Below are 115343 nucleotides of genomic sequence, written 5' to 3' on the forward strand. Positions count from 1 at the left end.
GCCTGCGGCCCGGGCGACGGCGAAGGCAGACTGGCTGTCTGTCGAGGCGGCGCCCGGGCCGCAGGCGAGCTGACACAGCGGCCCCACAGGTTGATTCCAAAGAAGGGGTGATGTCCAGAAGGCTCGCGGTGCGTGCCGCGCGGCTTGGCAAGGCGGCCAGCCTTCTCTGCGCCACGCAACACGCACCGCGAGCCTTCTGGACATCATGCCGCCTGCGTTGAATAGATCAGAGCATCCCTAAAGGCACTATAGAGTTGTATTGGGATAGAAGAACAGGGGGCTGTGCTGATTCGAGAACCCCAATGGATTCAGTGCGCAGATCTCAATGTCCGCTGCGAGTTGGAATCGAACACCCCGCGCATTTTGCCAATAAGGGGACGTTGAGAATTAACTGAAGTGCCACCTATTTTTGACGCGAGACTTTGAAAGAGGATAAGGCTTGGCGCCATTTGTCGTTTGTCGAGGAATCGTGAAGCACTATATGATGCCGACGGCCTTATGCGAATACAGGGGAAAGCATGTCGGCATTGATCAAACGGCTGTTGGTCGCCGTACCGTTGTTACTGTCCGTCACCATGGCTCAGGCCGAAGTATCGCCTGGCGATACGCCACCGGATTTTCTCGGTCAGACCCGCAAGGGCGACGACATCCATATCAGCACTATGCACGGGAAGGTCGTGGTGGTGGCATTCTGGGCATCTTGGTGCGAGTACTGCCAGAAAGAGTTCCCTATCCTGGCAAATATCCAGAAGCTCGTCAGCTCCGCGCAACTACAGGTTGTTGCCGTGGATCAGGACGAGCGCGAGGTTTTTGTCAGGCTAAATCGTGCGCTGGCGAGAACAACGCCCGACGTGATTTACACCTACGACCCCGGGGCGGTTGGCAAGGCATACGGTGCAAAGACCATTCCGCGCACGATGCTGATCGATCGTGATGGCAAGGTGGCGTATGTCCATGTTGGCTACGACGACGACATTGTTAACGACCTCGCCCAAGAGATAACCACCTTGTTGGCCAAGCCCGCCGGGCAAGCCGCACAGCCATCGTCGTGATGGAGCGGCATGCTTCTGCTCCCTCTCCTCTCTGGGGAGAGGGTTGGGGTGAGGGGCGGGTGCTCGCGACAACCTCTCATTGTCGTCACCCCGGCGCAGGCCGGGGTCCAGTGGCGTATCGCTTCGATGTTCGCGTTGTCGCGACCTGGCTCGCCTGCCGCGGGCTTTCGAACCGCTGCCGCGGTCCGAGTCACTTTTCTCTGTTTGGCCAGAGAAAAGTAACCAAAAGAGAGGCCACCCCGGTTCCGCGCCCTCCGGCTTCGCCTGCGGGTCCGTGAGGGCTGGCCGGGCCTGCTCTTAGATGACATGGGGACACGACGTCCCTGTCGTGTCGAAAAGGAACCGCCATCCATGGCGGTCCCCCTGCGGGGCCTGATCGTCCAGCCCTCACCGCTCCACAGGGGCCCCGAAGATCAAGAGCAAAACCATGGCTCGCTTGGAGGTAGTTGCATTCTGCTGGGTCGAAAGAGCAGCTCCTTGCCGACGCGAGATGTGCACAAGAGACAGGTTGCGACGAGGCGCGATCATGACGATCCTCGCCACCAAGCCCACAAGCTGCGCGCAAGGTATTGCCGCGACTCTCCATCCGCGCCCATGGGCCGTACCGGTTACGCCTGCTTCTGTGTATAGCCACCCAGCTGGCGCACCTCGCACTCCACCGTCCATTCAGTGCCGTGAGCGGCCAGAAAGCGCTGCATCCACTCCAATGCTTCTTCCCGCGACGTCGTCTCCAGCATGAAAAAGCCGCCAACCACTTCCTTGGTCTCGGAAAACGGGCCGTCAATCACTTTGGTCTTGCCGTTGTTGAGGTGAATCCGCGCACCTTCCGAAGTCGGCCGAAGCCCGTCGGTCTCCACCAGCACGCCAGCCTTCTTCATTTCGCCGATCAGCTTGTGCATCTCTGAGAGCAGCCGCTCGTCCGGCACCTTGCCGGAGTTCTCGTCAATCTTGATCAGTACTAGGTAGCGCATGGGGTCTCCTCAGTGATCGCCGATAAGAGTCAGGGGGCTGATAGTTCGGCCTGGGTCTGGCTTTCATTGAGAGCAACGAACGAGGGGCAGCTGGATCGACAGCACGTGGCAGATGTATTGACGGGAGCCTTATGCCACCTGCGGAATCATTGAGGGCGAAAGTGACTAAGTTTCCATCAGGGCTATGGCAAGCTCGTGGTCGTTGGATGGTCAGTGGAACGGTCTTAGCTACACCACCTTCGCTCTCATATCAATTGGCTGATCAGTCCATGCCTTCCAGTATTCGCCATACACGATGGTAGACGACTCCCGTGCGTTGTCCCAACGCGTCAGTCCAAGTTGCTGGGACAGACGCTCTCAGCGTCTTGCGAACATAGGCAACCGAGTGGTTTTCAGGATCGTGCAAGTGTTTGGATAGCGGGCCTGCGGCAAGGCGCGGTACGCCGAGTAAGCGAAGGGTTATCGCAGCATCGGTAGACACGCCATAGAAAGCACGCGACGCCAAATTGTTTAAATCTTGGCGTTCCTCGTCCTTTAGTTCTCCGCCAGTAATGGATAGAAGAGCTCCAAGTCCCCAGGCCGCGGTTTGAGTTAGCTTTCCAAAAAGATTTTGCCCACAAACCGTGAGGGCAGTTATCTCATCACGCTTGTCGTTCTTGAAATGACACTCGGCGATTTCAGGCAGCGTCTTCCCGTTCACCCAGTCCTTGAGGATGAGCGCTAATTTTTGGCCATCTGTGGTGTTCTTTCCGGTGACTTCGGAAAGGTTGTCCCTCAACTCTGGCACTTTCAAAAGAACTCCCATCATTTTTTGGAGATCATTCGATTGGTAGCCAAATAGAGCGTTGGCATTCCAGGATTGACTGCTAATGCCTTGTTCGTTCGCCGCGACCATGGCGGATTTTATGCTCTGTAAGGAGAATCCGGTGCTATCCACGAGCTTGAGTGGCTGATTGGGCCGTGTGAAGTAGTTGGAATAGGAACGTATCCCTTCCAAAAGGCGATTCGCTCGCATCGGATCAGATGACCTGAGCTTCCCAAATCCGAAGGTGCCGCGCAATACGCGCTCAACGTCATCAGCAAACGCTTCCGGCTTACCCATCTGCTGATAGGTGTGAGTTAAATACTGAAGAAAAGCGGACCACTCCGGCTTGTGATAAACGATAGCCCCTAAGTCGCCAATTAAGTCACCCGCCTCACTCACTAGGCGAACTAAAGAGGAGTTAAGGTCGCCAGTCTGTTTGTTTATGAATGTCTTTAATGCCCGTGCACGCTCATCGTTTGCCGCAGCAAGAGCGATTACACCTAGACTCCCCTGGTCCACGCGTCCAGCCCTTCCGGCTACATTCCAAAAATCTGCAGCCGGCATTTCCACGGGGCCGGCACCTCTCTGGAAGTAAGTGTTTGCAGCCATCACCACCCCAGATACCGGAAAATTAACTCCTTGGGCGATGGTCGTTGTAGCAACAAGGAAGCTCAATTCCTCATTCTCAAAGAGCCACTCCATGAGCGCCCTAGTGTCGTCCGACAGTCCAGCATGGTGGACGCCAATGCGGTAGGAGAGGAGATCGATGAGGGGGAATTCATCTCCCATTTCGAGCTTGAGGAAGTCCTGCACAAGCTGGATTCTTTCAGAGGGGCCTGCTTTGTGTGCGACCTTCTCCTTAATTTTCTCAGCCAATGACCAGACAAAGTCCGGCCGTGAGTGCATAACAATCACTGGGCCGCGCTCAGCCAGTTTCCTAGCTGTCGCCGCCGCAACTTCCGCAGTATTCGACATCTCAGAGAAGGTCCCCCCGCAATGAGTGGCGTCTGCCAAGACGACTGTGTCATCAATGGCCAAAGTGGCACGAGTTGTATGTACAGTCTCCATTACAAGATGGCAGCTGTTACTCCTTCTGCTGAGGGCCTCCCCTTTCTCCGGTTTCACCACTCCAATGACGCGATCATTGGGCTGCCAATCCATGGATAGACTGATGTCGTCGGAATTGGCGTCACCTAACCATCGAGCAACTTCGCGCGCGTTATTTATGAATGGAGTAAGGAGAAGGAACTGTGCGTTCTGACATTCGGCGTTGATTGTCGCCAATAGTAGCTCGAGTTTGAGACCGCGCGCTCCTTCTTCGATATTGTGCGCCTCGTCAACGACGACCAGCGTAAGGGGGCGCCCAATCTTCTTCTCCCACCCTTGGCGAAGCATTAAATCAAGTTTCTCAGGTGTTGTTACGAGCACCCTAAATTCATCGTCGCTTCTATCATTTAGCAACTGGGCTTCAACACCATCAATCTCAAGCGCGGGACTTACTTGTTCAACTGCGACTCCAAGCGGTTCAAAGTCCCGACGCAGCCGGCGAGCGACCTGCCGCACAAGTGTCCGAGTCGGCGCTAGATAAGCTACCCAGCCCTTCTGATCGTCGTACTGATTCAGCGCTTGCAGAATTCGAAACTGCGCGATTAGCGTCTTGCCGCTTGACGTGGGAAGGCTTACTACAACGGCACGACGACTTGAGCCAAGAAGCCCCTGTTCTGCTAGTGCTCTGCGTTGCGGTGGTAAAACGTCAAAAATGGCTTGGTTTCCGCGACCGCGGTTCACTAAACTTTGAACGAATTTCGTTACGCGTGAGTTGACGGCGCGCGTCACGGTCCAAATGGCATTCTCTGCCAGCTGCCGGGCTGCGGCGGCAAGGAGTCGAGCCAACGGCTCAAGTGACGCGTTGTGTGTGAGAGCGCAAGCTGCAATCGCTCGATCGAAATGCATATCGAGGAGGCTGTTGATTTGGAAATGTCCCTCAACCGCACCGTCAGTAATGTAGAGCGCGAGTATTTCTGCAGCTTTGGCCAGGTGATACAGGGTTACTAGTTCAAGCGCCGCACCCTTGGATTGGGATGCATCAAGATCAGAAAGATACTCTGCTTCAAATGCATTTTGGGATGCGCGAAGGCGCGCGACGCCATCAAGGACGGCGTCGCGATCAGGCCAGCCTTGCTTACGGATGAGCCTCAACCATACGTCAATGATTGTGCTAAGGGTCCTCTCATGCCATTGCTCAGACTCCAGGCGTAATGGGGGCCATCCTTCCTCTCGAAGATGACGAGCTGCATCAGCACCCAAGTCACCCAAGACAGCTAGAGCACTCGCTCTCAAGCGAAGTTCTGCATTCTGCAGAGCGTCAGGTTTGGGTGAAAGCGCTTGATACAGGCGATAGGCATCGGCAGCGCAGGTCCGTGTGGTGCGGAGTTGTTCCTCCCCCTTTGCCGTTCCCGCTAGCAAGAGATCCATGACTGCAGTTTCGAGAGCCTGTGCTGCACTCTCGATAAGAAGTTCATTTGTGTCTTGTCGATCTAGTGCCAGTTCTCCGAGGATCTTGACGCGCGCAGCTTCACGCAGCGCTTCAGCGCGCGTGAGGCCAAGAGCTTCGATCATCCAATGGCTCATGATGAGCCACCCTGCTTGACGAGATCAGGGAGGCTTTGGACAGTACATGGAAGATAGAGGGCTATCAGATCGCAAGCTGTAGGTGAAGCAATAGTCCTGCCGAGCTTTGTGGCGCGCTTTTTGAGGTCGAGTTCGTTCGGTTGAGTGTCTCTCACAAGCACTCCGAACAATGCAATCGCTTTGTTGCCTGATTCTAGAAGGTGTCGGATGGCTGCATCGAAATCCGTCTGCACAGCCGTTTGGTGGCAACGGGCTTGAAGCCATCGAACGAGCGTATACAAAAGTGAGAGATTGGCAATCAGCGCTTCAAGTTGTTGAGTCATCCCTTTGCGGCCGTTCATGACATTTGGCGGCGTGGATGTGTCAGACGAGCTCTTTACCTCACCTAGGGCTAGGCAGGTCCTGTTATCAACCGTCACGAAACCGATCAAATCGGCTCCAGGTAGGCTGGCCTTAGGCGTTCGCTTATCGCGGTCCATGTTCCAAGGCCATACGACACCATGTTGGTTAGTGAGCCAAGCCTCCGCGAGCGCCTCGCCAACCGCCCAGTCGCGCTCTTCGGGGCTTTCAGCTCCCAAGATTCTGCCTAGGCTCTCAATGGCAAACCCGGTGGATGCTAAACCAGTCAGATGGGTCGCGAAGCTAGTTTTGCCGGTTTCATCGTTGAGGCGAGCAGATACCTCGCCAGCCAAGAAGGAGCTGAACGCATCCCCGGCAGAAAGGCTAATTCCAGTCCAGCGGGCGCATCCGCTCGCACTGTTATAGGCAATGGTGTGCAATTTGTACGCTCACAGTCCTAGTAAGCCCGGTTTGCCCAGCAGGAACTTGCTGGCCCCCAAATCATCGCGACGGACATATTAGCGTGTAGCCTCCCTGGCGCCAAAACCCTGGGCATCCTGCTTTAGAGGGCATATGGCAATGGGATCGCAATCTCTGGCTTACAGAGGCTTCGAATTGCCGAAACTGGCCGGTGATCTGCTCGGGCTGCGGCTGGCCTATCTGGGTCAAGTAAGGCGAACGTCAGGTGTGTTGACGTCCCCGCTGTATGGCTCCTGTTAGAGGTAGAGGGCAAGAGTGAGCGTTCTTGGAGTGGCTAAGCCTGCCGCATCCTCAGCGCCTTGCTTCCTCCACGTGAGCCCGCAAGGCACTCACAAAAACTTTGACCTTGAGCGCACGCCGAGTCGGAGCAGGGAAGACCGCATAGATGCCTCCCTGCTCAGTGAACGCGTTGAATGTCCCCTACTGGCCAATACACACCTGCTGCCCCGGACGTCCAAGACCTGTCCGCGGACAGCGACTCACCTGCTACGGTGTCGCGCAACCCATTGGGCCAGCTCAATTCAACGGCCATCCCCAACTGGCACACGCTTTGCACTCTCTAACCCCAGCGCCTTCACTGGAGAGTACCTATGCGTCCTGGATTGCTATCGCTCATCGCTGCGTTTGGTCTGTGTGTCAGTGCGTCATGCCTGCGAGCTGAAGAGCCGCCATCGCCAAGCAGCCGGGCCGAGGCCGTGAAGATCATCGCCGACATGCGACGCATCGTGACTCCCGATGGCGTGGAGCGGCACGAGAAGGTTCGCATTGGCGGGATCGATCAGTGGGTCAGCATTCGTGGCAACGACAGGCGGAATCCCATCCTTCTCATGGTGCACGGCGGGCCGGGTTGGGTGTCGATGCCGACGAGTTGGTACTTCCAGCGAGGCTGGGAGGAATACTTCACGGTGGTGCAGTGGGATCAACGCGGCGCTGGGAGTACGTATGCGGCCAACGACCCCGCAGCCGTTGCACCGACGATCACGCCGGAGCGCATGGTCGCCGACACCGAAGAGATGGTTGGCTGGCTGAGGAAGGAGTTCGGCAAGGAGAAGATCTTCGTGCTTGGCCATTCATGGGGTTCGTATCTTGGGCTCGAAGTGGCCCGGCGGCACCCCAACTGGTTGTACGCCTATATCGGCATCGGCCAGATGACCAACATGCCGGAAAGTGAGCGCCAAGGCTGGCAATTCGCGATGGAAGAGGCGCGCAAGGCGGGCAATGCGGAAGCGATAAAGGAGCTGGAGTCCATTGCTCCCTATGCCAAGGGAACGACGCCTGTTCCACTCACCAGTTTGATGATTCAGAGAAAGTGGCTCAATCAGTACGGCGGGATGGTGTACCGCAGGACGGGTGGCCAGGCCGAGAGCGCTGCCATGGCGCTATCGCCGGAATACACCGATCGCGATGTCGCTCTGATTGGCGAGGCCAGCGGCTATTCGCTCGACAAACTGCTCAGTCATGCGCTCACGCTGAATCTCAGTGATAGCGTCAAGCGTCTTGATTGTCCTCTGATCCTGTTCCTGGGCAGGCACGATCACAACGTTTCATCCAGCCTCGGCGAGGCCTGGTTCCAGAAGGTTCAAGCGCCCTCGAAGCGGCTGGTCTGGTTCGAGAACTCGGCGCACGAGGTGATGAATGAGGAGCCTGGCAAGACGTTGATCTCGTTGGTGCAGTACGTGCGCCCGCTTGCCAACGAAAGCCTCGACGAAGCGAAGGCTCGAGGTGTTTTGAAAGCCGGCTCACCGTGACCGCTTAACTTCCACCGTCCCGATGTCCCTGATAGATATCGCGAATTGTGTCTTTGTCCTTGTGCGGACGGAAACCCCGTTCTGCACCGGTAGGGCCGCTTGGCGTCAAAGGCAAGGCCGACTAGGATGCATTTCGTGACTATGGATTCCAGGGGGCGCCATTGACTGACCAGCACTTTTACGAGTCTGCCGAGAAAGAAGTCCTTATGGGGCATATTGATCAGGTGCTATGGTCCAAAGTCGAAAGCGATTTGCCTCGCGCCGACAAAACCGCGCACCAAGCGAAATACATTCAGCTGCGCGCGGAGAAGCTCAGAGATAGTTATTTTCGTGCGGAAAACCTGAGAGGCCGTCAAAAGACGTCGCGGCGAACGGCGTTCGTACAAACATCGGTCGACACGGCGCGCGCTAAATGGCCACTCGGCAAAGGGTTGCTCGTCTTATTATATGCTTTGAATTTCATTGCCATGTTGGCTCTTGCCATCTATGTCCACAACTTGCGTGATGATTCGTCTCTAAGGACGTTGGCCGTTGGCATACCTGGGGTTGTAATTTTGATTGCGATTTCCCACTACGTCAGTCGCGCACTTGGCTGGTCTGGACGTAACTACATCGGTAGATCCAGCGACATCGACTCATTTTGATGCGCGTGCGTGATTGGATTTCTTACGTCAAAACAGCACTGGCCTCAAGGCGCGGCCGCGTAGCGGGACTCGCGCTGGTATGGGCATCGGCCAGATGACCAACATGCCGGAAAGCGAGCGCCAAAGTTGACGAATCGCGATGGAAGAGGCGCGCAAGGCGGGAAATGCGGAAGCGATAAAGGAGCTTGATTCCATTGCTCCCTACGCCAAGGGAGCGACGCCATGGCGCTCTCGCCGGAATACACCGATCGCGATGTCGCACTGATTGGCGAAGCAAGCGGCTATTCGCTCGACAAGCTGCTCAGTCATGCGCTCACGCTGGATCTCAGTAACAGTGTCAAGCGCCTCGATTGTCCTCTGACCCTGTTCCTGGGCAGGCACGATCACAACGTTTCATCCAGCCTCGGCGAGGCCTGGTTCCAGAAGGTTCAAGCGCCCTCGAAGCGGCTGGTCTGGTTCGAGAACTCGGCGCACGAGGTGATGAATGAGGAGCCTGGCAAGACGTTGATCTCGTTGGTGCAGTACGTGCGCCCGCTTGCCAACGAAAGCCTCAACGAAGCGAAGGCTCAGGATGTTGGCTCACCTTGATAGCGGACTTTATCGAGCGCATCGGCGATAGGGAGTTCGTTTGTCAGAAGGGCAGCGGCCCTGCGCGATCCTGGCTTTGAGAGCGCTACGTCACCGGCACAGCACTCATTGATCCGTTCGCTTCGATCGTTTCCGATCATGCGAACGGCAGCTGAGAACCGGCGTTAATCAAGTATCAGAATAGAACATCGTCCATTCCGACGACCCTGTGTAGCTTGCAACCATCCCTGTAAAGGTCTTCATATTCAATGAAAGTTGTTCTTACCCTGATTGGCGGCCCGACCGCCTTGATCGAAGTTGCGGGCACGAGGCTCTTGACCGATCCAACCTTCGACGAGCCGCAGGCCTATGATGCGGGGACTATCACCTTGGTCAAGCAGACGGGGCCGGCAACGGATCCGGCGTCGCTGCTGCCCATCGACGCCGTGCTGCTCAGCCATGATCACCATTGGGACAATCTCGATCGTTCGGGGCGAGCCTTTCTCGCGCAAGCACCACGCGTGCTGACAACGCCTGCGGGTGCGACCCGGCTTGGCGGCAGCACCGAGGGGCTGAAGACATGGGAAAGCGTCGTGGTTCACGGGCCTGAAAAGAACAGCGTGCGTGTGACGGCGACGCCTGCGCGACATGGTCCCGTGGGCATCGAGCCCGTCAGCGGCGATGTCGTGGGTTTTGTGGTGACGCCTGAGAATTCCAGCGGCAGCATCTACGTGTCGGGCGACACCGTTTGGTACGAGGGCGTCGCTGCGATCAAGGACAAGTTCGACATCCGGCTGGCGATCCTCTTCACGGGGGCGGCGCAACCGCGAGGCACGTTCCACATGACCATGGGCAGCAACGACGCTATCGAGTTTGCGCACGCGTTCCCGCAAGCCCATATCGTCGCCATTCACAACGAAGGCTGGGAACATTTCATGGAGAGCCAGAGCGAACTCGCCCGATCGTTCGCAACGGTGGGTCTTGCAAGCCGGCTGACGAGTCTTGAGCGAGGCGTTCCGGTCGCGTTCGAGGTCTGATGCAGGTGAACGGTCCTGGCAGTTCAGGGCCACGAGGCCGCGTCGCATAAGGGCGGCACCGATCGTTGCCGCTAACGATGGTCTTCCGGCAAAGGAAGACCATCTTCTGCTCTAGGGTCCGCCCCGGTAGGTAGGGGCGGATGTAGCTAAGCCATTCAAAGCCGTTCCGCTCATCGAGCGATCAGCAGAAGTTGCCTGCGCTTCACTGTCGCCACCCTCCGCTGCCTTCCCGCGCGCTCAGCGCCTCGTGCTCTCCACATGAGCCCGCAAGGCATCCACAAAAACTTTGACCTTCAGCGCCCGCTGCGTCGACGCGGGGAACACCGCATAAATGCCTCCCTCGGGCAGCTTCCATTGCGGTAGCACGCGAATCAGCCGGCCAGCATCGACGTCCTGGCTTACGGCGAAATCGGTCAGCACGCCAAAGCCGGCCCCGGCCAGCACGACCTGCTTCATCGCGACCACCGAGTCGGCGGTAAACACCGGGCTGAAGTAGACCTCCTCGGCTTCGCCCTGTGGTCCAACGAACGTCCGGTGGAGTGGTTTATTGAGTACCGAGAACGCCGCCATCGGTCGTCCCGACAGGTCCTGCGGGGACTGCGGCACGCCACCTGCGCGCAATAGACTCGGGCTGGCGACCAGCCACAGGGAAAAACTGCCCAGTTTCACGGCTTGATGGCTGGAGTCGGCCAGCCAGCCAAGACGGATGCCTACGTCGAGACGTTCGGCGACCAGATCCAGCACGCGATCCGCGGTGATGAGTTCGATGTGTAGCGATGGGTGTACCTGGGCCAGTGCGGCGGCGACCGGTGCGACGACGGTCGCGGCATAGTCCATCGGCGCGGTGACGCGCAGAGTGCCGGTGACTTCGCCGACATGGGAGCGAGCGGATTCAATCGCCGCTTCGGCTTGCTCGACAATGGCGCGGCTCGCCTCGTAGAAAGCTCTGCCGGCCTCAGTCAGGTTCAGGCTGCGAGTGGTGCGCACCATCAAGGTGGCGCGAAGTTCGGTCTCGAGCTTTTGGATATGCGTGGTGACCAGTGCCTTGGCCACACCGAGCCGTCGCGCGGCGCCAGCCAACGTCCCCGATTCAACCACGGCGACGAACACCTCCAGCCGGTTGAGGTTGATACCGCTGACTTCGCTCATTTCGTCGTTCGCTTTGGGGGAGTGGGTTAGTTGGCGGCGGGCATCTTACGGGCAATGGGCATGCTCACCAGCATGCCCGCTGCTGGATGCGAATGAACTCTGCTCATGAAAGTCGTATGAGGCGGCGCTTTGTTCGCTCGTGATGAATACTGCATTCATCGACGAATGTCTTATAGGCGTCGAGGTGCGCGCTTCCTGGAGATCATGCCGCTCGCGTGGATGGATCAGAGGGTACCTGGATTGAATAGCATGGCAATGAATGGTGACAGGTCCAATCACACCAAAATTGACGGGTCCATTCACGCCGAAATCGAAAAATAGTGGAGAACATCAACGATGCGATGCCGCTAAGCGTCAATCAGGGGTTTGTCCGGCATCTCAAGCGTCCAGTACGTCCGTCAAGTGACTTACCGTAGAGACGTACGCCTGTCGACATTGATGCTGCTCAGCCCTTGGCGTACTCGTCGTGGCGACGCCACCAGACGCCGGTCTCGTTGCGCCCAAGAGGTGCGCGATCGAGCCACTGATACATGCCCCATATGCCATCCACGCCGCGCGCGTAGGCGGAATAGGTATGGTAGACGACGCCGTCCTTGAGCACGAACGCACTCAAGCCCGGCCTGTCGCGCGTGTACGTAAACGCATCGGTTCCGCATGAGGCCGCGAACTGGGCGACAGGCTCCGGGACCGACGTGGCGTCCATCGAGTGGCCGTCGCGCCGGTAGTTGTATTCGATGCTCCCCTCGCGTTGCTGCTGCTCGGTGAAGGTGACGTCGAAGTCAAAGTTGAAATCGGTGTCGGTCGAGGACGCCCAGGGGAACGTCCATCCCATCCGCTGCTTGTACGCCTGCAGCTTCGCCAGCGACGCCCGCGACACCGCCGAAAATGCGACGTCGTGGTTCTGCAGGTGAGTGACGATGCCATTGAAGCCATCCGCGATCGCTGAGCAGGACGGACACCCTGCCTTGTAGTCGGGCCCGAACATGAAGTGATAGACAAGCAGCTGCGAGCGGCCTCCGAAGAGGTCAACCAGCGAAACGCTTCCCTGCTCGGTCTCGAATCGATACGCCTTGTCGAGCCGAACCCATGGCAGCTGCTGTCGCTGCCGCGCCAGCTCGTCGCTGCGCCGCGTGAGTTCTTTTTCGGCCTCCAGCAACTCGAGTCGCGCTTTCAGCCACTCTTCGCGTGTTGCGGTCTTGTAGTCAGTCATGGTTGCTCTCCTTTGCATGACCCGCATGTAAGAACTCAGGCCGCGACCGGTTCATTGCGCGCGTAATCGGCCAGTTGGTCGCGCAAGGCGGCCTGGAACGCTGGCCGCGCCTCGCAGCGTTTGACGTAGGTGTCGAGCCGGGGAAATCCGGCCACCAGATCCGTATGCTGAACAAACCTCAGCACGGTGGTCATCAGAATGTCGGCGGCTGTGAAGCGACCCAGCAGATAGTCACGACTGTCGAGCCAATCGGACAGCGCGGCCAATCGAAGCTTCACCTCGTCAATGACGCCTGGACGCCGAAGCTCTACCCATGCTTCTTCATGCTGTTGCAGATCCATCACGGAAAGCGTCCAAATCGGCGGCTCGACGGTATTGAGTGCAGCAAACATCCAGGCGAGCGTTTCAGTGCGCCGATCGGAAGGCATGAGCGCCTCGCAATGTTCGGCGATGGCATAGACGATCGCGCCCGATTCGATCAAGGTGCCGTCGCCGGATTCGAACGCCGGCACCATGCCAAAAGGATGTATGTGCCGATAGGTATCGGATTGCCGTTCTTCGGTGCCGATCAACCGGCTTTCATAGGCTAGCCCCGCTTCTTCGAGTGCCCAACGCACGCGTAGATCACGCACCAGACCCTGCGCAAAAGGCGGCACCCAGCGAAAACCCCACACGGTGATCTTGTTCATATCGTTTCCCTCTTCACGTCTTGTCGGCACCGGTTGTCTCCGGCGTACGGTTGGTGGTCGTGAGATAGACTGCAACCGGGGGATCGAGGGGTGGGAGTGACAAGTGTGGCGCGATTGAAATGAGCTCGCTCCGATGGACTCGCTGATCACAGCCGCGGCTCGCGCACTCGCTGCGGGCGATCCTCTCGGCGCACTGAACCGGGTCGCGCTGCGTAACGACGCGCCCGCGCTCGCGCTTCGAGGCATTGCGATGGCTCAGCTCGGCGATCTCGTTCGGGCGAAGGCGCTCCTGCGCAGTGCGGCGCGCGCCTTCGGTCCGAAAGAGGCCGTGGCGCGAGCGAGGTGTGTCGTCGCCGAGGCCGAGATCGCACTCGTCTCACGCGACCTGGGCTGGCCTGCGAAGGCGCTCGACGCAGCGCGGGCGACGCTCGAAGCGCATGGCGATCGGGTGAACGCCGCGCATGCACGGTATCTCGAAGTCCGGCGCCTACTTCTGATCGGGCGCCTCGACGAAGCCGAGCGTACGCTCGCCCAGCTCGACCCCGAACCCTTTCCGCCCGCGTCGAGGGCCGCCCACGAGCTGGTCGTCGCAGGAATAGCGATGCGGCGCCTACGGGCGAAGGCAGCGCGCGCTGCGCTTGCTCGGGCCGAGCGCGCCGCGCAGCACGCAGCTATCCCTGCGCTGATGGCCGAGGTAGAAAACGCATCCCTCGTTCTGAACACGCCCGCGGCACGCCTGATAACACGTGGCGAAGAGCGACTCCTCTTGCTCGAGGAAGTTGAAGCGCTACTGGCGTCGAAGGCGCTTGTCGTAGACGCGTGCCGTCATGTTGTGTGTGACGCACGCACAGTGATCTCGCTCGCAAGGCGTCCGGTGTTGTTCGAACTCGCACGCGCGCTGGGCGAAGCGTGGCCCGGTGACGTGTCGAGAGACACGCTCGTCGCATTGGCCTTCCGAGCGAAGCGCGCCGATGAATCGCATCGCGCGCGGTTGCGGGTCGAAATAGGGCGGCTTCGCATCATGCTTCAGCCGTTCGCTGAAGTGAGCGCGACGAAGCGAGGTTTTGCGCTGGCGCCGCGCGGCGCACGCGAGGTCGTTGTGCTGGCGCGGCCCGTCGAAGAGAAGCATGCGGCCGTGCTCGCCTTTCTCGCTGATGGCGAGTCGTGGTCGAGCTCGGCCCTGGCGCTGGCGCTTGGTGCCAGTCAGCGCACCGTGCAGCGGACACTCGACGTGCTTGCGGCCGCAGGCAAGGTGCAGTCGTTGGGTCGCGGGCGAGCGCGTCGTTGGATGACCCCGCCCGTACCGGGATTCACGACGACCTTGTTACTCCCTATGCCACTGACGTAATGACTAGGATGGACGCATGAAGAAATCAGCCGCCGAAATCGTCCGTGAATATGGCCCCTTTCCGGGTGTCGACAGCGTGGGTGGGGTCACCTATGACGGTCAGCAAGTCTGGTTTGCCGGCGGAGGCAAGTTGAACGCCTTCGATCCAGCAAGCGGGAAGACGTTGCGCTCGATCGATGTCGCCGCGCATGCCGGAACGGCCTTCGACGGCCAGCACCTGTTTCAGCTCGCCGAGGATCGCATCCAGAAGATCGATCCGAACACCGGCCGCGTGCTCGCCGCGATCCCGGCGCCCGGTGGTGGTGGTGACTCGGGGCTCGCGTGGGCCGAAGGGTCGCTATGGGTCGGGGAGTATCGGGGAAGGAAGATCCACCAGGTCGATCCCCAGACAGGGACGATTCTCCGCACTATCGAATCCAACCGCTTCGTTACCGGCGTCACCTGGGTCGACGGAGAACTCTGGCACGCCACCTGGGAAGGCGACGAGAGCGAGTTGAGGCACATCGATCCGCAAACGGGAGAGGTCCTGGAGAAGCTCGAGATGCCGCTTGGCGTCGGCGTGTCGGGGCTCGAGTCCAATGGCGACGATCAGTTCTTCTGCGGAGGCGGAAACAGCGGCAAGGTGAGAGCTGTTCGCCGGCCCAGGTGAAGCTCTGCGGCCGGCAGCGGCCCGAGCCATCGATCCCAAGATCAAATCCGGGAGCGCCCCAAACTCACCATGCCGTTTAGCGCCGTGTCGCCAGGACGCCGTCCAGCGCCAGTTGCGTCTTGAAGCCCGCTTTCTCCAGACGTTTCGCCACTTCGCGCGGGACGTCGCGGTCGCTGGTGAGCTTGTTGGGGCTGCCGGTGTAGTGGAACAGGCGTCCGCCGCGGCGGAGCACGCGCGCGAGTTGATCGTAGAACACCTGCGAATAAAGCTCGCCAGCGATGCCGAAGCGCGGCGGGTCGTGCAGCAGCGCGTCCACCGATGCGTCGGCGAACTGCGCGATCGCCTGTGACACGTCGGCATGGGTGAGTTGCAGGCGTCCGCCGTTGGCGGGCGCGTCGGGATCCGGTGACCAAGGGTTGAGTGTGCGCAACCACAACACGTCGGGGTTCTTCTCGAACGAGTGGATGCGCGCCACACCAGCCTCCAGGCAGCAGGCCGCGAAATAGCCAAGGCCGCCGCAGGTATCGAGCAGCACCTTGCCGCGCGGCTCGACCAGTGCCACCTTTCGGCGCGCATCCTCAAACGGTGATTCCTTCGACGTAGGCAGCATCTTGATGCCGTCGATCTCGAAGGTGGGCGCGCCCCACTCGGTGGGCACCAGCTTGATCAGCGAACCGGAAAAGCGCGACACCGGCGCGAACTCGTCGCCGTCCCAGTAATAGATCGTGCGGTCTTTCAGCTTGTGCGGATACGGGTAGCGCTGACCCTTCCATTGCCAAGCGTCCGTCTGCAGCGGCGCGCTGCCGTTTGAGCGGCCCAGATCCAGCGACCCGATCCATTCACCCGCACTCGCATCGCGAGCGGCCAGCAGTGTCTCGGCGATGGGGCGCGTAAGCAGGGGGCCGGAATAATGCGACACGACGGGAGTCTCCTGGAGTAACGGCGAAAAACGAAGGTGAGATGGCCCAGGTTGGGCGGACACTATGGGCACCTCGAAAGCTTCTTCGCTCGTCATTCCGGCGCAGGCCGGAATCCAGTAGAAGTGCCGTGCGTAGCACTCAAAACAGTTTTTGTGTACTTCGCACGGCTTATTAAAGCTGGATTCCGGCTTTCACCGGAATGACGGCTCAAAACGAGGGATACCTCAGCACCCGGGGCAGGTTTGTGCGAGCCGGATGACTTGGGTGGCGAATGGGTGCCCCCCGACTCACATCATCCGTTCCGGATCCTTGATGTAAGTCCCCGAGAACTCCACCCGGATCCCGATGATGTCCGCTTTCAGCTTTCCGATGTCCACGGTGTCGGCGTCGCCCGTGGCCACCTTCGGTATCGAGAGGATCCAGTCGGCGTAGAGCGTGGGTTCGCTGTAGGACGTGCGGAACGCCTCGGCGATGGCCGCGCGCACGCGCACCGCGTCGCCCGGCTGGTCGGCGGGCGTGCCGGCGAGGTCGTAACGGAAGGTGAGGTCCAACGGCGCGCCATGGAAATGGAAGGCCTTGGATTCGCGGCCCACCAGTCGCCGGTCGTCGTACGCCCCTCCGGTCCGCACGGTGAACTCGACCACCCCGCGGCTGGGCCGCTTGCCCGGCGCCCATTCCACCCAGACGTGGATCTCCGTTACGCGTACGCGGCTGGTCAGGCCCCAGCTCGACATTGGGCTGTTCGCGGGGCTTAGCTGCAGGCCGATACGCTGGCCGTCAAGCAGCGCTTCGCGCAGCGCGGCCGGCACCGCGTACGCTGCGCGGCGATATTCCTGCGGCGCTGGCTTGAAGCTTTCCAGCGCGCGCGCCTGCATCTGCTTGAGGTCGGCGACGGCCTTGAGGTCGCCGGCCAGATCGGCGATGCCGCGATAGTCGTCGCGGGCGACGACGGTGTCGTCCAGCGCCCAGTAGCGCCACGCGGCGTCGAACTGGCGCAGCGCAACCATCAGCGAGCGCTGCATCGTGCGGTAGTTGCCCCACAGCATCACCATGGCCTGAGTCGACAGGACCTGCTGCTGCTTCAATCCGGCGATCTCGCGCGCGACGGCGTCGTGCTGCCGCGTGGCGATCTCTATTTGCAGCCGGTTGCGCGCAAGCTCCTGAATCAGCGGCGGCAGGGCGGCTTGCGCGGTGGTCAGGGCGCGGCCGTAGATCACCAGGATCTTGAGTTCCTTCAGGTACTCCTCCGCGCCGCCCACGCCTTCCTTGATGGCGGGGGCGAGCTGCGTCTCCACTTCGACCCACAACTGATCCCAATAGGCAGCGGCCGAAGGCGCGCCCTTCGCGTCGTCCGACAGGGCCTCGCGGCTGATGGCGGAGAGGTCACTGGCGAACCGGCCCGCATCGGCGATCTTGTCGGCGGCCGCCACGATGGCCAGGCACATCTTCACGATCTTCTCGATGGCCTGGCCGACCTTGACCAGCTTCTTCATGATCTCGGCCAGCTTGGCCGCGGTGCTCGCCACATCCGCCGCCGCCTTGGCCGCACCGGCGGCGCCGCTGGCATTGCCTGCGAACATCGAGCCCACGCCGGACACGAAGGTGAACACCGCGCCGACGATCGCCCACGCCGCCTCGGCTTTCTTAGCGGCCTCCCACGCCGCCAGGCCGTCCTTGAACGCGGCTTCGGCACGGCGGACGTTCTTGCTCTGAGGCTCGATCGCGTCCTGTGCGCGCTTGACGTTGGCCGTCGCCAGGCGGAGGTTCTCGGCCAGCTGTGCGGCGACCAATTTTTGGAACGCGCCGGCATCGTCCTTCTCGCCCAGCACCCGCCGCGCCGCCTGCTTGCGCGCTTCCAGCTCGAAGGTTCGGTCGGCCAAGCGCGCGTAGCTGCCGGCGTAGGCCTGGAGGGTCGGCACATGTTCCCGCGCCAGGTCGCCAAAGAAGGACGCGCTCAGGTACGGCACCTGATCAGGATGCAGACGCACGGGCTGCAGCAACTCATGCAGGTTCGCGCAGGCCAGCGCCAGCGGCTGCCATTCGATCCGGTTCGGCAGCAAGGCCAGCATCTGCTGCAGGCGCCCGCACAGCTCGAGAGCGAGTTCGCCCTTGCCCTGCGCGCCCAGTTCCTGCGCAGCCAGCAGCATCCGTTCCAGCAGTGGCTGGCAGGCGGCCATCGGCATCAGGGAGAAGTCCATCGGCAGCGTCGTGAACGGCAGCAGCTTTACTTCGTAGAGGCCCTCGTGTTGGAAATCCGAGAAGACCACCTGGGGCGTCAGTGGATCGGCGAGGTTGTCCGTCAGGCTAACCGTATGGGTGGTGCCGCCCTTATCCATCCAGTCCATCAGTCGCGTCAGTTGCCCCTTGCAACTGGCGGACGTCATCGTCCGCACATAGGCGCCGAGCAGGGTGAGGCTGCGTGACCGGTAGTGCAGCGTCGTGTTGGTCTCCAGCCGCCTGGCGACGACCACCACGCAATCGATCCATTGGCATTCGATGGGGCTGGCCGTCTCGTGCCGGGCGTCCACGGTGTCGGCGAACACCAGCAACCGATAATGGCTGTAGCTCGCTATCGCTGCTTCGTCCGCGCGGCGAATCACGTCCGCCAGGTTCACGTGCATCCCGGTCACGACCTGCCACCACTCACCTGGCCGGACCACGCGCTCGAGCGGCCCGGTCGGGCCGGCCTGGTCGATGATCGCGTCCCAGTCGGGACCGGCGGCTTGGAGCGTGTTGGAAGTCGCTGCCGATGTGTCCGGCGAGGTCGTGAAAATAGTTGCCATGCTTACCGCCCCCTGATTGGTCCTTCGCGAGATATCGGTGTTACGGCAGCGGATGCCAGGCCGGAGTGCATTCCGGAATGGAGGCCGCAAGCTGGGCGAGTATAGGCGGCTGCCGGCGTGCGGCCAGCTAGCTGCGCTGCTGTGTCGTTGGCCCATGACGTGGTCTTTCATCAGCCAACTGCACAAGCGTTTCAGCATTGAGGACTGATTGGGCTCACACTTTTGACGAGCCTGCTCTTGCCGAGTCCGCATACGTGGTACAGCACAGCAAGCAATACGAGCCAGAGCGGACCGACCAGCAAGGCGACGCGCGTGTCCGGGAAATACGCCATCAATCCGATAACCAGCAACAGAAACGCCAGTGCCAGCCATGAGGCATAGGGATAAAACGGCATGCGGAAGACCAGCCGCTGACCTTCGGCCTCGCTCAGGCATCGCCGAAATTTCATCTGCGTGATCAGTATCACGGCCCAGGTCCAGATGGCACCGAAGGTCGCGATCGAAGTCACCCAGACAAAAACTTTCGCCGGTACCAGATAGTTGAGCAGCACGCCGAACAACAACGTGACGATGGATACCTGAATCGCCCGATGCGGTATACCGCCTCGCGAAGTCGCCGCGAACATGCGCGGCGCCTGGCCTTGTTGAGCAAGGTTGTAGAGCATGCGGCCGGTGCTGTAGATGCCGCCATTGCACGATGACAGCGCGGCGGTGAGCACCACGAAGTTGATGATGCCCGCGGCCGATTTGATGCCCAGACGCTCGAATGTCATCACAAAGGGGCTGCCGTGCGTGCCAAGTTCGTTCCAGGGATAAATCGACAGGATCACGAATAGCGCGCCGACATAGAAAATCAGAATGCGCCAAAACACCGAGTTGATCGCGTCGGGAATCGACTTGTTCGGATTGTCCGCCTCGCCGGCGGTGAGGCCGATCATCTTTACGCCGAGATAAGCGAACATCACCATCTGCAACGCCATCAACATGCCTTGGGCGCCATTAGGCAAGAAACCGCCGTGCGTCCACAGATGGCTGATGCCCGTCGCCACCCCGTGATTGCCCAGGCCGAACACGATCATGGCGCTGCCACCCACGATCATCAGCACAATGGTCACTACCTTGATCATGGCGAACCAGAACTCGAACTCGCCGTAGGCTTTGACGGTGGCCAAATTGACCGCGCCCATCGCCGCTAGCGCCGCCAGCGCCCAGATCCACTGCGGCACATCCGGAAACCAGATGCCCATATAGATGCCGACCGCGGTGATTTCCGCTACGCAGGTCACCAGCCACATGAACCAGTAGTTCCAACCGGTCAGGTAACCAGGCAGCGGACCGAGGTAATCCTGCGCATAGCGGCTGAAGGAGCCGGCTACCGGGTTATGCACGGCCATTTCGCCGAGCGCGCGCATGATGATGAAGATCGCCAGGCCGCCCATGATGTAAGAAAGAAGAATCGCCGGCCCAGCGAGCTTGATCGCGTTGGCCGAGCCCAGGAACAGGCCCACGCCGATGGCCGAACCCAAAGCCATGAGGCGAATGTGGCGTTCTTGCAGGCCGCGCTTCAATTCTTGTTCGTTCGTGTGCATGGTTGTCCCGATACGAATGGCGTAGTTGGTTTGTTCGTGAGTGCCCAGGGATGCTCTGATCTATTCAACGCAGGCGTCACCGCTGTGTCGGCTCGCCTGCGTTGAATAGATCAGAGCATCCCTAGCCATGGGTTCGGCCCACCGGACCACAGGGGGCCTTATGCGGAAAGGCTCAAGCTGCCGGTTAAACCAGCTGGATCAGAGCATCCCTAGTGTATTCGAGCTGAGCCGAGCGATGGGCCGCAGGCTTGGCTACACCATGGCACTTGATACCTCGCCCCTTGAGCCATCGCACATCGGCCGCGATGTCATGGGTCATCAAGGCCGTCACGTTGGTTTCAGTTCTGAACACGGCTTTTGGGATAGGTGTGCGGGAGGCGGCGACATGAGTTCTAAGCGTGGTTGAGCGCTGCCAGCCATACTCAGTCATCATCCGTTTTCGCTCGGCCAGGACGCTCAGGTGGTCTTGCCGCAGCAGGTCGCTCCAAGGCGTTCCCAGTCGTTGGTTCAACCGCCCCCGTCCCGTTATCCGCGTCTTCCGGCAATTGCGCGGGATCGTAATGATTGTGGGGATTCCATAGCATCCAGCCGTCGGTGCCTTCGGCTTCGGCGGCATCGACCTGGAGGCGAATTTCTTCCGCGCCGAAGACACGATGATCGAACGCATAGTCGGGAAATGCCTGCAGCCAGGGCCTGAATCGTGTGCTTGGCAACCCGCTACGCGCCACAGCATTCGCCAGGGAGCGTCGGACAATGTCGCCGGGTGTAGCGGTCGGATGAGGGTAGTCCGGTATGCCCCAGGTAAAGCCTGACGGGTAGAGCATCGGTGACAGATAGTCGACGGACGTACTGATTAGCTCCAGCTGCTGTCCGATCGCTGTGTCATTTGTGTTCCAGCAGACATAGCCAAAAATATCCGCCGCGACGAAAACGTTGTACGGGGCGAGGCGAGATTGCGCAGCCCGCAGAAACCCGTCGATCGCCTGCGTACGGCTGGCTTCCGTACTGGGGTGCATGAAACGCAGCCCTTGTGCGTCAGGAAAGCGGACATAGTCGAACTGGATTTCGTCGAAGCCCAATTGGGCTGCTTCCTCGGCAAGGGCGATATTGTGGTTCTGCGCATCACTGGAGAACGGATCGATCCATTGCAGGTGCTCACGGTCTCGCCAGAGCGAACCGTTCGTGGTGTGCACGGCCCATTGAGGATGGGCACTGGCGAGTGGATCGTCTTTGAAGACGACGATGCGGCCGATCAAGTAGAAGCCCCGGCGATGCAGGTTCGATAGCAGTTCGGCGAAATCGGTTAAATGCGGCGCTTTCACGGCGTGCCCGGTAGCGCCATCGCTGTCGCGCGCCTTGCTCTGGTAGGGAGTGACGCCACGATCCCCCTTTACGTCGATCACCAGCGCGTTGATGCCGTTAGTCACCTGAAGTTGCACAGCGGCCTCACGAAGCGCAGCGTTCGTTATGCCAAATGCAGAGAGGTAAACCGCCTTGGGCCGAAATGGCGTCAACTCCAGATGCAGTTGCGCATCACCGTTCGGCGCCACATCGACTTTGCTGCGCAGATAGCCCGGAGCACGGGCAGAAACGCTATCAACGGAACCGCTGTAAACGAATGCGCCACCCGCATCAACCGGCAGCACCTGTCCGTTGATGGTGACGATCGCTCCGGGCACGGGGCGTTGGGTAAGTTCGTCGATGACAACGCCGCGGACTTCATGCGATTCCTCTGCACGCACCCAAGCGCTCATGGTCGCTGCCCATGCCACCGCGCAGATCGCTAAGCGCCAGGCTGCCGTCATGGTAGAGGACCGCCAGACGCCTGATTCCGAGGCTGCGGTTCGCCAAGGCGACGCGCCAGTCGGTCGGGCGTATCTTCGTCAAGGATGAGATAGCGCGGCAGCGCCAACATCGCATCATCGCGGCGCACCGCGCGTGCAACCAGGGTGAAGCCCGCACGGTAGTTGGCCTGCGCAGCGAGTGCCGTCAATTCGTCGTCGTAGATACCAAATGGCCAGGCCAGCATGTCCACCGGTTCGCCCAGCTCTTGCTCGATCCGCTCGCGTGAACGAGTCAATTGCGCCAACACGAACCGCCGAAACTCAGTTGGGGCCAGACGCCGACGTTCGGTCTTGAAATTCGGATGCCACCACGTATGCGACTGCACGTCGAACAGCCCGGTATGGCGCAGCGCACGCAGCTGATCCCAGGTCAGGGCATAGGAGGCATTCGAAATGGCCGAGGGGTAGATGAATAGCGTGACGGGTATGTTCTCGCGCTTTGCGATCGGCAGCAGGATCTCGTGCACAGAGCGATGGCCGTCGTCGGCCGTCAGCACAACAGTCTTGGGTGGCAAGGTGGCAGAGGGATCGCTGCGCCAGCGTATGACGTCGCGCAGTGGCGTGAATTGGAAACCATGATCGCGCAGGAATTTGAGTTGCGCTTCGAAACGCTCGGTGCGCACCGTCATGGAGTCAACCGGCGTGGCTGCGAACCGGTGATAGACAAGAATGACAACCTTAGGGCTCGCCGTCTGAACGGGTTGCGCAGCCCCGAGATTTAAGAGGGTATACGCGAGGCAAAGAAATATCCCGGCGATCAAATCAGGTAATCGCCTGCCCAGACGCCATGAAGATGAGGTTGGCATGGACGAAAGGACTATTCGTGGTTGTTGAAATCCACCGTTCTGTATCGGACGCCGTGCAAGCCTGATCAGACTTGCCGTGGAACTCTATGACCGAAGCGAGTTGCGGAGCGCATCGCGAATGACCGGGGCCCGTGCAACAAGCGATCCCCGCCACTCCAGCATCCTGTCCGACAATCGACAGCTCCGTCCGCCCGGCGTCGATAGCCACGACCCGGCCCGTCGACATTAGCGTTGGGGCGAATACGGAAAATTCAATAGGGGATGGCGAGCTGCTGGCCCGGCATAGCTTCCACGTTCATCGGATAAGCCGACAAGGAGAGAGGAGGGTCACAATAAATAATTCCATAGCTCGTACCATGCGGTCCAAATTCTGGAGCGAGCCATAGCATGTCATTAGAAGATAGGAATGAATGGTTGTTGCAGGGTATGAATATCCACCCTCTTTCAAGTCCGCAACTGGACATCTACCACGACCAATTGCTGAAGGGCGGCGCTCCGACCTATAACATCGGTGGATATCTAGATTTCTTTGGTGCGTTGAATGCCGAAAATTTTGAAAAGGCGTTTAATTTTGTCATTAAAATGCACGACTCTCTCAGAATCAGGCTGGTAGAGAGAGGGGGCGAAGTTCCTGGGCAATATATCGCGCAAGAAGTCTGGAGTTCGCTGCCATTTTTTGACTTTTCCGGTCGCGCGGCACCGCACGATGATGCGCAAACGTGGATTCGCGAAAATATCAACACCCCATTTGATCTGATAGGGCGCCCGCTTTTTCGATGCGCTCTGATAAAGCTTGCCAAAGATCGCTTTTATTGGTTCATTTGCGCTCACCACCTGGCCGCAGATGGTTGGTCGATGGATACGATCTTCCAATCTTTCGCAAAAATATATAGCGCCATGGAAAGGCAGGAAGAGCCTGGCCTTGAGGCGCCATCCTATACTAGGTTCATTGAGTCGGATAAAAGTTACCTAAAATCCAAGCAATTCGATAAAGACAGGAAGTATTGGCTTGGGAAATATAGTGATATCCCCGACCCGCTTCTGTCTCCACGGCATCAAGATCATTTAATAAACCAAGCGGCAGCCAGTGGCGAATGTCGATGGAGGCTTTCGCCTGCTTTGGATAAAAACATAAACGCGCTGGCCGCCAAGCATGAGTCGACACGATTCCAGGTCATGCTTGGCGTTCTTTATGCATTTTTCTTAAGGCTTGAGCAGCGCGATGAACTGACCATCGGGCTATCCGTACTGAACCGAAAGGATGCCGATTTCAGAAAAACATCCGGAATGTTCACGAACGTTGTGCCGATGAGGCTGCCATTCGATGCGAACGGATCTTTCATCGATCTGCTCAAGTTGATCGCTCCTTCGCTAAGACAGGACTATCGACACCAGCGATTTCCGATTGGCGAATTGAATAAGAGTCTCGGCTTATTCAAAAGCCATCGATCCCAGATTTATGACCTATCCATATCGTACGAAAACGGCGGGGGCGCATTGATCTTTGGGGACACCTCTGCTTTCGGTGTGAAGTGTACCAACGACTACGAGAGCACGCCCTTAAGGTTGTGCATCAGAGATGACCTGCATCGTAAAGAGACGACGATGTATTTCATCTTCAGCCGATCCTATTTCAATGATGAGGAGATCAAGGAGCTTCAGGACCGATTTACCTGTTTCACGGATGCGTTGTTGTCGAACCCGCACTGCCCGCTTGCGTCGCTGTCGATCGTCACCGCCAAGGAGATGGAACATTTCGCGTCCTGGAATGCAACCAACGTTGCCTTCCCTAGCGACACGTGCATCCACGAACTATTTCAGCGCCAGGTGGAGCAGCGACCGAACGCCGTAGCCGTTCTACAAGGTCGTGCATCGCTTACGTATTCCGAGCTCAACGCCCGAGCCAATCGTTTGGCTCATCACCTGATAGCGCTTGGAGTGCGCCCCGACGACCGCGTTGCCCTATGTGTCGAGCGCAGCCCGTCCATGATCGTTGGCTTGCTGGCCATCCTCAAGGCCGGCGGCGCCTATGTGCCGATGGATCCGGCTTATCCCGCCGAGCGCCTGACCTATGTGCTGCAGGATGCGCAACCTGCGCTCTTGCTGGCCGACAGGTCCGGTCGACTGGCTTTGGGGGCACTGTCCGCGCCACCGGCAACGCTTGATCTCGATAACGCCTCCTCGGAGTGGGCGGAATTACCTGCTCACAATCCTCGGGTCGGCGATCTGTGTTCGCAGCATCTCGCTTACGTTATCTACACTTCCGGCTCGACCGGACAGCCCAAGGGGGTGATGGTCGAGCATCGCAACGTCTGCCATCAGGTCGTCGCGCTACAGCAGGCATTTCGCCTGCGTGCCGAAGATCGCTTGCTGCAGTTTGCGTCGCTGGCGTTCGACATGTCGGTGGAGGAGGTCTTTCCCGCTTTGCTCACTGGCGCCACGCTCGTGCTGCGAACCGACGAGTGGCTGAGCTCGCCTTCCGCGTTCGTCGCGTTCTGCGCCGAGCACCAACTGACGTCGCTCAATCTTCCCAGCACGTTCTGGGCCCAGCTGGCATTGGCGCAGCCCGAGCTTGAACTCCCACTCACGTTACGCCAGGTGAGCGTCGGAGGCGATGCGATGAGCCTATCGGCGGTCTCCGCGTGGCTAAGCCGAACCGGCCATCGACCTCAGCTCTTCAATGCTTATGGCCCCACGGAGGCGACCGTCAACGCGACCTTGCTACATGTAGAGCGGGCGCTTCAGGCGTCGTCGATCGGTCATCCGATCTCGAACACGCAGATTTACCTGCTCGACGCTCACCGCCAGCCGGTCCCGATCGGGGCTGTTGGCGAGTTGTATATCGGCGGTGCCGGTGTGGCCCGTGGCTACCTCAACCGCCCCGAGCTGACGGCTGAGCGTTTCCTGGTCGACCCCTTCTCCTCCAGCCCAGACGCACGCATGTATCGCACCGGCGACCTCGCTCGCTATCTGCCGGATGGCCATATCGAGTTCCTCGGCCGCAACGACAACCAGGTCAAGATCCGCGGCTTTCGCATCGAGCTCGGCGAGATCGAGGCCCGCCTCGCGAATCATCCCGCTGTAGGCGAGACCGTGGTGCTCGCCTTGGGCGAAGGACACGACAGGCGCCTGGTGGCCTACGTGGTTGCACAGCCCGATGCTGCCGGCGATTCATCGCTCGTCGGCGCCTGGCGCACCTATTTGTCCGCCGAGCTGCCGGACTACATGGTTCCTGCTGCCTTTGTCCGCCTCGATGCCTTTCCGCTTACCCCCAATGGCAAGCTGGATCGCAAGGCGCTGCCTGTTCCGGATGATCAGGCGTTTGCCCGCCGCAGCTACGAGCCACCTCTCGGCGAGGTCGAAATCGCGTTGGCCGCGCTGTGGCGTGAACTGCTCGGTATCGAACGGATCGGTCGCCATGATCATTTCTTCGAACTCGGCGGTCATTCGTTGATCGCCATTCGCCTGCTTGGCAGGGTTGGCCAGACATTCGACGCCGCGCTGCCGCTGGTCAGCTTGTTCAATCATCCAACGCTCGCCAGCTTGGCCAGCACGATCGACGCATCGCGCAAGAGCGGCGAGCGGCCAAAGCTGCCGCCGATTCTGCCTGTCGTTCGCGGCGAGACCGTACCGTTGTCATTCGCGCAACAACGGTTGTGGTTCATGGCTCAGCTCGACAACGCCAGCGCGACGTACCACGTCTCGCTGGTGCTGCGCCTGGACGGTGAACTGGATCATCGTGCGCTTCGCCGCAGCCTCGACCGCCTGCTCTCGCGCCACGAGGCCTTGCGCACCGTTTTCCGTTCGATCGATGGAGATCCGTACGCGACCTTGCTGCCCGCCAGCACGCCGTTCCCTCTCACCGAATACGACGCACGCGGAGCCGGCGATACGGACGCGCTGCTGGCTCACCATACCTACGAATATGCCCATGCGCCGTTCGATCTCGAACGCGGTCCATTGATTCGCGCAGGCCTGATCCGCTTGTCCGATCGGCAGCATGCGCTGTTGCTCAGCATGCACCATATCGTCTCGGATGGCTGGTCCATCAACCTGCTGGCGCGGGAGATCAGTGCGCTGTATGTGGCGTTTTCGCAGCAGCGCCCTGATCCCTTGCCGCCTCTGCCCGTCCAATATCCCGACTATGCCAGCTGGCAGCGCACGGCACTGACGAGCGAGCGGCTGCAAAACCAGACTGATTATTGGCGAAACGTGTTGGGCGGCGCGCCCGAACTGCTGAACCTGCCGACCGACAGGCCGCGCCCTCCGCGCCAGTCGTTCGCCGGTGCCGTGGTTCCGGTGCAGATCGATCCCTCACTGACGCTACATCTCAAGCATCTTTGCCATCAGCACGGGGTTAGTCTGTTCATGCTGCTCACGGCCGCCTGGGCGAGCGTGCTGGCGCGTTTGTCCGGCCAGGACGATGTGCTGATCGGTACGCTCTCGGCCAACCGCGAACAACGCGAGACCGAACAGCTGATCGGATTCTTCGTCAGCACGCTGGCTTTGCGCCTCGACCTGTCTGGCGAGCCGGACATCGCCGAGTTGCTGGCTCGGGTACGTCAAACGATATTGTCCGCTCAGGAAAATCAGTACCTGCCTTTCGAGCAGGTCGTGGAGATTGCGCGTCCTTCACGGCGGCTGGACCATTCGCCGTTGTTTCAGGTGCTGTTCGCTTGGCAAAGCAATGACAAGAGCACGTTCGATCTGCCGGGCATCGAGGTCGTGCAGGCCGATATGTCGCTGGATTCGATCCGCTACGACCTGGAGCTGCACCTGTACGAGAAGGGCGACACGGTCGTCGGGGGCTTGGGCTACTCCACGGCTTTGTTCGACCAGGCGTCGATCGAACGGCATCGCGGTTACCTGATGGCGATGCTCGATGCGATGGTGGCCAATCCAGGGTTGCTGCCTGAGCAGGTGCCTCTAGTAGGACCTGACGAACAGGCGCTGCTGGCGCGCTGGAACGACACCGCGGCGGCCTATCCTCAAGATGATGGCATTCATCGATTATTCGAGCGACAGGCCGAACGTTTGCCGCAGGCTATCGCGCTGATCCATGGCGAGCAGCAGCTGACCTATGCCGAATTGAACACCCAGGCCAATCAGTGGGCACATCATTTGCGTGCGCTTGGTATCGGTGCGGATGGATGTGTCGATCAACGCGTCGCGCTATGCGCGGAGCGTGGCTTTGGGATGGTGACTGGCCTGCTGGCTATCCTCAAGGCAGGTGCCTGTTACGTACCGCTGGACCCTTCCTATCCGAGCGAACGGTTGCTGCAGATCCTGGCCGAAGCCGGCACCAATTTAGTGCTCTGCGACGCCGCCGGGCGCCATGCCCTCGGCCCGCAGTCGCTTACTCAGCACCATGTGCTTGACCTGGATGCGTTGCCGAAGCACTGCAGCACGCTTCCGAAAGACGACTTGGCGTCGCCCCATGATTCGACGCCGGACCATCTTGCTTACGTCATCTATACCTCCGGCTCCACCGGCACGCCGAAGGGCGTGGCCATGCCTCACCGGCCGTTGCTCAATCTTGTCCACTGGCAACGGAGGGAGACCGAACGAGCCGGCATGCCCGCACCGCGTACCTTGCAGTTTGCCGCGCTGGGATTCGACGTGGCCTTCCAGGAGATTTTCACCAGCCTTTGCGTGGGCGCGTCATTGGTTCTCGTCGACTCTCAAACGCGTATGCAGTTCGACCGGTTGATCGAGGTGCTGCGCCGGCAACGCGTGCAGCGGATGTTCCTTCCCTACATCGCCCTCCAAACACTGGCCGAGACAGTCGACGACCTGCCAGGCGACGCTCCTGACCTATTGCCCGATCTGCGCGAAATCATCGTCGCCGGAGAACAACTTCGCCTCACTCCGCAGATCCAGCGCCTTTTCAAGCGGCTGCCGGCCTGTTGTCTGCACAACCACTATGGGCCTACCGAGACCCATGTGGTCACCGCGCAGGCATTGTCGCCCGAGGCCATTGCTGACTCGCCAAGTCACGTGCCCATCGGCCGCCCCATCGCCAATTCCCGCGCCTATGTGCTCGACCGATATGGCTTGCCTGTCCCGCTGGGAGCCGTTGGCGAATTGCATATAGGCGGCGTCGGCATCGCGCGCGGCTATCTTGGTCGAGCCGAGCTCACGGCCGAGCGCTTCCTCGACGATCCGTTCGGCACGCACGTCGACGCGCGCATGTATCGCACGGGCGACCTGGCGCGGTATCTGCCAGACGGTCGGTTGGTATTCCTGGGCCGCAACGATCATCAGGTCAAAGTTCGAGGTTTTCGCATCGAGCTCGGAGAGATCGAGGCGCGCCTTGCCGAGCACGCGAGCCTGCGCGAATGCGCCATCGTCGCCCGCAACGATGCACGGGGCGAAGTACAGCTGGTCGCTTACGTGGTTCCGCTGGGTCGTTCCGATGATTTGCCGGCAACGCTGCATGCGTATCTTGGCAGTGTGTTTCCCGCATACATGGTGCCGGCCGCGTTCGTGACACTGGATACGATCCCCTTGACCGCGCACGGCAAGCTGGATCGCCACGCCCTACCTGCTCCGGATGAGCAGGCCTTTGCCCGTGCCCTCTACGAACCGCCGCAGGGCAAGGTCGAGATGGAACTGGCCAGGTTATGGCAGACCCTGCTTGGCGTAACGCAAGTCAGTCGGCACGATCATTTCTTTGAACTCGGCGGGCACTCGCTGATTGCCGTGCGGCTGCTCAGCCGAATCGCGCAAACTTTCAACGTCGAGCTACCACTGGCGACGCTGTTTGCGCAGCCTGTCCTGAGTCGCCTGGCCGAAGCGCTGATCGAACATCGCAGACCAGGCAGCGATGCGGGCTTGCCGGCCGTTCCGGTGATTGCCCGAGACGGCGTGCTGGCGCTCTCCTTCGCGCAGCAGCGGTTGTGGTTCCTCGCACAACTCGATGGCGTGAGCGCGACCTATCACCTGCCGATGGCCCTGCGCCTGCATGGCGCATTGGATGTGACCGCACTGCGCCGCAGCCTCGACCAGTTGTTCGCACGCCACGAGGGCTTGCGCACAGTGTTTGTCACCGTCAACGGCAAGCCGCAGGTCGAGCTGCTGCCGGCCGACCAAGGCGTGCCGTGGATCGAACACGATGTGTGCGGATCGATCGATGCGCCTGCCGAGCTGGCACGTATCGTCGAGGAAGAAGCCAGCACGACCTTCGACCTCGCCGCTGGACCGCTGATCCGTGCGCGCCTGATCCGCGTTGACGAACAGGAACATGTCTTCCTGCTCACGCAGCACCATATCGTTTCCGATGGCTGGTCCATCGGCGTGCTGACGAACGAATTGAGCACGCTGTACGCCGCCTTCCTTGACGGGCTTGCCGATCCGTTGCCGCCACTGGACATCCAGTATCCCGACTATGCCGCCTGGCAACGCCAGTGGCTCGCGGGCGAACGCCTGCACGCGCAAGTCGACTACTGGCGTCGCACGCTAGGTGATGCGCCTACCTTGCTGGCCTTGCCCACCGACCGGCCGCGTCCGCCGCAGCAGCGCTTTGAAGGCCAATTCCTGCCGGTGATACTGGATGCCGAACTGACCCAGGACCTGAAGCGACTCAGCCAGCAACATGGCACCACCTTGTTCATGACGTTGATGTCCGCATGGGCGATCGTGCTTGCGCGCTTGTCCGGCCAGGACGACTTGGTGATCGGCACGCCTATCGCCGGCCGTGGCCGTCAGGAGATCGAGCCGCTGATTGGCTTCTTCGTCAACACGCTGGCTTTGCGCATCGACATGTCCGGAGCGCCCAAGGTGAGCGACCTGCTTGCTCGCGTTCGCCAGCTCGCGCTGGATGCGCAAGCCCACGCGGACCTGCCGTTCGAACAGGTCGTAGACCTCGTACAGCCGCCGCGGCGCATGGATCACACGCCGCTGTTCCAGGTGCTGTTTGCGTGGCAGAACAACGACGAAGGCGTATTCGCTCTGCCGGGGTTGCGCGTGGAAGCGGAACCGGAAACGTTCGGTTGGGTGAAGTTCGACCTGGAGCTGGCCTTCGGTGAAGCCGACGGCACCATCCAGGGCGGATTCAACTACACCACGGCGTTGTTCGACCAGGCCACGATCGAGCGTCATCGCGACTACCTGATCGCGGTGCTCAAGGCGATGGTCGCCGATGCACGGCAGCCCATCGCACGGATTGACCTGTTGGCGGCCGAGGAACGCCGTTTGCTGCTCGACACCTGGAACCAGACGGAGGCCAGTTATCCAACCGAGCTGTGTCTACATCAACTGTTCGAGCAACGCGTCCGCGAAGCGCCTGATGCCATTGCTGTGGTGCATGACGGGCAGTCGCTGAGCTATGGCCAACTCAATGTGCGGGCGAACCGTTTGGCGCATCGTTTGCGGGCCTTGGGTGTGAGGCCGGATGACCGAGTAGCGCTTTATGTGCAGCGTAGCCTCGAGCTGATCGTGGGCATGCTGGCCACGATCAAGGCCGGCGGCGCTTATGTGCCGCTGGACCCGACTTATCCCGTTGAGCGCCTGGCGCACATGCTCAGGGATAGCGCACCGGTCGCCGTGCTTTGTCATGGGACGGCATCGGCCAGCTTGGCGCCTTATGTGGGAGCCAACGTGCCGATGCTGGACCTGCAAGCGGATAGCGAAAGCTGGAGCTCGATGCCGGCCTGCAATCTCGACGCTACAAGCGTGGGCGTCGGTGCGCGACATTTGGCCTATGTGATCTATACCTCGGGTTCCACCGGTTTGCCTAAGGGGGTGATGATCGAACACGCCAGCGTGGTCAACGAGGTCAGCGCGTTGAAGGATCATCTCGATCTGCGCGCCACGGATCGGGTACTGCAATTTGCCAATCTTTCCTTTGATACATCGGTCGAAGAAATCTTCGCAAGCTTGACCAGCGGTGCTGCCCTGGTCTTGCGCACCGACGAGTGGCTGACAGAAGCCGGAGCGTTCTGGGCGCTGTGTGAGGCGTATCAAATCAGCGTTGTGGATCTACCCGCGCAGTTCTGGGGGCAACTGGCCCTGGCACGCTTCGCTGTACCGTCCGGTGTGCGCTGGGTGGTGAGCGGCGGTGAAGCAATGAGCGAGCAGACAATCCAGGCGTGGGCTTCCGGCAGCGGCCATCGTCCACGCCTGTTGAACACCTACGGGCCGACGGAAACGACGATCGGTGTCACCGCGCATGAAGTGACGGCGCGACCTGGTGAGGGCCGGGTGATCGGGCGTCCGATGGCCAACACGCGGATGTACGTGCTCGACGACATGTTGCGTCCGGTGCCGCAGTGTGTAGCCGGCGAGCTGTATATCGGCGGCGTGCAAGTAGCACGCGGCTATCTCCATCGTCCGGATCTGACGCAGGAACGGTTTCTCACCGATCCGTTTCGTCCGGGCGGGCGGCTGTACAAGACCGGCGACTTGGCGCGTTGGCAGGCGGACGGCACGTTGGAATATCTTGGCCGCAACGACTTCCAGGTGAAGATTCGAGGCTTTCGCATCGAACTGGGCGAGATCGAGGCGCAGCTGGCGAAGGTGCCGGCGGTGCGCGACCTCGTGGTGCTCGCACGCAACACTGCATTGGGCGAAAAGCAGCTGGTGGCGTATTACACCGGTGATGCATCGGTGCCGGCCCTGCGCGAGCAGGCGGTGCAACAGTTGCCGGCATACATGGTGCCGGCCGCGTACGTGCAACTGGATGCTTTGCCGCTGACGCCGAACGGCAAGTTGGACCACAAGGCGTTGCCGACACCGGACGACGCCTCGTATGCGCATAGCACCTACGAAACCCCGCAAGGCGAGTGCGAGGAAATTCTGGCACGCCTTTGGGCGGAGCTACTGGACGTCGAGCGTGTGAGCCGCCACGACAATTTCTTCGAACTCGGCGGCCATTCGTTGCTAGTCGTGCAATTGGCGGCACGCATGCGCGAGATCTTCGAGAGGGAAGTGGCGGTACGCGACGTGTTCCGCTGCCCGGTATTGAAAGATATGGCGAACCTCGTTTCTTCCACTGAGGCCGCTCCGCCGAGCGCGCTCGATCTCAATGCGGAACTCGTACTCGACGAAGCCATTCGCGCCTCCGCGCCTACTCAACACGGCACTCGGCCGGCGCATATCTTGTTGACCGGCGCCTCGGGTTTCCTCGGCGCTTTCTTGCTGTCGTCCTTGCTGAAGCGTACCCGCGCGACCGTCCATTGCCTGATCCGCTGCACCGACGCGGCAGAAGGCCGGTCCAGGCTCGACGCGAATATGCGCCTGCTCGGGCTGGCTGACTATGACCACTCACGCGTGTCGGTGATTGCGGGTGATCTTGCCCAGCCTCAGCTTGGTTTGAACGATGACCGCTTCAATCACCTCGCCAGCCTGATCGAAGTGATCTATCACAACGGCGCCTGGGTAAATTCGCTACACACCTACGCGAGCTTGAAAGCCGCCAATGTGCTTGGCACCCAGGAAATCCTGCGCCTGGCCGGCCAGGGGGCGCCCAAACACATCCACTACGTTTCCACCCTGAGCACGATCCCTCCGATGGAATCGGCGAGTCCCGATATCACCACCGAAGCGCAATTGATCGAACATTGGCCCGGCCTGCCTTCCGGCTACGCGCAAAGCAAATGGGTGGCCGAGCGCCTGCTGCGCATCGGCGGCGAGCGAGGCATTCCTTTCACTATCTACCGGCCGACGCATATCGCGGGCGCAAGCAGCAACGGCGCGAGCAACGCCAGCGATACCTGGAGCCTGTTCGTGGATGCCTGCCTGATACTCGAACGGGTACCGAACATCGAAACCAGCATCAACTCCCTACCGGTCGACTACATGAGTGACTGCATCGTGGAGCTATCGCTGCGGAAGGATATGCACGGTAAAAGCCTCAACCTGGCCAGCCCGCAGTCGTTCATGCTGAGCGAGCTGACCCGGCAGATAGCGGCCATCGAAGAGCTGGCCGTCGAAACTATCGATTACCGTCAATGGCGACAGCTGTGTAGTGAGCATCCAGCGACCCGACGATTGGCGTCGGTCATGCCGGCCGAACTTTCGGCACATTCGACTGGACAGCCGGCATCTTCCCGGATCGAACTGAGCAATGCCGTGATCGAACTCTCCGGCGAAGGCATGCTCTATCCGCCAATGTCAGTCCATCTGCTACGGAAATTCGTAGATTGGCGCTATCGGCGATGTGTGCAACCCGCTTGAGCAGCGGCAGTTGCGTAGCCGGTACTGTGGAGTACCCGCAATGTCTTCGTTATTGGGGAATGATGGCGGTGACGAAGGGGCGTCTTAAGCCTGGTAGATCGAAGAGAACACACACCGGCCTAGCACCTCAGCGTGCTAAGGCCGGGCAAACTTGGCGAGAGTTACCAACATGCTTCTGAGGTGCCACCGCAGGCCTGGCGGGCGCGGCACGCGGCGAGTCATCGGAAAACCTTTTGCACCAGCGTGACCAGCACGCCAAGGATGCCCAGCACGGCGATCAGCTTGAAGTGGTCGATGTTTGCCAGCATGGATGCTTGCTGCGCAAGCATCTGCGCGACCTGTGCCGTCGCCATGGCAGCGGCCTGGCCTGCGTCGACGGTGCTGGCCAGTGCATCCTGCAGGCGCTGAACGGTCGCGGCGTAAATCGGGTTGTCGGGGTTCACCTGCGCGTTGAGCACGCCGTAGTGCACGGTGGTACGCCACTGCTGGCCCAGCGTGGCCAGGGTTACGCCCAGCGCGATACCGGCCTGCGAGAGCATGCTCTTCACTTGCTGGGCATTGGAGAATACCGACTCGTCATCTTCCATTTGCCGGAACGTCTGCATTGCGGTTACCGGCAGCACGGTCAGCACGAAGACGCTGTTCATCGCCAGCGCCGGAAGCACGTCGAGCCAGAGATTGGCCGAGGAAGTCTGGCCAGCCAATAGGGCGCCGAAAGTGGCCAGCCCGATAAAGCCTGTCACGATGTATTTACGCGGCGACGGGTATCGAGGCAGGATTTGCGACATGACCGCCCAGGTCACCACGGCAAAGCCCAGTCCCAGCGTCTGGAAGTATCCCGCCGTCTCCCATGAGTAACCCAGCGTTCGCTGCAACATCATCGGAACGATGTAGTTATTGGCGCCGAGCATGACGTAGGCAAACATGAAGAGCGCAAGGCCGGCCAGGTAGCGGGTATGCAGCATCTCGCGGACGTGCAGCAAGGGGTGGGCGCTATCGCGCTGCCGTTGGAAATAGATCATCAGCGCCAGAACGGCCGCGCCGATCGCCACGGCGAGTGAGGCGGTGTTGCTGTAGAAGTCGTAATACACGCGCTGCAGTGCGTAGAGCAGGACGAAGCTGCCGCCTGCAAGCAGCAGCTGAAGCCACGGATTCGATGCGGATCGCTGCTCCGGAATGGTGATGGGAGCGGCCGGTAAGGCGATGCTGCCCAGGGCGAAAGCAAGCAGGCCCAGCACGGCCAGCAGCCAATAAATGGCACTCCATGTTTCATGAGAGACCGCCAGCGAAGCCAGCCATGGCGCAGCGGCGGTGCTCAAGGCCAGGCCGGTTGCGAGAAACTTGATGCCGACAAGGCGCTTGGGGCCGGCAAGCCAGTGATGAATCATCATGCGGGCCGCGGTGAATAGGGGGCCGCCGCCCAGGGCCATCACGATGCGGCCGATCAGGAAGGACTGGAAGTCGTCGCTGGTTGCGCACAGGACCGAACCGATCACCGAGATCGCCGTGGCGCATTGGATGAAACGGTGTCCGCCGAGCCGTTCGACGAGCCAGCGTTGCATGGAGATCACCAGGATCGCCACGCTCGCATAGACCGCGGCGATAAGGCTGAAGTCTTCCGGGGTAATGCTCACCTCGCCCATGATCGGGCCGGCAGCGAAGGCGGTCATGCCCGATTGCAGGTACTCGATCGCAGTGAGCACAAAAATCGTGGCGTAGAGCAGGTGGCCTGGGCTACGCGGAATCATGGCGAGGTTCTCCTGGGTCACATCGGCCATCGCTACTGGTTGGCCGCGATGATCTTGTCGACCAGGGCATCCGCGCTGACCAGCTCGCGGGCGAATACATCGGTCTGGTAACCGTGCCCGGGCGAGCCAGGGGTGACTAATCGGCTTCCATCGCGCTTCCCGGTATCGACGTTGACCTTCATCGACAGGCCGAGCTGTAGCGGGTGCTGGGCGACTTGGCGCGGATCGAGCGCGATGCGGATCGGCACGCGTTGCACGATCTTGATCCAGTTGCCCGTTGCGTTCTGCGCAGGGAGCAGGGAGAAGGCGCTGCCGGTGCCGGCGTCCTGGCCCATCACGGTGCCTTGGTAGACGACGTCGCCGCCGTAGACGTCGGCGACCAGCGTGACGGGTTGGCCGATACGGATATGCCGCAGCTGGGATTCCTTGAAGTTGGCATTGACCCACAGATGATCCAGCGGCACGACCGACATCAGCGACATACCCGGATTGATCTTTTGGCCCACCTGCACGCTGCGCTTGGTCACCACGCCCGTCACCGGCGCAGGGACGGCCGTACGGTAGGCGGCGACATAAGCGTCCCGTACCTGCGACGCCGCAGCGAGCACATCGGGGTGGGAGGCGATCGAGGTCCGGTCGATCAGGGCCTGGCTGCCGGCTAACTGCTGGCTGGCAACGCCTAGTCCCGCGGTGGCCGCGCGAACCGCTTCCTCGGCGTGCTTGACCTCTTCGCCGGAGATGGCGCCGCTGGCCACGAGTTCCTGCCGGCGGATCAGGTCCGCCTTGGCTTTGGCGAGCTCGACCTCGCGCAGCTCCAGGTTGGCGCGCGTCTGTCCCGCCGTAGCGTATTGAGCGCGCACCTGTCGCACGGTTCGAGCGAGCTGGGCTTCGGCCCTGGACAGGGCGAGTTCGGCGTCGACATCGTCCAGCTTGACCAGGATCGTCCCGGCATGGACGAAGTCGGTGTTGTCCGCGCCGATGGCCGTCACGACGCCATTGACCTGGGACGTCACCGAGACCACGTTGCCGTCCACGTAGGCATCCTCGGTGGATTCCCGATACTGTCCCGCGGTTGCCCAGTAGATGGCAGCGCCGATAACGCCCAGAGCCAGCACAGCGGCACCCGCGGCTTGCTGCCAGCGCGAGCCGCGGATTGGGTTGGGGGCAATGGGACTCGGGCTTTCGCTGGCCGGTGCTTTGGCTACTACAGCATTCATGACTTGGCTCCGTCGGATGTCAGGATGGGTTGACGCTGCCTGGATCCGGCACGCCATGGTGCATACCCGCCGCCAAGCGCTCGTATGAGGTTCAGTCGCAGTTCGCGCTGACGTGTCTGCGACTCGATGGCCAGCCGCTTCTGCGCGAGCACCTGGCTTTCGGCCGAGAGCACTTGCAGATAGTTCGCGAGCCCGCTGCGATAGCGATTCGTGGCAAGGTCGTAGGCGTGCTGGGTCAGGCGGAGCGCGTCATCCTGTTCCTGGATTTCCTGCTCCAGCCAATGCAGCGATACCAGCTGATCGACCACGTCGTGGATGGCGGCGATGACGGTGGCGTTGTATTTCTCCACGGCCGCGTCGTATTCGGCTTGATGCGCACCCAAGTTGCTGCGCAGGCGACCGCCCTCAAAAATAGGCAGCGAAATGGCCGGGCCGATGCCCAATACTCGACTGCCGCCGGACAGGAACTCACTGAGCCCAAGGCTCTGCGATCCGACGAACGCGTTGAGGCTGACATTGGGATAGAACTGCGCCTTGGCGACCGTGATGTCCTGCCGGGCCGCTTCCACTCGCCAGCGTTCGGCGACGACATCTGGTCGGCGTCCGATCAGCTCGGCGGGCAGGTTGGTCGGCAAGGCGACCGGGCCTACCTGCGCCAGGTGCGGCCGCTGAATGGTCAATCCTGCGTCCGGCGCTTTTCCTTCCAGCGATGCGATCTGGTTATTGATCAGGGCGATCGACTCGTGGATCGATGCGATGCGCTCGCGTATCTCGGGCAACGCAGCTTCAGCCTGGGTCAGCTCCAGTTGGGAATCGATTTGCGCGGCCACGCGCTGGCGGGTCAGCTCCAGCGTTTTTTCGCGCTGCGCCAAGGTGTCTTGCGCGAGATCCAGCTGCGCGTACGCCAGATCCAGCCGCAGGTAGGTTCTGGCCAGCGTGGTCGTGAGAATCAGGCGTGCTGCCTGAAGGTCGACCTCGGTAGCGCTGGCCCGATCGAGCGCGGCATCGACCGCCGCGTGATTCTTGCCCCAGAAGTCGAGTTCGTAGTTCACGCCCAGCGAAGCGTCGTTGACCGAATCCCAGGTGCCGGCGATGGGCCTGGGCACCAGCGCGTGTTCGCCAAAGCGCTGCCGAGTGCTCTTCAGGCTGCCGTTGATCTGGGGGTAGAGCGTCGACTTGACGATGCCGGCTACGGCTTCGGCCTCTCGCACTCTGGCCTCGGCGATACGCAGGCTGGGTTGTCCGCGCAAGGCCTCGCTCATCAGCCGGTCGAGCTGGTCGTCGCCAACGTCCGCCCACCACGCATCCCTCGGCCAGGTCGCCGCCGAAAGCGTGGTGGAGGACAGGCTTTCGGCGACAACCAGTTGATCGGCGTCGATCGGTTTCGCGCGGGTAGGTTGGCCGCCCGAACTGGCGCAAGCCGCCAGCGTAGTGATGATGAGCGCCGACAGCGCACGCCGGCTGAATCGCGCGGCGGAGGGCGGGTGTTGAACAGGATGGAACATCGTGGCGACCCTTAGGCTTGCGTGGACATAACGACTGGATACCAAGGGCGTCGCTCCCCTAGTGACTGACGACTTTCGGCAAGAGCGCGCCTTGCATGGACACGGCCGGCAGCGGGAGCTTGATCGGTTCGCTTCCCCGCGATGGCCCACACGAGCCGTTGGGCCGGCTTGATTGCGCCGGCATGCTTCGAGACCAGATGATGGGCATGCGGCGGCTCGTACCAGCTTTCGCCTTGCGTACAAAACACCATCCCGCCGAGGAGACCGCAGTGCAGCGTCCGACTCGCGTTGGTCGGTTGTATTGACGCAGCCCTGTCTTTAACCCGGAGATGCCCCTCTCCGGATGAAAGACAGGAGCATGCAGAACATCACGCGGGCGTCATTGCATATGTTGGCCACCGTTGATCGCAATATTCGCCCCCGTGATGAAAGTGGCCTCATCCCGGCATAAATAAGCGATCAGTCCCGCAACCTCTTCTGGCTTACCCAGCCGACCCATCGGGATTTGCGGCAGGATCTTCGTCGCCAATAGATCAGGCGGAATCGTCGCGACCATCTTGGTGTCCAGGTAGCCAGGCGAAACGGTATTGACCGTCACGCCCTTCCTGGCGACCTCAAGCGCCAGTGCTTTCGTGAAGCCATGCATGCCGGCTTTAGCGGCGGCGTAGTTGGCTTGCCCGAATGCGCCCTTCGAGCCGTTGACCGAAGAGATGTTGATAATTCGCCCCCACCCGCGCGCGACCATGGCATCGCAAACCGGCTTGGTCATATGGAAGACCGAGTCAAGATTGGTGCTCAATACGGCATCCCATTCCGCCTTGCTCATTTTTCCGAAAGCCGCATCACGCGTAATGCCGGCGTTGTTTACCAGGATATCGACGGAGCCCATGTCCATCTGAATGCGCGCGATACATTCCTGACAGCTTTCGTAGTCGGTCACATCGACGCCATAGGCAACAAAGTTCCGGCCGTGAACTTTCATTGCCTCTAGCCAGTCGCTTGCACCTGTGTTGGACGGCGAATGGGCAACAGCCACCGTGTGACCTTCATCATGAAGCTTGATGCTGATCGCCTCGCCCAGCCCGCCCATGCCCCCAGTGATCAAAGCAACCCTCTTGGTCATCACTTCGTCTTTCTCTCGTTCTTGAACTCACTGCGCCCGAGGGCGAGCGGAGGCGTGTGCATCCTCAGTCTCCGAAGCGTGCGCAGCCGGTTGCGTGAACATGTGTCGCCAGTTAGCGCTGAGCGGCTCCCAAGTCAGGCTCGCCGCATCGACCCATGGCCTATAGGCGTGCGCGACCCACGGGTGATCGGCGAGACTGTTCATCGAATCCGCACAACTGGCCTGCCACTCGCGTGCAGCGAGGCGCAAATCATCGACAGCCGTGGATTGACTGTTTTGCATCTCGGCTACAACGGCCTGCCAGAAATGGGTGAACTGAGCGATCGGTTCGTGCATCAGTTCGGCTTGTAGCGGCATCAGCGCCGACAGATTCCGGTTGGCAGCGAGCGTCGCGGCAGCCTTCCGAGTCGATGCCGTGTAGTCCTTAGCCGCTTTCATGGCAAGCGCTTGGGTTCGATCCAGCTTCTCCAACCACAGGTTGGCGATGCTAACGCCGAGATTGACGTTGACTGGATAGATGCCGAACAGGGCATTTGGGTCATACAACATAGCGGGTCCTTATCCTTATAGTTGTCCACCGGCCGCGAGGGCAGCCATGGAGTGCGGCATGGTGAAGTCGAAACATCGACCCGGCTTGTTACGTGGAACTATCTAACTTCGCCTTCGGTTTGACGCGGTGAACGTCATGCGTGACGAAGCCGGCGTCGTTGTCCGGCAGCTCCAGCCACGATCCGTTGGCGAGCGTGCGTCGGATATCATTCAATCCCGCCGCCCAGTGGCTGTTCATCGTTGATGAGCCGAACTGATAATCCTTGTAGTCTTGCTCGAACGTTTGCTGCTGATAGATCAGGTGCTGCACGTTGTACCGTTTCCCGCACGAGAGTTCGTCTGCGAGACTGAACAATGGATCATCCTTGCGCATCGCCTCCGGCACCCTTTCGAGCACCCTGCGCAACACGTTCCGATAGCGCTGCTCGCCTTGCAGCGCATCGGTGACAAAGCGTGTGCGGCTGGAATACTGGATGTCCTTGGTGCGTTGGGCGACATTCGCCAAGTTGTCCGGCATCGGCCCGTGCGCGCTCCACAGGTCGATTTGGAATGCCAGCGTGTCGCGGCGCGGCGAAGCGCGCAGCACTTCCTGTAACGGCGTGTTCGATACGATACCGCCGTCCCAAAAGAACTCGCCATCGATCTCGACCGGCGCGAAAGCGGGCGGCAATGCGCCAGAGGCCATGAAGTGCTCTGCACGCAGCGTGGTGCGGTTGGTATCGAAATACGAGAAGTTGCCGGTTGCAACATTCACCGCGCCCACCGACACGCGTGTTTCGCCCGCGTTGATTCGGTCGAAATCGCAAAACCGTTCCAGCGTGGCCTTAAGTGGCGACATGTCATACCAGCTCTTCGCGCCAGATGCGCCCGCGAGCCACGGCACCGGGATGGGAAAGCGCGGATGAAAGAAGCCGAATTGTCCCTGCATAGCAGCGCTGGCGGCCTGGAAAAACGAAAGTGCCGTGCGCGTGACCTCGGAGCCGTTGAACAGCGCATGCTCAAAGGCACGCGGCAGCGTTGGCGTGATCGCGGGCGCGCAGATGGCGTTCCAGAACTGGCGCAATCGCTCGACGCGTACCTCAGGTGCATTGCCGGCGATGACCGCCGCATTGAGGGCGCCGATCGAAATGCCGGCGATCCAATCGAGGGATATATCCGCTTCGTGCAGCCCCTCGTAAACACCCGCTTGATAAGCGCCCAGTGCACCTCCGCCCTGCAACACGAGTGCAATCGTTTCGTAGGGCGGCATCCGCATCCGCTCTTCGCCAGACAGCGTCGTCGGTCCGCCGCTGGTCGGGCCATCCGTCGGACGACGGACCTTCGTGCGAGGCTTCATTGCATATACCAGCCGTGGCTGACAATGAACGACTGGCCGGTTAGCGCGGCCGTCGGGAAGGTGCACAGGAACAGCACCGTCTGCGCAACGTCGTCGACCGTGGTAAATGTGCCATCCACGGTACGACCCAGCATCACGCGGTTGACCACTTCCTCTTCGCTGATGCCGAGCTTGGCGGCCTGCTGCGGAATCTGCTGGTCAATGAGCGGCGTACGCACGAAGCCCGGACAGACCACATGTGATCTTACGTTCTTCTGCGCGCCTTCCTTGGCCAGCACGCGCGCGAGGCCGAGCAGCGCATGCTTCGCGGCGACGTAGGCGCATTTGAGCAGCGATGCCTCATGCGAATGGACGGATCCCATATAGATCACCACTCCGCCGCGGTCGTCCTTGTACATGTGCTTCAAGGCCGCCTTGGTCGTCAGGAATGCACCGTCTACATGAATCGCCTGCATCTTCTTCCAGTCGGAGAACGCATAGGTTTCGATCGGACTGACGATCTGGATGCCGGCATTCGACACCAGGATATCGATCGGGCCGAATTCGGCGGCCACTTTGTCGATGCCCTGATTGACCGCCTCTTCGCTGGTGACGTCCATGGCTACACCCATGGCCTTGCCACCCAACTTCTCGATTTGATCGGCGACGGCTTGCGCCCCCGCGAAATTCAAGTCGGCAATGCCAACGGCGGCGCCTTGCGCTGCCAACGTCATCGCGATTTCCTTGCCAATGCCGCTTGCGGCCCCGGTCACAACGGCCGTCTTGCCAATCAGTGTTGTCATGCTTCGGTTATCCGAGAAAGAGAATGGGCTCAACGGTGGCTTGCAAGGTAGTCGTGGACGACCTCGCCAAGCCCCAGGGTGAGATTTGCGATCAAGTGGCGCGTCTCGACGATCTCGAGCACCGGAAGGTCGGCGACCGGCGCGAGCGCATGCGGCGACAGTTGGAGCGAGGACGGTCCCGTCCATGCGCCTTTCATGACGATATCCTGCAAGTGATAGCGCACGAGTTCGCAGACACGTGGCGAGCCATCCACATGGGGAACGATCTTCAATAGATAGTTGGGGCCGGCAAGCCGCCGCGTTTGTTCTGCAACGTCCAGTTCGCGGTGCTTGTAGCCCATGGTGGCCGTGGCGACGCGCACGGGGCCGTAATCGAGCGTGCCGACCAAGGTATCGGTGTGGACTTCGAGCGTCGGCTTTGCCAGCTTCTTTGGAAAGCCCCAGAGCTCCCGTCCACCGGCGATGGGCGGATGGTCGTCGAGATACATGGCCAGCGTGTAGCTACCCGGCTGTCCGTTGAAGGTGACCGGTATGACCTGACCGCTTTCCGTGTAGTCGCCGAAGCCGGTGGAATCCGGCATGCGAATGAATTCGTAGTGGACCAGTGGTTCGGTGATCGCTAGCGGCTCCGGAACAAGCTCGCGCAAGCGATCGAGATCAGTTCGGTAGGTGATGATGAGAAATTCGCGATCGTAGAATTTGTACGGTCCCATGGGAAAGGCGGGACTCGTCATTGGCATGGCGAAGGCTTTCAGTCGTACACGTTCTGCGCTCATCTAAGCTCCGGTGAAATGTTTCCGTGTAAGCTCGCGTTTCCTGTCCCCGTCCTAGCTGCGCCACGATCAGGGCCTCAACAGAGCGCCACATTCTAGGTATCGCAATCACGCTCAACTACGCAGTGAAGCGATGAAACAGTTGTGAATCGAAGGAACAAATGAAAACTAGCAACAGCGGTTCGATCGATCTGCTCAAAGCTGTGAAGATGTTCACTGCAACCTACGAATCAGCGAGCTTTTCGGCGGCAGGCCGACAGCTTGGTCTGACCCCGGGTGCGATCAGCAAACAAATCGGCATGCTTGAGTCGCTGCTTGGCTGCCGGCTCTTTCAGCGCACGACGCGCAATCTGTCTATCACCGAGGAAGGGCGGCGGCTGTATGCGCTGGTCCAGCAACCCGCACAGCAAATCGAGGACGCGATTGAAGCGCTATCGTCCGCCGAGACCCGCGCGAGTGGCGTTGTTAAGGTCTCGCTGCCGATCGCGTTCACACGCGTCACCTTGCTGCCCGTGTTACGCAAGTTTCGGGAACAGTTCGGCCTTGTCACGCTCGATTTGCGTTTCGAAAACCGTCATGTCGACCTGATTTCAGAGGGGTATGACTGCGCCATCGGCAGCTTGCCGGACATCGATTCCAATGTCGTTGCCCGCAACCTCTCACCGTCGCTGCAAGTGGTGTGCGCGGCGCCTTCCTATCTGGAGCGGCACGGCGAGCCGCGCTCCATCGAAGAGCTGGAGCGACACGAACTCATAGCGTTTCGCTCGCCGAGTTCGGGAAGAATTCAGGCATGGAAACTTCAAGGGAAAGATAAGGAAGTCGCCATCCAGCCTCACTCACGGCTCATCGCAACCGATACCGAAGCGTTGGCGGAACTAGCCGTTGCGGGGTGTGGCATCGTACTGCTGGGCGCCCATCATGCGTTCCCGCTCATTGACGCAGGCAGGCTTAAGCACGTGCTGGAGGGCTTTGTTGAACGGCGGGCTGATATCTGCATTTACTATCCGACACGAAAGCATCTGCCGCCGCGTGTCGCAGCGTTTGTGGAGTTTGTGATCGGAGAGGTTCGGCAAAGCGAGGTCGTCAAGCGTTCCGAACGACTACTTAGCCAGCAGATGGGTTGAATATCGGGTCGCTCTTCTATCCAAGCGCTGCGTGGCAGTCGCGCCACGCAGCCTGTTTGCGATCAGTGGCGCAAGAGTTGCGCGCTGATGTTTACCCCCATGCCCTGTCGATAGGCGAGTTGCACCATCAGCATGCCCAAGGGCTCCAGGAAGCGCGCACTGGTTAGTGGGCCGGCATCGACGGGGTCAAGTCCCAGTTCGCCGATGAGCGTTGCCACCATGCGCTTGGCATCGACATCGTCGCCGCAATAGAACTGCGTGGGCCGCTGCCCACCGGACTGCAATTTACCGGACTGCAACTGCTGAGCGAACGGGAACAACACTTCGACCACTTTGGCGGTCGGCGCGAGCCGCGCGACTTCTTCCGCGGCGGAGGTGTTAGTGCCCAGCGAAAGACCGCTCAAATCCGCGTTCAAAGGATTGTTGCAACTGATGAGGATTTTACCGGCGAGCGCGGGAGCAGCATCCTTGAGTGCGATGTCGATCGCGGCCCAGGGCACGGCGACTAGCACCACATCGCCAAACTGAGCTGCATCGATCGCCGTGCCAGTGCGTCCGCCGGCTGAAGCCGCCGCTTCATCGAGCGCCTTGGGGTCCTGCGTAAAGCTGAACATGACTTGGTGGCCTGTGCTCGACCAGAGTTTGCCGAGACAGCCACCCATATTGCCCGAACCGATAATGCCGATCTTCATGCAGGCTTCTTATTCCGTGGGAGATACGATCTGAGAGCGCGATTCACCGGCCGTGCCGAGGTTTCAGCACTGCCTTGGTCTGGATAGCTTAATGCGCTACGCACTGCATCGGCTTTAACTGCTTGGCACAACAGTTTCTACCTGAAGCGTCTCCGAGGTTGAGTGCCACGGGCTTTAGCATTCCCTCCCAAAGTCATGGAGATTGGACGTGAAGAAGCGATGCGAGATGGCGGCTGTTCAAGTGTCGTCACGAGATGGGTGACATCGGGGTAGCGCGCGCCCAAGGATGCCCGATGCATCGATCCGCGAAGTGTAGGCAGTCGCGTGCTTTGAATGTAGCCATGATTATTCTTCGCCTTTGATGGATCGTCGCTTATCGACAGACTGGATAGGAGCCGCGAAGGGGGCACTCAGTATTCGGCTAGCGAGAGAGCCTGCTCGTGCATTTCATTGATGTGGAAGCCGTTGGTCGATGTCGTGAGCTTTGCCAGTTCGTCGTCCAGCCATGCACGCAAGGAAGGGTCGCGTATTTCAAATAGTTCAAATACGCCAAGCGCGCGTAGTGCAGGCAATTGCGCGAGCAGTTTGGGCTCCATCAAGCGCAGCACTGACTCGGGAGTGGCTGGGTCGAGCATCTGATGAGCACAGGCAACAAAGGTCTGCAGCGGACACAGGCTGGAGGCGGGTTTCAAATTGATCAGCTCAATCGGGGACATGTAGTCATCTCTCTGAATCAACATGCCATCAGCAGCGATACGCGTTGCTGATGGAGACCAACAAAGACCTTGGCGGAGGCTGATCTGTCCTGTGTGGGTGAGGGTAAGCACGGGACGTCAGCGGCCTTGATGGCAGGCGGCGAACCGAATCAGTCAAGCACGAGCTTTTCGATGAAGGCGACCGCGTTGACTAGGCCTTCTTCAGCCCTCATTTTCTTGCTGAGGGCGCGCGCGCGTGTGCTGACCGTGTCCGTTTTCGCGAATTCGATGTGGCTGGCCAATTGACTCGCATCCAGGCGCTTCCAGCTCCGGGCATCCGCTGCGACGCCTGCTTGCCGCAGCCGGTTCGCCCAGAAAAATTGGTCGCCGGCAAACGGCACCACCACGGAAGGAACGCCCGCTCGTGCCGCGGAGTGAGTCGTGCCGGAGCCGCCGTGATGCACGACGACCGAGGTTCTAGGGAATAACCAGTCGTGCGGTGTCTCTTCAATGACAAAGAAATTGGCTGGCAGCATGGAGGCTTCCACACCACTCCATCCTGAGTAGAACAATGCCCGGCGGCCAGCAACAGCCTTGATCATTTCCTTCAGCAGTTTCGGCCTGTCGAAGCCCGCCATGCTTCCGAATCCAACATAGATCGGTGGCTCACCCGATGCGAGGAAGTCACTAAGCGCGGAAGGCGGCGACCATTCCCGCTCTGGCTGCATCCACTGGCCGCATAGGCAAGCATTCGCCGGCCAATCGCTTGGTGGGGGCAACAGGCTTGGCGACACGCCGTAGAGCATGGGGTGCTGCGTCCACACGCGTGCCCGCGCGGGTAATCCGCACACCTTTGAACGCGCTGCGTTGGTGGACTTTCGGAACGCACGCCACAACATGCCATTCACAAACTGGTGAGTGGTGCGGTTCAGCCATCGCGGGACGATTCCCGGGGGCAAGAAAGGGGATGGGAACGTCGCCGTTGGCGTGATGGGGATCATGCCGGAGCCGATGGCTTGCACGCCCAGGTATTCGGCAGCCGACAAACCTGCAAACGCGGCCAAGCCCCCGACGATGATGGCATCGCAGCCTTTGGCGACGGTCACGATCTGCCTGAGCCAGGATTCCGCATTGACGTTCGCAATGCGTGCCAGCACGTTCACCGTGCTGCGAAACCGGTCACCCTCCGCAACGACGCCAGAAATCGAATGGTGGGGTTGCAGAGTCCCCCTGATATCCCCGGTCAGCGCGGCCGATGGCACACCAAGAGCCTTGGCACTGCCAAGCGTGGAGGCATCAGCCAGCAACCGTGTTTCATGCCCAACGTCCATCAGCGCACGACATAACGCGGCAAGGGGGCGCGTATCGCCTTCCGTGCCATAGGTCACGACAGCAAACTTCATGTTCACTTCCTGGGCTTAGAAATTTTCACCGGGGCCGAAGCTGCGCCTTCGACGAACAACTGGACGACGCTGGCAAATTCCTTACCCAACTTCAGGCCAGGAATGTCCAGCCAGCGCAGCAATGCGCTGAGATAGAGATGGTGGAACATCAAGGCCAGATGCTCGGCACTCAGATCCGTGCGCATCTCGCCGGCTTGCTGGCTGTTGAGGATCAGCCATCTGAAGGCGCTGGTCATGTCACGAGCGCTATCGCTTTCAACGTTGGGTGCTGTTCCGATTTCCAGAAACCGAAAGCGTAGGTACGGCGGCAGATAGTCCCGATGACGCTCGCACCAGTCAGCCGAGGCCGCCAGTATGTGCGTGATTCCATCGGCAAACCTGGTTTGCGGCCCGATAACACCGGCCAGGTGCCCGAGGTCCTTGGCCAGCTCCATATGGATCCAGTGTGCGAGTACCGCTTCTTTGGTGGGGAAGTGGTTGTAGAGCGTGCCCTTGGCGACATCGGCTTCGGCCGCAATCCGCTCCATCGTCACCGCTTCAAAGCCATGCGCTTCGAACAGACGCGCAGCTGTTCCGGCAAGGTGATCCAGGGTTTGTGAGCGCTTTCTATGGCGGCGACCGCTGGTTTCGGGAGAGGTCATCGCGTCCTCATAAATTTGAACGACGTTCAAGTTTAGTCGTCGTTTAATGCGTGGCGCAAGGGGGGGCTTGATAGCGCACCCATCATCGCCGGCGCTGGATGCGCTCGAGCTCGTGACTCTTGCGAGGAAGCTCGAGAAGGTGCGCGAAGCCTCGCATGGCAGCGTCGGCCATGACGGCCTATTTCGGAAAAGTGGATTCCACTGTCGAATACCTATACCTCGATGGCACGCCAAATCAGAGGTGATCGGGTCGTTCTGAATTCGAAAATCGGTGAGAGATCAACCCACCGAGGCTGTCATGAGGGATCTCGCGGTTGTGGTCGGTCAACCAACCTCAGCTCGAATGCAATTCTTTGACCAGCGCCCTTTTTTAAGAAGGGGCCTCAAGAGGTCCTTTCGGCTGCAGCGTCAATATCTAAGACTTCCACTGCTTCGCAGATATTGGCCTTTCAAAGCCGGGGCAAACAATGCTCTACGCGAAATCACAAGTTGGCCAAAACGGACAACTTATGCTTTCAGCCACAGAGATGTCTTGAGAGCAATAGATGGTGGGCCCACCAGGATTCGAACCTGGAACCAAAGGATTATGAGTCCTCTGCTCTAACCGTTGAGCTATAGGCCCTTGCTGGCGCCGGGCACGTTGCGTGTCCGGGCGAGGCGAAGCTGGTCATGTTAGCGGCGTGGGGTAGGAGCGTCGAGGGGCAAAGGTTGGTGAGGGAGGCATATTTTTCCATCACATAGGCAGGCGTACGCTCGCGGTTCCTTTGGGCGTGCGGAGGCGTGTCATGAGCACTGAGGTGGTTGCGAAGCGGTTGGTGGCGCTGTGTCGTGAAGGCAAGTACGAGGAGGCGCAGCGAGAACTCTATGCGAAGGATGCGGAGAGCATCGAGCCGGAAGGTTTACCGCCGGGGGCGTTGGGCAATGTGAAGGGATTGGATGCGATCTTTGAGAAGGGTCGCAAGTTTCAGGAGTCGATCGTGGAAGTCCACGGTGGCGAAGTCAGCGAGCCAGTGGTAGCGGGGAACTGGTTCAGTTGCGCGATGACGCTGGACGTGACCATGAAGGAATATGGGCGCGTGAAGATGTCTGAAATCTGCACGTATCACGTGAAGGATGGGAAGATTAATAGGGAGCAGTTTTTTTACGATATGGGGTGAGGGTGCTTGCTGCGCTTGGAGGAATGAGGGCGCGAGTTGTGGAGAGGGTGGCTCAAGGGCTCACCCCTTCCCAGCCCTCCCCTGTCCCACGGGACTAGCTTCGCGTCGCAAGGAAGGGGGCAGGCCTCGCAAGATTTTGGCTTTGTTTCTTTGCTGAGGCGTGGACGAAGCCCATAAAAAAAGCCCCGCGATGCGGGGCTTTTTGTTGAAGCGTTTGACGATGCGATCAGTCGATGTCGAGGAACGAGCGGAGCTGCTCCGAACGGCTCGGATGACGCAGTTTGCGCAGGGCCTTGGCTTCGATCTGGCGGATGCGCTCGCGGGTGACGTCGAACTGCTTGCCGACTTCTTCCAGCGTGTGATCGGTGTTCATGTCGATGCCGAAGCGCATGCGCAGCACTTTGGCCTCGCGCGGGGTGAGGCCGGCGAGCACGTCGCGCACGGTTTCCATCAGGCCCGTTTCCGTCGCCGACTCGATCGGCGAGCTGGCGTTGGTGTCTTCGATGAAGTCGCCGAGATGCGAATCTTCGTCGTCGCCGATGGGGGTTTCCATCGAGATCGGCTCTTTCGCGATCTTGAGCACCTTGCGGATCTTGTCTTCCGGCATCTCCATTTCCTTGGCCAGTTCTTCCGGCGTCGGCTCGCGGCCGAACTGCTGGAGCATCTGGCGGGAGATGCGGTTGAGCTTGTTGATCGTTTCGATCATGTGCACCGGGATACGGATGGTGCGTGCCTGGTCGGCGATCGAGCGGGTGATGGCCTGGCGAATCCACCACGTGGCGTAGGTGGAGAACTTGTAGCCGCGGCGGTATTCGAACTTGTCCACGGCCTTCATCAGGCCGATGTTGCCTTCCTGGATGAGGTCGAGGAACTGCAGGCCGCGGTTGGTGTACTTCTTCGCGATGGAGATGACGAGACGCAGGTTGGCCTCGACCATTTCCTTCTTGGCGCGGCGGGCCTTGGCCTCACCGACCGACATGGTGCGGTTGATTTCTTTGATGTCGGTGAGCGGCAGGAACAACGCGCGCTCGATGGTGGCGAGCTTTTCCTGCTCGGCATCGATCGCTTCGCGATAGTTCTTGATGTTCGGCGACCACTTCTGGCGCTTGCGGCCCAGCTCGGCGGCCCACTCGAGGTTGCCCTCGTTGCTGGGGAATGTCTTGATGAACTCGGCCTTGGGCATCTTCACTTGCTTGACGAAGATGTCCATCAGCAAGCGCTCGTGGTGACGGATGTCGTTCACCACTTCGCGCAACTTGCGCACGAAACTGTCGATCAGCGCGGACGGCAGCTTGAGCTTGAGGAATTCCTCAGCCATCTGGTCGCGCAACTTGACGATTTTCTTGTCGGTGATGTCGGCCGCCTTGGGGGCGGCCTTCTGGAACTTGCCGTAGTAGTCGCGCAGCAGCTCCATGCGGCGCTTGACCTCTTCCGGGTCCGGACCGGTCGGGCCGGCTTCCTCGTCCTCGGCAGCGGTATCGTCCTCTTCTTCGGCCTCGGCGTCGCTCTCGCTGGCGCTTTCTTCGGCGGCGGCCAGGGCGGCGTCGGCGGCTTCTTCCAGATCGGCGAAGCCGGCCAGGATCTCGCTAAGGCGACGCTTGCCGTCCAGATGCTGGTCGTATTCCTCCAGCAACAGCTGGATGGTGAGCGGGAAGCTGGCGAGTGCGGTCTGCACCTGGCCCAGGCCTTCCTCGATGCGCTTGGCGATGGCGATTTCGCCTTCGCGGGTCAGCAGCTCGACGGTGCCCATTTCGCGCATGTACATGCGCACCGGGTCGGTGGTGCGGCCGACTTCGGCGTCCACGGCGGAGAGCAGGGCGACGGCTTCTTCGGCCGCGGCCTCGTCGTCGGTGCTGCCGCTGGTGGCGGTGTCGGAGAGCGGGTCGGAATCCGGGGCGGCATCGTGTACTTCGATGCCCACGCCCTTCAGCACGGCCATAATGTCTTCGATCTGCTCCGGATCGACGATGTCGTCGGGCAGGTGGTCGTTGATCTCGGCGTAGGTCAGGTAGCCCTGCTCCAGACCCTTGGAAATGAGCGCCTTGATTTCAGACTGTTGCTCGGGAGCTTTGCTATTCATACCTACCGCCGCATATGCAGGAACCGATCAGTATAGCGATGTGATGCTTTTTTGACCAGTTTTCAAGTGAAAAATGTGAGGACGGGTACACGCAAAAAGCGCGCCAAACAGGCACTGATGGAAGAACATCGATGGGTTTTATGAGTGCGTTGCGTGGCGACGCGGTCATGGCACTTCGAGCCAGAACGTGACCGGTCCGTCGTTGACCAGATGCACCTTCATATGGGCACCGAAGCGCCCAATTTCCACCCTTGGATGTGCCGCGCGGGCCAATTCAACCAGGCGGTCGAACCAATACCGGCCATGCTCGGGAGAGGCGGCGCTGGTGAAGCTGGGACGCATGCCGGAACGGGTGTCGGCGGCCAGGGTGAACTGGCTGACCAGCAGCAACTCGCCGCCGGTGTCGGCCAGTGAGCGGTTCATGCGGCCCTGTTCGTCGCTGAACACGCGGTAGCCGAGCAGGCGCTCCAGCATGCGGCGGGTGCGCGGCTCGTCGTCTCTCGGCTGTACTGCGACCAGGGCCAGCAGGCCGGGGCCGATGGCTCCCACGGTTTCCTGTTCTCCATGGGGATGTTCGACATCGACACGGGCGGATTGGACACGCTGGATGAGGGAGATCATTTGGGAGCAGTGAGTAGGTAAGTCGGCGGCTGCGCCGCCTGGTAAGGGGCAAGGGTAAAGGCAAACAACGCGGCGCGGGATGGCGCGCTTACTTCTCACTTCTTATCGGGCGGCGCAGCCGCCAACTTCCCCGCTTCTAGCTACACTGCGCCGCTCATGCGATTCGATATCTATCTTCTTTATCTCCTGCTTCGCCTGCTCGGCCGGCTGCCTCTCCGGGTGCTGCACGGCATCGGTGCCGGCATGGGGCGTTGGTCACTGCGGCTTCACGGCAAGGCGGTGCGCAACACCGACGCCAACCTCGGCATCGTGCGACCGGAGTTGGACGAGGCCGGGCGTGCGGCGCTGTTGCGCGAGGTGATGATCGAGAGCGGCAAGTCGATCACCGAGATCGCCAAGATCTGGGGCAACGATGCGGAGCGCGCGCTTGGACTGGTGCGCGAGGTGAAAGGCGAGGCGTTGTTCGATACCGCGCTGGCAGCTGGCAGAGGGGTGATCATCGCCGCGCCGCATCTGGGGTGCTGGGAGTTGCTCAACTATTGGTTGTGCCGCAAGACGACGATGGCGATTCTCTATCGCCCGCCGCGTATTGCAGCGGTGGAGGGCCTGCTGCGCAAGGCGCGCGGCGCGCTGGCGCCGGAGCAGGTGAGGGCCGAGGGTGCGGGCGTACGGACCTTGTTCAAGCGCCTGGGGGCTGGCGGTACGGTCGGTATCCTGCCGGACCAGAAGCCGCGCGAGGGCGAGGGCCAGTTCGCGCCGTTCTTCCGCCGTGATGCGCTCACCATGGTGCTGTTGCCGCGGTTGGCCGCGCGTACGGGGGCGACCGTGTTGTTCGCTTTTGCCGAGCGGTTGCCGCGAGGTGAGGGCTACCGCATTCACCTGCTGCCGGCGCCGGAAGGCTTGGCAGATGCCGATTCGAGCGTTGCCTGCGCCGCGTTGAATCGGGGCGTGGAGGCCTGCGTGGAGCAGGCGTTCACCCAGTATCAGTGGCATTACAAGCGCTATACGGCTGGCGATCGGCCGAGCCCGTACGACTGATGGTTTGCACGACATAAGCCGCCCGCAGGGCGAGGGTCATGAATGGCCCGAGTGAAACGGCCTGATAGGGCCGCGCTTTTTTCGACAGCGGTCCTGCTAACGTAGGGCTTTCGCGCACAGGGTGCGCTCCTACGGCTTTTCCAGCCGGCGCAAGAACACCGTCATTTCCTTCTCGGCCTGCTTGTCGCCGCGCTGGCGCGCAGCTTCGATGCCGTGGCGCCAGGCATCGGCGGCATCTTCACGATGCTCCAGAGCCTGGCAAGCCTTGCCCAGCAGTTTCCACGCCGCGGAGTAACTGGGGTCGAAAGCCACGGCACGACGCAGTTCTTCGGCAGCAGCAGTCATCTCGCCGATGCCCAGCAGGGCGTTGCCCAGTGAGAAGCGCAGCAACGCACCATCGCGCGGTCCGCCGCACTGGGCACGCAGGCTGGCGATCAAGGCTTCGCTCATTGCAGCGAGCGGAAGCGCCACGCATCGACCTGGTAGACGCGGGTCGGGTGTGGCGGTTCCGGCGGCGTGTGGCCGGCGCGCTGCTCGGCCAGTGAGGTGGCCGGCCAGATCACCACCCAGCTGGAACGGAACGGCTGTACCAGCAGCGGGTAGCGCAAGTCGTTGGCGTCGAGCTTTTCGGGGCGGGCGACGATCAGGCCATCGGGATGTTCGCGAGCAAATGCCTGGAGCGACTCGCCTTCGCTGAGGCGTTCGATCGGATGGGTCAGGCGGCCTTCGAAATGGAACTGGCCTTCGTAATTGCCCAGGTAGCCAATCGCCCTGCCTTCGGCATCGGCTGCACCCAGCAAGTGTGCCGACGGGCGCAGATCGAAGTTCTGCCACATGGTGAGGGTGAACAACGTGTTGAGCGACAGCGTGCCGATCAGCCCGGCCAGCGCCAGGCGGCGCATTTCGCCGCGGCCGCGCAGCAACAAAAAGGCGCCAAGCAGCACGAACACGATGCTGAAGAAACGGCTGTAGTGCGAGCTGTTGTCGAGGTATTCGCCGTGCATCACATTGTGGCTGACCAGCACTGGCAGCACGAACAGGAACACACCGAACAGGATGCCACCCACACCCAGCGGCCACGTGCCCAGCCAGGCGCTATCGGCCAATGCGGGACGCTTTTCGCGCAGCACGGCAATGGCGCCGGCCAGCAGCAGGGTGGCGCCGGCGAACTCCGGTAACGGGTAATACAGCTGCTTGCCACTGATCAGTGAGAACGCCACCAGGATCGGCAGCAGCCAGCACAGGCAAAAGCGCAAACCCGGTTCCAGCGGACGGCGTAATGCCGCCAGGGCCACCCAGGCGCGCGGCCAACCACTGAACGGGAACAGCAGCGCCGGGACCATCGGCAGGTACCACCAGAACGGGCGGGCGTGATCGAACGCATCCACCACGCGGCCGGCGGTCTGGGTGAAGAACAGGCGCTGGCGGTACGCCTCGCCGCCGCTGAAACCGGCCGGCAATGCCCAGGCGAGCAGGATGGTGCCGCCCAGCAGCATCGCCAGCACACCACGGCCGTACCAACGGCGGCGGTTGCGATTAGCCCAGTCGCTCCACAGCGGACCCAGCAACCAGGGGAAAACGATGTGCAGCAGCATCACCGGGCCCTTGGTCATCAGGCCGGCGCCGATGCACAGGCCGAACCACAGCCAGCGCGGTTCCTCGCGCTGCGCCTTGGGCGTCAGGCACAGCAAAGCCGCCAACACCCATACGGCCAGCAGCACCTCGTACATGATCTGCGTGCCGAACAGGAACGCGTAGCCCAGCGCCAGCAACATCCACGGCGCGCCCTTGGCTACCCACGGACGGTTGGGGAACAGGCGCCGCGCCAGGGTCGACAGCAAAACCAGCTGGGCGCCGCCGAAGATCACCTGGAGTACGCGCGGCCAAATGTCGCTCACGCCAAACACGAACCAGCCGGCGTGGATCAGCCAGAACAGCAGCGGCACCTTTTCGCTATACGGCTGGCCGTTGATATGCGGCACCAGCCAATGACCGTGATTCCACATCTCCCAGGCCACCGCGAGCGTGCGGGTGGAATACAACGGCATCGGTCCGTGCGAAAAGATCGCCAACAGGGCCACCGCAGCCCATAGCGGGAGCCATGGCCACAGGGATCGCAGGTGTTCGGAACGGCTGTAGGCGCTGGATGGCACGGGCGAGCTTCTTGGCGGAGGTGGGGCGATTCTAGTCTGAGAGCCTGTTCAAGGTCTCCGCGTAGCCCGCGTTGAGCCGCAGAGCGCGACAGGTGGTGGGGCGTGGCGCGCTCTGCGGCTCAACCCTCCGGGCCGGGTCTGTTTGCCCGCATGCCGGCGTCATCACTCGGTTGTGTACCGACGTACACGCCCTCGTTCTTCCTTGGCCTGCGAGCAAACAGCTCCCGGCGCGGGCTACGCGGAGACCTTGAACAGGCTCTGGGCTTTCCCGAAGCTTGGGTGAGCGCGGTTCGGGTCACGCTAAGGGTTCAGGCAGGACCCCAATAGCCGATCCGGCGGCGCAGTTTGAGCTTGCGCCACAGGTTGAGCGGCTTGCGCCGGCGGTTGCGGCCACCGGCGGCGATGAAGGCATCCACCGCTTGCAGCACGCGTTCGCTGGAGTGGCCGTCACGATAGGGATGAATGGCGTCGGCGTACTCGCGGATCGCCTGCATCAACTCCGGTGGCCGTGCCAGCGCGCGCTGGATGGCCGGTTCGAATTGTGCCGGGTCGTCGATGTCGATCAGCTGCGGTCCCGGGCGGCGATTCTTGAACGTCACCACGGGCTTGCCGGTGAGCAGGAATTCGTTGAGCGCCGATGAGGTGTCCGAGCACATCATGTCGACCTGCGGGAACAGCTCGAGGATGTTGTCGTTCTCGGCGAACGTCAGGTGCTCGTTCTGCAGCGCCTTGTATTTGGCCGTCGTCTCCGGGTCCATCTTGGGATGGAAGGTGACGATCCAGCGCCAGCGACCATCGCGCGACAGGCGCTTCACCTCTTCGTACAGCGTCTCGGCAGCGCTCCAGGAGGGTGAGAAAGTGGAGTGATAGAGGATCACCGGCTTCTCGCGCACGGGCGGCAGCGGGCCGGCGATCTCCTTCATGAAGGGGTCGAGCTTGGGCCAGCCGGTCTCGGCCACGGCGAAGTGGCCGAGCTTGTCGGCGATGGCCTGGAATTTCGCGGTATCGCGTGGACCGGTGGTGCAGTACAGGTCGAAGAAGCCGCGGATATAGATATGCCGAGGCTTGCCGGCATCGAAACCGTGGAAGGTTTCCACTTTCACGCCAGGGAAAAAATGCGGCACGGCATTGCTGGAGGTGATCACGGCGCGCGGCTTCCAGCGACGGACCTCATCTACCGTAAGCAGGCGCTCGCCCTCCGCCAGATCCTCGGCGCCGGGGCCGTCGAAGAACCAGGCCGCCTCGCCACCACGCGCGCGAATGGCATCCTGCACCGGGCGCAGGATAGCCAGCGCGTAGCGCTCGGAGCCATAGAGTAGGTAGTGCTGTTTGCTCATGGATTAACGATCGAGTCCGTGGCGGTTCAAGGCGTTAGCCGCGCTTTCGCACGAGGCCGGATTGTGGCGCATCTCGTAATAGCGCATGCGCTTGTACACGGCGTAGGAGGCCGCCGTCTGGGCGATGGTGTAGCCGCGCCAGCCGTCCAGGAAGGCCAACCGGAAAACGTAGTCTTTGATAAAAGCCAGCACGAAAACGAACGGGGTTTGCCACATGCGCACCGGCTTGCCCTTCTCCAGCCAGTCGCGGCACTTCAATTCGGCGTAACGCAGCACCTTCAGCTGCTTCTCCGGCAGGCTGGGGTTGTTCTCGTGATTGAAGCGGGCGCTCAAGGTGACCGAGCCGCCGTCGAAGCGCAGCGATTCGTGGACCCGTACGTCGGCCCAGCGAGCACGATCGCGATGATAGAGCCGCGCCATCTTCTCGCCCATGGAAGGCAGGTACCAGCGCATCGGCGCGCCCATATAGATGGTGGCGCGGCGCAGAAAAATGGCGCAGATGTCGCTGGCCATCAGCGCGGGCAGGCGCTGCTCCAGCTCCGCCGCCAGCGCCGGGGTGAGGTACTCATCGGCGTCCAGCGCGAGAATCCAGTCATGGCGGGTCTGGGTGGTGGCGAAATTGCGCTGCGGGCCGAACCCCAGCCAGTCCTGGTGCACTACCCGTGCCCCGTGCGCCTGCGCAATGGCCACGGTGTCGTCGGTGCTGCCGCTATCCACCACCACTTTTTCGGCGGCAAACGGCACGCTGTCCAGGCAGCGCGCAATATTCTTCGCCTCGTTGTAGGTCATCACGACGAGGGTAAGCGGGAAGGTCTGCATGCGCGGATTCTAGCCGATGCCTGTGATGCGGCTGGCGTGGATGCCTGGGGCGCCCGCCGAGCCCGGTGGTTGGTGCCTGCAATTATTTACAAAGCATGACCCGTTCGCGCCACGCCATACGGGCTGCGAGTATCCTTTCGCGTCGTCGTGCGTTGTCCGGTGTCGACGTCCGCGGGCATGTTGCTCCGGTGAATGAGGGGCTTGCCTCGAGTCTGTGGAATGAAAGCTTGAAAGAAGTTGCGTACATCGGGGTACCGGAAACAGGACGGTCCGCTTACTTCAAGCGGAGCTGGGCCGCCTTGCCGAAATGGTTTGGGTACTGGCTCATGCTGGGCATGTGGTGGCTGCTGGTTGGCCTGGCTGGCAGCCCCACGGGGCACAAGGCCTGGAACCCCGGCAAGCCCTACCACGACAGTCTGCTGTTGCTGTTTCTGGCGCCGTCGCTGTGGCTGATCTGGAAGTGGCGCCGCGAGCTTGTACGTGGCTTGATGCAACCCATGGAGGGCCTGCTGCTGCTGGCCTTCCTGAGCTGGGCCACGCTTTCAGTGGCCTGGGCTCCGCGCGGCAAGCTGGGCGACGCCTTGATCGTCGTGCTCTATGTGCTGATCTTCGTAGCGGTATGGGCCAGCCTGTTGGCCGGGCAGCCGCGGCGCTTTCGCCAACTGCTGTTTTGGGCCGGCGTAGGGCTCGGAGCCTCCGCCCTGGTGGCCATGGCCGTGTTTCCGCTGCGTTCGAACATATGGCAGGCGCAGGATCGCCTGATGGCGTTCGGCACCCTCAACAATCCCAACTTGGCGGCCTTCGCGTTTGGGGCGGCGCTGGTGTGGATGACACAGCTTTCAGTCGGCGTGCGCTGGCAGCGTGTGCTGCACGTGCTTTCGATGGTGATGTTGACGCTGTTCGTCGTGATGACGTTCAGCCGTTCGACGTGGCTGGCCCTGATTGTGAGCCAGGCCGTCATGTTGCTCGCCACTTCGCACCGTCGTATTCGGCGACGTGCCGCCGTGATGCTGGCGCTGGCGCTGGTGGTCATCGCGCTGGGTGGCTGGCAGTACATGCGGGAGCGCGGGCTTTCCTACCGGCCGCAGATCCTGGAGCAGTCGCTGGCGCTATTCAGTGTGCATCCGTGGCTGGGGTTGGGCATGGGTGGTCGCTATACCATCCAGGTGGGCGACCAAGTTTTGGAGCATAGCCACAACATCTTCAGTCACTTGGTGATTGTGTTGGGATTGCCGGGTGTAATGATCTTTGCGGCATTGTGGCTGGTGGTGGGCTGGCGCGCCTGGCGCTATCGCCACGTGGTCATCGGGCGCGTCCTGCTGGCGCTGTGGATCTATGCGAGCGTCGCCTGGCAGTTCGATGCGCCGCAGCTGTTGCGCCGGCCGGACGTGGAGTGGCTGTTGGGTTGGCTGCCGCTGGCGATGAGTGTGGGCCTGGCCTGGCGTATCCGCGATCACCATCAGCCAGCCACTGGCAACGCGTTGTCGAAGCCAGGAAAAGTGTCGCTGGTGGTACTGACCTACAACTGGCCCGATGCCTTGGCCAAGGTGTTAGCCAGCATCCCCACGCAGAGCCGTCTGCCGGATGAGGTCATCGTGGCCGATGATGGTTCGACGGAGGCGACGCGCGACGTCATCGAGCGTGCGGCCGCGAGTTTCCCGGTGCCGATCCGGCATGTGTGGCAGGAAGATCTCGGTTTCCGTGCCGCCCGCTGCCGCAACCGGGGCATGGCGGCGAGCCGGGGCGATTACATCGTGCTGATTGACGGCGACATGGTGCTGCATCCCCAGTTTGTGGCCGACCACCTGGCTTTGGCCGAGCCAGGCTACTTCCTGCAGGGCGGACGTTTCAAAACGCATCCGCGGGAAACCGTGCGATTGCTGGCGGGGGGGCGTCCGGTGTTTGCGCCCTGGGCCGACGTTGATTTCAATGTGTTCGACGGTATCAAGCGCTTGTACGCGTTTCGCTCCTTGCCGCTGGCGCGCTGGAAATCACGCGCCCGCAACGGCGGTCGCGTGATGAGCTGCAATATGAGTTTCTGGCGCGACGATCTTCTGCGCGTGAATGGATTCGACGAGCGCATGGAAGGCTACGGTGCGGAAGACCGCGAGCTCGCCGCCCGCCTGGGCAACGCCGGCGTGCGTCGCCGCCAGCTCAAATGGGCTGCGCTGGCCGCACACCTGGATCACCCCACGCGCGCGCAGCCTGATGTGAATGACATGAGCCTGCCGAACAATCGCCTGTTCCGCGCCACGGTCGTCGAACACATCACGCGCTGCGAGCACGGCATCGACGCTCATCTGGCGGAGCTGTCACCCGACCAGCCCTCGAACTAGGCCTCAGCTTCCGCGAGGATGCTCAGGATCTCGCGAGCGACGTCCGCGGGCGTCCGCTCATAGGCATGGATGGTTCGGTTGCGCGCGCCATAGGGGCCCCACTCGTCGGCGCTGGTCCGGGTGAAGATGCCCATGGTGGGCACGCGCGAGGCGCAGGCCAGATGCATGATGCCGCAATCCGCGCTGGTATAGGCGGTCAAGGCGGACAGCACGCTGGCCAGCTTGCGCAGATCGGTCGAGAAGTAGGTCGGATAGCGCGAATCGAGCATGGAGCGGCCGAACATCGGCACGATTTCCACGATGTGATAGTCGGCGCCCGCCGACTCCAGCGTTTCAAGGAAGGGGGACCACCAGTCCGTGCCGAGCAGCTTGTCGCCGGTAGCGTTCGCAAAGATGCCGATGACGCCCTTCTTTCCTGGCGTCGAATCCACCGACGCCAACACGCGATCCAGTGCCTCGCGTCCCTGCGCCCGTTCTTCAACGGTCAAGTGAATATCTGGAACGGGCCAAGGAGTTTCGGTGGTTTTGCCGATGGCACTACGCAACAGGAAGACCGGTCGCTTGCCTTTGCTTCCCGGCGCGGCGTCGACCGGAACGGCATGGGTCACGTTGCCACTCTTCTTGGGGCTGTCGAAACCGAGCTTCCACCTGCCCTTGGCCATCAGCAGATACAGGCGGCCAGTCTGGGATTGCGGATCCGGGTCGATCACGAGGTCATAGCGGCCCTTGCGCAAGCCGCGAAGTTCACGCATGAGCTGCAGTGGATGGCCGACGCCATGAGCGGGCAGCCGAAAGATGCGGCTGACGCTGAAGTACCTGCCATAGATGGCCTGCGCCACGCCGCTGCGCGTGACGATGTCGATCTCGGCGCCAGGATAAGTCGCTTCCAGATCCTGGATCAGTGGCGTCAGCAACAAGGCGTTACCCAGCGTATGACTGACGTGGCAGATCAGAATTCGGTGGATACCGACCTGCGGTAGCGGCTCGCTGCTCTGCTGTGCGGGCTTGCCGAAAAGCAGGCGCATCAGCCGACGTGCAACACGACGTCGCAGGCTGTTGATGTCGAGAGAGCGGCGAAGAGGAGTAGACATGAATCGACCTATGCTAAAGCAGGTTCTTGACGCGACGGCCTGGACTGGTAGTGAGAGGGCAAAGAAGGGCCGGCTGCCGAAGTGCGGGTAGCCGCATCAATGGATAGGATGCTCAAGCCCCCAGTTCAGCAAGCGCCGCGCGTACGCGCGGGACAAAATTCGCGCTGTTCTCCAGAAACCACTGCCTCGCGTTTGCGCGCATGTCGGCGATCGCTTCATCCGGAAGCACCAATGCTTGCGTCACAGCTGTTTCCAGGGATGCCTCGTCGAAGGCATAGGTGGTTGCCAGCCCCATCCGCCCGGTCCCGGCATAGCTGACCAGAAGACCGCGTTCCGACGTCACCAATTCGTTCATAGGCGGCGCGTCCGCCACGAAGCTAATCGCGCTGACGCCAAGCGCCTCGACGATGTAGTGTCCCCATCCCTCGATTTCCGATGTACAGACGTGAAACAGGTGGCTGTTTTGTAGGCGACTGAGTTCCGCGTACTGCGCCGGAATGTTGCCGTCGAGAAAGTAGCGAAGATGACATATGTTCGAGGTGCTGTGATCGACCGGTGCGCAATCGGGGTGCTGAAGTACCGTGAGTACGGGCCACTCAGGATGGCGGCGCCATACGGCAAGCAGCCGTTCGGTGCCTCGAGTCACACTGCCGCCGGCGAGGTGGAAGAATGAGCGCTCTCGCGGAATGGCGGCATCGAATCGGTCTTCACTGTCGAAGCCTATCAGCGAAGTGGCCTTGCCCAACGCGTCAAACGCCTCGACGGCATCCATTGTTTTGCACCATACGCGTGTTACGCGATGCAGGTGGCGCAGGTCCCTGGTGTCGAACCATGCTGTGTTCGGTAGCGCGATGGTACGGCGCGCCAGTCCAAAGTGTGCGGGCCAGAGATGCTCGAACATAATGTTGAGATCGAAGCGCGGCGGTTCGCGATGTTGCAGGGCATGGCGCAAGCGGCGCAGGGCTCCGCGCCATCCGCCGCGGCCCAGGCGCCAACGCACGCGCTCGTCCGCCTCGGTAAGGCGGGTGAAATGGACCGTGCAGCCACATGCTTCCAGCGCTGCTGCTGTCAGTTGCAGGTCGCGACTCAGGCCGAGACCATTATCGGGTGCTATGAGGTTGATGCTGAGGCTCATGAAGCGATGCTATCAATGGCGATGGGGGAGATGGGTGCCTAGGGCAGCGATCGCATCGAGCAATAGCTTCGGGAAGGTCTTTTGATTGCCTTCATACCAATGCCGGGCGGCCCGGCCGAGAAGCGCTTGTTCTTCGTTGGGCATGCTGATGCAGCGCTCGACGGCTTGACGCATGGAATCCATGTCGAAATCGTAAAGCGTGGCTAGTTCCTGGCGGCCGGTTGCATGAGCGGCGACCAACACCCCGCGATCCGGTGTGATCAGTTCATTCATCGGCTCACCGTCCACCGTAACGGTGACGGCGCCAAGGCTCAGGCTCTCCACCAGCGAATGGCCGTAGCCTTCGGTTTGCGACGGACAAAGATGGAACGCGTGTGCATTCTGCAGGCGCCGCAGTTCCTGCTCCTCCATGTAATGGCGGATCAGTCGCACATTGGGCGGCAGCTCCGGAATGTTCACCCGCTTGCGCCGCCAAACCACGGTCAGCGTGGGCCATTCCGGATGCTTGGACCAGAGCTCAATCAGCGGCAGCGTGCCTTTGTTCCCGCTGCGCCCTGGGCCATGGAAGAAGCCTGGCTGGCGCACCACGCCGGCGAGGCGGCAATCCTCGCTGGTGAAGCCTATATAAGTGGTCTTGCAGTTGAGCTCGCCGAAGATGCGCTCGGCATGACGGGTTTTCGCGAAGACGCGATCGAAACGCGGCAAGTGCGGCAGCCATTCCGAGTGAAACCATTCGGGATTGGGAATGAGCACATTGTGGTGGGCATGCCGGAACAGTTCCGGCCGCACGTGCTCGATCATGATGTTGATGTCATAGCGCGCGTTGAGCACGCCGCGCATCCACCCGCGCCACAGGCGGCGCACACGCGCATGCAACCGCCGCAGGCGGTTGCTTAGCCGACCGCGATGGCCAAGCTGGGTCAGGGTGATGTCGTAGCCGGCGCCGCGCAGGATGCCAGCCAGCAGCTGCATGTCGCGGGTGAGGCCGGCGCCATTGCTACGAACGATCAGGTTGACGCTGCGTGTTTGCATGTCGTTTCGCGTGGATGAAATCAGTATCTGTACGGTTGGCTGTTGGACAGCTTGCTCAGTCGGTGGTGCTGGTGGGGGCCTGGTCCACATCCTCGCTCGGCACGCAGCCCTGCACTACGGCGTCGGCCTTGAACAGCCACCACTCGCGGCGGTTGGCATGACCGAGGCTGACGGCCTTGGCGCGGTCCACGCAGTTACCGATCGCGGTATCCAACGCGAATAGCCAGCGTTTGGCGGGGGACTGCGCTTGCCATGTCACGGCGGCCGTGTATTGCTCGTGCGTGGGCACTTTGAAGCCGAAATCGGTGGCGGGGCGATCGAGCATCAGCAGGTTCTGCTCTTTCCAGGCGATCATGCCGAGCTCGTCATTCGCGGGGACGCGTTCGCGCACCTCGCGCATCAGTCCGGCGGAGGAGCTGGAGTCGTTGAGCAGCGGATAACCCCATAGGCTCCATGCCAGCCAGATCGCCGCCATGCCGCCGGCCACGGCCCATGCGGCATGACGCATCCGCAGGGCGGCGACGAGGATGAGTTGCACGGCGCCCATGGCAATGCACATCCACCAGAGCGAATGCTCGCCTTCGCCAAAGCCGCGCGTCGTCGCAAGGTTCGTGGCGAATGCCGGGTGCGCGATCAGCGCGTAGGCACCTGTCAGCAGAAGTGCTGCGCCCAGCACGCCGATGAACAGCAAGCCCGCGCCGCGTAGCCAGCGCGTCTGCAGGAGTTCGCCAAGGAACGGCGCGGCGGCCAGTGCCGCCATGGGCAACATGGGCAGGATGTATACATCGCGCTTGCCGGGCGAGGCGCTGAAGAACAACAGGACCAGTACCAACCAGCCCAACAGCAAGAGTTGCCGCGCATCTTTCGCTTTCAGCTGCTGCCACCAGCGTGGTATCGCACCTGGATAGACCAGGGAGAACGGGAGCCAGCTGAACGCGATGATCGGGATGTAATACAGCGGAGAATGAATATGATGCCAGGCGTTGCTGTAACGCTGCGCCGTCTGACGGAACAGGATGTCGTTGACGTAGGCGGCGTAGGCGGGGTCGCTGCTATGCGCTTTGGCACTCAGCAACATCGGCACCAGCCATAGCGCCATCGCGGCGAGCAGTGCCACCAAGCCCAGCAACCAGCGCCACCACGCACCGGCACCCATGTGCGAGATGCCTTCCCATCGCCAGTGCCACGCCACCAGGTAAGGCAGCAGCATGAACAGCGCGAGCACGCCGACCCCCTTGGTGATCACACCCAGGCCGGCGCAAAAGCAGCCGAACCAGAAGGCGCGCCAGTTCGGCCCCTTCAGCAGGTGCACCAGCAGACCCCAGTTGGCCGCCGTGATGTAGAACAGCACCAGCGGATCGATCTGCGCCCGCTTCACCTGGTAGACGAACTGAAAACTCACCAGCAACGCGGCGGCGGCATACAGGCCGGTCTGCCGGTTCCACAGGCGCCGACCCAGGTCGTACACCAGCAGCATCGTGCCTAGTGCAGACAACAGCGAAGGAAGCAGGAAGGCGATACGCCAGCTACCAGTGATGACGAAGCTGGCTGCTTCGGTCCACATCAGCATTGGCGGTTTGTCCGAATACAACTCGCTGCCACGATGCGGGAACAGCCAATCGCCACTCTCCACCATCTGTTTCGCGGCGAGGGTGAAGCGCGGTTCGTCCGAAGGCCATGGGTCGCGCAGGCCGATGCCGGCGCCAATCACCACCAGGGCGAAGATCAGTAGCAGCCAGAAGTAGCGGCGTTCCTGGACGGTGGCTTGGGTAGCAACGGACATGCGTGGATTCCGGCGGCGGCGCCGCGTGTCATCGGGTATCGGTGGACGACTTTCTAAGCCGGGCGCCTTACCCGGTGCTGAGCCACGCCGTTTCAGCGCTTCTCGAGCACGGCATAGTACATGCCGTCCAGATCGTCATCCCCGGGCAGGATCTGCCAGCCGACGCCGGCAGGCAGTCCCGCGGGCAGCGCGAAGGCCGCGATATGTGCCTCCGGTTGTTCCGCCAGGAAGGCTTCAACGATGGCCTCATTCTCCGCCCTCAACAGCGAGCAGGTGATGTAAACCAGCCTGCCGCCAGGCGCCAGCAGCGGCCACAGCCCATCAAGGATACGTCGCTGTTGCGCGGCCAGCGCGGGGATATCGCTGTCGCGACGATGCAGACGAACGTCGGGTCGCCGGCGCAGCACACCCGTGGCCGAGCAGGGAGCATCGATCAGGATGCGGTCGAAGGGTTGGCCGTCCCACCAGTTGGTGGGTGTGCCGGCATCGCCGATCACTACGTTGGCGGCAAGGCCTAGACGATCGAGGTTCTGCTGGATGCGGGTGGAGCGGCCGGCGTCGAATTCCAGTGCGGTCAGCGCGATGTCGGCCCGCTCCAGCAGGTGGCACGCTTTGCCGCCCGGTGCGGCGCAGGCATCCAATACGCGCTGGCCATCGCGAACCTCGGCGAGGTCGGCGGCGATCTGCGCGGCGCCGTCCTGCACGGCGAACAGGCCTTCGGCAAAGCCGAGCATGCGGGTGACGTCGGCGCTGTGCGGCAGCACGATGCCGTCCGCGAGCCAGGCATGCGCGTCGGCGGTATAGCCGTCCGCGCGCAGGCGTTCGATCAACGCGTCGCGGGTGGTGCGGCGACGGTTGATGCGCAACATCAGTGGCGGTTCGCGGTTGTCGGCAGTCATCACCGCATCGGCTTGTTCCGGCCAATCGCGAGCGATCGCCTTGGCCAGCCAGGCCGGGTGCGCGTGGCGCGTCTGCGGTTTGCTGTCGAGCGTGGCGAGCAGCGCGGTACGTTCGCGTTGCCAGCGGCGGAGGATGGCGTTGACCAGCCCGGCCATGCGCGGTCGCTGCAATGCCCGTGCGGCCTGTACGGTGGCGGCGACAGCGGCGTAATCGGGCAATTGGAGGATCTCCAGCTGCACCAGGCCCAGCACGAGCAGGGCATGGATCGCGGGCTCCTTCTGGCGCAGCGGCTTCTCCATCAGGCGGTCGAGCGCGGCGTCGAAGCGCAGCCACCAGCGCGCCCCGTCGCTGAGCAAGGCCATCAGCAAGGCGCGGTCGCGCGAATCGGCGAGCCGGGGCGCGTAGCGCTCCATGGCGTCGCGCAGCGAGGCGCCGCGCAAGGCGACTTCAGCCAGGGCTTGCGCGGCAAGGGCGCGGGTATCGGTCATCGGACGTTGCGCAGGTCAGGCCGCGCGTTGAGGTAATCGGCGGCGCCGATGCGCTTGCCGCCGGCGCGTTGCAATGCGGTCACGCGCAAGGTGCCGATGCCGCAGGCGATCTCGATGCCATCGCGGCCGGCGGAAAGTACGCTGCCCGGCGCGGCGTGGTGTTCGCGTTCGATCGCCTGCGCCGCCCAGATGCGCAGCGGTTCCCCGGCAATGTCACCCTCGGCGACAGGCCAGGGATCGAAGGCGCGCACCTGGTGCTCGAGTTCGATGGCGGGGCGCTGGAAGTCGAGTTTCGCTTCGGCCTTGTCCAGCTTGTGCGCGTAGTTGACGCCTTCTTCCGGTTGGGGCGTGGCCGTTAGAACGTGGCCCGCCATGATGCGGCGCAGGCCTTCCGCGAGTACGTCGGCGCCGAGCGCGGAAAGGCGGTCGTGCAGCGAACCGCCAGTGTCCTCGCGGCTGATTGGCGTACGGCGTTCCAGCAGCACGGGGCCGGTATCGAGGCCGGCTTCCATTTGCATCAGGTCGACACCGCTTTCGGCGTCGCCAGCGAGAATCGCGCGCTGGATCGGCGCGGCGCCGCGCCAGCGCGGCAGCAGGCTGGCGTGTACATTCCAGCAGCCGAGTCGCGGTATCGCCAGCACCTTGCGCGGCAGAATCAGCCCATAGGCCACCACCACCATCAAGTCCGGCTGATAGGCCGCGAGCGTGTCGCGCGCTTCCTGCGTCTTCAGCGATTCGGGCTGCTCGACAGCGATGCCGGCGGCCAGCGCCGCCTGCTTCACAGGGCTCGGTGTGAGCTTGCGGCCGCGGCCGGCCGGGCGATCGGGCTGCGTGTAGACGGCTACCACCTCGGCACCGCTGGCGCGGCAGGCTTCGAGGCAGGGGACGGAGAATTCCGGAGTGCCGGCGAAGACAATCCGCAGGTCAGAGCGCCCCTTGCTCAAGCGCTTGCCGCCTGCTTGCGCTGTTTCTCCAGGCGTTTGAGCAGCAGGGAGCGCTTCAGTGGCGACAGGTAATCGACAAACACCTTGCCGGCAAGATGATCCATCTCGTGCTGAATGCACACGGCTAGCGGGCCTTCGGCTTCAACGATGATCTCGTTGCCGTCGACGTCATTCGCCCTCACCTTCACCTTCAGCGCGCGGGTGACGTCGGCATAGATGCCAGGGAAAGAGAGGCAGCCTTCCTGATAGACCTGGGCGCCATCCTTCTCGAGGATCTCCGCGTTGATCAGTGCCAGCGGCTGGTTGCGCTCGTCGCTCATGTCGGCCACCAGCACGCGCTGGTGCACATTGACCTGGGTGGCGGCCAGGCCCACGCCGTTGGCGGCGTACATGGTTTCGAACATGTCGGCGACGAACTGCTTGAGCTCGGCATCGAACGTGCGCACGGTCTCGGCCTTGGTGCGCAGGCGGGGGTCTGGGAATTCCAGGATGGACAACACGGACATGAATCTCACCTCGGCGCCCAAATTGCGGGTCACTTGGTGAAAACCAAACCCGGGCGCGATCTAGAATGGACGTCATTGTACGTCGGCAAGCCCGTGTCTGGCAGGCAGTTTTGCCAACTGGCTCAGGTTGCGCCCGTTAACTGTTCGGTTACACTCGCCCGAGCGTCGGGGGACGGGGGATTCCCAATTATGATTAAGAAGTCCATAGGGCTGTTGGCCGGCATGCTGGTTACCGTTGCCGTCTATGCCGCAGGCGCCCAGCTGCGCTCCGATCACCCCGATTCGTACACCGTACGAAAGGGGGACACGCTATGGGGCATCTCGGCCCGCTTCCTGTCCAAACCCTGGCTGTGGCCAGAGATCTGGCAGGCCAACCCGCAGGTGCAGAATCCGCACCTGATCTACCCGGGCGACGTGCTCAACCTCTCCTTTATCAACGGACCGCACCTCGGCCTGCAGCCGCGCGTGCGCGCCGAGGGCGAGGCGGTTCCGGCGATTCCGCTGTCTGAGCTGCGCCTGTTCCTCAAGGACATGCGGGTGATGAATTCCAACGAAGTCAACGACTCGCCGTACGTGGTCGGCTTCGAGGAAGGGCGCCTGCGTGGCGCGGTCGGCCAGAACATCTACGTGCGCAACCTCAACAGCGAGCCGGGCCAGCGCTGGGCCATCGTACGTCCAAGCCATGTTTTCCGCGGCTTCAAGGAAGACGATCGTAGTGACCCGAGCAACGGCATCGTTGGCCACGATCTCGATAGCGACGTGTCCATGGTCAAAGGGCCGTGGAATGAAAACTTCCGCAACGACGGTCATTACGGCCGCGGCCACGACCTGGGTGTGGAAGTGGCGGTGATCGGCACTGCCGAGACCTTGCGCACCGGCGATCCATCGACCCTGCTGCTGCTTGATTCCACGCAGGAAATCCGCAAGGGCGACCGCATCCTGCCGATCGACGACAAGCCTTACGACGCCTACTACTACCCCCACGCACCCAAGGCCGCGCCGGAAAACGCCCGCGTGATCGCCTTCGCCGATGCGATGGACGCCGTGGGGCGGCGCCAGGTGGTAGCCCTCTCGATCGGCGCGAAGGACGGCGTGGAGAACGGCCAGACCTATTCGGTTTTCCAGCCGGGTGAAAACATCCACGACGATGTGGCGAGCAACAGCTGGGACCGCGGCGTCGGCAAGCGCGTGACCTTGCCGGAAGAGTTCGTCGGGCATGTCATGGTGTTCCGCACCTTCGACCGCGTCAGCTACGGTCTCGTCATGGACGGCCTGCGTCCGGTGAACAAGGGCGCTCGTCTCGCCTTGCCTGAATAAGCTGGATCGGCATTGACTGACAGAACGGCGCGGACTACCGCGCCGTTCTTGTTTCGAGGACTCGCCGTAGACTGCGCAGATGAGTGAACAGGATGAATTGCGTGCCTGGCTGATTCTGCTGCGCGTGCCGGGGTTCGGCGGCGGCGCCCTGCGCGAGCGCCTGGCAGCCCACGATGGACGTATCGAAGCCGTGCTGGCGCACGTTCGCAAGCGGGTGTCGACGCTGGACGAGGAGGCGCGTGCCTGGCTCGAACAGCCGGACGAAGCGCGCCTACGGGCCGATCTGGATTGGCTGGCCGAGCCGGGCCACCGCCTGCTGCGCTGCGACGAGCTGGATTTCCCGCCCCTGCTGGAAGCCATTCCGCAGCCGCCCGCGGCCTTGTTCGTCGCCGGCGATGCCAGCCTGCTGCTGCGCCCGCAGGTGGCCATTGTGGGCGCGCGCAACGCGACGGCCGGCGGGCTGGCCCATGCCCGGGCCTTCGCCCACGAACTCGCCCTGGCCGGTTTCATCATCACCAGTGGCATGGCTGATGGCGTGGATGGCGCTGCGCATGAGGCGGCCCTGGATGCGGGGCAGCCCACCGTGGCGGTGGTCGGTACCGGCGTGGATCGCGTCTACCCGCGCAAACACCATGCGCTGGCGCGCCGTATCGCCGAGCATGGGGTGCTGGTGAGCGAGTTTCCGCTGGGCACGCCAGCGCGAGCCGACCACTTTCCCCGGCGTAACCGCATCCTGGCTGGCCTGTCGCTGGGCACACTGGTGGTGGAGGCGGGGTTGCGGTCCGGTTCGCTGATTTCGGCTCGTTTGGCCGGCGAACAGGGGCGGGAGGTATTCGCGCTGCCCGGCTCCATTCATAATCCGCTCGCCCGCGGCTGCCATCGGCTGATCCGCGACGGCGCGCGACTGGTAGAAAGCGCCAGCGAGATGATTGAGTTGCTGGCGCCGCAAGCGCTGGCGCTGGGGGCCGAGCTGGCGACCCGGCTGGGTGAGGAGTCCTCCTCGCCCGGCCGCCAAACCGGCCAGGCTCACGGCTGGCGCGACGACCCGGAGTATCGGCAGCTGTTGGCGGCACTGGGTCACGACCCGGCATCGCTGGACGAGCTGGCCGAACGCACCGGCCAGTCCGCCGCGGCTCTGTCATCGATGCTGTTGATGCTGGAGCTGGAAGGCGTGGTCGAAGGTCTTCCGGGCAGTCGTTACCAGTGCTTGTTCGCTTAGGCGGGCGCGGCAAAGTCGCTCTGTACCTCGTTTTCACGAGGCCCAGCTTGACGGCGTCGACAGAGCATGCCTTTAACTAGATATAGGAAGGCCGCCCAACGAGGCAGGCCATTAGCTTGCGGATACCCTGTTTCATGGCAAAAAACCTGCTCATCGTCGAATCGCCCGCCAAGGCCAAGACGATCAACAAATACCTCGGCAAGGACTTTCAGGTCCTGGCCTCTTACGGTCACGTGCGTGACCTCAGACCGAAGGAGGGTGCGGTCGACCCCGAGCACGGCTTTGCCATGGCTTATGAGGTGATCGACCGCAACGAGAAACACGTCGAAGCGATCGCCAAGGCCGCCAAGCTCGCCGACGACATCTACCTCGCGACCGACTTGGATCGCGAAGGCGAGGCGATCAGCTGGCACATCAGCGAGATCCTGAAAGAGCGCGGCCTCACCGAGGGCAAGCACCTGCACCGCGTGGTGTTCTCCGAAATCACCCCGAAGGCGATCAAGGCCGCCGTGGCCGCCCCCCGCCAGCTGTCGCACGACCTGGTCGATGCGCAGCAGGCGCGCCGTGCGCTGGATTACCTGGTCGGCTTCAACCTGTCGCCGGTGCTGTGGCGCAAGGTGCAGCGCGGCCTGTCCGCCGGCCGTGTGCAGAGCCCGGCGCTGCGTATGATCGTGGAGCGCGAGGAAGAGATCGAAGCCTTCATCGCGCGGGAGTACTGGAGCATCGAGGCCGCCCTGCGTCATCCGGAAGGCGATTTCAGCGCCAGGTTGACCAAGCTCCACGGCAAGAAATTCGAACAGTTCGACCTCACCAACGAAGCCGACGCCCTGGCCGCTCGCGCGGCGCTGAAGGAGGCCGCGCACGGCCGCCTTACCGTCAGCGACGTGGGCAGCAAGGAGCGCAAGCGCCGCCCGGCACCGCCGTTCACCACCTCCACCCTGCAGCAGGAGGCCGCGCGCAAGCTCGGCTTCTCCACCAGCCGCACGATGAAGATCGCGCAAGGCCTGTATGAAGGCGTGTCGCTGGGTAGCGAGGGCAACGTCGGCCTGATCACCTACATGCGTACCGACTCGGTGGCGCTGTCGGAAGATGCCGTTGTGGAACTGCGCCAGTTGATCGCGCGCGACTACGGCACCAAGGCGCTGCCGGATCATGCGCAGGTCTACAAGTCCAAGTCCAAGAACGCGCAGGAAGCGCATGAAGCCGTGCGCCCGACCTCGGCCATGCTCACCCCGCGCGAAGTCGCCGGCTTCCTCAACGAAGAGCAGCGCAAGCTGTATGAGTTGATCTGGAAGCGCACCGTGGCCTGCCAGATGGCCCACGCGACGCTGAACACGGTGTCGGTGGATTTCGCGCTCAAGCACGTTGCTGGCGGCGATGCTGCCTTCCGCTCGACGGGTACGACGGTAGTCGACCCGGGCTTCCTCGCCGTGTACGAGGAAGGACGCGACCAGAAGAGCGCCGAGGACGAGGACGAAGGCCGTCGCCTGCCGCGCCTGGTCGTGGGCGAGCAGGTCGCGCTACACGACATCGTCGCCGATCAGCACTTCACCGAGCCGCCGCCGCGCTACTCCGAAGCCAGCCTGGTGAAGGCGTTGGAAGAGCATGGCATTGGCCGCCCGTCGACCTACGCCAGCATCATCCAGGTGCTGTTGAACCGTGAATACGTGCTGCTCGACAGCCGTCGCTTCAAGCCGACCGACATCGGTCGCGCGGTTGGCAAGTTCCTCACCCAGCACTTCACCCGCTACGTCGACTACGACTTCACCGCCAAGCTCGAAGACGAGCTGGACGCGGTGAGCCGTGGCGAGGAAGCCTGGGTGCCGCTGATGGAGCGCTTCTGGCAGCCATTCAAGCAGCAGGTCGATGAAAAGACCGAGACCGTCGACCGCAGCGAAGCCACTGGTGCACGCGAGCTGGGCACAGACCCGAAGACCGGCAAGCCGGTATCGGTGCGTCTGGGTCGCTACGGGCCGTACGCGCAGATCGGCGACAAGGATCAGGACGAGAAGCTGCAATTCGCCTCGCTGCGCACCGGCCAGAGCATGCACACCATCACGCTGGAGGATGCACTGGAGCTGTTCAAGCTGCCGCGCAAGCTCGGCCAGGCCGAGAACGGCGACGAGGTAAGCGTGGGCGTGGGCCGCTTCGGTCCGTTCGTGAAGCAGGGCAGCACCTACGCCTCGCTCAAGCCCGAGGATGACCCGTACACCATCGAGCTGCCGCGCGCCCTGCAGATCGTGCAGGAGAAGCTGGAGATGCTGGCCAACCGCATCATCCTGGACTTCGGCACCGGCGTGCAGGTGCTCAACGGCCGCTTCGGTCCGTACATCACCGACGGCGAAAAGAACGCACGCATTCCCAAGGACCAGGAGCCGAAGGAGCTGACCGAGGCGCAGTGTCTCGAACTGCTCGCCGCGGCACCGGTCAAGAAGGGGCGTGGGTCGTTCAAGAAGACAGCGGCGAAGAAGGCCGCCGCCAAGAAGGCTGCGCCCGCGGCCAAGAAAGCGGCCGCGAAGAAAGCGCCCGCCAAAAAGGCTGCTGCCAAAAAGGCGGCGACCAAGAAGACTGGGACGAAGAAGACGGCGACCAAAAAAGCCGCCGCCAAGAAGGCAACGGCCAAGAAAGCCGACGCCTGAGGTGGCTCGGCTATTCACCCTTGCCCAGCTCGATGACGCCGCCGCGCTGTTGCGCGGCGGCGGCGTACTCGCTTATCCGACCGAGGCGGTCTATGGGTTGGGCTGCGATCCGCATGACCGCGCGGCGTTCGAGCGGTTGTTCGCACTCAAGCGCCGTCCGCCCGCCCAAGGCGTGTTGTTGATCGCCGCGGACTTTGCCCAGGTCGAGCGTTACATCGATCTCGCTGCCGTACCGTCCAGCGCGCTGGCGCAGGCGAAGGCCAGTTGGCCCGGGCCGAACACTTGGATCTTTCCGCGTTCGGCCGAAGTGCCCGATTGGATTGCCGGCGCGCATGCCGGTATCGCGTTGCGGGTCACGGCCCACGCTCCGGCGGCCGCGTTATGTCGGGCTTTCGGTGGCGCGTTGGTCTCCACCAGCGCCAATCCGCACGGAGAGCCGCCGGCACGCTCGGCAGCGACGGTCCAGACCTACTTCGGCCAGGCTCTTGAGGGTCTGCTGGACGCCCCACTGGGCGGGTTGGAGCGTCCCACGGCCATACGGGACGCCCTCACCGGCGCTATCATTCGCCCCTGACCTCGAACCGGTTCGTTGGGCCAGCCTTCGTCAGCGGCCATAGGGAGCCTGAATCGGTTTTGCATGCCGCTGGTGTTGGTAGGGAGTGATTCAGCGGCGGTCGCGAGGATGGGGGAACCTCGCCGGGTCCAATCCGTACCCAGCGTCGCCGGCTCTGAATGGGCCGGCCCCATGCTTCATTACCTGCAAGGGACCACAGGGAGACAGCCGCTTGGCCATCGTTTACGACAGCTATCGCCACGACCTCGCCGCCACCGGCCTGCCGCTGCTCGCCGCCGGCCATCCTTCGCGCACGGTGGCCTGGCACGACGGCCAACCGGTGAGCGCAGCGCAATTTCTGGCCCATGTGCAGCAAGTAGTGGCGATGCTGCCTACCGGCTCGGCGGCGGTGAATCTGTGCGAAGACCGCTACGCCTTCCTGGTCGCTTTCTGCGCCATTGCCCTGCGCGGCCAAGCCAACCTGTTGCCTTCGTCGCGCGCACCGCAGGCCGTGGTCGATGTGATGGCTAGCTACCCCGGCAGCTACGCCTTGGGCGAGCAAGCATTAGAGCCGGCACCCCCCGGTTACCACCGCATGCCTCTGCTCGATGCATTGCCGGCGCAGGATGAAACCTTCGTGGCGCCGTTGATCCCATCCGACCAGGTGGTGGCGATCGGCTACACCTCCGGTTCCACTGGTGTACCCAAGACGTATCCCAAGACTTGGCGCAGTTTTCACGCCAGCAACGCCGGCAACTTGCGCGTGTTGCGTGCCTTGGTCGGAGAGCGTTTCGGCGTGGTCGCCACGGTGCCGCCGCAGCACATGTACGGCATGGAGACGTCGGTACTGCTGCCCCTGCTGAGCGACGTCGGCGTGCACGCGGGCCGCCCATTTTTCCCCGCCGACATTGCGGCCGCGCTTAGTGAGATGCCCGGCCCACGCGTGTTGGTGATCACGCCGATCCATCTGCGCGCGTTGGTCGAGTCGGGCGTGGCACTGCCGCCGATCGCGGCGATGGTGTCCGCCACCGCACCGATGCCGCCGGAACTGGCGCAGACGGCCGAACAGCGCTTCGGCGCACCGCTGCTGGAAGTGTTCGGCTCCACCGAGACGTGCGTGATCGCCTCCCGTCGCGCGGCGGCCGATGAGCCGTGGGCGTTGTACGAAGGCGTGCATTTGCACCCGCAGCCGGATGGCACGGCGGTCGAGGCGCCGCAGTTGGAGCAGCCGATCACGCTGGCCGACATCGTTAGCCTGCAGGACGGTGGCCGCCGCTTCCGCCTGTGTGGCCGCCATGCCGATCTGTTGGAGATTGCCGGTAAGCGCGCCTCGCTCGGTGATCTCACTCGCCGCCTGCTGGCGATTCCCGGCGTGCAGGACGGCGTGATGTTTCAGCTCGACGGCGACGTTATCGGCGTGAAACGCGTCGCCGCACTGGTGGTGGCGCCGGGACTGGATGAGCACACCATCCTCGACGCGCTGCGCCGCTCCGTCGAGCCTGTGTTCCTGCCGCGACCGCTACGTTTGGTCGATGCATTGCCCCGCAATGAAACCGGCAAGCTGCCGCGCGCGGCGCTGCTGGATCTGCTCGGTCATCACGCCTGACCGAACCTCTACATCACCGGTTTCCCGCTGCGGGCAGTGCACCCAGCTGCCCCAGCAGCTGTTTCGCCAGCACCACCCGTTTGGGTGCATCGCCGACCTTGGCCAGGTCGACGTTCAACGCAAAGAACCAGCGCCGACCGTCACGCTCCACCCAACCCACGTACCAACCCAATCCATCCTTCGTGGCGTTCTGGGCGGCCTCCGAGCCGAAGCCGGTTTTGGCGTGGAGCACGTAGCCAGGCTGCGCCTCGGTGATGGAGATGCGCCGCACGGTCTCTTGCGCGCGCGGCGAGAACGACAGCTTGTCGTCGGCCAGGCGGCGTAGGAAATCTACCTGCTGTTCAGCGCTGATGCGCAGTTTGCCGCTCAGCCAGAATTGGTCGATGCCGCCGCCGATATCGCGGTTGCCATAGCCCTCCTTGTTAATCCATGCCTGCATACGCTGCTCGCCCGCGCGGCGTGCCACCGCCTGGTAGAACCACACGGTGGAGTAGCGCATGCCGCTGGCGAGACTGTTGTCGCGATTCCATTCCGCGACGGGCGCTCCCGCAAGCTCGCGCATCTTGCCATCCCAACGGATCAGCTCGTATTCGTCTTTGACCGCGCCGGTATCCAGCGCCACCAGCGCATTGAACAGCTTGAAGGTCGACGCCGGTAGATAGCCGTGGCGCGCCCGCTCGGCATCCACCACATGCCAGGCGTCGGCCTTCTCGTCGTACACCAGCATCGTGCCTTTCAGCCCGGCTTGGGCGAACGCGGCCTGCCATTCGGGATGCTCGTGCCAAGGGGCGGCCCGTGCGGTCAGGCTGAAACCGACCAGGGTGAGCAGAAACAAGCCAAGCGAGGCATAGCGGGGCATCGAAATCTCCTGCGGTGTGTTCCGTTCCAAGTGGTGGCGAGCATAGGTCGTTCATCCCGCTACCACGCGTCACAAATCTGGCCGTGGGCGGGCGCGCACCCAGTACAATGCCGCGCTGCGTCATCGGACGCGGTCTATATAGCGGAGCAAGGCATGAAAGTTCTGGTCATCGGCAACGGCGGGCGCGAGCACGCTTTGGCGTGGAAGCTCAAGCAGTCGCCGCGCGTCACTGAAGTGATCGTGGCCCCGGGCAACGCCGGTACCGCGCATGAGCGTGGCGTGCGCAATGCCGACGTGGCCGTGACCGACCTGGACGGTCTGCTCAAGCTGGCCCGCGACGAAAAGATCGAACTCACCGTGGTTGGCCCCGAGGTACCCCTGGTAGCCGGCGTGGTCGACAAGTTCCGCACCGCTGGCCTGCGCATCTTCGGGCCGCGCGCGATCGCTGCGCAGCTGGAGGGCTCCAAGGCTTTCGCCAAGGATTTCCTGCTTCGCCACAACATTCCCACCGCGCGCTATGCGGTATTCACCCAGCTCAATCCGGCGCTGGCCTATGTGCAAAAGCACGGCGCGCCGATCGTGATCAAGGCTGATGGCCTGGCGGCCGGCAAGGGTGTGGTCGTCGCACTGACTCTGGCCGATGCCGAACAGGCGCTGCACGACATGCTGGGTGCACATAGCTTCGGCGACGCCTCCGCTCGCGTGGTGATCGAGGAATTCCTCGATGGCGAGGAAGCCAGCTACATCGTCATGAGCGACGGCAGCCACGCGCTGCCCATGGCCAGCAGCCAGGACCACAAGCGCCGCGATGAGGGCGACCTCGGCCCGAACACCGGCGGCATGGGCGCGTACTCGCCCGCGCCGGTCGTTACGCCAGAGGTCGAAAAGCGCATCCTCAAGGAAGTGATCGAGCCGACCTTGCGCGGCATGGCCTCCGAGGGCGCCCCCTTCATCGGGTTCCTCTACGCCGGCCTGATGATCGACCAGAGCGGCGCGCCCAAAGTCATCGAATTCAACGTGCGTTTCGGCGATCCTGAAACCCAGCCGATCATGATGCGGCTGAAGTCCGACCTGGTCGGACTGATCGAGGCTGCGCTCGACGGGCAGCTGCATCACACGTCGATCCATTGGGACCCGCGCCCATCCATCGGCGTGGTGATGGCGGCCGGTGGCTATCCCGGCAAGGTGAAGAGTGGTGACGTCATCACCGGCCTCGACGCCGATGTCGGCGCCGACGCGAAGGTGTTTCACGCCGGTACCAAGCTGGATGCGCAAGGCCAGGCTGTTACTGCCGGCGGTCGCGTGCTTACGGTCTGCGCGTTGGGCAAGGACATTGCCGCTGCGCGCGAGCATGCCTATGCGGCGATATCGAAGATCCGCTTCGATGGCGCGTTCTGCCGACGCGACATTGCGCATCGGGCATTGCATCGCGGCTGACGCGCGAGAGGACGCCTAGGGCTGCGCGGCGTCAGAAAGCGCCCACTCGGCCGCTTTGCGCGCGTGGATGCTGGTCGTGTCGAACAGGGGAAACGAGGCATCCTGTGGCCCGATCAGCAGCGAAATTTCCGTGCAGCCAAGAATGACGCCTTGCGCGCCCTGATCCGCCAGGTCGGCCATGATCCTGCGGTACTCGGCGCGCGATGCGTCGACCACCTTTCCGACGCAAAGCTCCTCGTAGATCACGCGATGGATGATTTCACGGTCGCGCGCTTCGGGCACCAGCACTTGAAGCCCATGCCGATCGCGTAGCCGATCCTTGTAGAACGCCTGCTCCATGGTGAAGCGGGTGCCGAGCAGGCCGACCGTCGCCAAGCCCGCTTCCTTGATGACCTCCGCAGTCGGGTCGGCAATATGGAACAACGGAATGCGCACGGAGGATTCGATGGCCGCGGCCACCTTGTGCATGGTGTTCGTGCACAGAACGAGGAAATCCGCGCCGGCCGATTCAAGCGATCGCGCTGCGTCGCCGAGCAAGGCGCCCGCGGTATCCCAGTCACCGGCATGTTGCAGCCGTTCCACTTCGTGGAAGTCGACGCTGTACAAAATCACCTTCGCCGAGTGGAGGCCGCCCAGGTGCTCGCGAATCGTTTCGTTGATCTGCCGGTAATAGGGCACGGTGGATTCCCAGCTCATACCGCCAATCAAGCCGATGACTTTCACTGAACTTCTCCGCGCGAAGGGGGCGATCGTTGAAATTATCAGGTCGACAATGCCAGTTGGCGGTTCGTGCCCGGGGCCAGCATTTTTGCGCGGTGTGTGCCGGCCGTGGTGCGATGTGGAAACGGCTTTCACGTTACGCTATCGCTCGAACCTCCCGCTAAGGACCCGCATGAGTCAGTTCGCCCTGCTAGGCAGTCGCCGTTTCGCGCCTTTTTTCTGGACCCAGGCGCTGGGTGCGTTCAACGACAACGCATTCCGCAATGCGTTGCTGGTCATGGTGGCGTTCCAGATGGGGCTGGATGATCACGCGGTGTCGCTTTACTCGAGCCTGGCGCCGGCACTATTCATCCTGCCGTACTTCCTGTTTTCCGCGACGGCCGGACAGTTGGCGGAAAAGTACGAGAAGACGCGCATCATCCGCTTCGTGAAGCTGTTCGAGATCGGCGCGATGGTGCTGGCAGCGATCGGTTTCTATACGCACCACGTCACCTTGCTGTTGGTGGTGCTGTTCCTGATGGGCATGCATTCCACCGTGTTCGGCCCGATCAAGTACGCCATCTTGCCGCAGGCATTGAAGCCGCAAGAGCTGGTGGGCGGCAACGGCCTGGTGGAGATGGGCACACAGCTGGCGATGCTGATTGGCATGATCGTTGGCAGTTCGTTGGTGCGGATCGCCGGGTTTGGGCCGATGGTGGCGTCCGCAGCCACCATCCTGATTGCGATCGTGGGCTATTTCGCTTGCCGGCGGATTCCGCTGGCGCCTGCCACTGCGCCCGAGCTGCATTTCAGCTGGAACCCCTATGCCGAAACCGCCAGAGTGCTGAGGCTGACCCGTGGCAACAAAGCGGTGTTCAACGCGGTGCTGGGCATTTCGTGGTTCTGGTTTTTCGGTACGGTATTGATCACGCAGTTGCCGAACTACACGCGCATCCATCTTGGTGGTGACAGCTCGGTATACACGCTGGTGCTGACCTTGTTCTCGCTGGGTACTGGCATAGGTTCACTGCTGTGCGAACGGATGTCTGGCCGGCGGGTGGAGGTGGGTCTGGTACCGCTGGGCGCTTTTGGTCTGACGCTTTTCGGGGTTGATCTGTACTTCGCGCGGGCTGGCCTGGCGCCGGTGCCCGGGCTGGATTGGCTGGCTTTTCTGCGTGCCGCCGGCAGCTGGCGCATCGCGCTGGATCTCGCCCTGATCGGCGTATTCGCCGGCTTCTTCGTGGTGCCACTGTTTGCCTTCGTGCAGAGCCGCACGCCGCGCGAACAGCTGTCGCGAGTGATCGCCGGGAACAACATCATCAACGCGTTGTTTATCTGCCTGGCGTCGGGTTTCGGGCTTGGCTTGAGCATGCTGGGTCTGCATCCGTCGCAGATCTTCCTGGCGGCGGCCGTGCTCAACGTGGTCGTGGCGACGTACATCTTCACCCTGGTGCCCGAGTTCCTGATGCGTTTCATCACCTGGGTGCTGGTGAATACGCTGTACCGGGTGCGCGTGGATGGCACGCAAAACATCCCGGAAGAAGGGCCGGCGCTGCTGGTGTGCAACCACGTGAGCTTCATGGACCCGTTGCTGCTCATGGCGAACCTGCGCCGGCCGGCGCGCTTTGTCATGTACTACAAAATTTTCAATATTCCGTTGCTCAACTTCGTGTTCCGTACGGCCAAGGCCATCCCCATCGCAGGGCAGAAGGAAGATGCCGAGGTGCTGCAGCGAGCCTACGAAGCAGTGGATGCCGCGCTGGCCGACGGTGAGGTGGTGTGCATCTTTCCCGAGGGTGGGCTGACCAAGGATGGCGAGATCGCACCGTTTCGCCCTGGCGTAGCGCGCATCCTCGAGCGCCGCTCGGTGCCGGTGGTGCCGATGGCGTTGCGCGGTCTATGGGGCAGCGTGTGGAGTCGGCGCGACACGATGCTGCATCGCGCGCGATTGCCGCGCCGCTTCAGGGCGCGCGTGGAGTTTGTAGTGGGGGAGCCGATTGACGCTGCCGAGGCGCGTACCGCCGCGGTGGAGTCGCGGGTGCGGGATCTGCGCGGTGACTTCGCGTAGCTAGGGGTACAGGGTTCGCCCTGCTTACGACCGTGACGTTGCCGGCTTAGCTCAACCAGCCGGCGAGCACGATCAGCGCGACCACGCTAAGCCATGCCAGCAAGGCGCGCAGCAGCGCACTGCGCAGGCGACGCAGCTCGGCCAGGACATCGCTGCGCTCCTCGGCATAGCCGTCGCCAGCTTCGATGTCGATCTGGATGTCCGCGCGTGCCGCAGCGCCCAGGAAGCCCGGGCCTTCGCGCAGCCAGCTGCTTGGCAAGGCTTGCTGGTGCCACTGGCGCCAGGCGCCGATCACGGCGTCCCAATGGCCGACCAGCGCCAGGGTGAACACCATCAACTGCGCCGGCAGCCAGTCCAAGCCATGCGCAAACGCGCGCGACAGCGAGCGGGCTTCCGGGTCCAGTCCCAGTGAGGCATCGCGCCCCAGCGTCTGTGCCAGCCGATACAGCAGCGCGCCAGCCGGGCCGAGCGCGAAGAACCACAGCAGCACGCCGAAGCGGCGGCGCAACGCGGCATAGGCCGCTGCTTCACCTACGGCAACGGCGTTCCAGGCGACGGGATCGCCGTCGTCCGACAGCGCCTGCGCTGCGGCTTCACGGCTGGCGCCATCCGGTGCTTTCAGGATGGCTTCGAGATCAGCTTCATAGGCATGCGGGCCGAAGCAGTAAAGCAGCACGACCAACGAAAAGATCAGCCTCAGCAGATCGGCCATCGGCAGCAGGCGGATTGACCAGATCGCCAGAAGGCACAAGGCCACTGGAACGAGCAGGGTGAGCAGTACGCGACCCGGGCCGCTGGTATCGGCGAGTTGCGCTACCCAGCGCCGAAAACCGCCATCGCCGCGCCAATGTGCAAGCTGAGGCTGCAAGTGCAGCAGACCGAGGGCGATGAGGGCGGTGAGCAGGCTGACGGCCATGTATGCGGACTCCCTTGCGATGTCCGCATTGTAGCGACGTGGGCATGCACTCTGTATGCGCATGGCGCCGCTGTGGACGGATGTCGAGCAGGTTGTCCGGACTCAGCTTTGAGTTGACGCCTCGCGCGCGAGCCGCGTCTCTTCAATGAGGGCATCGAGGTCGAGGCCAGCGCGCAGCTGCAGCCAATGCGACAACAAACGATAGGAGACTGACAGCGGCGGCGAAGCGAGGAAACTGCCGTCCGTCAGGCCGTCGACGATCTGCTGTGGGGTAAACCAGCGTGCCTCTTCAAGCTCGTCATCGCGCAGATGGATCACGGGCGACACGGCTTTGGCCATGAAGCCAACCATCAGTGAGGCGGGCAACGGCCAAGGTTGTGAGGAGTGGTAGTGCACGTCGCCGACGATCACGCCGGATTCCTCGGCCACTTCGCGGCGCACGGCATCTTCCAACGCTTCGCCTGGTTCGACGAAACCGGCCAACGTGGAATAGCGGCCCTTCGGCCAGCCGGCTTGGCGGCCGAGCAGGCAGGCGCCTTCGTGCTCGACCAGCACGATGATGGCGGCATCGGTGCGCGGAAAGTGCAGGCGCCCGCAATCGGCATTGGTGCATTGCGCGCGGTGGCCAGCGGCGACCAGGACCAGCGGCGATCCGCAGCGGGCGCAGAACTGCGTTTCGCGTTGCCAGTGGGCCAGGCCTTTGGCATAGGCGAACAAACCGGCTTCGGCAGCGGGCAGGTGCAGACCGGCTTCGCGCAGGCCTGCACGACGAGCGTCGAGCTTGGCTTCCAGTGCGGCGGCGCGTTCGCCGTCGTCAACCGACAGCATGAAATGCGGCCGCTTGCCGGCAAAGCCGAGCAGGCTGGCCTTGAGATCTCCGAGCAGGCCTTCGCGCTCGTTGGCATTGAGCCAGCGCAGGGTTTCCTGATCGCGTTGCAGATAGGTTTCGCCCAGCCCGTCGAGCAGGATATAGCGCGCATCGGCCGAAGCCGCCTGCTCGTTGACCCATGCCGTTTCGTCGCGGCGCTCGGCGACGCGATCAAGAATCAAGCTGAGGCCGGCGAAGGTGTTGGGGCGCGGCAGGGTGATGCTGTCCATGCCCATGCAGTTCTCAGGTGGAGAAGGAGGAGCCGCAGCCGCAGGTGGTCTTGGCGTTGGGATTGCGAATGACGAACTGCGAGCCGCTGAGACTTTCGGCGTAGTCGATCTCCGCCCCGGTGAGGTATTGCAGCGAGAGCGGATCGACCACCAGGGTTACGCCCTCGCGCTGCAGCGCGAAATCGTCCTCGGCCTGGGCTTCATCGAAGGTGAAGCCGTACTGGAAGCCGGAGCAACCACCACCGCTGATATACACGCGCAGCTTCAACGAGGGATTGCCCTCTTCGAGAATCAGCTCGTGCACTTTGCGCGCGGCAGCCTCGGTGAACACCAGCGGGGCGCCGGCGCTGCGATAGTCGGGAACGGTAGGGAAAGGTACGACGGTATCCATTGCTGTCTTATGGGGGCACTACGGGTAGGCCACAAGGATAACGCGTTCAGGCGGGTACGGCTTCGGCCCCGTTCAGTTCGGGCGCGGGAAGTTCGCGGAGGGATTCGCCGGTGTGGTGCGACATGCGGCCGTTGACCTGCGCACCGGCCGCCATCTCCAGCGTGTTGTAGCTGACGTCGCCGACGACGCGCGCTTGCGGTGCCAGTTCCAGCCGTTCACTGACCTGGATATCGCCTTGCACGGGGCCGTTGATGATGGCGTGCGGTACGCGGATATCGCCTTGCACGTGACCTTGCTCGCTCAGAGTGAACACGGCATCCGGGCCTTCGCCCAGTACGGCGCCTTCGATGCGGCCGTCCAGGTGTAGCGCGCCGTTGAAACGCAGGTCGCCGCGAATCACGGTGCCGCGGGCGATCAGGCTGGTGTCGTGGCTGGTACTGGCGCGTTCGTTGCGCTTACGGCTGAGCATCGTGATCCCCTTGCGTCGTCGTGATATTGCCGGTGAGGGCGTCGTTCCAGGCCACGGTGCGGCCGGTGGCCTCGTCGCCGGTGGGTTGCACGCTGATGCGCAGGCGGTTCGGGCGGACATCGGCGGGCAGCACCATGGTGGCGTGCAGCTCCTGGAAATATTTGAAGCGGAACGGCAGGCCGTCCTTTTGTGCGGTATCGCCGAGCGCGGGCCAATCCAGTTGCACGACTTTGTCGGCGCGCAATCCCTCCACGCTCACCATGATCTTGCCGCTGACTTCCTCGCCGTGCTTGGCGTTCTGGGTCAAGCTGAGAGTGAGGTTCCAACCGTGCGTGCCGGCGATGGGCTGCAGTTTGACCTCCTGCACCTTGAGCCCTTCGCGCTGCGCATCGCCACCGACCAGTCGCGCGTAGAAGCCGAGGTCCGCGCGCAGGCCGCTGATTTCCTCCTCGCGCTCGGCAAGCGTGCCGCGCAAAGAGCGAGTGGCGATGTCGGTGACCTGCGCCGCGCGCTGCAGGTTGGACACCTGCTGCTTGAGGTCGTCGTTCTGTGCGGCGAGCGCCTGTACCTGGCGATGCTCGGTGGCGGCCGGTGTGGCGTGGCGTACCGTCAGGCCGACAATCAGGCCGGTGGCCAGCAGGCTGCCCAGCCACGCCAGCCCGAGCCATAGCCAGCGACGCTGGTCGGCGGTGTCATGCGGGCGCACGACGAAGCGCGGTGGTGGGCGTGAAGCCATGCAGGGCTGTCCCGGGGAAAAACACGGTATAGCCGCGCTGCGCTTGGACCGTCAAGGAACCGCCGCACGCTTCGACACGGCGTGCGGCGGATTCAGGGTTTCCGAACTCAACGATCAAATGGTGCCGTGTTCAACTGGACATCTTGCTTTGCAGATAGCGCTCGGCGCCGATGTCCTTGACCAGGCTGAGCTGGGTCTCCAGCCAATCGATGTGCTCTTCCTCATCGTGCAGGATGGTCTTGAACATGTCGCGGCTGATGTAGTCGGCGATGCCTTCGCTATAGGCGATGCCTTCACGCAAGTCCTTTACCGCGGCCATTTCGAGGTCGAGGTCGCCCTGAATGCATTCGAGCACGTTCTCACCGATGCGCAGCTTGCCCAGATGCTGCAGGTTGGGCAGACCCTCGAGAAACAGAATGCGCTCGATCAGGTGATCGGCATGTTTCATTTCCTCGATCGATTCCTTGTACTCGTGCTCAGCCAGCTCCCCGTAGCCCCAGTCCTTGAACATGCGGTAGTGCAGGAAATACTGGTTGATCGCGGTGAGCTCGTTGTAGAGCACCTTGTTGAGGAATTCGATGACCTTGGCGTCGCCCTTCATGATCCTAATCTCCAGACAGCTACAAGCCTGGAACTATACGGATTCCGGCGTCGGGATGACGGAACGCAAATGGAAATAGTTCGCTCGTGCGAGCGGACACGGCAATGCCGGCATGTATCGCCACAAATAGTGAAAGGGTTGCGCTCAGGCCGTGATGACGGGGAGCTGCAACAGCACCTGTTCCACGGCTTTGTCGAGGGTGGTGCGTGCTTCCTGCTCGCAGCAGCCACAGCAGTCGGAGCAGCCTGTACGCGCCTGCAGCTCGGCAAAGCTATGCACACCATCAGCCGCGGCGCGGCGGATGTCGTGGTCAGTGACGGCGTTGCACATGCAGATATACATGCGGCATATGGGAACGCAAATGCGAATGATTGTCAAACAGTAAAAAGAGGAGCCGCCATGGAGCGTTCAGGCAGCCTGACGACCCGGGCGTGGACCGGGTCCGCCGCCGGCATCGTCGGGATGCGGCAGATTGCCGAGCTGCACGCTTAGCAGGGTTTCCACCAGCGGGGCGAACTGGCGTAGCGCACGCTCGTAAACCTGGCGCTTGAAGTTGACCACATGGTTGGCCGGGTACCAGAAATCCACCCAGCGCCAGATATCGAACTCTGGCTTCTCGCAGGCATCGAGGCACAGTGCGTCTTCCCCGCCCACCAGCTTGAGCAGGAACCACACCTGCTTCTGACCGATGCAGGTCGGACGCTGGTGATGGCGGATATAGCGGCTAGGCAGCTTGTAGCGCAGCCATCCGCGGGTGGCGCCAATGACCTCGACGTCGCACGGGGAGAGGCCGGTTTCTTCTTCCAGTTCGCGATACATGGCTTCCAGCGGCGTCTCGTCGCTGCGCATGCCGCCTTGGGGGAACTGCCAGCCGTCACGATTGACGCGGCGCGCCCAAAACAGGCGGCCGTCTGCGTTCAGCAGTACGATGCCAACATTCGGACGGTAGCCATCGACGTCGATCATGTCTTCTCCTCGGGACTGTCAGTGCGTGCCATAGGGCCGGCAACACCTTGTTCCCGCGACTGATTCAACCACAGCGCCTAAAGGCGCAGCAAGCGAAGGCTTGAACCGGAAGGGCGAGACCACTAAACTGCCGGGCCCTCGCCCAGGCACCCCACGTCTGGCAGCGACGACCTCACCGTGGCTAGGTAGCTCAGATGGTTAGAGCGCGGCACTCATAATGCTGAGGTCGGCGGTTCGATCCCGCCTCTAGCCACCATTCGTTGCGTTTGTTGCGCATCGGAGAGAGAAGAAACCGCGCTTGCCGCGGTTTTTTTGTGCCTGCGTGAGGCGCTGGCGGGCTAAAACGATCGGTGCGCAGGCGCCAGCGTTAGAATGTCACCATGCATATCTTCAAGATTTTCCAGATCGAAGCCGCCCACCGGCTGCCAAATGTGCCGCCCGGTCACAAGTGCGCGCGGCTGCACGGCCATTCCTTTTGCATCGAGATTCACGTATGCGGCGAGCCCGATCCGACACTTGGCTGGGTGATGGACTTCGCCGACGTGAAGGCGGCCTTTGCACCGCTCTACGACCGGCTCGACCACCACTACCTTAACGACATCGAGGGTCTGGAAAATCCGACCAGCGAGATGCTTGCTCGGTGGATATTCCAGCGTCTGGAGCCGAGCCTTCCTGGTTTGGACAAGGTCGTGGTGCATGAGACTTGTACTTCGGGCGCTAGCTGCAGTCGTGCGAGTTTTTGACGCGACGCGGCATTTCACAATCTCGTCATAAATGATTGCAATACGTGAATTTTTTCCTACGCGGAGATCCCTTCACGAAAAATATATTGCAATGCACAAAATCCATTGTTAGGCTTGCTCCACTACCCTAATTCCCGCCGAGGGAGCAAGCCATGTCGCAGCAACTCAACACTCAGATTTTTGCGTACGCCAAGCAACTGACCGATAACGCCTTCAAGGCGCAGTCGGTGGCCCTCAAGGGCCTGGAAAAGGTCGCCGAGCTGCAGATCAAGGCGCTCGAGAAGCAGTCCCAGGTCACCGCCGACTTCATCACCGAAGCGTTCGAGACCCGCGATGCCGAGGGCCTGCGCGGTTTGTGGGAGAAGGGCACCGCGTTGAGCCGCGAGAATGCCGAGCGCGCGGTCGCCGTGACCCAGGAAATCATCGCCGTGACCCAGAAGACGGCTGAGTCGCTCAACGCGCTCGCGCAGGAACAGCAGCAGGCTGCCAACGACGCCGTGGCGGCGCCGGTGGCTGCGGTCAAGAAAGCTGCTTCCGTCAAGTAATCCGCGCTTCAACGTCGCTCTCCCTCAGTGACGCGCTAGGCCGGACTGGCTTCCAGTCCGGCCTTTTTCTTGCGCGCTAGTCAGCCCGGCGGGCACGTGCCGGTTCGCCCGAACATGAACTTCATGGCCAGTAGGACAAGTCGCGGCTTGTCGCTCCAAACGCCTCACTGATATACTTTTTGGGATTGGACCGTGGCCCGCAGCTGGATCGGTGCCGCCTAGTGCGAAGCCGCGCGGGAACCTCACGTGCTTAACAGTCTTGCCTCCGGACGTCGTCTTGCGCTGCGCATCATCGTGCTGCAGCTCATCGTGGCGGTACTCGTTGGCCTCGTCTTCCTGATGCAGGGGCTCCGCGAAGCGTTAGCGGCCGCTGCTGGCGCCGCCATCGTGGCGCTGGGTACCGCGCTGCTGGCTGCGCGTACCTTTTCGGGGCTGGGCGGTGGCGGCATGACCATGGGCCACGTGTTGTCAGGCATGGTCTTGAAGTGGATCGCGATCGGCGGAGGGCTGGTCATGATCCTTGGTCAATACAAACTGCCGCCACTGGCCGCTTTAACGGGGCTGGTGGCTGCGTACGCGATAAATCTGCTGGCGTTCAGATTCAAGGGTTGAGACATGGCAAGCGAGCCGCAGGGCGGTCTAACCGAATACATCACGCATCACCTTCACCACAATGTGGTGAGCCTAGGTGATAGCAGCTTCATGAAGCTCCACCTGGATTCGCTGGTGGTGTCCTTTGTGCTGGGTGTACTGTTCTGTCTGTGGTTCTGGCTGAAGGCCCGCAAGGCGACCTCCGGCGTGCCGTCCAAGGGTCAGGCCCTGGTGGAGCTGATCGTCGAGTTCGTCGATACCCAAGTGAAGGACACCTTCCACGGCGACCGCCGTACGGTGACCCCGTTGGCGCTGTCGATCTTCATGTGGGTGGTGTTTCTGAACTCGATGGACTTGCTCCCGCTGGATGCCCCTAGCTGGGGTGTTAAGGCTGTTGCAGGCGCAGAAACTGCGCATCACACCTTCTTCCGCTGGGTGCCGACCGCCGATATCAACACCACTATGGGGCTGGCCTTGGCCGTGTTCTTCATCGTGTTGGGCCATGGCATGAAGGCCAAGGGTGCGCTCGGTTTTGGTAAGGAGCTGATGACGGCCCCATTCCACGCCGACAACCTTGTTGTCAAGATCATCCTGGTGCCGTTCAACTTCGTGCTCAACGTCGTCGAATACCTGTCTAAGCCGGTGTCGCTCGCGATGCGACTGTTCGGCAACATGTACGGCGGCGAGTTGGTGTTCATGCTGATTGCGGGTCTGTTCGCGAGCTGGCTGAGCTTCCTGCCTGGTGTGCTGTTCAATACCGCATGGGCGATCTTCCACATCCTGATCATCCTGCTGCAGGCATTCATCTTCATGATGCTGACGATCGTCTACATCGCGACAGCACGCGAACACCATTGACGCTTTTTGCTCCATTTCGTTTTCGTTTCATCTCGTTTCTTTCTAACCAATAACCCGTTACCGATTTACAGGAGAACACCATGGAACTCATGCAGCAGATCGCACACGTGCAGGGTATGACCGCCATTGCCATCGGCATCATCATCGGCCTCGGCGCACTGGGCGCTTGCTTGGGTATCGCCATCATGGGTTCCAAGTTCCTCGAGTCCGCGGCTCGCCAGCCGGAGCTGGTACCGCTGCTGCAGGGTCGTATGTTCCTGCTCGCCGGCCTGATCGATGCGGCATTCATCATCGGCTTGGCCGTGGCGCTGCTGTTCGCGTTCTCGAACCCGCTGGTGGCGCTGGTCAAGACTGCGGTTGGCGGCTGATCAAACGCGAAATAGTTACCGCAGCGGTCGAGTGCCGCTGCGGTAATCGGCGGTCCCACGCGTTACCGGAGTATTTGGAAAGCTCATGAATATCAATCTGACTTTCCTGGGCCAAATGGTGTCGTTCGCCATCCTGGTCTGGTTCACCACCAAGTTCATTTGGCCGCAGCTCAACGCCGCGATCGAAGAGCGTCAGAAGAAGGTTGCCGAAGGTCTGGCCGCCGCCGAACGCGCGCACGCCGAACTCAAGGACGCCGACGCCAAGGTCGCCGTCGAGATCAAGCAGGCCCGTCAGCAGGCTGCCGAGATCATCGAGAAGGCGCAGCAGCAGGCCAACCAGATCGTCGACAAGGCACGCGTCGATGCGGTGGCCGAAGCCGCCCGTCTGAAGGTCGCCGCCGCTGACGAGATTGTCAGCATGCAGCAGCGCGCTCGTGAAGAGCTACGCGGCTGGGTCGGTCGTCTCGCCGTGCAGGGCGCCGAAAAGATCGTGCAGCGCGAAGTCGACGCCTCGGCCCACAAGGCCATGCTCGACCAACTCGCAGCCGAGATCTAAGCCATGGCCCAGGCAATCACTCTCGCCCGCCCGTACGCCCGCGCCGCTTTCGAGTTGGCCGATGCATCCGGTGCGTTGGCTGCGTGGTCGCAGGCGCTGACCTTCGCCGCCGCGGTGGCGAAGGATCCTCGCGTCGCCGGCCTCGGCAACGATCCGCGCGTACTGGCTTCTCAGTTGGTTGCACTGCACCTGCCGCAGGGCATGGGCAGTGACGCGCCGTTCGCGATGTTCCTGGGCGAGCTGGCCGAGCATCGCCGCATGGCCTTGCTGCCGGAAGTGGCTGATTTGTTCGAAACCTACAAGCGCGAGTCCGAGTCGCAGTTGCTGGTCAAGGTGACCAGCGCGATGGCTCTGGACGTTGCGCAGGCCGAGCAGCTGAAGACCTCGCTGAAGCGCCGCTTCAAGCGCGAGATCGAACTGGAAACCCAGGTCGATGCCTCGCTGCTCGGTGGCGTGGTGATCGACACCGGCAGCGAAGTGATCGACGGCTCCGTCCGTGGCCGCCTGGCGCGCTTATCCAGCGCGCTGACGGCATAAATTCAAAATCTCAGGATAACGACCATGTCCAGCACCACTCTGAATCCGTCCGAGATCAGCGAACTGATCAAGAGCCGTATCGAGCAGTTCAAGCTCGGCGCGGAAGCACGCAACGAGGGCACGATCATCAGCGTGTCCGACGGCATCGTGCGCATCCACGGCCTCGCCGATGTGATGCAGGGCGAAATGATCGAACTGCCGGGCAGTTCCTATGCGCTGGCACTGAACCTCGAGCGCGACTCGGTTGGCGCCGTGGTGCTGGGCGAATACCAGCATCTGCGCGAAGGTGACACCGCCAAGACCACCGGCCGCATTCTTGAAGTTCCGGTGGGTCCGGAGCTGCTGGGCCGCGTTGTCGACTCGCTCGGTAACCCGATCGACGGCAAGGGTCCGCTCAATGCCAAGCTCAGCTCGCCGATCGAAAAGGTCGCGCCGGGCGTGATCTGGCGTAAGTCGGTCGATGAGCCGGTGCAGACCGGTTACAAGTCCGTCGACTCGATGATCCCGATCGGCCGTGGCCAGCGTGAGCTGATCATCGGCGACCGCCAGACCGGTAAGACCGCGCTGGCTATCGACGCGATCATCAACCAGAAAGATTCCGGCATTAAGTGCATCTACGTCGCCATCGGCCAGAAGCGCTCGTCGATCGCTAACGTGGTGCGCAAGCTCGAAGAGAACGGCGCGCTCGCCAACACCATCATCGTGGTGGCCTCGGCCTCCGAGTCGGCCGCGCTGCAGTACATCGCGCCGTACTCCGGCTGCGCCATGGGCGAGTACTTCCGCGACCGCGGGCAGGACGCGCTGATCATTTATGACGATCTGTCCAAGCAGGCCGTGGCCTATCGTCAGATCTCGCTGTTGCTGAAGCGCCCCCCGGGCCGTGAGGCTTACCCGGGCGACGTGTTCTATCTCCATTCCCGTCTGCTCGAGCGCGCTTCCCGCGTGTCCGAGGAGTACGTCGAGAAGTTCACCAACGGCGAAGTGAAGGGCAAGACCGGTTCGCTGACGGCGCTGCCGATCATCGAGACCCAGGCCGGCGACGTGTCCGCGTTCGTGCCGACCAACGTGATCTCGATTACCGACGGTCAGATCTTCCTCGAGACCGACCTGTTCAACGCCGGTATCCGTCCGGCCGTGAACGCCGGTATCTCGGTGTCCCGCGTGGGCGGTGCTGCCCAGACCAAGATCGTCAAGAAGCTGTCCGGCGGCGTGAAGCTGGCCCTGGCGCAGTTCCGCGAGCTGGCCGCGTTCGCGCAGTTTGCCTCGGACCTCGATCCGGCGACCCGCGCTCAGTTGGACCGCGGTCAGCGCGTCACCGAGCTGATGAAGCAGAAGCAGTACGCGCCACTCTCGATCGCCGAGCTGGCACTGTCGGTGTACGCCGCCGAGAAGGGCTACCTGGATGACCTGCCGGTCAACAAGGTGCTGTCTTTCGAGAAGGGCCTGCATGCCTTCATGCACCAGAACCACGGCGAACTGATGAAGAAGATCGTCGCCACTGGTGACTGGAACAACGACATCGAAGCGACCTTCAAATCCTCGATGGACGAGTTCAAGAAGACTGGTAGCTGGTAAGAAGCGGTAAGAAGTGAGGAGTAAGGGGTAAGGAAGTGCAGGCGGCAACGCTCTCTTCCTGAGCTTGCGCAGCAAGCGGCCCACTTACTCCTTACAGCGCCGAAGGCGCGACTCACCCAAGCGAGCATAGCGAGCGAAAGAATGGCAAGCGGACGCGAAATCAAAACCAAGATCAAGAGCACGCAGAACATGCGCAAAGTGACGCGCGCGCTCGAAATGGTCTCGGCCTCGAAGATCCGCAAGGCGCAGGATCTGATGAAGGCGTCGCGTCCGTACGCGCGCCAGATGCGCAAGGTGATTGCCCATGTCGCCCAGGCGAGCACGGACTTCAGCCATCCGTTCCTGGTGCAGCGCGATCCTGTCGCGCGCGTCGGCTACGTGGTGGTCTCGACCGATCGCGGCCTCTGCGGCGGTCTGAACTCCAACATGTTCCGCCGCCTGCTGCCCGCCATTCGCGAATGGCAGGACAAGGGCGTCGAAGTCGACGTGGTGGCGGTGGGCCAGAAGGCCGTGCAGTTCTTCCGCCGCATCAAGGGTGTCAACTTGATCGGCAGCATCACCCACCTGGGTGAGAAGCCGAAGGTTGAGCAGCTGATCGGCGTGATCAAGGTCGTGCTGGACGCCTATACGGCCGGCAAGCTCGATCGGGTGTTCCTCGCCTACAACGACTTCGTCAATACCATGACGCAGAAGCCGTCGATCGAGGCGCTCCTGCCGCTGCCGCTGGTGGCGTCGGAACTGGAAGCGCATCAGGCAGCCGGCGAGTCAGCTTATGCGGGTATCAAGCTCGAGCAGGCCCACGACTGGGATTACATCTACGAACCGGATGCGGCGACCGTGCTGGAGCACGTGTTGGGCCGTTACATCGAGTCGGTGGTGTATCAAGGCGTGCTGGAAAACCTCGCCAGCGAACATGCTGCACGCATGGTGGCGATGAAGAGCGCATCCGACAACGCCAACAAGGTCATCGGCGAACTGACGCTGGTTTACAACAAGGCTCGCCAGGCCGCGATCACCCAGGAAATCTCTGAGATTGTGGGCGGCGCAGCGGCTGTGTAAGCCGCGCAGAAACTAATTATTCATGGCGACGCGAAGCGGCGCCGCAACAGACACTAAAGATCCATCCGGAGCACATCCATGAGCCAGGGCAAAGTTGTACAGATCATCGGCGCGGTTATCGACGTGGAGTTCGCACGCGATCAGGTGCCGCAGGTTTACGACGCGCTGAAGATCGACGGCACCGAGATCACGCTGGAAGTTCAGCAGGTCCTGGGTGACGGCATCGTGCGTACGATCGCCCTCGGTTCCACCGATGGCCTGAAGCGCGGCCTTGTCGCCCGCAACACCGGCGAAGGCATCAAGGTGCCCGTCGGCAAGGCCACCCTCGGCCGCATCATGGACGTGCTCGGCAACCCGATCGACGAAGCGGGCCCGATCGGCGAGCAAGATCGTTGGGTCATCCATCGCGAAGCGCCGAGCTACGACGATCAGGCTGCGGCCAACGACTTGCTGGAAACCGGCATCAAAGTCATCGACTTGGTTTGCCCGTTCGCCAAGGGCGGCAAGGTCGGCCTGTTCGGCGGCGCCGGCGTGGGCAAGACCGTCAACATGATGGAGCTCATCAACAACATTGCGAAGGCGCACTCGGGTCTGTCCGTGTTCGCCGGCGTGGGTGAGCGTACTCGTGAAGGCAACGACTTCTATCACGAGATGAAAGACTCCAATGTGCTCGACAAGGTCGCGATGGTGTACGGCCAGATGAACGAGCCGCCGGGCAACCGTCTGCGCGTGGCGCTGACCGGCCTGACCATGGCCGAATACTTCCGCGACGAGAAGGACGAGACCGGCAAGGGCAAGGACGTGCTGCTGTTCGTCGACAACATCTACCGCTACACGCTGGCCGGTACCGAAGTGTCCGCGCTGCTCGGCCGTATGCCGTCGGCGGTGGGCTACCAGCCGACACTGGCCGAGGAAATGGGCGTGCTGCAGGAGCGCATCACCTCGACCAAGACCGGTTCGATCACCTCGATCCAGGCCGTGTACGTGCCCGCGGATGACCTGACCGATCCGTCGCCGGCTACCACCTTCGCCCATTTGGACGCGACCGTGGTGCTGAGCCGTAACATCGCCTCGCTCGGTATCTACCCGGCCGTGGATCCGCTGGATTCCACCAGCCGTCAGCTCGATCCGAACGTGATCGGCGTCGAGCATTACGAAGTGGCGCGCAAGGTGCAGGGCACGCTGCAGCGCTACAAGGAACTGAAGGACATCATTGCGATTCTCGGCATGGACGAGTTGAGCGAAGAAGACAAGCAGGCTGTGGCTCGCGCGCGTAAGTGCGAGCGCTTCTTCTCGCAGCCGTTCCACGTGGCCGAAGTCTTCACCGGTTCGCCGGGCAAGTACGTGTCGCTGAAAGAAACCATCCGCGGCTTCAAGATGATCGTGGATGGCGACGTCGACCACTTGCCGGAGCAGGCGTTCTACATGGTCGGCGGCATCGACGAGGCCATCAAGAAGGCCGAGGACATGGCCGCCAAGAAGGCAGCCTAAGTCAGAGCGGTAAGGAGGTAAGGGGTAAGCAGGCAAGGCGGTGCGCCGCGACTTGCTGATCACCTCACCTCCTCACTCCCTCACCTGCTTCAACCGAGTTTAAACGCATGAGCCATACCCTTCGTGTCGACATCGTCAGTGCCGAAGCCGAGATCTTTCACGGCGAAGCGGCCATGGTCGTCGCCACCGGCGAAATGGGCGAGCTGGGCATTGCGCCCCGCCACGCTCCGCTGATCACCCGCCTCAAGCCGGGCCACGTCGACGTGGTGCTGCCCAATGGCGAGCGCCAGCAGTTCTGGGTGTCCGGCGGCATTCTTGAAGTGCAGCCGCAGGTGGTCACCGTGCTGGCCGATACGGCCGTGCGCGCCGCGGATCTGGACGAAGTCGCCGCGCAGCGTGCCAAGCAAGAAGCCGAAGATGCCCTGGCCAATCGCACCGACGCGGTCGAGATCGCCGAGGCACAAGCGAAGCTGGCTGAAGCGTTGACCCAGCTACAGGCGCTGGAGCGCTTGCGCAAGAATCTCAAGCACTGAAGCCTGGCCCGCGTTCTCGCGAGCTAGGCAGTATCAGCAGACGCCGGCCTTGTGCCGGCGTCTTTGCTTGGGCATCTTCGGCCGAGGTCCTTTCGTCCACGGATGACTAGTCTTTCTCTTCCACATCGAATGCCATGCGGGCTAAGCCGAGGTATCGACTGGCGATGCCTCGTGAGCCCGCGGTCATTGAGTCCGCCAATCGACTGATATGCTCCGCCGCTGATAGAAGCTGATGACATCACCATGAAGAAGCTGCCCCTGCACGTCATCGTCCTTGCCGCCGGCGAGGGCAAGCGCATGAAGTCCAAGAAGGCCAAAGTGCTGATGCCATTGGCCGGGCGTCCTTTGCTGGAGCATGTGTTGACCGCGGCCAGGGCTTTGCAGCCGGAGGCGATCCATGTGGTCTACGGGCACTGCGGCGATCAAGTGCTGGCTGCGTTCGACGGCCAGGCCGATTTGCGCTGGGTGCTGCAGGCCGACCGCCTGGGCACCGGCCACGCGGTGGCGCAGGCGCTGCACCATGTGCCGGATGGAGTCAGCGTGCTGGTGCTGTATGGGGATGTGCCATTGACGCAAGCCGGCACCTTGAAGCGCTTGGTGGATGGCGAAGGTTCGCTCGCCCTGCTCACCACTCGCGTGGCTGATCCCAAGGGTTATGGCCGCGTGCTGGGCGATGGCAACGGCTTGGTGCACGCGGTAGTGGAAGAGAAAGACGCCGATGACAGTCAGCGCGAGATCAAGCTGATCAATACCGGCATTGTCGCCGCGGAGGCCGAGGCGCTCAGGCGCTGGACCGGCAAGCTCCATCGCAACAATGCGCAGGGCGAGTACTACCTCACCGACATCTTCGCCATGGCAGCGGAGGAGGGGCGGGCCGCACAGAACATCGAATGCGAGGACGCCATGGAAGCGGCCGGCGCGAACAACCCATGGCAGTTGGCGGAGCTGGAGGCCGTGTACCGCCAACGCGCGGCACAGGCGCTGGCATTGGAAGGCGTGCGCATCGCCGATCCCACGCGCATCGATATACGTGGCGCCGTGACTGCGGGCCGCGACGTGGAGATCGATATCGATGTGATCCTGGAAGGCGAGGTGCAGCTCGGTGAAGATGTGCGCATCGGCGCCTTTACGCGGCTGAAGAATGTACGCCTGGCCAACGGTACCGTGGTGCAGTCGCATTGCGATCTGGAGGGCGTGGTCACTCACGGCCCTTGCACTATCGGCCCCTTCGCGCGCTTACGACCTGGCACCGAACTGGATGCGGGCGTGCACATCGGCAACTTTGTCGAGACCAAAAAGGCCCGCCTCGGCGAAGGCAGCAAAGCCAATCACTTGAGCTATCTCGGGGATACGGTCATCGGCAGCAGAGTGAACGTCGGTGCTGGCACCATCACCTGCAATTACGACGGCGTGAACAAGAGTGTCACGTTGATCGACGACGGCGCGTTCATCGGTTCCAATAGTGCGCTGGTAGCGCCAGTGCGCATCGGCGCGCAGGCCACCATCGGTGCCGGTTCGGTGATTACCAGGGATGCGCCAGCCGGGGAACTGACCATTGCGCGTGGGCGCCAGGCGACACTGCCTGGCTGGCATCGTCCACAAAAGAAATAGCCGTCCAAACCTCACTACACGTTCAAGGATCGCAACGTGCACCACGTATCGTTATCGCTTCGCCTTATCGCCATCATCACGTTGCTGGTCGCGGCGGGTTCCACGGCTGCGTCTGCGGGTGATTCGCGCCGCAGTCTCACGGGACCGCCTGTCCGTTATACGTCGGTGCAAGGAACGGACTATCGGCTCGTGCCGGCCCATCCGCGCGATGCGGCGGGCAAGCCTGTTGGCCTGCCCGCCACGCGCATCAATATCCAGGATCAGGAAGGCGAGTGGGAGGTTGCCCGCGATGCCGATCTGCCGGCATTCACGGCGAGCATTCCGCCGGCCCTGCGCGATCAGGTGCAGCTGTTTTATGCCTCGGCCACGGGATGGCTAGTGATGCCGCGCGGATGGCATGTGCAGCGCACCGCTGTCGGCGCCGACGGCAATACCATTTTCAGTTTCGTCGCGCCCGAAGGCGCCCATGCAGGCTGGTTGAGCTGGGAACTCTATCCAGCCTGCCTAGGCTGTATTTACGAGGCGGCACAGGGGTTATTTCCCGGCGCGCATAAGCAACTGGACACGTTGATGGAGACCTCGACGCCCGAACCCGCTCTGGATCCGACGCCGGAAAAACTGGAGAGGCTGGACCGCTGCACGGTACGGCTCACCTATGCATTGCCCAAGTCACCGGCGGTGCGCTCGCTGAGCGTTTTTGATCAAAGCGGAGACCCTGTTTACCGCGAGTTGTCGATTGCCTTGCCGGCCTCTCAATCGGCGCTGGCCGACTATCTGCTGTCGTCCTACAAGGACGAGTACGGCGGTTGCGGGAAAACTTGAACGCGCCTCGTTCGCCGTCAGGCATATCGCCAGCCGTCGATCTCCACCAGCAGCTCGCTGCGGCACACATCGCCGTGCAGCATCAGCACCGGCACACCGGGTAGACGGGTTTGCAGGAAGTCGAGAACGCGCGGCGCGTCGGTCGCATGGCGCACATAAGCCTTCAGTGGCGAACGCGTGTCGAAGCCGGCCGGCATGTCGGCGCTGGCCAGCAGGGCTTCGAGATTAATCAGGGTTTCATCGAGCTGGGCATCCAGATCGTCTTGGTGTGCGGAGCTGTAGCCCACGACGGCGGCTGTGCCTGAGATAGCCAGTACGTCCTGAGCGGGCAGGGCCATAGCGCGGGCGAAGGTCGGCGGCGTGCGGCCGTATTGACGCGGGTAACGCCAGGCGCTGACCTGGCGAGGGTTCTCCACGCGCACGCCGGGTCGATCGCAGGCCAGCAGGTAGACCTGCAGGGTGTGTGCGTCGGCGTGGTGGCCGATGGCTGTGGCGGCGGGGAAGCCTTCGGTGAAGAAATGGCCCATGCCGGCGGCGCGCCCATCGCAGAACAGCTTGTAGCGCTCGGCGTCGCCCTCGCCTTGGTTGATCGCGTGCAGATAGTTCCAGATGCGCTGCACATGTCGCTCCGGCCGCCGATCAATGAACTCACGCAATTGCCGGTAGACCCGTTCCGCGGTATCGCGTGGACCGCCGTGGTCGCGTTCGTCCAGTTCGATCGCGGCAAACAGCCAGCCGTCGCCGGCAGACCAGCGCAAATCGCCTTCGCGCCCGTAATCGACGCTGCCGTCGACTTGCCAGACTTCCAGCGGCGCGGGCGCATCCAGGCACTCCAGCTCGATCGCAAGCCAGCGTGGATCGTCGTGTTGCGGAGCGCCGGCGCCGAAGCCGAACACCGCGAGCGTGCCGGGTTCGGCCAACACGTCGGGCGATGCCGCACTGCGATAAGACACCTGTGGAGCCCGTCGTTCGGGCGAGGCGGGCAATGCACTTTCTGAACCGTGAGCCATGCAGCGTAACCAAGGAAAACAGGGGGCTATGTTACACTTCGGGCCCTATGCCGACTGGGGAAGGCATGTTTGGCAGTACGGAACGAGCATGGCAGAGCAGACCGCGGCACAACATGAATTGGCGACCCTGATCGTGGAGAGCCTCAACCTGGAAGCGGTCACGCCCGAGCAGATCGATCCGGATGCCACCTTGTTCGGCGGCGACCTGGGCCTCGACTCGATCGATGCTCTGGAGATCGCACTGGCCGTATCCAAGCGCTACGGTTTCCAGTTGCGTTCGGACAATCCGGACAACGGCCGCATCTTCGCCAGCCTCCGTGCGCTGTCCGAGCACGTCGAGCAGAACCGCATCCCCGCTTGAGTCCCGGCACGATGCCCTGCACGGACGGCATCGCCCTGTTCTTCCGACAACGCACGCCCGTGGGTACGCCATGAGCACGCCGACTTATCACGCAGCGTTGTGCATCTCTCCCGATCATCCGAGTCTGCCTGGGCACTTTCCGGGCTATCCGCTGGTGCCCGGCGTGGTGCTGCTCGAGCAGGTCGCGCTGGCCTTGCGCGCCTGGCGAGATGAACGATTGGTTAGGGTGGTGGAGGCGAAGTTTGTCGCGCCACTGTTGCCGGCCGAACAGGCCGAGCTGAGCCTGATTGAAAACGGTGCGCGCGTGCGTTTCGAGATTCGGCGCGGTGGTGAGCTGCTTGCGCGTGGCGTGATCGAAGGGGGCTCGCCATGACCAAGCATTGGCAGAGTCGCCCGGAAGGCGGCGGGCGCTTCGCGTTATGGCTGATCCGCAGCATTGGCCTGCATGGTGGCCGTCGCTTTGCGCGGCTGTTCCTGTATCCGATCACGTTGTACTTCTACTGGCGACGCAAGCTGGAGCGGGAAGCTTCACGGCACTATCTCGAAAAAGTGCTGCTGCATCGTGTGACCGCCTGGCAGGTGATGAAGCACATTCACAGCTTTGCTTCGACAATGCTGGATCGCGTCTTTCTGCTGGCGCACGGCGAGAAAGATTTCGACATCGAAACCGAAGGTGTGGATGTGTTGATCGAGCGCATCGGCCTTGGGCGCGGAGTGCTGTTGTTCGGATCGCATCAAGGCAGTTTCGAGGCATTGCGTGCGCTTGCTTCGCGCCGGCCGGACGTATCGTTGCGCGTGTTGCTGGACAAGCAGAAGACCCCGGCGTTGACTGAGTTGCTGGAGGCGCTGGCGCCCGACATCGGCGACAAGGTGATCGACGCCTCCAAGGACGGCGCGACGATGGCGCTGCAGATCGCCGAAGCCTGCGAGCAAGGTGCCATGGTGGCGCTACTGGCCGACCGCGGCCGTGAGCATGAAGTGTTGCGTCGGGCCGACCTGCTGGGCCAGCCTGCGCCGTTCCCGGTCAGTCCCTGGTTGCTAGCGCATACGCTGAAGGTGCCGGTGGTGCTGTGCTTCGGGCTCTATCTCGGCGGCAATCGCTATCGCCTGATTTTCGAGCCGTTTGCGGACCGCGTGGACATCCCTCGTCACGACCGCGCACAAGCGCTGGATGCGGTCATCGGCCGTTACGCCCAACGCGTGGAGCATTACATTCGCATCGCTCCCTACAACTGGTTCAACTTTTATGACTTCTGGCAGCAAGACTCTCACGCTACTGCTCGGCCTGAGCCTGCCGTGGTGGGCGACCGCATCGGCGGTTGAGAGTGATGCCGCGGCGCAATCGCTGATCGCCTCGCTGGGCCGCCCCGCGCCGGCGCGCACGGCTTTCGCCGAAGCCCGTTTCATGAAGGTCCTGGATCAGCCGCTGGTGGTATCCGGCGAGCTGGGCTGGTTGGGTGGCGACAAGCTGGAACGGCGCGTGGATCATCCCAGCAAGGAGACGTCCACCATTGCCGACGGCGAAGTGACCCAGCAGCGAGATGGCCGCAAGCCACGCAGCTTTTCGCTGAAGCGCGCGCCGCAGTTGCAGGTGTTGCTGGACAGCTTTGTCGCCCTGCTCGGCGGTGATGCCTCCCGGCTCAATCAGGCATTCTCGATCACGTTTGATTCAACCCGGCACGACGGTGGAGCCGATGCCTGGACGCTAACGCTGACGCCGCGCGACACCCGGGTGGCGAAGACGGTTGCAAGCATCCAGATCGACGGCCGCGGCAACGAGCCGCGCTGCATGCGCATGCAGGAAGCCGATGGCGATCTCGCGGTTGATCTATTGGGTGTGCTCGCCACGCGCATGCCAGTTGCGCCGACGCGCGAAACGCTGTTGGCGCTCTGCAAAGGCGGCAGCTGATCATGCCGCGCAGTGGACGCGCGTTACTGTTGACCCTGTGGCTACTGGCGCTGGCGGGCCTTGGCGTGCTGGTCATGCAGCGGCTCAAGGTCAGCACTGATCTGCGCGACTTCATGCCCGCCCCCACGACGCCCGATCAACGTCTATTGATGGAGCAGGTGGGCGAAGGTCCTGGATCGCGTTTGTTGTTATTGGCGGTGAGCGGCAAGCCCGATGCGGAGCTGTCTTCACTCAGTCAGGGGCTGGCCACGGCGTTGCGCAAGGACGCACGCTTTAGCCAGGTACTCAATGGCGGCTTCGACATTGCTGCATTGGATGAGCGCCTCTTGCCGTATCGTTACCTGTTGTCGCCGACGTTGGACAGCGAGGCGATGGACAAGGACTTCCTTGCCGATCAGTTCCAGCAACGGCTCGATGATCTTTCCTCGCCGGCCGCCAGCCTCTTGAAAGGTTTGCTGCCGCGCGACCCGACGCTGGAAGTGTTAAAGCTGGCCGAACGCTGGACGCCCGCCAAATCGCCCGAGCTGCGCGAAGGCGTATGGTTCTCGGCTCAGAGCGAGGCCTTGCTACTAGTACAAACCCATGCCGCCGGCTTCGATCCGGATGCGCAAAGCGAAGCCGTTGCAGGCATCGAGAAGGCCTTCCATGCCTTGCCTGGCAACCCAGGTGCGACGCTGGCCATCAGCGGGCCGGGTTACTTCAGCGTGGTGATAAGCAAGCAAACCCGTGGGCAGGCGGAACGGATCGGCAACGTCTCCACGGTCGGCTTCATCCTACTGTTACTGCTGGCCTATCGCAGCGTGGGCTCGCTGCTGTTGTCGGCCTTGCCGATCGCGAGCGCCGCCCTGGCCGGCATCGCCGCACTCGTGTTGCTGTTTCCGCAGGTGCATGGCATCACCCTGGCGTTCGGTTTCACCTTGCTTGGCGTAGCGCAGGAATACCCGATTCGCGTGCTCAGCCATCGGAGAGCTGGCGAGGACGCCATCGCCAGTGTGCGTGGTCTCTGGCCGCTGCTGCTTACCGCTATCGCTTCAGCCTGTATCGCCTATCTGGCGTTCTACGCATCCGGCGTGAATGGCTTGAAGCAATTGGCAGTGTTCACCATCACGGGCCTACTGGTGGCCGGGTTCAGCACGCGCTATCTGTTACCGCACCTGCTGCCGATGCGTGTGCGTGACGTGGCGGACATGCCCTGGCTGCAACGTGCGCGCCGCTTTGTCGACCGCTTGCCGCGACCACGCTGGATGCCCCTGCTGGTGGCACTGGCGACTGTGTTGATGTTGGCGATGGCGCCTGGTTCGTTCTGGCAAAACGACCTTGCTGCGCTGACACCGCTGCCGCAGGACCTGCTGCAGCGCGATGCCCGCCTGCGCGAGGCGCTGGGTGCGCCGGATGTGCGTTATCTGCTGATCCTACAGGCGGCGGATGCGCAAGGTGTGCTGAAGCTGTCCGAACAGCTCGAGCCAAAGGTGGATGCGCTGGTAGCGCGGCATGCGGTCGATGCTGTCGAACTGCCCTCGCGCTACCTGCCCAGCGAAACCCTGCAGCGTGTGCGCCAGCAAAAATTGCCGGGGCGTACGGCCTTGCAGGAGGCCATCGAGCAGGCCACGCAAGGCATGCCGTTCCGCAAGGACCTGTTCGCACCTTTCGTCGATGACGTGGAAACCGCGCGTAGCTCGCCGCCGCTGAAGCCGGAAGTGTTCGCGCAGAGCGCGCTGGGTCAGCGCTTGTCTGCGATGTTGGTGCCGCGCGAAGGGCATTGGCTGGGGCTGGGCACGCTCAGTGGTGTGCATGACGCGGCGGCACTTGAAGCGCTTGCGAGTGAAAGCGGCGGTGCGGTGCGCTTGCTTGATCTGAAGCAGGCTTCCGAATCGCTGGTGGTCGATTACCGCACACGCATCCTTCATGCCCTGCTCGGCGCCACCGGGTTGCTGGTACTCACTATCACTTTTGCTCTGCGCAGCCTGCGTCGTGCCTGGCATGTGCTGGCACCGATGACTCTGGCCACTTTCCTGGTGCTGGCGGTAGAGCGTATGGCCGGTGTCGAGATATCGCTATTTCATCTGGTGGCACTGATCCTTGCGGCCGGCCTGGGTTTGCACTACGCGCTGTTCTTCGAGCGCGACACCGGTGATGTCGCGGAACAGCGACGCACTCTGCACGCCACGCTGGTCTGCGTGCTATCCGCCTTGCTGGTGTTCGGCATGCTGGCATGGAGCACCATTCCGGTGCTGCGCGCGATTGGTCTCACCGTGAGCCTGGGTGTGGCCTTTCACTTCTGCTTATCCATCTTGATGGCGCCACATGTGGGGCATGACGATGCTCGATAAGACGGATTGGGCGCACCTGATTCCACACGCGGGCAGCATGTCCCTGCTGGATGCCGTGGTGACATGGGATGAAGTTTCTATCCATGCGGTGAGCGACAGCTTTGCCCATGTCGACCATCCCTTACGGAAGCCGGACGGTTTGCATGCCGTGCATCTCGCCGAGTATGGCGCTCAGGCGATGGCGGTGCATGGCGCGCTGAGCGCGCGGGCGCGCGGTGTCGAGGTGGTGCGGTCGGGGCGGTTGGTCAGTCTGCGCGATGTGCGGCTGGCGGTGGAGTATGTGGATACCGGCGCGGGACGTTTGGACATCCATGCCGAGCGCCTGTTTGCCGACGACAGTGGGGCGCAATATGCGTTTCGCATCGAGCAAGGTGGCCGCTCGCTCGCCGATGGGCGGGCTGCGGTGATCTACGTGGCCTCCTAAGAGCCTGTGAGTGCAGGCTCTACGACGGGTATCAAATCGGGGCGGCCGTATCGAACACGATAGGCCTGCTCGCCCGTGAGCGGCGGTAGCTGGCCCGGATATCGCCGTAATGCACCACGCGCCCGAACGTGTAGACGGTAATGCGCACGATGTCGCGCACCGGATTGAAATGACTGATGCGGAACTCGCCTTGGTAACGCGAGGCGATCGGCACCGAGACCACGCCCAGACCCTTTTCGCGCATGGCGGCGATCAGGATGGCGGCTTCGAACACGAAGTTCTCTGCCGGCAGGTCCACTAGATCGAGTGCTGCGCGCGGGTACCAGCGTTGGCCGCTTTGAGTATCCGCTACCGGTTGGCCGCAGGCCCAGGAGATGCCCCAATCGGCCACGGCATTGGCGCGGCGGCGTGACTTAGGCTGCTGTTCGCGATCAAGCAGGCGGGCGCCGATCACGATGTGATGGGGATAGCGTTGCGCAGCGGCGGCGATACGTGGCACATCGCTGGCCAGGTGCTGGCCGTCACCGTCCATGGTCACTACCGCATCGAAGCCCTGGCGCAACGCTTCGCGGAAGCCGGTACGCAGCGCCTCGCCTTTGCCGCTGCGTTGGGGGTGGCGTAGCAAGGTCACCGGCATGGCGCCCACGATTTGTGGCGTGCGGTCGTGCGAGCCATCGTCCACGACGATGACGGGTACACCGAGTGCAAGCGCGGAGTTGACCACACCCTCGATGGCCGCCTCTTCGTTGAGGCAGGGAATCAGTACGCACCAGCGAGTGGCCGACGCATTCAAGCAGCACTCTCCCAATGAATATCCAGGCCGAGCATGTCAGCTGTAGCCAGATTGTAATGAGTGCCGTGGCCGGCCAGTAGCAGCAGTAACGGCAGCGCGGCTTTGGCCGTGGCGTTGGCGTCGTGCCAGGCCATGGGTATAGGCGACGACGTGGACGATGTTGGCGCCTGCTTTGGGGCGAGAGTGAGATTGAGTCGCGCGAGGCTGCGTGGTCCGGGGTGGGGTGTCAGCACCAGTGCGCACCCAAACGCCTGCGTGCTATCGGTCATCTCGCCCAGAGGGCCTGCACCTGCGATATCGCTGCATACCAGAAGGACCGCCCGCTGGTCGGCCAGGGCCTGCATCGCGGCCTCCAGCAGGCCTGCGCCCACAATGGCGAGCTGGCCGCCGCAGACAGCGGCCGATGGCGCGTGGCAGCCGGTGGCAATGGTCCAGTAGCCGGCCGGTGCGTTGTGTACCGAATTGTGGAAGCGGGTCGGTGACAGCCCAGAGGGCTCGCGCGCCAGCGTTTCGCACATGTAGTCGGTGATGGCCTGATCGCCGTGGGCGGAGCTGAAGACGCACGCCAGTTCGCTGGCTTGCCGCCCACTCATGGCCACTGCTTGTCCTGCGACTTCCACCGCGAGTAGCACGCTTTCAGGTGCGCGCCGGCGCTCATTGGCCGGCAGTGTGGCGGCCGGTGGGCGCGCGGCTGGCGATGGCATCGGCGAGCCGGCGAGCCAGGCGCGCAAGGCGGCGAAATTAGCCAACTGCGGCGACCACAGGCCGACACCTCCCACATAGACCTGTAGCGGACTCATGCCACAACCCTGCCGAACGCCAGGCAGGCGTTGTTGCCGCCGAAGCCGAAGGAATTGCTGAGGGCTACGTCGATACGCCGATGCTCGTTGTACCAGGCGAACTGCGGTCCGCAGGCTGGGTCGGGGTCGCTGCAACCGAGGTTGCCAGGCACCAGCCCGTGTTCGATGGCCAGCAGGGCGAACGCGGCTTCGAGGATGCCGGCCGCGCCGAGCGTATGTCCGGTGAATGCCTTGGTGGAACTGGCCCGCGTGCTGGCAGGAAAGGCGCGGGCGACCAGCGCGGCTTCCACTTCGTCATTCTTCAAGCTCGCCGTGCCATGCAGGTTGATGTAGTCGACCTGTGCCGCATCCAGGCCGGCGCGCGCCAGCGCGTCGCGCAGCGCCAGTTCGGCGCCGAGGCCTTCCGGATGGGGCGTAGACATGTGGTGGGCGTCGCTGGATTCGCCGTAGCCCAGCAAACGTGGTGCACTCGGATGGGCGTCGGCGCGCTCGAGCAGGGCGAAGCCGGCTGCCTCGCCAATGGAAATGCCACAGCGCCTGCGGTCGAACGGCCGGCAGGGTTCCGGCGAGACCAGCTCCAGTGCATTGAAGCCGAACAGCACGCTGTCGCATAGCGTGTCCACGCCGCCGACCACGGCCGCGTCCACCAGGCCGAGACGGATCATCCGCTCCGCACTGGCGAATACCTTGGCGCTGGACGAGCAGGCGGTGGAAAGCGTCAGTGCGGGACCTTCGAGGCCCAGCGCTTCGGCCACGAAGGCCACCAGTGAATGCGGTGCGTGGATGGCCGGGCGACGCAGGTCGGCGGGCATGCGTCCATCCGCATCGAGCCGGCGATAGGCTTCCTCGGTAGCGCCGATGCTGGCCGTGGAGGTTCCCAGCACCAGCGCGATGCGCGATGCGCCGTAGCTTTCGCGCGCGGCGCGCACGCGATCGACAAAGCCGTCCTGGTTCAATCCCAGCCAGGCGAGACGGTTGTTGCGGCACTCCCAGGAGGCGAAGGCGTCGGGCAGGGCGGTGCCTTCCACACCTTCCACGCGCCCGATCCAGCACGCCAGCGGCGCGCTGCTGAAATCGTTGGCGCGCAAGCCGCTGCGGGCGGAGTGGAGGGCGTGTCGATGGTCGTCGAGGCCGTGGCCCAGCGCGGAGGTGACGGTATACGCGCTGACGGCAAGCGGGTGAATCGGTTCGGGCATCGCGGGAGCCTAGCGAGCGGCCGTTGCCGTGCCTAGCCCAACAAGGTTTTGTGGAGGTTGGCGTTCATATTCGGCGGAATTCGCAGCAGATGGCGGGCTTTCGCGAAGCTTGCTCGCCGATAGCGTTCGTTGATTCGCGTCAGTGCTGCGCGACTCCCCGCCGCATCGGTTCGTGGTGGATGGCTTGCTAAGCTCGCACCGTTGAATCGACCAAGAGCATCGCGATGAGCCAGCAAGCCGACCGTGCCGAATTGTTCCTGCGCGAACTGCAGGACCGCATCTGTGCTGCCGTGGAGCAGCTCGACGGCGGCGCTCGTTTCGAGGAGGACGCCTGGACGCGCGCGGCGGGCGGCGGCGGACGTACCCGTGTGTTGCGCGAGGGGGCAGTGTTCGAGCAGGCAGGGGTGAACTTCTCGCGCGTCTACGGCAATCAGCTACCGCCTAGCGCGACGGCGCATCGGCCGGATCTGGCGGGCGGCAGCTTCGTGGCCACCGGTGTATCGCTGGTGCTACATCCGCGGAACCCCTATATGCCGACCACGCATGCGAATGTGCGCTATTTCGAGGCGAGCAAGGAAGGTGTAGAACCGGTGTGGTGGTTCGGCGGCGGCTTCGACCTCACGCCGTTCTACCCGTTCGACGAGGACGTGGCGCACTGGCACAGCGTGGCACGCAATATCTGCGCGCCGTATGGCGACGATGTCTATGCGCGCTACAAAAAATGGTGCGACGAGTACTTCTATCTCAAGCACCGTGGCGAGACGCGCGGTGTCGGCGGCCTGTTCTACGACGACCTCAACGAGGGCGGCTTCGATCGCTGCTTCGCTTTCACCCGCGATGTGGGCCAGGGTTTTCTCGATGCCTACCTGCCGATCGCAGAGCGCCGCAAGGACACGCCTTACGGCGAGCGCGAGCGGGAATTCCAGCTCTATCGGCGTGGGCGCTATGTGGAATTCAATCTGGTCTACGACCGTGGCACGTTGTTCGGCCTGCAATCCGGCGGCCGCACGGAATCGATCCTGATGAGCCTGCCTCCGCGCGTGCGTTTCGAATACGCCTATGCACCCGAGCCTGGGTCGGCCGAAGCAAGGCTGGCCGAATACCTCAAGCCGCGCGATTGGGTGTGAGGGGCGTGAGAAATAAGTAGTGAGAAGTAAGAAACGAGTAGGGCGCGATCGATTGTCGTGCGCCACTCACTTCTTACTCCTCACTCCTCCTCACAAATTACTCAGCAGCAGGCGCCTCGCCGCTGAACTTCACCGGCGTGGCGCCCTTCACCGGGCCGATCTGGGCGCTGTCGCTGACCTGCAGCACCACCTCGCGACGGAACTCCAGCGTTCCCTGCACCACGGCGTGCGGACCGATCACCACGTGCGGCGGACGGCTGTTGTTGTGGAACCAGCCGCCGGGTTTCTCGACCAGAATGCCTCCTTCCACGCGCGAGTTGGCGCCGACGTTGATGCTGCCGCTCACTGTCTCGATGCCCTTGCCGACATGGGCGGCGTCCAAGCTGATGGAGCCGTTGACGGTGCTGGCCTTGCCGTTCACCTCCGCACCCTTGCCGAGGCGAATGGCGCCGTTAGTGGTGCCCACTTCGCCGCTGACCCGGCTACCGGCGCCTAGAGTGGTGGAGCCGTTGACCGTCGAGATCTCGATGGCCTGGGACTTCTCGCCCAGTTCCACCGAACCGTTGACGGTGCTGGCCTTGTGCACGGTGGCGTTGTCGCCGATGTGTACCGCGCCGTTCACCGTGCTGACGTTACCGGCCTGCTGGCCGTTCTCAACGCGCACGGCGCCGTTGATCTTGTCGATATCGTTGTCCCGGGCCAGCGCGGCCAGTGGCAGGACGAGGGCAAGGGCGAGCAGGGTACGGCGCATAACGGACTCCCAAAGGTTGAATGTGTCGGGCTTTAGGATGCTCCTCCGCCCGGCCGGGTTTAGCATGACCTTCGACAGGGTGCACATTTGACGGGCATCCGGCCCGGCCTCACCATTCCGGTCTTTCCGCCAGCCCATCTCGCCATGCACAAGCTCGTACTGATCCGCCACGGCCAATCCCAGTGGAACCTCGACAACCGCTTCAGCGGCTGGGCCGACGTCGACCTCACCGAGCAGGGTATGGCCGAAGCGCAGGAAGCCGGCCGTTTGCTCAAGGAGGCGGGTTATAGCTTCGACGTGGCGCATACGTCGCTGCTCAAGCGCGCCGTGCGCACGCTGTGGGGCGTGCAGGATGCGATGGACTTTATGTGGATTCCGGTAGTCACCGACTGGCGCCTCAACGAACGCCACTACGGCGCACTCACTGGGCTCAATAAGGCTGAGACCGCGGCCAAGTACGGCGACGATCAGGTGAAGATCTGGCGCCGCAGCTACGACATCCCGCCGCCGCCGCAGGATCGCACCGCGAACGAATCGGTGAACGATCCGCGCTATGCCTCGCTGGATCCTAAGGATATTCCCGACACCGAGTGCCTCAAGGACACCGTCGAGCGTGTGCTGCCGTATTGGCACGAAGTGCTGGCGCCGGCTATTCGCGCGGGCCAGCGGGTGGTGGTAGCCGCGCACGGTAACTCGTTGCGCGCGTTGGTGAAGTATCTGGACGGCATCTCGGACGAGGCCATCGTCGAGTTGAACATCCCCAACGGCGTGCCACTGGTGTACGAGTTCGACAACGAACTCAAGCCGCTGCGCAGCTACTACCTCGGCGACGCCGATGCGATCGCTGCGAAGATGGCCGCTGTGGCCAATCAGGGCAAGGCGAAGTAAGTCAGTCGGTGCTGTGCGGGTGACAGGCGTCATCTGCGATGGTTGCGCGGCGTCGATCGCCGCGCTGTCGTCCATCCGTTAGCTTGATCTCACTTTCCCGCAGAGAATCCGGTCATGGCCCCGACAATGCTCCCCGCGATCATGATTCCGCTGATGGCCTACGCGGTGTGGCGACGTGTCCGCGGCAACTTTGGCCCGCAGCCGATCCGGCGCAAGCGCATGATCGCGCGCATCGTGATCTTCACTCTGGTGGCCGGTCTGCTGGCGCTCAGCGGCCTGCACAACACAAAGTTGCTGGAAGGCCTGCTTGGCGGTGCAGTCGCTGGTGCGGCCTTGGGGTTGCTCGGTCTGCGCCTCACCCGCTTCGGTCAGGACGCGAACGGGGCCGACGTCTACATTCCCAATCCCTGGATCGGCGCCGCGCTGACGGTGTTATTGGTGGGAAGGCTGGCCTGGCGCTTCCTGGTGGCGATGCCGCAAATGCAGGATCCAGCGGCGACCTATGCCGGGCCGCCGCTGGGCAACAGCCCGCTGACCCTTCTGGTGCTTGGTTTGATGGTTGGCTATTACATTGCCTATTGCACGGGCCTGCTGGTGCATCACCGCCGCTTCCAGCGCGAACACGCGTTGGGAACGGCGGACTGATCAGAGCGCGTCGTTGTCCAGCTCGCCGGTGCGGATGCGGATCACCTGCTCCAGCGAACTGACGAAGATCTTGCCGTCGCCGATCTTGCCGGTGCGGGCCGATTGCGTGATGGCCTCCACCACGCGGTCGAGCTGGTCGTCCACTACCGCGACTTCCAGCTTGATCTTGGGCAGGAAATCGACCACGTACTCGGCACCTCGGTACAACTCCGTGTGGCCTTTCTGGCGGCCGAAACCCTTCACCTCGGTCACCGTGATGCCTTGTACGCCGACCTCGGCCAGCGCTTCGCGCACGTCGTCCAGTTTGAAGGGTTTGATGACCGCGACCACCAGCTTCATGGGTATTCCTTGTTCGTAGGTCGTATCGATACAAGGGCGCATTCTGCCTGTCGAGTGCGCCGTTTGTCGCCTGGCTAAGTGTCGTGTAGGACAATGCCTACACATTACGGTGGAGCACGCTGATGGCGTTCGATTTTCGTATTTACTTAAACTGCATCCCGACGAGTTCGAGGTGCTATCCATGATGGATAGACAGGATATCGATCAGCTTGCCTTACGACTTGCCTCGTTGGTTCCGCCAGGATTGGCTCAGGTGCATCAGGATCTCCGCGCCAACTTTTCAGATGTCCTGGCGCAAGGATTGCGCCGCCTTGACCTAGTCACCCGCGAGGAATTCGAAGTTCAGAGTCTTCTCTTGGCGCGTACGCGCGCCAAGGTGGACGAACTCGAAAGGCGTGTCGCCGACCTAGAGGCCGGCATCACCATCCGCGGGGGCTAGCACATCTCCCTTCTGGGAGCCGTCCCCGATCTGTCACCCTCACCCCGAGAACGATCGGGGGCGGTCAGTTTTTCACCGCCTGCCGAAGGGAATCGCCCATGTTTCAGTACGGCTGCGACTTCCCCATGCCTCCGGGCGTTCCCGCATCATGAGTCTTGCCGTCACCCTCAGTCGCGCCCAGGAGGGTGTGACCGCGCCGCAAGTGATGGTGGAGGTGCATCTTTCCGGCGGGCTCCCGGGCACCAATATCGTGGGATTGCCTGAGGCAGCCGTGCGCGAGGCGCGTGATCGCGTCCGTGTGGCGATCCAGAACACGGCGTTCGAATACCCCAACCGCAGGGTCACGGTAAACCTGGCGCCTGCCGAGCTACCCAAGGACGGCGGCCGTTTCGATCTGGCTATCGCGTTGGGCATTCTTGCTGCCGGCAACCAGGTACCGCGGGAAAAGCTGGACGACTGCGAATTTCTCGGCGAACTGGCGCTGTCGGGCGCACTGCGTGGTGTCTCCGGCGTGCTTCCGGCCCTGCTGCGTGCACGTGCGCGAGGGCGCAGGGTGGTGCTGCCGCGGGCCAATTCGGCGGAGGCGGCGCTGGTTCCGGATGCCGACGTGCGCGTGGCCGACACGCTGGCGGAAGTTTGCGGCTGGTTGCGCGGCGCGCAGGATCTCGCCGCGCCGGTGGGTTCCGGAATCGAGGCCGACGTCGGTTACGGCCCTGACCTGATCGATGTGCGTGGGCAGCGGCAGGCGCGCCGCGCGTTGGAGATTGCCGCTACCGGCGGCCACCACCTGCTGCTGATCGGCCCGCCCGGCACCGGCAAGACCATGCTAGCCGAGCGCTTGCCGGGCATCCTTCCGCCGCTGACGGAATCGGAGGCGCTGGAGACCTGCGCCATCCTGTCGGTGGCGGGGCAGCAGGTGGATCCGGCGCAGTGGCGCCGGCGTCCGTTTCGCGCACCCCACCACACCGCTTCGGCAGTGGCCCTGGTCGGCGGCGGCTCGCAGCCGCGTCCGGGTGAAATCTCGCTGGCCCACAATGGCGTACTGTTTCTGGACGAGTTGCCGGAGTTCACCCGCCACGTGTTGGACGTGTTGCGCGAGCCCCTGGAATCGGGTTGCATCGTGATTTCGCGAGCGTCGCGGCAATCGACGTTCCCCGCCCAGTTCCAACTGGTGGCCGCGATGAACCCCTGTCCTTGCGGTTATGCCGGTGACCCGCGCCAACGCTGCCATTGCACGCCCGATCAGATCCAGCGCTACCGCGCGCGCATTTCCGGTCCACTGCTTGATCGCATCGATATGCGGGTGGATGTGCCGCGTCAGCCATTGACGGAGCTCGGCGCACGGCGCAGCGCCCACGACGAAGATTCAGCCACCGTGAGCGCGCGCGTGATGAAGGCGCGCCATCAGGCGCTGGCGCGTGCGGGGCGGTCCAATGCGGAGATCAGCACACGGGAACTCGAGCGCGACTGCGCGTTGGGTTCGGCCGAGCGTGCCTGGTTCGAGGGGGCGCTCGAGCGGCTGGGGCTTTCGGCCCGGGCCTATCACCGCACACTACGCGTAGCGCGCACCATCGCCGATCTCGATGGCGGCGCTGCCACCCTGGATCGAGTGCATTTGGCCGAGGCCTTGCAGTACCGCCGAATGTAATTCATTGATAGAGCTTCATAAGCTTACCCATGTCTAATTCTTGTACTGATGGGTGTTGACTTGGGGTGAGACGAGATTAATATCTGCACCGACTAGTTCTCTTACGAACTCAGTCCCCCGCCGCCCCGGTATCGGCTCCCCTCCCTCCCCCCGTCCGATACCGGGGTTCGGCCTTTCCTCCGAACCTTCTCTGTTATGTTGCTTTCGGGAGTGTCCGATAGACGGCTATGCGCGACACTCTGGACACTGCGCGCCGCGGCGGCCCTCATCAGCCACCTCACCCAGATCGCATGCGACTCGCCGTCGCTCAGGGGATTGCGAATGACGCTACAGAGGTGAGCAACGCGCCAGGCTGTAGTACCGCACAAGCTCTCTACTCAGCGAGCGCCGAAAGGGCTCTCCCTGTCGGCACTCGCACCAGCTTCCATGCCCGACATCGGGTGAACGCTCAGGCTGCAGTGGCGTGTTCTGCGGGGTGAAATTGTGCTTCCTCGGTGGAACCCTTTAGCGCTGTGGTCGAGGACAGACCCTGCTGGATCGCCTGCGTCACCTGGTCGAAGTAGCCGGTGCCGACTTCGCGCTGATGCTTCACCGCGGTAAAGCCGCGCTCCGCGGCCGCGAACTCACGTTCCTGCAGTTCCACGAAGGCGCTCATCTGGTGGCGTGCGTAGCCGTAGGCGAGATCGAACATGCCGTAGTTGAGGCTATGGAAGCCGGCCAGCGTGATGAACTGGAACTTGTAGCCCATCGCGCCGAGTTCCTTCTGGAATTTCGCGATGGTGGCGTCGTCCAGGTTCTTCTTCCAGTTGAAGCTCGGCGAGCAGTTGTACGCCAACAGCTTGCCTGGGAATTTGGCGTGGATCGCCTCGGCGAACCGGCGCGCCTCTTCCAGATTTGGCTTGCTGGTTTCACACCAGATCAGGTCGGCATACGGCGCATAAGCGAGGCCGCGGCTGATCGCCTGATCGAGACCCGGGTGCACGCGGAAGAAACCTTCGACCGTGCGCTCGCCAGTGATGAACGGCTTGTCGTTATCGTCGACATCGGAGGTGAGCAGGTCCGCGGCATCGGCGTCTGTGCGTGCGACCAGCAAGGTCGGCACGCCAAGTACATCGGCAGCGAGACGCGCGGCGTTCAATTTGTCCACCGCTTCACGGGTAGGCACCAGCACCTTGCCGCCCATGTGGCCGCACTTCTTCACCGAGGCCAGCTGATCCTCGAAATGCACGCCGGAAGCGCCCGCCTCAATCATCGCCTTCATCAGCTCGAATGCGTTGAGCACGCCACCGAAACCGGCTTCGGCATCGGCCACGATCGGTACCATCCAATCGGTGTCGTCCTTGCCTTCGGCGTGATGCAGCTGGTCGGCGCGCAGCAACGTGTTGTTGATGCGCTTAACCACTTGCGGCACCGAGTTGGCCGGGTACAGCGACTGGTCGGGATACATTTCGCCGGCCAGGTTGGCGTCGGCCGCAACCTGCCAACCGCTGAGGTAGATCGCCTGCAGTCCGGCCTTCACCTGTTGCATGGCCTGGTTGCCGGTGAGCGCGCCGAGCGCGTTGACGAAATCTTCCTTGTGCAGCGACTTCCACAAGCGCTCCGCGCCGCGGCGGGCGAGCGAATGTTCGACGCCCACAGTGCCGCGCAGGCGCACCACGTCTTCTGCGCTGTAGTTGCGCTGGATGCCGGCCCAACGAAGGTTGTTCTTCCAATCGAGCGAGAGTTGTTCGGCGGTGGGCAGAGTGTTCTTCATGGCATGACTCCGTGGTTCTCGGCTTTTTGTAGGAGCGCGCCCTGCGTGCTGCGATATCGGTCGCGCACAGGGGGCGCTCCTACAGGTGGTCAGATGAGTTGGTCGTAGGCAGGCAAGGTCAGGAAATCGCCGAGCTGGTCGGCGTGGGTCAACGTGGAAAGCAGGGCGGCGGCTTCGTCGGCGCGGGCGGCGCCAGGCAACGTGCTTTCGCGCAGTCGGTGCGCATGCGCGATCAGGGCGTAGTCGAACAGCGCGAAATCGATCGGTGCGTGATCGGTGAATTCCACCGATCCGTGGTGCAGCCATTGCCACAACTGGGCGCGGGCGATCTCGGCGGTAGCGGCGTCTTCCATCAAATGATGAATCGGCACGCAGCCCTGGCCGTCCAGCCAGGACGCGGTGTAGCGCAGCGCCACTTCGACGTTGTTGTCGAAACCCGCGCGGCTGATCGAGCCGGCACACGGGGCGATCAGCTGATTGCGTGTCACGCTGACATCGGCGCGCATCACGCCGAGTTGGTTCGGCAACGGCATGTACTTGTCGAAAATCTCCTGCGCCACCGGCACCAATGCAGGATGTGCCACCCAGGTGCCGTCGTGGCCAGCCTGCACTTCGCGCAGCTTGTCGGCGCGTACCTTGGTCATCGCTGCATCGTTCGCGGCTTCGTCGCCCTTGATAGGGATCTGCGCCGCCATGCCGCCCATCGCAAAGGCACCGCGGCGATGGCAGGTCTGGATCAACAGCTCCGAATAGGCCTTCAGGAACGGCACCGTCATCAACACCTGGCCGCGCTCCGGCAGCAGGCGGTCGCGATGGCCGCGCAAGGTCTTGAGGTATGAAAAGATGTAATCCCAGCGGCCGCAGTTGAGGCCGACCGCGCGCTGGCGCAGCGCATGCAGAATTTCGTGCATTTGGAACACGGCGGGCACCGTCTCGATCAGTACGGTGGCCTTCATGCAGCCGGCCGGCAGGTCGAGTTCGTCCTCAGCGGCGGACATCACCTCATCCCACAGTGAGGCTTCTTCCATCGCCTCGAGTTTGGGCAGGTAGAAATACGGACCGCGGTCGCGTGCCTGCAGCGTGCGGGCGTTGTGGAAGGCAAACAGGCCGAAGTCGACCAGTGCGCCAGCCATCGGTTCGCCGTCCACCAGGAGGTGCCGCTCCGGCAGGTGCCAGCCGCGTGGACGCACCACCAATACGGCGGGATTGTCCTGGACGCGGTACGACTTGCCCTCGGGCGAAGTGAATTCGATGGTGCCGTTCACCGCGTCGCGCAGGTTGATCTGGCCGTCCAGCTGATTGGCGAAAGTGGGCGCGCTCGAATCCTCAAAGTCCGCCATGAACACCTTCGCGCCAGAGTTGAGCGCGTTGATGATCATCTTGCGCTCGACCGGCCCGGTGATTTCCACGCGGCGGTCCTGCAGGGCAGCCGGGATCTTGGCCACGGTCCAGGCGCTTTCGCGGATGCCGGCCGTGTCGATGCGGAAATCCGGCAGCGCACCGGCGTCGTAGCGCGCCTGGCGCTCGCGGCGCGCCGCGAGCAGGGACAGTCGACGGGCGTTGAAACGGCGGTGCAGGCCGGCCAGGAAGACCAGGGCATTCGGGGTGAGGATGGTGTCGTGCTGCGGGCCGGTCTTGCCCTGGATCTGGGCCGGTTGGACGACGACACGTTCTTTGGGGACGGCCATGGTGATCTCCTCGATGACGATGGAATGACACTAGTCACGAGGCATTGCTTTGACAAAGCAAATGTTTCAATTTTAGATATTGTATAAATTAATGTATGTTGCAACTCATTGAGTGAAAAGCCATGAAGAGCGTGCCAAGCAAGCTGAATGAGCCGAAGAAGCCGCGCAAAACGCCTTTGAAGCGCCGAATGCGCGATGAGAAGGCCGGCGAAGAGGCGGGCCGCTTCTACTACAAGGGCAACCGCCATAAGCAACTGCGCGCCTTTGTTTATACGGTCAAGTTAGGCACCCTCACCCGCGCGGCGGAGGCCTTGTTTCTGTCTCAACCCAGCGTGAGCCTCCAGCTGCAGGCCCTGGAACGGGAGTTGGGTGTGCAGCTGCTGAAGCGCAGCCGGCGCCGCATCAACCTCACCGACGCGGGCGAGGTTCTGTACGAGCTGGCCCGCCCCCTGGTGGAAGGCTGGGAGACTCTGGATCGCGACTTCCAGGCCAAGGTGAAAGGCCTGCAGGGTGGACGGCTGACCATCGCCGCTGGCAGCTCCACCATCCAGTACCTGTTGCCGGAACTGGTGCGCCGCTATCGCGAGCGTTTTCCGAGCGTGCACCTGCAGTTGGCCAATGTCACCGGCAAGGACGGCATGGCCCTGTTGCGCGCCGACGAAGCGGATTTCGCCGTGGGCTCCATGCTCGACGTGCCCAACGACATCGCCTGGGCGCCGGTCTATCACTACGACCCCATGTTGATCATGCCGCCGGATCATCCGCTGGCGAGCAAATCGAGCATCGTGCTGGAGGATCTATCGCCTTATGGCCTGATCCTGCCGCCACAGCGCCTGTCTACGTATCGTCTGGTGGATCTGGTATTCCAGCAGCGCCAGGTGCCGTATCACGTGGCCATCGAAGTGGGCGGCTGGGAGGTGATCAAGGAATACGTG

The 115343-nt window shown here is 62.3% G+C and carries 98 protein-coding genes and 2 tRNA genes (1 of these 100 running past the window's edge); 45 read left to right on the plus strand and 55 right to left on the minus strand.

All coding sequences use genetic code 11. From position 1 onward, the window contains the following. Window positions 1–518 precede the first annotated feature (518 nt). A complete protein-coding gene (locus OUZ45_RS06340; protein ID WP_266169098.1) occupies window positions 519–1052 on the plus strand; it encodes a TlpA family protein disulfide reductase in 534 nt (177 codons plus the stop codon). Window positions 1053–1660: 608 nt separating this feature from the next. On the opposite strand, the gene OUZ45_RS06345 is transcribed toward OUZ45_RS06340, so the two are convergent. From OUZ45_RS06345 to OUZ45_RS06355, 3 genes are all read right to left on the minus strand, one after another. After that, on the minus strand, window positions 1661–2023 hold the full coding sequence (locus OUZ45_RS06345; RefSeq protein ID WP_266169099.1) for a YciI family protein: 363 nt from the start codon (window positions 2021–2023) through the stop codon (window positions 1661–1663). 262 nt (window positions 2024–2285) lie between these two features. Next, entirely contained in the window at window positions 2286–5459 is a 3174-nt protein-coding gene (locus tag OUZ45_RS06350; RefSeq protein ID WP_266169100.1) for a DEAD/DEAH box helicase, read from the minus strand. Further along, complete coding sequence (locus OUZ45_RS06355; protein WP_266169101.1) at window positions 5456–6238, minus strand: hypothetical protein; 783 nt, start codon at window positions 6236–6238, stop codon at window positions 5456–5458. Before OUZ45_RS06355 ends, OUZ45_RS06350 begins: the two co-directional genes overlap by 4 nt. A 630-nt stretch (window positions 6239–6868) precedes the next feature. Here OUZ45_RS06355 and OUZ45_RS06360 point away from each other — a divergent pair. From OUZ45_RS06360 to OUZ45_RS06375, 4 genes are all read left to right on the plus strand, one after another. Then, window positions 6869–8026 carry an alpha/beta fold hydrolase gene (locus OUZ45_RS06360; RefSeq protein WP_266169102.1) on the plus strand — a complete coding sequence of 386 codons (1158 nt, stop codon included), beginning with the start codon at window positions 6869–6871 and terminating at the stop codon, window positions 8024–8026. Between the two features lie 161 nt (window positions 8027–8187). Next, the gene (locus OUZ45_RS06365) at window positions 8188–8670 is read left to right on the plus strand and encodes a hypothetical protein (protein WP_266169103.1); all 483 of its coding nucleotides are present in this window, start codon (window positions 8188–8190) and stop codon (window positions 8668–8670) included. Window positions 8671–8892: 222 nt separating this feature from the next. Continuing rightward, on the plus strand, window positions 8893–9258 hold the full coding sequence (locus OUZ45_RS06370) for an alpha/beta fold hydrolase (RefSeq protein ID WP_266169104.1): 366 nt from the start codon (window positions 8893–8895) through the stop codon (window positions 9256–9258). Window positions 9259–9506: 248 nt separating this feature from the next. After that, complete coding sequence (locus OUZ45_RS06375) at window positions 9507–10274, plus strand: MBL fold metallo-hydrolase (protein ID WP_266169105.1); 768 nt, start codon at window positions 9507–9509, stop codon at window positions 10272–10274. 237 nt (window positions 10275–10511) lie between these two features. Here the strand turns inward: OUZ45_RS06375 and OUZ45_RS06380 are convergent, their stop codons facing one another. From OUZ45_RS06380 to OUZ45_RS06390, 3 genes are all read right to left on the minus strand, one after another. Then, complete coding sequence (locus tag OUZ45_RS06380) at window positions 10512–11423, minus strand: LysR family transcriptional regulator (RefSeq protein ID WP_266169106.1); 912 nt, start codon at window positions 11421–11423, stop codon at window positions 10512–10514. 445 nt (window positions 11424–11868) lie between these two features. After that, a complete protein-coding gene (locus OUZ45_RS06385; RefSeq protein WP_266169107.1) occupies window positions 11869–12633 on the minus strand; it encodes a DUF899 domain-containing protein in 765 nt (254 codons plus the stop codon). Between the two features lie 35 nt (window positions 12634–12668). Beyond that, window positions 12669–13322, minus strand: a complete 654-nt coding sequence (locus OUZ45_RS06390; RefSeq protein WP_266169108.1) for a glutathione S-transferase family protein — start codon at window positions 13320–13322, stop codon at window positions 12669–12671. 133 nt (window positions 13323–13455) lie between these two features. Between OUZ45_RS06390 and OUZ45_RS06395 the strand changes: the two genes are divergently transcribed. Further along, window positions 13456–14670 carry a helix-turn-helix domain-containing protein gene (locus OUZ45_RS06395; protein ID WP_266169109.1) on the plus strand — a complete coding sequence of 405 codons (1215 nt, stop codon included), beginning with the start codon at window positions 13456–13458 and terminating at the stop codon, window positions 14668–14670. A gap of 16 nt (window positions 14671–14686) precedes the next feature. Beyond that, a complete protein-coding gene (locus OUZ45_RS06400; protein ID WP_266169110.1) occupies window positions 14687–15319 on the plus strand; it encodes a Vgb family protein in 633 nt (210 codons plus the stop codon). A gap of 76 nt (window positions 15320–15395) precedes the next feature. Here the strand turns inward: OUZ45_RS06400 and OUZ45_RS06405 are convergent, their stop codons facing one another. From OUZ45_RS06405 to OUZ45_RS06425, 5 genes are all read right to left on the minus strand, one after another. Continuing rightward, on the minus strand, window positions 15396–16238 hold the full coding sequence (locus OUZ45_RS06405; protein ID WP_266169111.1) for a class I SAM-dependent methyltransferase: 843 nt from the start codon (window positions 16236–16238) through the stop codon (window positions 15396–15398). A 288-nt stretch (window positions 16239–16526) separates the two neighbouring features. Next, window positions 16527–19022 carry a hypothetical protein gene (locus OUZ45_RS06410; protein ID WP_266169112.1) on the minus strand — a complete coding sequence of 832 codons (2496 nt, stop codon included), beginning with the start codon at window positions 19020–19022 and terminating at the stop codon, window positions 16527–16529. A 191-nt stretch (window positions 19023–19213) separates the two neighbouring features. Beyond that, the gene (locus tag OUZ45_RS06415) at window positions 19214–20611 is read right to left on the minus strand and encodes an amino acid permease (protein WP_266169113.1); all 1398 of its coding nucleotides are present in this window, start codon (window positions 20609–20611) and stop codon (window positions 19214–19216) included. Window positions 20612–21033: 422 nt separating this feature from the next. Beyond that, window positions 21034–22416, minus strand: coding sequence for a putative glycoside hydrolase (locus OUZ45_RS06420; RefSeq protein WP_266169114.1), 1383 nt, complete (start codon window positions 22414–22416; stop codon window positions 21034–21036). After that, window positions 22413–23261, minus strand: coding sequence for a polysaccharide deacetylase family protein (locus tag OUZ45_RS06425; RefSeq protein ID WP_266169115.1), 849 nt, complete (start codon window positions 23259–23261; stop codon window positions 22413–22415). The genes OUZ45_RS06420 and OUZ45_RS06425 overlap by 4 nt, the downstream gene beginning before the upstream one ends. A 426-nt stretch (window positions 23262–23687) precedes the next feature. Between OUZ45_RS06425 and OUZ45_RS06430 the strand changes: the two genes are divergently transcribed. Continuing rightward, window positions 23688–34436, plus strand: coding sequence for a non-ribosomal peptide synthetase (locus tag OUZ45_RS06430; RefSeq protein WP_266169116.1), 10749 nt, complete (start codon window positions 23688–23690; stop codon window positions 34434–34436). Window positions 34437–34654: 218 nt separating this feature from the next. On the opposite strand, the gene OUZ45_RS06435 is transcribed toward OUZ45_RS06430, so the two are convergent. The 8 genes from OUZ45_RS06435 to OUZ45_RS06470 all read right to left on the minus strand — a co-directional run bounded on the left by OUZ45_RS06435 (window position 34655) and on the right by OUZ45_RS06470 (window position 43472). Further along, the gene (locus OUZ45_RS06435) at window positions 34655–36184 is read right to left on the minus strand and encodes an MFS transporter (protein ID WP_266169117.1); all 1530 of its coding nucleotides are present in this window, start codon (window positions 36182–36184) and stop codon (window positions 34655–34657) included. A 32-nt stretch (window positions 36185–36216) separates the two neighbouring features. After that, complete coding sequence (locus tag OUZ45_RS06440) at window positions 36217–37401, minus strand: HlyD/EmrA/EmrK family protein (protein ID WP_266169118.1); 1185 nt, start codon at window positions 37399–37401, stop codon at window positions 36217–36219. Continuing rightward, window positions 37398–38906 (minus strand): efflux transporter outer membrane subunit, encoded by a 1509-nt coding sequence (locus tag OUZ45_RS06445; protein WP_266169119.1) that lies wholly within the window; start codon window positions 38904–38906, stop codon window positions 37398–37400. The genes OUZ45_RS06440 and OUZ45_RS06445 overlap by 4 nt, the downstream gene beginning before the upstream one ends. 379 nt (window positions 38907–39285) lie before the next feature. Further along, on the minus strand, window positions 39286–40029 hold the full coding sequence (gene phbB / locus OUZ45_RS06450) for an acetoacetyl-CoA reductase (protein WP_266169120.1): 744 nt from the start codon (window positions 40027–40029) through the stop codon (window positions 39286–39288). 27 nt (window positions 40030–40056) lie between these two features. Next, a complete protein-coding gene (locus tag OUZ45_RS06455) occupies window positions 40057–40578 on the minus strand; it encodes a hypothetical protein (RefSeq protein WP_266169121.1) in 522 nt (173 codons plus the stop codon). Between the two features lie 88 nt (window positions 40579–40666). Next, a complete protein-coding gene (locus tag OUZ45_RS06460; protein WP_266169122.1) occupies window positions 40667–41980 on the minus strand; it encodes a patatin-like phospholipase family protein in 1314 nt (437 codons plus the stop codon). Next, on the minus strand, window positions 41911–42696 hold the full coding sequence (locus OUZ45_RS06465) for a 3-hydroxybutyrate dehydrogenase (RefSeq protein WP_266169123.1): 786 nt from the start codon (window positions 42694–42696) through the stop codon (window positions 41911–41913). Before OUZ45_RS06465 ends, OUZ45_RS06460 begins: the two co-directional genes overlap by 70 nt. 29 nt (window positions 42697–42725) lie before the next feature. Continuing rightward, a complete protein-coding gene (locus OUZ45_RS06470; protein WP_266169124.1) occupies window positions 42726–43472 on the minus strand; it encodes an acetoacetate decarboxylase in 747 nt (248 codons plus the stop codon). Between the two features lie 158 nt (window positions 43473–43630). Between OUZ45_RS06470 and OUZ45_RS06475 the strand changes: the two genes are divergently transcribed. Continuing rightward, window positions 43631–44593 (plus strand): LysR family transcriptional regulator, encoded by a 963-nt coding sequence (locus tag OUZ45_RS06475; protein ID WP_266169125.1) that lies wholly within the window; start codon window positions 43631–43633, stop codon window positions 44591–44593. Between the two features lie 62 nt (window positions 44594–44655). On the opposite strand, the gene OUZ45_RS06480 is transcribed toward OUZ45_RS06475, so the two are convergent. The 5 genes from OUZ45_RS06480 to OUZ45_RS06500 form a co-directional block, all read right to left on the minus strand. Further along, complete coding sequence (locus tag OUZ45_RS06480) at window positions 44656–45285, minus strand: NADPH-dependent F420 reductase (RefSeq protein WP_266169126.1); 630 nt, start codon at window positions 45283–45285, stop codon at window positions 44656–44658. Window positions 45286–45695: 410 nt separating this feature from the next. Further along, complete coding sequence (locus OUZ45_RS06485) at window positions 45696–46001, minus strand: hypothetical protein (RefSeq protein ID WP_266169127.1); 306 nt, start codon at window positions 45999–46001, stop codon at window positions 45696–45698. A 149-nt stretch (window positions 46002–46150) separates the two neighbouring features. Beyond that, entirely contained in the window at window positions 46151–47383 is a 1233-nt protein-coding gene (locus OUZ45_RS06490; RefSeq protein ID WP_266169128.1) for a glycosyltransferase, read from the minus strand. Between the two features lie 2 nt (window positions 47384–47385). Then, entirely contained in the window at window positions 47386–48054 is a 669-nt protein-coding gene (locus tag OUZ45_RS06495) for a TetR/AcrR family transcriptional regulator (RefSeq protein WP_323137527.1), read from the minus strand. A 516-nt stretch (window positions 48055–48570) separates the two neighbouring features. Beyond that, a tRNA-Ile gene (locus OUZ45_RS06500) sits at window positions 48571–48646 on the minus strand. A 163-nt stretch (window positions 48647–48809) separates the two neighbouring features. Here OUZ45_RS06500 and OUZ45_RS06505 point away from each other — a divergent pair. Further along, complete coding sequence (locus tag OUZ45_RS06505) at window positions 48810–49181, plus strand: SnoaL-like domain-containing protein (protein WP_266169129.1); 372 nt, start codon at window positions 48810–48812, stop codon at window positions 49179–49181. Between the two features lie 226 nt (window positions 49182–49407). Here OUZ45_RS06505 and rpoD read toward each other — a convergent pair whose 3' ends face one another. Together rpoD and dtd are read right to left on the minus strand one after the other, a co-directional pair. Further along, entirely contained in the window at window positions 49408–51261 is a 1854-nt protein-coding gene (gene rpoD, locus OUZ45_RS06510) for an RNA polymerase sigma factor RpoD (protein WP_266169130.1), read from the minus strand. Window positions 51262–51426: 165 nt separating this feature from the next. Further along, complete coding sequence (dtd, locus tag OUZ45_RS06515; RefSeq protein ID WP_266169131.1) at window positions 51427–51882, minus strand: D-aminoacyl-tRNA deacylase; 456 nt, start codon at window positions 51880–51882, stop codon at window positions 51427–51429. Between the two features lie 156 nt (window positions 51883–52038). Between dtd and OUZ45_RS06520 the strand changes: the two genes are divergently transcribed. Then, a complete protein-coding gene (locus OUZ45_RS06520) occupies window positions 52039–52920 on the plus strand; it encodes an LpxL/LpxP family acyltransferase (RefSeq protein WP_266169132.1) in 882 nt (293 codons plus the stop codon). A 129-nt stretch (window positions 52921–53049) separates the two neighbouring features. On the opposite strand, the gene OUZ45_RS06525 is transcribed toward OUZ45_RS06520, so the two are convergent. The 4 genes from OUZ45_RS06525 to OUZ45_RS06540 all read right to left on the minus strand — a co-directional run bounded on the left by OUZ45_RS06525 (window position 53050) and on the right by OUZ45_RS06540 (window position 57229). Next, on the minus strand, window positions 53050–53370 hold the full coding sequence (locus OUZ45_RS06525) for a tetratricopeptide repeat protein (RefSeq protein ID WP_266169133.1): 321 nt from the start codon (window positions 53368–53370) through the stop codon (window positions 53050–53052). Next, window positions 53367–55073 carry an ArnT family glycosyltransferase gene (locus OUZ45_RS06530; protein ID WP_266169134.1) on the minus strand — a complete coding sequence of 569 codons (1707 nt, stop codon included), beginning with the start codon at window positions 55071–55073 and terminating at the stop codon, window positions 53367–53369. The genes OUZ45_RS06525 and OUZ45_RS06530 overlap by 4 nt, the downstream gene beginning before the upstream one ends. A 308-nt stretch (window positions 55074–55381) precedes the next feature. Beyond that, window positions 55382–56410, minus strand: a complete 1029-nt coding sequence (locus OUZ45_RS06535) for a CDP-glycerol glycerophosphotransferase family protein (RefSeq protein WP_266169135.1) — start codon at window positions 56408–56410, stop codon at window positions 55382–55384. Window positions 56411–56413: 3 nt separating this feature from the next. Beyond that, a complete protein-coding gene (locus tag OUZ45_RS06540; RefSeq protein ID WP_266169136.1) occupies window positions 56414–57229 on the minus strand; it encodes a glycosyltransferase family 2 protein in 816 nt (271 codons plus the stop codon). Between the two features lie 326 nt (window positions 57230–57555). On the opposite strand from OUZ45_RS06540, the gene OUZ45_RS20760 reads away from it, so the two are divergent. Beyond that, on the plus strand, window positions 57556–59565 hold the full coding sequence (locus OUZ45_RS20760) for a glycosyltransferase (protein ID WP_323137528.1): 2010 nt from the start codon (window positions 57556–57558) through the stop codon (window positions 59563–59565). Here OUZ45_RS20760 and OUZ45_RS06555 read toward each other — a convergent pair. The 7 genes from OUZ45_RS06555 to def form a co-directional block, all read right to left on the minus strand. Then, complete coding sequence (locus OUZ45_RS06555; protein ID WP_266169137.1) at window positions 59562–60656, minus strand: glycosyltransferase family 9 protein; 1095 nt, start codon at window positions 60654–60656, stop codon at window positions 59562–59564. The genes OUZ45_RS20760 and OUZ45_RS06555 overlap by 4 nt on opposite strands. A 112-nt stretch (window positions 60657–60768) precedes the next feature. Beyond that, window positions 60769–61791, minus strand: a complete 1023-nt coding sequence (locus OUZ45_RS06560; RefSeq protein WP_266169138.1) for a glycosyl transferase family 1 — start codon at window positions 61789–61791, stop codon at window positions 60769–60771. A gap of 12 nt (window positions 61792–61803) precedes the next feature. After that, window positions 61804–62823, minus strand: coding sequence for a glycosyltransferase (locus OUZ45_RS06565; RefSeq protein ID WP_266169139.1), 1020 nt, complete (start codon window positions 62821–62823; stop codon window positions 61804–61806). Window positions 62824–62878: 55 nt separating this feature from the next. After that, on the minus strand, window positions 62879–64606 hold the full coding sequence (locus tag OUZ45_RS06570) for an ArnT family glycosyltransferase (RefSeq protein ID WP_266169140.1): 1728 nt from the start codon (window positions 64604–64606) through the stop codon (window positions 62879–62881). A gap of 92 nt (window positions 64607–64698) precedes the next feature. Further along, window positions 64699–65994, minus strand: coding sequence for a 16S rRNA (cytosine(967)-C(5))-methyltransferase RsmB (gene rsmB, locus OUZ45_RS06575; protein ID WP_266169141.1), 1296 nt, complete (start codon window positions 65992–65994; stop codon window positions 64699–64701). After that, entirely contained in the window at window positions 65991–66938 is a 948-nt protein-coding gene (gene fmt / locus OUZ45_RS06580; RefSeq protein WP_266169142.1) for a methionyl-tRNA formyltransferase, read from the minus strand. The genes rsmB and fmt overlap by 4 nt, the downstream gene beginning before the upstream one ends. Then, window positions 66935–67444 carry a peptide deformylase gene (def, locus tag OUZ45_RS06585; RefSeq protein ID WP_266169143.1) on the minus strand — a complete coding sequence of 170 codons (510 nt, stop codon included), beginning with the start codon at window positions 67442–67444 and terminating at the stop codon, window positions 66935–66937. Before def ends, fmt begins: the two co-directional genes overlap by 4 nt. A gap of 189 nt (window positions 67445–67633) precedes the next feature. Between def and OUZ45_RS06590 the strand changes: the two genes are divergently transcribed. The 5 genes from OUZ45_RS06590 to OUZ45_RS06610 all read left to right on the plus strand — a co-directional run bounded on the left by OUZ45_RS06590 (window position 67634) and on the right by OUZ45_RS06610 (window position 74778). After that, window positions 67634–68761, plus strand: coding sequence for a LysM peptidoglycan-binding domain-containing protein (locus tag OUZ45_RS06590; protein WP_266169144.1), 1128 nt, complete (start codon window positions 67634–67636; stop codon window positions 68759–68761). A 79-nt stretch (window positions 68762–68840) separates the two neighbouring features. Further along, window positions 68841–69980 (plus strand): DNA-processing protein DprA, encoded by a 1140-nt coding sequence (gene dprA / locus OUZ45_RS06595; protein ID WP_266169145.1) that lies wholly within the window; start codon window positions 68841–68843, stop codon window positions 69978–69980. 134 nt (window positions 69981–70114) lie between these two features. Next, complete coding sequence (locus OUZ45_RS06600) at window positions 70115–72619, plus strand: DNA topoisomerase I (RefSeq protein WP_266169146.1); 2505 nt, start codon at window positions 70115–70117, stop codon at window positions 72617–72619. A gap of 1 nt (window position 72620) precedes the next feature. Next, window positions 72621–73193 (plus strand): L-threonylcarbamoyladenylate synthase type 1 TsaC, encoded by a 573-nt coding sequence (tsaC, locus tag OUZ45_RS06605; protein WP_266169147.1) that lies wholly within the window; start codon window positions 72621–72623, stop codon window positions 73191–73193. A 211-nt stretch (window positions 73194–73404) separates the two neighbouring features. Further along, a complete protein-coding gene (locus tag OUZ45_RS06610) occupies window positions 73405–74778 on the plus strand; it encodes an AMP-binding protein (protein ID WP_266169148.1) in 1374 nt (457 codons plus the stop codon). A 13-nt stretch (window positions 74779–74791) separates the two neighbouring features. On the opposite strand, the gene blaOXA is transcribed toward OUZ45_RS06610, so the two are convergent. Then, window positions 74792–75637, minus strand: a complete 846-nt coding sequence (blaOXA, locus tag OUZ45_RS06615) for a class D beta-lactamase (RefSeq protein ID WP_266169149.1) — start codon at window positions 75635–75637, stop codon at window positions 74792–74794. A 153-nt stretch (window positions 75638–75790) separates the two neighbouring features. On the opposite strand from blaOXA, the gene purD reads away from it, so the two are divergent. Further along, window positions 75791–77074, plus strand: a complete 1284-nt coding sequence (gene purD, locus OUZ45_RS06620) for a phosphoribosylamine--glycine ligase (RefSeq protein ID WP_266169150.1) — start codon at window positions 75791–75793, stop codon at window positions 77072–77074. 15 nt (window positions 77075–77089) lie between these two features. Here purD and OUZ45_RS06625 read toward each other — a convergent pair whose 3' ends face one another. After that, complete coding sequence (locus OUZ45_RS06625; RefSeq protein ID WP_266169151.1) at window positions 77090–77797, minus strand: aspartate/glutamate racemase family protein; 708 nt, start codon at window positions 77795–77797, stop codon at window positions 77090–77092. Between the two features lie 169 nt (window positions 77798–77966). Here OUZ45_RS06625 and OUZ45_RS06630 point away from each other — a divergent pair, with 169 nt between their 5' ends. Then, window positions 77967–79841 carry an MFS transporter gene (locus OUZ45_RS06630; protein ID WP_266169152.1) on the plus strand — a complete coding sequence of 625 codons (1875 nt, stop codon included), beginning with the start codon at window positions 77967–77969 and terminating at the stop codon, window positions 79839–79841. A gap of 46 nt (window positions 79842–79887) precedes the next feature. Here OUZ45_RS06630 and ampE read toward each other — a convergent pair whose 3' ends face one another. From ampE to OUZ45_RS06670, 8 genes are all read right to left on the minus strand, one after another. Next, window positions 79888–80757, minus strand: a complete 870-nt coding sequence (ampE, locus tag OUZ45_RS06635; RefSeq protein WP_266169153.1) for a regulatory signaling modulator protein AmpE — start codon at window positions 80755–80757, stop codon at window positions 79888–79890. Between the two features lie 102 nt (window positions 80758–80859). After that, window positions 80860–81855: an NAD(+) diphosphatase gene (nudC, locus tag OUZ45_RS06640; RefSeq protein WP_266169154.1), complete on the minus strand. Its 996-nt coding sequence runs from the start codon at window positions 81853–81855 to the stop codon at window positions 80860–80862. Window positions 81856–81868: 13 nt separating this feature from the next. Further along, on the minus strand, window positions 81869–82246 hold the full coding sequence (gene erpA, locus OUZ45_RS06645) for an iron-sulfur cluster insertion protein ErpA (RefSeq protein WP_266169155.1): 378 nt from the start codon (window positions 82244–82246) through the stop codon (window positions 81869–81871). A gap of 46 nt (window positions 82247–82292) precedes the next feature. After that, window positions 82293–82715: a bactofilin family protein gene (locus OUZ45_RS06650; RefSeq protein ID WP_266169156.1), complete on the minus strand. Its 423-nt coding sequence runs from the start codon at window positions 82713–82715 to the stop codon at window positions 82293–82295. Further along, window positions 82702–83451: a DUF6776 family protein gene (locus OUZ45_RS06655; protein WP_266169157.1), complete on the minus strand. Its 750-nt coding sequence runs from the start codon at window positions 83449–83451 to the stop codon at window positions 82702–82704. The genes OUZ45_RS06650 and OUZ45_RS06655 overlap by 14 nt, the downstream gene beginning before the upstream one ends. A 130-nt stretch (window positions 83452–83581) precedes the next feature. Further along, window positions 83582–84052: a bacterioferritin gene (gene bfr / locus OUZ45_RS06660; protein ID WP_266169158.1), complete on the minus strand. Its 471-nt coding sequence runs from the start codon at window positions 84050–84052 to the stop codon at window positions 83582–83584. A 144-nt stretch (window positions 84053–84196) separates the two neighbouring features. Further along, window positions 84197–84394 carry a (2Fe-2S)-binding protein gene (locus OUZ45_RS06665; RefSeq protein ID WP_266169159.1) on the minus strand — a complete coding sequence of 66 codons (198 nt, stop codon included), beginning with the start codon at window positions 84392–84394 and terminating at the stop codon, window positions 84197–84199. Window positions 84395–84460: 66 nt separating this feature from the next. Further along, window positions 84461–85018: an RNA pyrophosphohydrolase gene (locus OUZ45_RS06670; protein WP_266169160.1), complete on the minus strand. Its 558-nt coding sequence runs from the start codon at window positions 85016–85018 to the stop codon at window positions 84461–84463. A 179-nt stretch (window positions 85019–85197) separates the two neighbouring features. On the opposite strand from OUZ45_RS06670, the gene OUZ45_RS06675 reads away from it, so the two are divergent. The 14 genes from OUZ45_RS06675 to OUZ45_RS06740 all read left to right on the plus strand — a co-directional run bounded on the left by OUZ45_RS06675 (window position 85198) and on the right by OUZ45_RS06740 (window position 96307). Beyond that, a tRNA-Met gene (locus OUZ45_RS06675) sits at window positions 85198–85274 on the plus strand. Between the two features lie 124 nt (window positions 85275–85398). Continuing rightward, window positions 85399–85761 (plus strand): 6-carboxytetrahydropterin synthase QueD, encoded by a 363-nt coding sequence (gene queD, locus OUZ45_RS06680; protein ID WP_266169161.1) that lies wholly within the window; start codon window positions 85399–85401, stop codon window positions 85759–85761. Between the two features lie 152 nt (window positions 85762–85913). After that, window positions 85914–86306, plus strand: a complete 393-nt coding sequence (locus OUZ45_RS06685; RefSeq protein ID WP_266169162.1) for a phasin family protein — start codon at window positions 85914–85916, stop codon at window positions 86304–86306. A gap of 246 nt (window positions 86307–86552) precedes the next feature. Further along, on the plus strand, window positions 86553–86918 hold the full coding sequence (locus tag OUZ45_RS06690; RefSeq protein WP_266169163.1) for a hypothetical protein: 366 nt from the start codon (window positions 86553–86555) through the stop codon (window positions 86916–86918). A gap of 3 nt (window positions 86919–86921) precedes the next feature. Continuing rightward, window positions 86922–87755 carry a F0F1 ATP synthase subunit A gene (atpB, locus tag OUZ45_RS06695; RefSeq protein WP_266169164.1) on the plus strand — a complete coding sequence of 278 codons (834 nt, stop codon included), beginning with the start codon at window positions 86922–86924 and terminating at the stop codon, window positions 87753–87755. Between the two features lie 80 nt (window positions 87756–87835). After that, window positions 87836–88123 (plus strand): F0F1 ATP synthase subunit C, encoded by a 288-nt coding sequence (gene atpE / locus OUZ45_RS06700; protein WP_266169165.1) that lies wholly within the window; start codon window positions 87836–87838, stop codon window positions 88121–88123. An 85-nt stretch (window positions 88124–88208) separates the two neighbouring features. Further along, window positions 88209–88679 carry a F0F1 ATP synthase subunit B gene (locus OUZ45_RS06705; RefSeq protein ID WP_266169166.1) on the plus strand — a complete coding sequence of 157 codons (471 nt, stop codon included), beginning with the start codon at window positions 88209–88211 and terminating at the stop codon, window positions 88677–88679. Window positions 88680–88682: 3 nt separating this feature from the next. After that, window positions 88683–89216 (plus strand): F0F1 ATP synthase subunit delta, encoded by a 534-nt coding sequence (locus tag OUZ45_RS06710; RefSeq protein WP_266169167.1) that lies wholly within the window; start codon window positions 88683–88685, stop codon window positions 89214–89216. A 24-nt stretch (window positions 89217–89240) separates the two neighbouring features. Further along, window positions 89241–90791: a F0F1 ATP synthase subunit alpha gene (gene atpA, locus OUZ45_RS06715; RefSeq protein ID WP_266169168.1), complete on the plus strand. Its 1551-nt coding sequence runs from the start codon at window positions 89241–89243 to the stop codon at window positions 90789–90791. 141 nt (window positions 90792–90932) lie between these two features. Beyond that, window positions 90933–91850: a F0F1 ATP synthase subunit gamma gene (gene atpG / locus OUZ45_RS06720; protein ID WP_266169169.1), complete on the plus strand. Its 918-nt coding sequence runs from the start codon at window positions 90933–90935 to the stop codon at window positions 91848–91850. Between the two features lie 78 nt (window positions 91851–91928). Then, complete coding sequence (gene atpD / locus OUZ45_RS06725; RefSeq protein WP_266169170.1) at window positions 91929–93341, plus strand: F0F1 ATP synthase subunit beta; 1413 nt, start codon at window positions 91929–91931, stop codon at window positions 93339–93341. 107 nt (window positions 93342–93448) lie between these two features. Continuing rightward, window positions 93449–93874, plus strand: coding sequence for a F0F1 ATP synthase subunit epsilon (locus OUZ45_RS06730; RefSeq protein ID WP_266169171.1), 426 nt, complete (start codon window positions 93449–93451; stop codon window positions 93872–93874). A gap of 243 nt (window positions 93875–94117) precedes the next feature. Further along, window positions 94118–95485, plus strand: a complete 1368-nt coding sequence (gene glmU / locus OUZ45_RS06735) for a bifunctional UDP-N-acetylglucosamine diphosphorylase/glucosamine-1-phosphate N-acetyltransferase GlmU (protein ID WP_266169172.1) — start codon at window positions 94118–94120, stop codon at window positions 95483–95485. A gap of 36 nt (window positions 95486–95521) precedes the next feature. Beyond that, a complete protein-coding gene (locus OUZ45_RS06740) occupies window positions 95522–96307 on the plus strand; it encodes a DUF4850 domain-containing protein (RefSeq protein WP_266169173.1) in 786 nt (261 codons plus the stop codon). A 17-nt stretch (window positions 96308–96324) separates the two neighbouring features. On the opposite strand, the gene OUZ45_RS06745 is transcribed toward OUZ45_RS06740, so the two are convergent. Further along, entirely contained in the window at window positions 96325–97260 is a 936-nt protein-coding gene (locus OUZ45_RS06745; protein ID WP_486599076.1) for a chorismate transformation FkbO/Hyg5 family protein, read from the minus strand. Window positions 97261–97405: 145 nt separating this feature from the next. Here OUZ45_RS06745 and OUZ45_RS06750 point away from each other — a divergent pair, with 145 nt between their 5' ends. The 6 genes from OUZ45_RS06750 (at window position 97406) to OUZ45_RS06775 (ending at window position 102341) form a co-directional block, all read left to right on the plus strand. After that, window positions 97406–97678, plus strand: a complete 273-nt coding sequence (locus tag OUZ45_RS06750) for a phosphopantetheine-binding protein (RefSeq protein ID WP_266169175.1) — start codon at window positions 97406–97408, stop codon at window positions 97676–97678. Window positions 97679–97748: 70 nt separating this feature from the next. Beyond that, complete coding sequence (locus OUZ45_RS06755; protein WP_266169176.1) at window positions 97749–98051, plus strand: ApeI family dehydratase; 303 nt, start codon at window positions 97749–97751, stop codon at window positions 98049–98051. Next, window positions 98048–99001 carry a lysophospholipid acyltransferase family protein gene (locus tag OUZ45_RS06760; protein ID WP_266169177.1) on the plus strand — a complete coding sequence of 318 codons (954 nt, stop codon included), beginning with the start codon at window positions 98048–98050 and terminating at the stop codon, window positions 98999–99001. Before OUZ45_RS06755 ends, OUZ45_RS06760 begins: the two co-directional genes overlap by 4 nt. Next, complete coding sequence (locus OUZ45_RS06765; RefSeq protein ID WP_266169178.1) at window positions 98925–99587, plus strand: LolA-related protein; 663 nt, start codon at window positions 98925–98927, stop codon at window positions 99585–99587. Before OUZ45_RS06760 ends, OUZ45_RS06765 begins: the two co-directional genes overlap by 77 nt. Before the next feature lie 2 nt (window positions 99588–99589). Further along, window positions 99590–101917: an MMPL family transporter gene (locus tag OUZ45_RS06770; RefSeq protein WP_266169179.1), complete on the plus strand. Its 2328-nt coding sequence runs from the start codon at window positions 99590–99592 to the stop codon at window positions 101915–101917. After that, window positions 101907–102341: a hotdog family protein gene (locus tag OUZ45_RS06775; RefSeq protein ID WP_266169180.1), complete on the plus strand. Its 435-nt coding sequence runs from the start codon at window positions 101907–101909 to the stop codon at window positions 102339–102341. Before OUZ45_RS06770 ends, OUZ45_RS06775 begins: the two co-directional genes overlap by 11 nt. A 31-nt stretch (window positions 102342–102372) precedes the next feature. Here the strand turns inward: OUZ45_RS06775 and OUZ45_RS06780 are convergent, their stop codons facing one another. The 3 genes from OUZ45_RS06780 to OUZ45_RS06790 are packed head-to-tail and all read right to left on the minus strand — an operon-like array spanning window position 102373 to window position 105130. Continuing rightward, window positions 102373–103134, minus strand: coding sequence for a glycosyltransferase family 2 protein (locus OUZ45_RS06780; protein ID WP_266169181.1), 762 nt, complete (start codon window positions 103132–103134; stop codon window positions 102373–102375). Beyond that, window positions 103131–103934: a beta-ketoacyl synthase chain length factor gene (locus OUZ45_RS06785; protein ID WP_266169182.1), complete on the minus strand. Its 804-nt coding sequence runs from the start codon at window positions 103932–103934 to the stop codon at window positions 103131–103133. Before OUZ45_RS06785 ends, OUZ45_RS06780 begins: the two co-directional genes overlap by 4 nt. Then, window positions 103931–105130: a beta-ketoacyl-[acyl-carrier-protein] synthase family protein gene (locus OUZ45_RS06790; protein ID WP_266169183.1), complete on the minus strand. Its 1200-nt coding sequence runs from the start codon at window positions 105128–105130 to the stop codon at window positions 103931–103933. The genes OUZ45_RS06785 and OUZ45_RS06790 overlap by 4 nt, the downstream gene beginning before the upstream one ends. A 224-nt stretch (window positions 105131–105354) precedes the next feature. On the opposite strand from OUZ45_RS06790, the gene hemF reads away from it, so the two are divergent. Beyond that, window positions 105355–106257: an oxygen-dependent coproporphyrinogen oxidase gene (gene hemF, locus OUZ45_RS06795; RefSeq protein WP_266169184.1), complete on the plus strand. Its 903-nt coding sequence runs from the start codon at window positions 105355–105357 to the stop codon at window positions 106255–106257. 97 nt (window positions 106258–106354) lie between these two features. On the opposite strand, the gene OUZ45_RS06800 is transcribed toward hemF, so the two are convergent. Further along, the gene (locus OUZ45_RS06800; RefSeq protein ID WP_266169185.1) at window positions 106355–107008 is read right to left on the minus strand and encodes a DUF4097 family beta strand repeat-containing protein; all 654 of its coding nucleotides are present in this window, start codon (window positions 107006–107008) and stop codon (window positions 106355–106357) included. Window positions 107009–107152: 144 nt separating this feature from the next. Here OUZ45_RS06800 and gpmA point away from each other — a divergent pair, with 144 nt between their 5' ends. Together gpmA and OUZ45_RS06810 are read left to right on the plus strand one after the other, a co-directional pair. Then, entirely contained in the window at window positions 107153–107896 is a 744-nt protein-coding gene (gpmA, locus tag OUZ45_RS06805; protein ID WP_266169286.1) for a 2,3-diphosphoglycerate-dependent phosphoglycerate mutase, read from the plus strand. Between the two features lie 114 nt (window positions 107897–108010). Continuing rightward, window positions 108011–108541, plus strand: coding sequence for a CcdC protein domain-containing protein (locus OUZ45_RS06810; protein WP_266169186.1), 531 nt, complete (start codon window positions 108011–108013; stop codon window positions 108539–108541). Here OUZ45_RS06810 and glnK read toward each other — a convergent pair whose 3' ends face one another. Next, a complete protein-coding gene (gene glnK, locus OUZ45_RS06815) occupies window positions 108542–108880 on the minus strand; it encodes a P-II family nitrogen regulator (RefSeq protein WP_266169187.1) in 339 nt (112 codons plus the stop codon). Window positions 108881–109061: 181 nt separating this feature from the next. Between glnK and OUZ45_RS06820 the strand changes: the two genes are divergently transcribed. After that, entirely contained in the window at window positions 109062–109319 is a 258-nt protein-coding gene (locus OUZ45_RS06820; protein WP_266169188.1) for an accessory factor UbiK family protein, read from the plus strand. Between the two features lie 148 nt (window positions 109320–109467). After that, window positions 109468–110967: a YifB family Mg chelatase-like AAA ATPase gene (locus OUZ45_RS06825; protein WP_266169189.1), complete on the plus strand. Its 1500-nt coding sequence runs from the start codon at window positions 109468–109470 to the stop codon at window positions 110965–110967. A 448-nt stretch (window positions 110968–111415) separates the two neighbouring features. Here OUZ45_RS06825 and aceA read toward each other — a convergent pair whose 3' ends face one another. Both aceA and aceB read right to left on the minus strand, forming a co-directional pair. Then, window positions 111416–112720, minus strand: a complete 1305-nt coding sequence (gene aceA, locus OUZ45_RS06830) for an isocitrate lyase (protein WP_266169190.1) — start codon at window positions 112718–112720, stop codon at window positions 111416–111418. An 89-nt stretch (window positions 112721–112809) separates the two neighbouring features. After that, window positions 112810–114408, minus strand: coding sequence for a malate synthase A (gene aceB, locus OUZ45_RS06835; RefSeq protein WP_266169191.1), 1599 nt, complete (start codon window positions 114406–114408; stop codon window positions 112810–112812). A gap of 188 nt (window positions 114409–114596) precedes the next feature. Between aceB and OUZ45_RS06840 the strand changes: the two genes are divergently transcribed. After that, window positions 114597–115343 carry the 5' portion of a LysR family transcriptional regulator gene (locus OUZ45_RS06840; protein WP_266169287.1) on the plus strand. The gene runs 228 nt beyond the window's last position, so the window shows 747 of its 975 coding nt (coding positions 1–747); it begins with the start codon at window positions 114597–114599; its stop codon lies beyond the right edge, outside the window.

The sequence above is a fragment of the Dyella subtropica genome (genome assembly GCF_026283965.1).
Taxonomy (GTDB): domain Bacteria; phylum Pseudomonadota; class Gammaproteobacteria; order Xanthomonadales; family Rhodanobacteraceae; genus Dyella_D; species Dyella_D subtropica.

Excerpts from the sequence above, each read along its gene's own strand:
- OUZ45_RS06340 (WP_266169098.1), top strand. The coding sequence starts at position 519 with ATGTCGGCATTGATCAAACGGCTGTTGGTCGCCGTACCGTTGTTACTG.
- OUZ45_RS06345 (WP_266169099.1), bottom strand. The coding sequence starts at position 2,023 with ATGCGCTACCTAGTACTGATCAAGATTGACGAGAACTCCGGCAAGGTG.
- OUZ45_RS06350 (WP_266169100.1), bottom strand. The coding sequence starts at position 5,459 with ATGAGCCATTGGATGATCGAAGCTCTTGGCCTCACGCGCGCTGAAGCG.
- OUZ45_RS06360 (WP_266169102.1), top strand. The coding sequence starts at position 6,869 with ATGCGTCCTGGATTGCTATCGCTCATCGCTGCGTTTGGTCTGTGTGTC.
- OUZ45_RS06370 (WP_266169104.1), top strand. The coding sequence starts at position 8,893 with ATGGCGCTCTCGCCGGAATACACCGATCGCGATGTCGCACTGATTGGC.
- OUZ45_RS06375 (WP_266169105.1), top strand. The coding sequence starts at position 9,507 with ATGAAAGTTGTTCTTACCCTGATTGGCGGCCCGACCGCCTTGATCGAA.
- OUZ45_RS06380 (WP_266169106.1), bottom strand. The coding sequence starts at position 11,423 with ATGAGCGAAGTCAGCGGTATCAACCTCAACCGGCTGGAGGTGTTCGTC.
- OUZ45_RS06385 (WP_266169107.1), bottom strand. The coding sequence starts at position 12,633 with ATGACTGACTACAAGACCGCAACACGCGAAGAGTGGCTGAAAGCGCGA.
- OUZ45_RS06390 (WP_266169108.1), bottom strand. The coding sequence starts at position 13,322 with ATGAACAAGATCACCGTGTGGGGTTTTCGCTGGGTGCCGCCTTTTGCG.
- OUZ45_RS06395 (WP_266169109.1), top strand. The coding sequence starts at position 13,456 with ATGGACTCGCTGATCACAGCCGCGGCTCGCGCACTCGCTGCGGGCGAT.
- OUZ45_RS06400 (WP_266169110.1), top strand. The coding sequence starts at position 14,687 with ATGAAGAAATCAGCCGCCGAAATCGTCCGTGAATATGGCCCCTTTCCG.
- OUZ45_RS06410 (WP_266169112.1), bottom strand. The coding sequence starts at position 19,022 with ATGGCAACTATTTTCACGACCTCGCCGGACACATCGGCAGCGACTTCC.
- OUZ45_RS06415 (WP_266169113.1), bottom strand. The coding sequence starts at position 20,611 with ATGCACACGAACGAACAAGAATTGAAGCGCGGCCTGCAAGAACGCCAC.
- OUZ45_RS06420 (WP_266169114.1), bottom strand. The coding sequence starts at position 22,416 with ATGACGGCAGCCTGGCGCTTAGCGATCTGCGCGGTGGCATGGGCAGCG.
- OUZ45_RS06425 (WP_266169115.1), bottom strand. The coding sequence starts at position 23,261 with ATGCCAACCTCATCTTCATGGCGTCTGGGCAGGCGATTACCTGATTTG.
- OUZ45_RS06430 (WP_266169116.1), top strand. The coding sequence starts at position 23,688 with ATGAATATCCACCCTCTTTCAAGTCCGCAACTGGACATCTACCACGAC.
- OUZ45_RS06435 (WP_266169117.1), bottom strand. The coding sequence starts at position 36,184 with ATGATTCCGCGTAGCCCAGGCCACCTGCTCTACGCCACGATTTTTGTG.
- OUZ45_RS06440 (WP_266169118.1), bottom strand. The coding sequence starts at position 37,401 with ATGAATGCTGTAGTAGCCAAAGCACCGGCCAGCGAAAGCCCGAGTCCC.
- OUZ45_RS06445 (WP_266169119.1), bottom strand. The coding sequence starts at position 38,906 with ATGTTCCATCCTGTTCAACACCCGCCCTCCGCCGCGCGATTCAGCCGG.
- phbB (WP_266169120.1), bottom strand. The coding sequence starts at position 40,029 with ATGACCAAGAGGGTTGCTTTGATCACTGGGGGCATGGGCGGGCTGGGC.
- OUZ45_RS06455 (WP_266169121.1), bottom strand. The coding sequence starts at position 40,578 with ATGTTGTATGACCCAAATGCCCTGTTCGGCATCTATCCAGTCAACGTC.
- OUZ45_RS06465 (WP_266169123.1), bottom strand. The coding sequence starts at position 42,696 with ATGACAACACTGATTGGCAAGACGGCCGTTGTGACCGGGGCCGCAAGC.
- OUZ45_RS06470 (WP_266169124.1), bottom strand. The coding sequence starts at position 43,472 with ATGAGCGCAGAACGTGTACGACTGAAAGCCTTCGCCATGCCAATGACG.
- OUZ45_RS06475 (WP_266169125.1), top strand. The coding sequence starts at position 43,631 with ATGAAAACTAGCAACAGCGGTTCGATCGATCTGCTCAAAGCTGTGAAG.
- OUZ45_RS06480 (WP_266169126.1), bottom strand. The coding sequence starts at position 45,285 with ATGAAGATCGGCATTATCGGTTCGGGCAATATGGGTGGCTGTCTCGGC.
- OUZ45_RS06485 (WP_266169127.1), bottom strand. The coding sequence starts at position 46,001 with ATGTCCCCGATTGAGCTGATCAATTTGAAACCCGCCTCCAGCCTGTGT.
- OUZ45_RS06490 (WP_266169128.1), bottom strand. The coding sequence starts at position 47,383 with ATGAAGTTTGCTGTCGTGACCTATGGCACGGAAGGCGATACGCGCCCC.
- OUZ45_RS06505 (WP_266169129.1), top strand. The coding sequence starts at position 48,810 with ATGAGCACTGAGGTGGTTGCGAAGCGGTTGGTGGCGCTGTGTCGTGAA.
- rpoD (WP_266169130.1), bottom strand. The coding sequence starts at position 51,261 with ATGAATAGCAAAGCTCCCGAGCAACAGTCTGAAATCAAGGCGCTCATT.
- dtd (WP_266169131.1), bottom strand. The coding sequence starts at position 51,882 with ATGATCTCCCTCATCCAGCGTGTCCAATCCGCCCGTGTCGATGTCGAA.
- OUZ45_RS06520 (WP_266169132.1), top strand. The coding sequence starts at position 52,039 with ATGCGATTCGATATCTATCTTCTTTATCTCCTGCTTCGCCTGCTCGGC.
- OUZ45_RS06525 (WP_266169133.1), bottom strand. The coding sequence starts at position 53,370 with ATGAGCGAAGCCTTGATCGCCAGCCTGCGTGCCCAGTGCGGCGGACCG.
- OUZ45_RS06535 (WP_266169135.1), bottom strand. The coding sequence starts at position 56,410 with ATGAGCAAACAGCACTACCTACTCTATGGCTCCGAGCGCTACGCGCTG.
- OUZ45_RS06540 (WP_266169136.1), bottom strand. The coding sequence starts at position 57,229 with ATGCAGACCTTCCCGCTTACCCTCGTCGTGATGACCTACAACGAGGCG.
- OUZ45_RS20760 (WP_323137528.1), top strand. The coding sequence starts at position 57,556 with ATGCTGGGCATGTGGTGGCTGCTGGTTGGCCTGGCTGGCAGCCCCACG.
- OUZ45_RS06555 (WP_266169137.1), bottom strand. The coding sequence starts at position 60,656 with ATGTCTACTCCTCTTCGCCGCTCTCTCGACATCAACAGCCTGCGACGT.
- OUZ45_RS06560 (WP_266169138.1), bottom strand. The coding sequence starts at position 61,791 with ATGAGCCTCAGCATCAACCTCATAGCACCCGATAATGGTCTCGGCCTG.
- OUZ45_RS06565 (WP_266169139.1), bottom strand. The coding sequence starts at position 62,823 with ATGCAAACACGCAGCGTCAACCTGATCGTTCGTAGCAATGGCGCCGGC.
- OUZ45_RS06570 (WP_266169140.1), bottom strand. The coding sequence starts at position 64,606 with ATGTCCGTTGCTACCCAAGCCACCGTCCAGGAACGCCGCTACTTCTGG.
- rsmB (WP_266169141.1), bottom strand. The coding sequence starts at position 65,994 with ATGACCGATACCCGCGCCCTTGCCGCGCAAGCCCTGGCTGAAGTCGCC.
- def (WP_266169143.1), bottom strand. The coding sequence starts at position 67,444 with ATGTCCGTGTTGTCCATCCTGGAATTCCCAGACCCCCGCCTGCGCACC.
- OUZ45_RS06590 (WP_266169144.1), top strand. The coding sequence starts at position 67,634 with ATGATTAAGAAGTCCATAGGGCTGTTGGCCGGCATGCTGGTTACCGTT.
- dprA (WP_266169145.1), top strand. The coding sequence starts at position 68,841 with ATGAGTGAACAGGATGAATTGCGTGCCTGGCTGATTCTGCTGCGCGTG.
- OUZ45_RS06600 (WP_266169146.1), top strand. The coding sequence starts at position 70,115 with ATGGCAAAAAACCTGCTCATCGTCGAATCGCCCGCCAAGGCCAAGACG.
- blaOXA (WP_266169149.1), bottom strand. The coding sequence starts at position 75,637 with ATGCCCCGCTATGCCTCGCTTGGCTTGTTTCTGCTCACCCTGGTCGGT.
- purD (WP_266169150.1), top strand. The coding sequence starts at position 75,791 with ATGAAAGTTCTGGTCATCGGCAACGGCGGGCGCGAGCACGCTTTGGCG.
- OUZ45_RS06630 (WP_266169152.1), top strand. The coding sequence starts at position 77,967 with ATGAGTCAGTTCGCCCTGCTAGGCAGTCGCCGTTTCGCGCCTTTTTTC.
- ampE (WP_266169153.1), bottom strand. The coding sequence starts at position 80,757 with ATGGCCGTCAGCCTGCTCACCGCCCTCATCGCCCTCGGTCTGCTGCAC.
- nudC (WP_266169154.1), bottom strand. The coding sequence starts at position 81,855 with ATGGACAGCATCACCCTGCCGCGCCCCAACACCTTCGCCGGCCTCAGC.
- erpA (WP_266169155.1), bottom strand. The coding sequence starts at position 82,246 with ATGGATACCGTCGTACCTTTCCCTACCGTTCCCGACTATCGCAGCGCC.
- OUZ45_RS06650 (WP_266169156.1), bottom strand. The coding sequence starts at position 82,715 with ATGCTCAGCCGTAAGCGCAACGAACGCGCCAGTACCAGCCACGACACC.
- OUZ45_RS06655 (WP_266169157.1), bottom strand. The coding sequence starts at position 83,451 with ATGGCTTCACGCCCACCACCGCGCTTCGTCGTGCGCCCGCATGACACC.
- bfr (WP_266169158.1), bottom strand. The coding sequence starts at position 84,052 with ATGAAGGGCGACGCCAAGGTCATCGAATTCCTCAACAAGGTGCTCTAC.
- OUZ45_RS06665 (WP_266169159.1), bottom strand. The coding sequence starts at position 84,394 with ATGTATATCTGCATGTGCAACGCCGTCACTGACCACGACATCCGCCGC.
- OUZ45_RS06670 (WP_266169160.1), bottom strand. The coding sequence starts at position 85,018 with ATGATCGACGTCGATGGCTACCGTCCGAATGTTGGCATCGTACTGCTG.
- queD (WP_266169161.1), top strand. The coding sequence starts at position 85,399 with ATGCATATCTTCAAGATTTTCCAGATCGAAGCCGCCCACCGGCTGCCA.
- OUZ45_RS06685 (WP_266169162.1), top strand. The coding sequence starts at position 85,914 with ATGTCGCAGCAACTCAACACTCAGATTTTTGCGTACGCCAAGCAACTG.
- atpB (WP_266169164.1), top strand. The coding sequence starts at position 86,922 with ATGGCAAGCGAGCCGCAGGGCGGTCTAACCGAATACATCACGCATCAC.
- atpE (WP_266169165.1), top strand. The coding sequence starts at position 87,836 with ATGGAACTCATGCAGCAGATCGCACACGTGCAGGGTATGACCGCCATT.
- OUZ45_RS06705 (WP_266169166.1), top strand. The coding sequence starts at position 88,209 with ATGAATATCAATCTGACTTTCCTGGGCCAAATGGTGTCGTTCGCCATC.
- OUZ45_RS06710 (WP_266169167.1), top strand. The coding sequence starts at position 88,683 with ATGGCCCAGGCAATCACTCTCGCCCGCCCGTACGCCCGCGCCGCTTTC.
- atpA (WP_266169168.1), top strand. The coding sequence starts at position 89,241 with ATGTCCAGCACCACTCTGAATCCGTCCGAGATCAGCGAACTGATCAAG.
- atpG (WP_266169169.1), top strand. The coding sequence starts at position 90,933 with ATGGCAAGCGGACGCGAAATCAAAACCAAGATCAAGAGCACGCAGAAC.
- atpD (WP_266169170.1), top strand. The coding sequence starts at position 91,929 with ATGAGCCAGGGCAAAGTTGTACAGATCATCGGCGCGGTTATCGACGTG.
- OUZ45_RS06730 (WP_266169171.1), top strand. The coding sequence starts at position 93,449 with ATGAGCCATACCCTTCGTGTCGACATCGTCAGTGCCGAAGCCGAGATC.
- glmU (WP_266169172.1), top strand. The coding sequence starts at position 94,118 with ATGAAGAAGCTGCCCCTGCACGTCATCGTCCTTGCCGCCGGCGAGGGC.
- OUZ45_RS06750 (WP_266169175.1), top strand. The coding sequence starts at position 97,406 with ATGGCAGAGCAGACCGCGGCACAACATGAATTGGCGACCCTGATCGTG.
- OUZ45_RS06755 (WP_266169176.1), top strand. The coding sequence starts at position 97,749 with ATGAGCACGCCGACTTATCACGCAGCGTTGTGCATCTCTCCCGATCAT.
- OUZ45_RS06760 (WP_266169177.1), top strand. The coding sequence starts at position 98,048 with ATGACCAAGCATTGGCAGAGTCGCCCGGAAGGCGGCGGGCGCTTCGCG.
- OUZ45_RS06765 (WP_266169178.1), top strand. The coding sequence starts at position 98,925 with ATGACTTCTGGCAGCAAGACTCTCACGCTACTGCTCGGCCTGAGCCTG.
- OUZ45_RS06770 (WP_266169179.1), top strand. The coding sequence starts at position 99,590 with ATGCCGCGCAGTGGACGCGCGTTACTGTTGACCCTGTGGCTACTGGCG.
- OUZ45_RS06775 (WP_266169180.1), top strand. The coding sequence starts at position 101,907 with ATGCTCGATAAGACGGATTGGGCGCACCTGATTCCACACGCGGGCAGC.
- OUZ45_RS06785 (WP_266169182.1), bottom strand. The coding sequence starts at position 103,934 with ATGAGTCCGCTACAGGTCTATGTGGGAGGTGTCGGCCTGTGGTCGCCG.
- OUZ45_RS06790 (WP_266169183.1), bottom strand. The coding sequence starts at position 105,130 with ATGCCCGAACCGATTCACCCGCTTGCCGTCAGCGCGTATACCGTCACC.
- hemF (WP_266169184.1), top strand. The coding sequence starts at position 105,355 with ATGAGCCAGCAAGCCGACCGTGCCGAATTGTTCCTGCGCGAACTGCAG.
- OUZ45_RS06800 (WP_266169185.1), bottom strand. The coding sequence starts at position 107,008 with ATGCGCCGTACCCTGCTCGCCCTTGCCCTCGTCCTGCCACTGGCCGCG.
- gpmA (WP_266169286.1), top strand. The coding sequence starts at position 107,153 with ATGCACAAGCTCGTACTGATCCGCCACGGCCAATCCCAGTGGAACCTC.
- OUZ45_RS06810 (WP_266169186.1), top strand. The coding sequence starts at position 108,011 with ATGGCCCCGACAATGCTCCCCGCGATCATGATTCCGCTGATGGCCTAC.
- glnK (WP_266169187.1), bottom strand. The coding sequence starts at position 108,880 with ATGAAGCTGGTGGTCGCGGTCATCAAACCCTTCAAACTGGACGACGTG.
- OUZ45_RS06820 (WP_266169188.1), top strand. The coding sequence starts at position 109,062 with ATGATGGATAGACAGGATATCGATCAGCTTGCCTTACGACTTGCCTCG.
- OUZ45_RS06825 (WP_266169189.1), top strand. The coding sequence starts at position 109,468 with ATGAGTCTTGCCGTCACCCTCAGTCGCGCCCAGGAGGGTGTGACCGCG.
- aceA (WP_266169190.1), bottom strand. The coding sequence starts at position 112,720 with ATGAAGAACACTCTGCCCACCGCCGAACAACTCTCGCTCGATTGGAAG.
- aceB (WP_266169191.1), bottom strand. The coding sequence starts at position 114,408 with ATGGCCGTCCCCAAAGAACGTGTCGTCGTCCAACCGGCCCAGATCCAG.